This window comes from Clostridium sp. AM22-11AC (genome assembly GCF_003473545.1).
In the GTDB taxonomy this organism is placed as follows: domain Bacteria; phylum Bacillota; class Clostridia; order Lachnospirales; family Lachnospiraceae; genus Enterocloster.
Map to the genome: position 1 here is coordinate 56,815 of NZ_QUCM01000002.1, position 115,343 is coordinate 172,157.

The 115,343-nt window shown below is 44.4% G+C and carries 104 protein-coding genes (1 of these 104 running past the window's edge); 88 read left to right on the top strand and 16 right to left on the bottom strand.

Going from position 1 to position 115,343, the window contains the following annotated elements:
- The 3 genes from DW251_RS02965 to DW251_RS02975 form a co-directional block, all read left to right on the top strand.
- Positions 1–623, top strand: a 623-nt coding sequence (locus tag DW251_RS02965; protein WP_207663349.1) for a hypothetical protein, incomplete at its 5' end; no start/stop codon positions are given.
- 21 nt (positions 624–644) lie between these two features.
- Positions 645–1,280, top strand: a complete 636-nt coding sequence (locus DW251_RS02970; protein WP_021868802.1) for a sigma-70 family RNA polymerase sigma factor — start codon at positions 645–647, stop codon at positions 1,278–1,280.
- On the top strand, positions 1,273–1,911 hold the full coding sequence (locus DW251_RS02975; protein ID WP_147352212.1) for a hypothetical protein: 639 nt from the start codon (positions 1,273–1,275) through the stop codon (positions 1,909–1,911). The genes DW251_RS02970 and DW251_RS02975 overlap by 8 nt, the downstream gene beginning before the upstream one ends.
- A gap of 215 nt (positions 1,912–2,126) precedes the next feature.
- On the opposite strand, the gene DW251_RS02980 is transcribed toward DW251_RS02975, so the two are convergent.
- The 8 genes from DW251_RS02980 to DW251_RS03015 all read right to left on the bottom strand — a co-directional run bounded on the left by DW251_RS02980 (position 2,127) and on the right by DW251_RS03015 (position 8,704).
- On the bottom strand, positions 2,127–2,972 hold the full coding sequence (locus tag DW251_RS02980) for an alpha/beta hydrolase (RefSeq protein ID WP_118300207.1): 846 nt from the start codon (positions 2,970–2,972) through the stop codon (positions 2,127–2,129).
- Positions 2,973–3,041: 69 nt separating this feature from the next.
- Entirely contained in the window at positions 3,042–3,611 is a 570-nt protein-coding gene (locus DW251_RS02985; RefSeq protein ID WP_021868701.1) for a nitroreductase family protein, read from the bottom strand.
- A gap of 73 nt (positions 3,612–3,684) precedes the next feature.
- A complete protein-coding gene (locus tag DW251_RS02990; protein WP_118300300.1) occupies positions 3,685–4,083 on the bottom strand; it encodes a metal-dependent transcriptional regulator in 399 nt (132 codons plus the stop codon).
- Positions 4,084–4,272: 189 nt separating this feature from the next.
- Positions 4,273–5,376 (bottom strand): ABC transporter substrate-binding protein, encoded by a 1,104-nt coding sequence (locus tag DW251_RS02995; RefSeq protein ID WP_021868699.1) that lies wholly within the window; start codon positions 5,374–5,376, stop codon positions 4,273–4,275.
- Between the two features lie 28 nt (positions 5,377–5,404).
- Positions 5,405–6,196: an ABC transporter permease gene (locus DW251_RS03000; RefSeq protein ID WP_021868698.1), complete on the bottom strand. Its 792-nt coding sequence runs from the start codon at positions 6,194–6,196 to the stop codon at positions 5,405–5,407.
- On the bottom strand, positions 6,196–7,038 hold the full coding sequence (locus tag DW251_RS03005) for an ABC transporter permease (RefSeq protein WP_021868697.1): 843 nt from the start codon (positions 7,036–7,038) through the stop codon (positions 6,196–6,198). The genes DW251_RS03000 and DW251_RS03005 overlap by 1 nt, the downstream gene beginning before the upstream one ends.
- Entirely contained in the window at positions 7,031–8,107 is a 1,077-nt protein-coding gene (locus tag DW251_RS03010) for an ABC transporter ATP-binding protein (RefSeq protein WP_021868696.1), read from the bottom strand. Before DW251_RS03010 ends, DW251_RS03005 begins: the two co-directional genes overlap by 8 nt.
- 63 nt (positions 8,108–8,170) lie before the next feature.
- On the bottom strand, positions 8,171–8,704 hold the full coding sequence (locus DW251_RS03015; RefSeq protein WP_118300301.1) for a helix-turn-helix domain-containing protein: 534 nt from the start codon (positions 8,702–8,704) through the stop codon (positions 8,171–8,173).
- Between the two features lie 306 nt (positions 8,705–9,010).
- Here DW251_RS03015 and DW251_RS03020 point away from each other — a divergent pair, with 306 nt between their 5' ends.
- The 14 genes from DW251_RS03020 (at position 9,011) to DW251_RS03085 (ending at position 26,242) form a co-directional block, all read left to right on the top strand.
- Complete coding sequence (locus DW251_RS03020; RefSeq protein WP_021868694.1) at positions 9,011–10,069, top strand: lactonase family protein; 1,059 nt, start codon at positions 9,011–9,013, stop codon at positions 10,067–10,069.
- Between the two features lie 4 nt (positions 10,070–10,073).
- Positions 10,074–11,186: a chorismate synthase gene (gene aroC, locus DW251_RS03025; protein ID WP_021868693.1), complete on the top strand. Its 1,113-nt coding sequence runs from the start codon at positions 10,074–10,076 to the stop codon at positions 11,184–11,186.
- Between the two features lie 4 nt (positions 11,187–11,190).
- Positions 11,191–11,631, top strand: a complete 441-nt coding sequence (gene rpiB / locus DW251_RS03030) for a ribose 5-phosphate isomerase B (RefSeq protein WP_021868692.1) — start codon at positions 11,191–11,193, stop codon at positions 11,629–11,631.
- A gap of 120 nt (positions 11,632–11,751) precedes the next feature.
- Positions 11,752–13,095: an amidohydrolase gene (locus tag DW251_RS03035; RefSeq protein WP_118300208.1), complete on the top strand. Its 1,344-nt coding sequence runs from the start codon at positions 11,752–11,754 to the stop codon at positions 13,093–13,095.
- A gap of 175 nt (positions 13,096–13,270) precedes the next feature.
- Positions 13,271–14,152: a YitT family protein gene (locus DW251_RS03040; protein WP_021868690.1), complete on the top strand. Its 882-nt coding sequence runs from the start codon at positions 13,271–13,273 to the stop codon at positions 14,150–14,152.
- A gap of 255 nt (positions 14,153–14,407) precedes the next feature.
- Complete coding sequence (locus DW251_RS03045) at positions 14,408–17,035, top strand: cation-translocating P-type ATPase (protein WP_021868689.1); 2,628 nt, start codon at positions 14,408–14,410, stop codon at positions 17,033–17,035.
- A gap of 333 nt (positions 17,036–17,368) precedes the next feature.
- On the top strand, positions 17,369–18,346 hold the full coding sequence (locus tag DW251_RS03050) for a uroporphyrinogen decarboxylase family protein (RefSeq protein WP_021868688.1): 978 nt from the start codon (positions 17,369–17,371) through the stop codon (positions 18,344–18,346).
- A gap of 30 nt (positions 18,347–18,376) precedes the next feature.
- Positions 18,377–19,330 (top strand): ABC transporter permease, encoded by a 954-nt coding sequence (locus tag DW251_RS03055; protein WP_021868687.1) that lies wholly within the window; start codon positions 18,377–18,379, stop codon positions 19,328–19,330.
- Between the two features lie 16 nt (positions 19,331–19,346).
- Entirely contained in the window at positions 19,347–20,213 is an 867-nt protein-coding gene (locus DW251_RS03060; protein WP_118300209.1) for an ABC transporter permease, read from the top strand.
- Positions 20,214–20,269: 56 nt separating this feature from the next.
- Positions 20,270–21,934 (top strand): ABC transporter substrate-binding protein, encoded by a 1,665-nt coding sequence (locus DW251_RS03065; protein ID WP_118300210.1) that lies wholly within the window; start codon positions 20,270–20,272, stop codon positions 21,932–21,934.
- Between the two features lie 145 nt (positions 21,935–22,079).
- Positions 22,080–23,069, top strand: coding sequence for an ABC transporter ATP-binding protein (locus DW251_RS03070; RefSeq protein ID WP_147523061.1), 990 nt, complete (start codon positions 22,080–22,082; stop codon positions 23,067–23,069).
- Positions 23,059–24,039, top strand: a complete 981-nt coding sequence (locus DW251_RS03075) for a dipeptide ABC transporter ATP-binding protein (protein WP_021868683.1) — start codon at positions 23,059–23,061, stop codon at positions 24,037–24,039. Before DW251_RS03070 ends, DW251_RS03075 begins: the two co-directional genes overlap by 11 nt.
- Before the next feature lie 69 nt (positions 24,040–24,108).
- Positions 24,109–25,509, top strand: coding sequence for a Sapep family Mn(2+)-dependent dipeptidase (locus tag DW251_RS03080; RefSeq protein WP_021868682.1), 1,401 nt, complete (start codon positions 24,109–24,111; stop codon positions 25,507–25,509).
- Between the two features lie 82 nt (positions 25,510–25,591).
- The gene (locus tag DW251_RS03085; protein ID WP_021868681.1) at positions 25,592–26,242 is read left to right on the top strand and encodes a GntR family transcriptional regulator; all 651 of its coding nucleotides are present in this window, start codon (positions 25,592–25,594) and stop codon (positions 26,240–26,242) included.
- Positions 26,243–26,332: 90 nt separating this feature from the next.
- Here DW251_RS03085 and DW251_RS03090 read toward each other — a convergent pair whose 3' ends face one another.
- The 4 genes from DW251_RS03090 to DW251_RS03105 form a co-directional block, all read right to left on the bottom strand.
- A complete protein-coding gene (locus DW251_RS03090) occupies positions 26,333–26,878 on the bottom strand; it encodes an NADH peroxidase (protein WP_021868680.1) in 546 nt (181 codons plus the stop codon).
- Between the two features lie 180 nt (positions 26,879–27,058).
- Positions 27,059–27,478 (bottom strand): transcriptional repressor, encoded by a 420-nt coding sequence (locus DW251_RS03095; protein WP_021868679.1) that lies wholly within the window; start codon positions 27,476–27,478, stop codon positions 27,059–27,061.
- 114 nt (positions 27,479–27,592) lie between these two features.
- Entirely contained in the window at positions 27,593–28,579 is a 987-nt protein-coding gene (locus DW251_RS03100; protein WP_021868678.1) for a LysR family transcriptional regulator, read from the bottom strand.
- Complete coding sequence (locus tag DW251_RS03105) at positions 28,576–29,352, bottom strand: phosphatase (RefSeq protein WP_021868677.1); 777 nt, start codon at positions 29,350–29,352, stop codon at positions 28,576–28,578. The genes DW251_RS03100 and DW251_RS03105 overlap by 4 nt, the downstream gene beginning before the upstream one ends.
- A gap of 554 nt (positions 29,353–29,906) precedes the next feature.
- Here DW251_RS03105 and DW251_RS03110 point away from each other — a divergent pair.
- From DW251_RS03110 to DW251_RS03175, 14 genes are all read left to right on the top strand, one after another.
- Complete coding sequence (locus DW251_RS03110; RefSeq protein WP_021870344.1) at positions 29,907–30,671, top strand: S1 RNA-binding domain-containing protein; 765 nt, start codon at positions 29,907–29,909, stop codon at positions 30,669–30,671.
- Between the two features lie 12 nt (positions 30,672–30,683).
- The gene (locus tag DW251_RS03115; RefSeq protein ID WP_118300212.1) at positions 30,684–31,346 is read left to right on the top strand and encodes a GTP pyrophosphokinase family protein; all 663 of its coding nucleotides are present in this window, start codon (positions 30,684–30,686) and stop codon (positions 31,344–31,346) included.
- A gap of 2 nt (positions 31,347–31,348) precedes the next feature.
- The gene (locus DW251_RS03120; RefSeq protein WP_118300213.1) at positions 31,349–33,154 is read left to right on the top strand and encodes a glycerophosphodiester phosphodiesterase; all 1,806 of its coding nucleotides are present in this window, start codon (positions 31,349–31,351) and stop codon (positions 33,152–33,154) included.
- Positions 33,155–33,166: 12 nt separating this feature from the next.
- Complete coding sequence (gene dtd / locus DW251_RS03125; RefSeq protein WP_021870347.1) at positions 33,167–33,619, top strand: D-aminoacyl-tRNA deacylase; 453 nt, start codon at positions 33,167–33,169, stop codon at positions 33,617–33,619.
- Between the two features lie 81 nt (positions 33,620–33,700).
- The gene (locus DW251_RS03130; RefSeq protein ID WP_243034863.1) at positions 33,701–34,069 is read left to right on the top strand and encodes a DUF3783 domain-containing protein; all 369 of its coding nucleotides are present in this window, start codon (positions 33,701–33,703) and stop codon (positions 34,067–34,069) included.
- Positions 34,069–35,442, top strand: coding sequence for a VWA-like domain-containing protein (locus DW251_RS03135; protein ID WP_021870349.1), 1,374 nt, complete (start codon positions 34,069–34,071; stop codon positions 35,440–35,442). Before DW251_RS03130 ends, DW251_RS03135 begins: the two co-directional genes overlap by 1 nt.
- Before the next feature lie 47 nt (positions 35,443–35,489).
- Positions 35,490–37,001: an AAA family ATPase gene (locus DW251_RS03140; protein WP_021870350.1), complete on the top strand. Its 1,512-nt coding sequence runs from the start codon at positions 35,490–35,492 to the stop codon at positions 36,999–37,001.
- The gene (locus DW251_RS03145; RefSeq protein ID WP_021870351.1) at positions 36,998–38,371 is read left to right on the top strand and encodes an MATE family efflux transporter; all 1,374 of its coding nucleotides are present in this window, start codon (positions 36,998–37,000) and stop codon (positions 38,369–38,371) included. Before DW251_RS03140 ends, DW251_RS03145 begins: the two co-directional genes overlap by 4 nt.
- A 21-nt stretch (positions 38,372–38,392) precedes the next feature.
- A complete protein-coding gene (locus DW251_RS03150) occupies positions 38,393–39,253 on the top strand; it encodes a DMT family transporter (RefSeq protein ID WP_118300214.1) in 861 nt (286 codons plus the stop codon).
- Between the two features lie 42 nt (positions 39,254–39,295).
- Positions 39,296–40,012: an MBL fold metallo-hydrolase gene (locus DW251_RS03155; protein ID WP_118300215.1), complete on the top strand. Its 717-nt coding sequence runs from the start codon at positions 39,296–39,298 to the stop codon at positions 40,010–40,012.
- 69 nt (positions 40,013–40,081) lie between these two features.
- On the top strand, positions 40,082–41,362 hold the full coding sequence (locus tag DW251_RS03160; RefSeq protein WP_118300216.1) for a dihydroorotase: 1,281 nt from the start codon (positions 40,082–40,084) through the stop codon (positions 41,360–41,362).
- A gap of 290 nt (positions 41,363–41,652) precedes the next feature.
- Complete coding sequence (locus DW251_RS03165; protein ID WP_118300217.1) at positions 41,653–42,528, top strand: amino acid ABC transporter substrate-binding protein; 876 nt, start codon at positions 41,653–41,655, stop codon at positions 42,526–42,528.
- 162 nt (positions 42,529–42,690) lie between these two features.
- The gene (locus DW251_RS03170) at positions 42,691–43,341 is read left to right on the top strand and encodes an amino acid ABC transporter permease (protein WP_347474614.1); all 651 of its coding nucleotides are present in this window, start codon (positions 42,691–42,693) and stop codon (positions 43,339–43,341) included.
- 30 nt (positions 43,342–43,371) lie between these two features.
- A complete protein-coding gene (locus tag DW251_RS03175; protein WP_021870357.1) occupies positions 43,372–44,136 on the top strand; it encodes an amino acid ABC transporter ATP-binding protein in 765 nt (254 codons plus the stop codon).
- A 170-nt stretch (positions 44,137–44,306) separates the two neighbouring features.
- Here DW251_RS03175 and DW251_RS03180 read toward each other — a convergent pair whose 3' ends face one another.
- A complete protein-coding gene (locus tag DW251_RS03180; RefSeq protein WP_118300218.1) occupies positions 44,307–44,951 on the bottom strand; it encodes a hypothetical protein in 645 nt (214 codons plus the stop codon).
- 303 nt (positions 44,952–45,254) lie between these two features.
- Here DW251_RS03180 and DW251_RS03185 point away from each other — a divergent pair, with 303 nt between their 5' ends.
- The 34 genes from DW251_RS03185 (at position 45,255) to DW251_RS03350 (ending at position 88,697) form a co-directional block, all read left to right on the top strand.
- Complete coding sequence (locus DW251_RS03185; RefSeq protein WP_021870359.1) at positions 45,255–46,310, top strand: ABC transporter ATP-binding protein; 1,056 nt, start codon at positions 45,255–45,257, stop codon at positions 46,308–46,310.
- A gap of 3 nt (positions 46,311–46,313) precedes the next feature.
- Complete coding sequence (locus DW251_RS03190; RefSeq protein WP_021870360.1) at positions 46,314–47,216, top strand: sugar ABC transporter permease; 903 nt, start codon at positions 46,314–46,316, stop codon at positions 47,214–47,216.
- Positions 47,217–47,255: 39 nt separating this feature from the next.
- Positions 47,256–48,101, top strand: coding sequence for a carbohydrate ABC transporter permease (locus tag DW251_RS03195; RefSeq protein ID WP_021870361.1), 846 nt, complete (start codon positions 47,256–47,258; stop codon positions 48,099–48,101).
- Positions 48,102–48,145: 44 nt separating this feature from the next.
- Entirely contained in the window at positions 48,146–49,480 is a 1,335-nt protein-coding gene (locus tag DW251_RS03200) for an ABC transporter substrate-binding protein (RefSeq protein WP_021870362.1), read from the top strand.
- 211 nt (positions 49,481–49,691) lie between these two features.
- A complete protein-coding gene (locus tag DW251_RS03205) occupies positions 49,692–51,422 on the top strand; it encodes a histidine kinase (protein ID WP_021870363.1) in 1,731 nt (576 codons plus the stop codon).
- Positions 51,397–52,776 (top strand): helix-turn-helix domain-containing protein, encoded by a 1,380-nt coding sequence (locus tag DW251_RS03210; protein ID WP_118300219.1) that lies wholly within the window; start codon positions 51,397–51,399, stop codon positions 52,774–52,776. The genes DW251_RS03205 and DW251_RS03210 overlap by 26 nt, the downstream gene beginning before the upstream one ends.
- A gap of 122 nt (positions 52,777–52,898) precedes the next feature.
- On the top strand, positions 52,899–53,579 hold the full coding sequence (locus DW251_RS03215) for an MgtC/SapB family protein (protein WP_243034864.1): 681 nt from the start codon (positions 52,899–52,901) through the stop codon (positions 53,577–53,579).
- Positions 53,580–53,798: 219 nt separating this feature from the next.
- Complete coding sequence (locus tag DW251_RS03220; RefSeq protein WP_118300304.1) at positions 53,799–55,436, top strand: ATP-binding cassette domain-containing protein; 1,638 nt, start codon at positions 53,799–53,801, stop codon at positions 55,434–55,436.
- A 203-nt stretch (positions 55,437–55,639) separates the two neighbouring features.
- The gene (locus DW251_RS03225) at positions 55,640–56,125 is read left to right on the top strand and encodes an S-ribosylhomocysteine lyase (protein ID WP_021870367.1); all 486 of its coding nucleotides are present in this window, start codon (positions 55,640–55,642) and stop codon (positions 56,123–56,125) included.
- 138 nt (positions 56,126–56,263) lie between these two features.
- Positions 56,264–57,022, top strand: coding sequence for an exodeoxyribonuclease III (gene xth, locus DW251_RS03230; RefSeq protein ID WP_118300220.1), 759 nt, complete (start codon positions 56,264–56,266; stop codon positions 57,020–57,022).
- Between the two features lie 226 nt (positions 57,023–57,248).
- A complete protein-coding gene (locus DW251_RS03235; RefSeq protein WP_118300221.1) occupies positions 57,249–58,220 on the top strand; it encodes a nitronate monooxygenase in 972 nt (323 codons plus the stop codon).
- Positions 58,221–58,274: 54 nt separating this feature from the next.
- Entirely contained in the window at positions 58,275–59,234 is a 960-nt protein-coding gene (locus DW251_RS03240; protein ID WP_118300222.1) for a LysR family transcriptional regulator, read from the top strand.
- Between the two features lie 195 nt (positions 59,235–59,429).
- A complete protein-coding gene (locus DW251_RS03245) occupies positions 59,430–60,842 on the top strand; it encodes an SLC13 family permease (RefSeq protein WP_118300223.1) in 1,413 nt (470 codons plus the stop codon).
- Positions 60,843–60,882: 40 nt separating this feature from the next.
- Positions 60,883–62,088, top strand: coding sequence for a CoA transferase (locus tag DW251_RS03250; protein WP_118300224.1), 1,206 nt, complete (start codon positions 60,883–60,885; stop codon positions 62,086–62,088).
- Positions 62,089–62,116: 28 nt separating this feature from the next.
- Positions 62,117–62,914 carry an enoyl-CoA hydratase gene (locus tag DW251_RS03255; protein ID WP_118300225.1) on the top strand — a complete coding sequence of 266 codons (798 nt, stop codon included), beginning with the start codon at positions 62,117–62,119 and terminating at the stop codon, positions 62,912–62,914.
- A 32-nt stretch (positions 62,915–62,946) separates the two neighbouring features.
- Complete coding sequence (locus DW251_RS03260) at positions 62,947–64,089, top strand: acyl-CoA dehydrogenase family protein (RefSeq protein WP_118300226.1); 1,143 nt, start codon at positions 62,947–62,949, stop codon at positions 64,087–64,089.
- Positions 64,090–64,126: 37 nt separating this feature from the next.
- Positions 64,127–64,918, top strand: coding sequence for an electron transfer flavoprotein subunit beta/FixA family protein (locus DW251_RS03265; protein WP_118300305.1), 792 nt, complete (start codon positions 64,127–64,129; stop codon positions 64,916–64,918).
- Positions 64,919–64,932: 14 nt separating this feature from the next.
- Entirely contained in the window at positions 64,933–65,937 is a 1,005-nt protein-coding gene (locus DW251_RS03270; protein ID WP_118300227.1) for an electron transfer flavoprotein subunit alpha/FixB family protein, read from the top strand.
- Positions 65,938–65,970: 33 nt separating this feature from the next.
- Complete coding sequence (locus DW251_RS03275; RefSeq protein WP_118300228.1) at positions 65,971–67,389, top strand: sodium:solute symporter family protein; 1,419 nt, start codon at positions 65,971–65,973, stop codon at positions 67,387–67,389.
- A gap of 12 nt (positions 67,390–67,401) precedes the next feature.
- The gene (locus DW251_RS03280; protein ID WP_118300229.1) at positions 67,402–68,961 is read left to right on the top strand and encodes a class I adenylate-forming enzyme family protein; all 1,560 of its coding nucleotides are present in this window, start codon (positions 67,402–67,404) and stop codon (positions 68,959–68,961) included.
- Between the two features lie 132 nt (positions 68,962–69,093).
- Positions 69,094–70,971 (top strand): ABC-F family ATP-binding cassette domain-containing protein, encoded by a 1,878-nt coding sequence (locus tag DW251_RS03285; RefSeq protein WP_021870369.1) that lies wholly within the window; start codon positions 69,094–69,096, stop codon positions 70,969–70,971.
- A gap of 104 nt (positions 70,972–71,075) precedes the next feature.
- On the top strand, positions 71,076–73,019 hold the full coding sequence (locus DW251_RS03290; protein WP_182433569.1) for an alpha-amylase: 1,944 nt from the start codon (positions 71,076–71,078) through the stop codon (positions 73,017–73,019).
- Positions 73,009–74,160, top strand: coding sequence for a M20/M25/M40 family metallo-hydrolase (locus DW251_RS03295; RefSeq protein ID WP_021870371.1), 1,152 nt, complete (start codon positions 73,009–73,011; stop codon positions 74,158–74,160). The genes DW251_RS03290 and DW251_RS03295 overlap by 11 nt, the downstream gene beginning before the upstream one ends.
- Before the next feature lie 134 nt (positions 74,161–74,294).
- A complete protein-coding gene (locus DW251_RS03300) occupies positions 74,295–76,934 on the top strand; it encodes a cation-translocating P-type ATPase (RefSeq protein WP_118300230.1) in 2,640 nt (879 codons plus the stop codon).
- Positions 76,935–77,060: 126 nt separating this feature from the next.
- Positions 77,061–77,957: a fumarylacetoacetate hydrolase family protein gene (locus tag DW251_RS03305; RefSeq protein WP_021870373.1), complete on the top strand. Its 897-nt coding sequence runs from the start codon at positions 77,061–77,063 to the stop codon at positions 77,955–77,957.
- 105 nt (positions 77,958–78,062) lie between these two features.
- The gene (locus DW251_RS03310; protein ID WP_021870374.1) at positions 78,063–78,527 is read left to right on the top strand and encodes a methylglyoxal synthase; all 465 of its coding nucleotides are present in this window, start codon (positions 78,063–78,065) and stop codon (positions 78,525–78,527) included.
- A gap of 38 nt (positions 78,528–78,565) precedes the next feature.
- The gene (gene glgB / locus DW251_RS03315) at positions 78,566–81,364 is read left to right on the top strand and encodes a 1,4-alpha-glucan branching protein GlgB (RefSeq protein WP_118300231.1); all 2,799 of its coding nucleotides are present in this window, start codon (positions 78,566–78,568) and stop codon (positions 81,362–81,364) included.
- A gap of 54 nt (positions 81,365–81,418) precedes the next feature.
- Positions 81,419–82,945 (top strand): sensor histidine kinase, encoded by a 1,527-nt coding sequence (locus tag DW251_RS03320; protein ID WP_118300232.1) that lies wholly within the window; start codon positions 81,419–81,421, stop codon positions 82,943–82,945.
- Positions 82,920–83,726, top strand: coding sequence for a response regulator (locus DW251_RS03325; protein WP_118300233.1), 807 nt, complete (start codon positions 82,920–82,922; stop codon positions 83,724–83,726). Before DW251_RS03320 ends, DW251_RS03325 begins: the two co-directional genes overlap by 26 nt.
- A 185-nt stretch (positions 83,727–83,911) precedes the next feature.
- A complete protein-coding gene (locus DW251_RS03330; RefSeq protein WP_118300234.1) occupies positions 83,912–85,027 on the top strand; it encodes a TRAP transporter substrate-binding protein in 1,116 nt (371 codons plus the stop codon).
- A 91-nt stretch (positions 85,028–85,118) separates the two neighbouring features.
- Positions 85,119–85,640: a TRAP transporter small permease gene (locus DW251_RS03335; RefSeq protein ID WP_021870379.1), complete on the top strand. Its 522-nt coding sequence runs from the start codon at positions 85,119–85,121 to the stop codon at positions 85,638–85,640.
- Between the two features lies 1 nt (position 85,641).
- Complete coding sequence (locus tag DW251_RS03340; RefSeq protein WP_021870380.1) at positions 85,642–86,937, top strand: TRAP transporter large permease; 1,296 nt, start codon at positions 85,642–85,644, stop codon at positions 86,935–86,937.
- Positions 86,938–87,167: 230 nt separating this feature from the next.
- Positions 87,168–87,653 carry a YcxB family protein gene (locus tag DW251_RS03345; RefSeq protein ID WP_021870381.1) on the top strand — a complete coding sequence of 162 codons (486 nt, stop codon included), beginning with the start codon at positions 87,168–87,170 and terminating at the stop codon, positions 87,651–87,653.
- Positions 87,654–87,689: 36 nt separating this feature from the next.
- Positions 87,690–88,697 carry a TRAP transporter substrate-binding protein gene (locus DW251_RS03350; RefSeq protein WP_021870382.1) on the top strand — a complete coding sequence of 336 codons (1,008 nt, stop codon included), beginning with the start codon at positions 87,690–87,692 and terminating at the stop codon, positions 88,695–88,697.
- A gap of 107 nt (positions 88,698–88,804) precedes the next feature.
- On the opposite strand, the gene DW251_RS17785 is transcribed toward DW251_RS03350, so the two are convergent.
- Positions 88,805–89,995 carry a hypothetical protein gene (locus DW251_RS17785; protein WP_147352213.1) on the bottom strand — a complete coding sequence of 397 codons (1,191 nt, stop codon included), beginning with the start codon at positions 89,993–89,995 and terminating at the stop codon, positions 88,805–88,807.
- A gap of 217 nt (positions 89,996–90,212) precedes the next feature.
- Here DW251_RS17785 and DW251_RS03360 point away from each other — a divergent pair, with 217 nt between their 5' ends.
- The 4 genes from DW251_RS03360 (at position 90,213) to DW251_RS03375 (ending at position 94,193) form a co-directional block, all read left to right on the top strand.
- A complete protein-coding gene (locus DW251_RS03360; protein ID WP_021870384.1) occupies positions 90,213–90,743 on the top strand; it encodes an HD domain-containing protein in 531 nt (176 codons plus the stop codon).
- A 12-nt stretch (positions 90,744–90,755) separates the two neighbouring features.
- Positions 90,756–92,039: a polysaccharide deacetylase family protein gene (locus DW251_RS03365; protein WP_118300236.1), complete on the top strand. Its 1,284-nt coding sequence runs from the start codon at positions 90,756–90,758 to the stop codon at positions 92,037–92,039.
- A 252-nt stretch (positions 92,040–92,291) separates the two neighbouring features.
- Positions 92,292–93,245, top strand: a complete 954-nt coding sequence (locus DW251_RS03370) for a hypothetical protein (protein WP_118300237.1) — start codon at positions 92,292–92,294, stop codon at positions 93,243–93,245.
- A 126-nt stretch (positions 93,246–93,371) separates the two neighbouring features.
- Positions 93,372–94,193: a hypothetical protein gene (locus tag DW251_RS03375; RefSeq protein WP_021870387.1), complete on the top strand. Its 822-nt coding sequence runs from the start codon at positions 93,372–93,374 to the stop codon at positions 94,191–94,193.
- A 79-nt stretch (positions 94,194–94,272) separates the two neighbouring features.
- On the opposite strand, the gene DW251_RS03380 is transcribed toward DW251_RS03375, so the two are convergent.
- Positions 94,273–95,178, bottom strand: coding sequence for a LysR family transcriptional regulator (locus DW251_RS03380; RefSeq protein WP_021870388.1), 906 nt, complete (start codon positions 95,176–95,178; stop codon positions 94,273–94,275).
- Between the two features lie 291 nt (positions 95,179–95,469).
- Here DW251_RS03380 and DW251_RS03385 point away from each other — a divergent pair, with 291 nt between their 5' ends.
- The 10 genes from DW251_RS03385 to DW251_RS03430 all read left to right on the top strand — a co-directional run bounded on the left by DW251_RS03385 (position 95,470) and on the right by DW251_RS03430 (position 105,196).
- Entirely contained in the window at positions 95,470–96,090 is a 621-nt protein-coding gene (locus DW251_RS03385) for a cytidylate kinase-like family protein (protein ID WP_021870389.1), read from the top strand.
- A complete protein-coding gene (locus tag DW251_RS03390) occupies positions 96,083–97,450 on the top strand; it encodes an MATE family efflux transporter (RefSeq protein WP_118300238.1) in 1,368 nt (455 codons plus the stop codon). Before DW251_RS03385 ends, DW251_RS03390 begins: the two co-directional genes overlap by 8 nt.
- A gap of 186 nt (positions 97,451–97,636) precedes the next feature.
- Positions 97,637–100,228 carry an ATP-dependent chaperone ClpB gene (gene clpB, locus DW251_RS03395; protein WP_118300239.1) on the top strand — a complete coding sequence of 864 codons (2,592 nt, stop codon included), beginning with the start codon at positions 97,637–97,639 and terminating at the stop codon, positions 100,226–100,228.
- Positions 100,229–100,466: 238 nt separating this feature from the next.
- Positions 100,467–100,646, top strand: coding sequence for a DUF4250 domain-containing protein (locus DW251_RS03400; protein ID WP_118300308.1), 180 nt, complete (start codon positions 100,467–100,469; stop codon positions 100,644–100,646).
- A 76-nt stretch (positions 100,647–100,722) separates the two neighbouring features.
- Positions 100,723–101,913: a type II secretion system F family protein gene (locus DW251_RS03405; protein ID WP_118300240.1), complete on the top strand. Its 1,191-nt coding sequence runs from the start codon at positions 100,723–100,725 to the stop codon at positions 101,911–101,913.
- An 11-nt stretch (positions 101,914–101,924) separates the two neighbouring features.
- Entirely contained in the window at positions 101,925–103,313 is a 1,389-nt protein-coding gene (locus DW251_RS03410; protein WP_118300241.1) for a hypothetical protein, read from the top strand.
- Positions 103,300–103,821, top strand: a complete 522-nt coding sequence (locus DW251_RS03415; RefSeq protein ID WP_021870395.1) for a hypothetical protein — start codon at positions 103,300–103,302, stop codon at positions 103,819–103,821. The genes DW251_RS03410 and DW251_RS03415 overlap by 14 nt, the downstream gene beginning before the upstream one ends.
- A complete protein-coding gene (locus tag DW251_RS03420; protein WP_021870396.1) occupies positions 103,811–104,125 on the top strand; it encodes a type II secretion system protein in 315 nt (104 codons plus the stop codon). The genes DW251_RS03415 and DW251_RS03420 overlap by 11 nt, the downstream gene beginning before the upstream one ends.
- Positions 104,122–104,622 carry a prepilin-type N-terminal cleavage/methylation domain-containing protein gene (locus DW251_RS03425; RefSeq protein ID WP_021870397.1) on the top strand — a complete coding sequence of 167 codons (501 nt, stop codon included), beginning with the start codon at positions 104,122–104,124 and terminating at the stop codon, positions 104,620–104,622. The genes DW251_RS03420 and DW251_RS03425 overlap by 4 nt, the downstream gene beginning before the upstream one ends.
- Entirely contained in the window at positions 104,576–105,196 is a 621-nt protein-coding gene (locus DW251_RS03430; RefSeq protein ID WP_021870398.1) for a hypothetical protein, read from the top strand. The genes DW251_RS03425 and DW251_RS03430 overlap by 47 nt, the downstream gene beginning before the upstream one ends.
- Here the strand turns inward: DW251_RS03430 and DW251_RS03435 are convergent.
- A complete protein-coding gene (locus tag DW251_RS03435; RefSeq protein ID WP_182433570.1) occupies positions 105,179–105,649 on the bottom strand; it encodes an A24 family peptidase in 471 nt (156 codons plus the stop codon). The genes DW251_RS03430 and DW251_RS03435 overlap by 18 nt on opposite strands.
- 68 nt (positions 105,650–105,717) lie before the next feature.
- Here DW251_RS03435 and DW251_RS03440 point away from each other — a divergent pair, with 68 nt between their 5' ends.
- The 9 genes from DW251_RS03440 to DW251_RS03480 all read left to right on the top strand — a co-directional run.
- Positions 105,718–107,367 (top strand): GspE/PulE family protein, encoded by a 1,650-nt coding sequence (locus tag DW251_RS03440; protein ID WP_021870400.1) that lies wholly within the window; start codon positions 105,718–105,720, stop codon positions 107,365–107,367.
- 38 nt (positions 107,368–107,405) lie between these two features.
- The gene (locus DW251_RS03445; RefSeq protein WP_021870401.1) at positions 107,406–107,768 is read left to right on the top strand and encodes a type II secretion system protein; all 363 of its coding nucleotides are present in this window, start codon (positions 107,406–107,408) and stop codon (positions 107,766–107,768) included.
- A 39-nt stretch (positions 107,769–107,807) separates the two neighbouring features.
- The gene (locus DW251_RS03450) at positions 107,808–108,254 is read left to right on the top strand and encodes a prepilin-type N-terminal cleavage/methylation domain-containing protein (protein ID WP_243034865.1); all 447 of its coding nucleotides are present in this window, start codon (positions 107,808–107,810) and stop codon (positions 108,252–108,254) included.
- Between the two features lie 20 nt (positions 108,255–108,274).
- Entirely contained in the window at positions 108,275–108,739 is a 465-nt protein-coding gene (locus DW251_RS03455; protein WP_118300243.1) for a hypothetical protein, read from the top strand.
- Between the two features lie 65 nt (positions 108,740–108,804).
- Positions 108,805–109,554, top strand: coding sequence for a lysophospholipid acyltransferase family protein (locus DW251_RS03460; protein ID WP_021870404.1), 750 nt, complete (start codon positions 108,805–108,807; stop codon positions 109,552–109,554).
- 50 nt (positions 109,555–109,604) lie between these two features.
- Positions 109,605–110,759: a prephenate dehydratase gene (gene pheA / locus DW251_RS03465; protein ID WP_118300244.1), complete on the top strand. Its 1,155-nt coding sequence runs from the start codon at positions 109,605–109,607 to the stop codon at positions 110,757–110,759.
- A gap of 34 nt (positions 110,760–110,793) precedes the next feature.
- Complete coding sequence (locus DW251_RS03470) at positions 110,794–112,062, top strand: ATP-binding protein (protein ID WP_021870406.1); 1,269 nt, start codon at positions 110,794–110,796, stop codon at positions 112,060–112,062.
- Positions 112,063–112,246: 184 nt separating this feature from the next.
- The gene (locus tag DW251_RS03475; RefSeq protein ID WP_021870407.1) at positions 112,247–113,812 is read left to right on the top strand and encodes a hypothetical protein; all 1,566 of its coding nucleotides are present in this window, start codon (positions 112,247–112,249) and stop codon (positions 113,810–113,812) included.
- 1 nt (position 113,813) lies between these two features.
- A protein-coding gene (locus DW251_RS03480; RefSeq protein WP_021870408.1) for an RNA degradosome polyphosphate kinase crosses the window boundary here: on the top strand, positions 113,814–115,343 show its 5' portion. The gene runs 609 nt beyond the window's last position; the window shows 1,530 of its 2,139 coding nt (coding positions 1–1,530); its start codon is at positions 113,814–113,816; the stop codon falls past the right edge of the window.

Sequence of the window (115,343 nt, forward strand, 5' to 3'; positions counted from 1 at the left end):
GCAATTCGGTATCAGAGGGGTCAAAATACCTTTTGACCCCAACATCATATTTTATAGATACGAAAGGACTTATAAAAATGAGAAAATTAATGTTAGTTTTAATGTGTGCAACAACAATGACTTCTATGGCAGCATGTGGAGCCAAAGAACCCGTAACGCCAGAGGTAACAAAAGCAGTAACAGAAACCAAAACAGCAGAAGAACAAGAAACGGTTAGTGAAACTGTGGGTATGCCAAATCCATGGACAGACTGTAAAAATCTGAACGAGGCAGAAGATAATGTTGGATTTTCAATCACAGTTCCAGAAAAGATCGATGGTTATACACGGACCATGATTCAGACATTAGACAAAGAAGTCATCCAGGTATTTTACGAAAAAGACGATCAGTCAGATAGCACTATTCTTATTAGAAAAGGAATTGGTTCTGATGACATCAGCGGTGATTACAACACATACAACGAGAAAACACAGTTGGATATAAATAAAAACCAGATAATGGAACAGGGCAATGACGGAAAAGTTATGCTGGCAACATGGACAGATGCAGGCTATACTTACTCTGTAAGCACTCCGGGACTGAGTGAGAGTGAAATGGAAAATATCATCCAGCAGATAGAGTGATGAGGATAAAGGAACCAAACGATGAATAGTATCAGCAACATCAGTATTTTACCGGAAATAAACAGCACGTCCATATGGCATACATTGGTAGATAATGTGCTTAATGGTATTGCATATCTGTTTGCAGCCATATTGTCAACCAGGGCAAGAAAGATAGAAACGGCGCCTGTGGGTGTTTTGCAAAATACATCAGCTATAGAAACAGTATTGGATATCTATGGTAATGCAATCCTGCGGCTTGCATACTCCTATCTCCATAACATGAGTGATGCCGAGGACATCCTGCAGGATACCCTGATCAAATATATGCAATCATCTCCTGCGTTCCTTACCGAAAGCCATAAAAAAGCATGGCTTCTTCATGTAGCAGCTAATTTAAGCAAAAACAAAATAGATTATAACAAGATCCGGGAAACAGACGAACTGGAAGAAACATTGGTGGCAGAAGAAAGAGAAGATCTGTCCTTTGTATGGGAAGCAGTAAAAGCATTGCCAGAAAAATACAGAGAAGTGCTTCACCTCTACTATCAGGAAGGTTATCCCACCAAAGAGATCAGTAAGATCCTGAACCGCAACGAAAGCAGCATCCGGTCCGATCTGAAACGAGGCAGAGAAGCCTTAAAACAAGTATTAAAGGCGGCGTATGATTTTGAGTAAATCTTATCATGAGATCATGGAAAAAATAGAAGTTACCGATGAAATGCGTACTCATATACTGAATAATGTATCCAGACAAGTATCCAATACTTCGCACAAGGTGGTCACATTCCCACACTTGCGGAAAATGGCATCCATTGCTGCCTGCACCGCACTTTTGCTCATAGGCGGAACCATGATGAAAAATGCCTTTTACCCATCATCCACCGATCCCAATCCAGAACTGGCAGGAAGCGTATACGGTATGGAAGAATGTAAGTCCCTTGCAGAACTGACCAAAAAAGCCGGTTTCAATGTAAAAGACATCTCTGAAGCAGATATGCCATTTAAAGTTATGTCTACTTCTTACCTCTGGTGCTGGAACGAATTTGCCCAGATCATATATGAGGGGACCGATAATTCCCTGACTTACAGAAAAACAAGTGGAACAGACGACATCTCCGGTGATTACAACCAGTATGAACAGATATTAGATAAAGTTGTAAACGGTGTTGATATTACAATAAAAGGCAATCATGATAAATATTATCTTGCAACCTGGACAACACAAGACTTTTCATACTCCCTTTCTGTTGATGAAGGCATTGATCTGGAAACAATATTAAACATCATCCAAAACTCTATGGAATAAAAAGCTTCTTTAATTTTTACTCCTTGTATACACAGGCCGTATTTCACTTATCGATTGTCCACATCCCCGGCGCAGCTGTCCGAATGCAGCGGACGTAGTCCGATGCAGGCGAACAGGTGCATGTCGAAAGCCAGTGGACAATGATAAGTGAAATGTTAGGCCGTTTTCTTCACAACTTAAAACCTCACACTGCCAATTTCTCAGCATTCACATTCTCACAGCTGCTTCTCAATCCAGCGTATCGCTAGCCCCATCCAACTATCACAATAAGGCTCCAGATATTTCTGATCGATTCCCTGGGTTTCTTCTGTCCCAAGCGCGATCCCATGAGGCCCCACCGGATACAAATGCGCCTCCACATTTACTCCGGCCTTTCTTAAAGCCTGTAAAAGCAACAGGCTGTTCTCTACCGGCACTGACTGGTCCGTCCAGGTATGCCATAAAAAAGTTTTTGGAACCTGAGGACCCACCTGATACTCTAAGGACAGAAGCCTGCGAAGTTTTTCATCCTTCTTAGAAGCCTCAGCTCCCATAAGACATTCAAATGACCCTTTATGACAATATTCTCCAGAAGTAATAACCGGATAACAAAGGATCATCCCATCCGGCCGTATCATTTCCGGCTTTACCCCCAAAGCCCCATACAACCATTCCCCATCCCAGAACACGCCCAGACAGCATGCCAGATGCCCGCCTGCAGAAAAGCCCGAAACAGCGATCCTGTCCACATCCACATTCCACTCATCCCCATGCTCCCGTATCACCTTCATAGCAAGAGCCAGCTCCATCAAAGCCCGAGGAAACACATCCGGCGCCAGACTGTAATGAAGCACAAAAACATGAAAACCAGCAGCCAGATACTTCATAGCGATGGGCTGGTCTTCTCTGGTAGAAAGTGTACGGTATCCGCCGCCTGGGCAAAGCAGCACAGCCGGCCTCTTTTTATCCAGAATACCATCCACCGGTTCCAAAATATAAGCAGTAAGATCCGCCGGACCACCGAAAACAGGCTTTTTAGTCTGTTTAGAAGTAACTTCAATAGAAATATGCTTAACCATCATATCAGAAATCTCCTTCCCAAAATGCAAAAAGACGGCCACGCCCTGTGACCGCCTAAATTTTCAAACATCCTAAACCAGAATATCTTCCAACGCCCGTTTCGGCACATAATGCACCTGATTCTCATCCCGGTAATAAGTTGTACTGCCATCCTCGCCAACCGGCACCATACGAACTTCTTCCTTCGGCTTACCAAGAGCCAGCACCAGCGCAAGACTATAACGCTGTGGATCAAGCTCAACAGCTTCTAAGATCTCAACACGTTTGCAGCTTCCGATCATACAGCCGCCATATCCCTTCTCAACAGCAGAAAGCATGATCGTCTGGGAAACAATGCCCTCATCCCACATCAGATTTTTTCCAATAGAAAGATCCTCAAGTACCAGCACATAAGCACTTGGACGTTCTCCATCTGCAGGTCCGTCCCAGTCCTTTAAGGCACCGGCCCATAACAAAGACGGGAATACTTTTGCACACTCTTCAGGTGTAGAGATCAGCTTAAACTTAAGCCCCTGGCAGTTCTTTGTACAACCGGTCAGACGGGCTGTATCCACCATATCCTTCAGGTCTTCATAAGGAATAGAAACCTCCTGAAAAAAACGGCGGTAAGAACGACATTTCTTCACAAGATCCTTTAACATAACAATCCCTCTTTCATAGCTCAAAAATTTATTGTTTGGCATATCAAAGAGGCGCCGGTGGCGCCTTTGCTGATTACTCTTCTTCCTTCATATCAGCAGGAAGCTCATTTCCCTGAGTAATATGTTTCTTAATAGCCTGGAAACTCTGGGAGCTGAGAACATGCTCGATCTTGCAGGCATCTTCCACAGCGGTTTTTTCGTCCACGCCCAGGTAGATCAGCCAGTTAGACAGCATAATATGACGCTCATACATCTTATCAGCAATATCCTGACCAGTCTGGGTCAGAGTGATGTGGCCCTGGTCATCCATGTGGATATAGCCATTTTCACGCAGGTTCTTCATGGCAACGCTGACACTTGGTTTGGAAAAGCTTAATTCATTTGCAATATCAATGGAACGCACATAAGGTTTATGCTTGCTGAGCATATGTATGGTCTCCAGATAATTTTCAGCAGATTCCTGTATTTTCACAACAACACGCCCTTTCATTAGAACTCAAAGTAGCCGTAGAGCGCATCCGAAAATCGTGACAAAAATTTTCAGACACGCTCCCACTAATTACAATAATTTTATCATAGAAAAATCATATTTACAAGTAATGGAAATTGCAATAAATCCTTATTGATAAAATTCCCTGAAAAATAAATTTTGGCATGAAAGTTACTGTGCCTTAACTTCTTTCCACATTTCATTATAAATATTATCCGTATCATCACCAAGATAGCGCAGGATCTCACTGTTTTTCATTGCCGGAGAGTCCATATCCGGGAACAGGGCTTCATTATTCTGTAGTTCTTCATCAGAAAGCTCATATGCGCCTGTATTTGGAGTAGAATAGGTGATGTAGTCAAAATTCTTCTTTGCAATATCAGGACGGCATAAGAAATTGATCCATTTTTCAGCCGCTTCTTTATTTTCTGCATTTTTCGGAACAACCCAGCAGTCGATCCAGAGAGTGGTTCCCTCTTCCGGAACTACATATTCCAGGTCATAATCCAGACCAAGTTCTTCAATCTGTTCCTGGATGTAAAGCATTTCGCCAGAGTAAATAACGCCTTCTGCAGCTTCACCGTTGATCATTTTATCTCTTACCTGGTCAATAACATAAGCCTGTACCAGAGGTTTCTGCTGGATCAGCATATCCCTTGCTTCAGCTAGTTCTTCCGGGTTGGAAGTATTTAAAGAATAGCCTTTCTGCTTTAATGCGATCATAAATGCATCGCGGATACTGTTCTGCATCAGGATCTCATCAGAAAGTTTCGGATCCCACAGATTAGCCCAGCTGGTTGGCTTCGGAACCCCTAACTGCTCTAACATCTGCTTATTATAAAGAATACCTACAGTACCCCAGCAGTAAGGAACTGCATACTGGTTTTTCGGGTCAAAATCCTTACTCATGTTCCAGTAATCATCCCCGATCTGCTTTGCGTTGGGGATATTATCATAATCCAGTTCGGCTAACATATTGTTGTCGATCATTCGTTGGATCATGTAGTCAGATGGACATACTACATCATATTTAACGCCGCCTGCTTCCACAACAGGATACATTTCTTCGTTTGTTTCAAAAACGTCATAGACAACAGAAATACCGGTTTCATCTTCAAACTGGGTAATAACATCCTCGTCAATATATTCGCCCCAGTTATATACTTTTAAGGTACCGCCGCCGCTTTCTGCCCCGGGAACTCCTAAAATAGCGATCGATACCACGCAGGAGCCTACAGCAGCTGCAGCAGCAGCCCAGAATGTACGCATTTTCATGATAGCTTAGATCCTCCAGTCTCTGATATTAGTCTTTTTCCGGCTGTTTACGGAAATTTGCAATAAGCAGTACCACCAGCACCACCACAAAGATAACAGTGCTTAAGGCATACATGGAAGGACGGATACCGCGGCGTACTTCACTGTAGATCAGGGTAGACAGAGTATTGATGCCGGCGCCCTTTGTAAAGTGGGTGATAATGAAATCATCCAGTGACATGGTAAATGCCAGAAGGAAACCGGAAAGTACACCTGGCATGATATCCGGGAAAACTACCTCAAAAAAGGCATAAGCCGGAGAAGCGCCAAGGTCTAAAGCTGCTTCATAAGTAGAGCGGTCTGTCTGCTTTAATTTTGGCATAACACTTAAAATAACATAAGGGATGTTAAATGTGATATGGGAAATAAGAACTGTCTTAAATCCCAGGGAAATGCCAAAAGCGATAAATGCCAGCATCAGTGCGATACCTGTTACGATATCTGCATTTAACATAGGAATGTTGGAGATGCTCATAAAAATATTTTTGGAAACAGGTTTCATATGGCTGATAGCGATCGCTGTTACAGTTCCAATAACAGTTGCCACCAGTGCGGAGATCATTGCTACTAACAGAGTCGTGTATAATGCATACATGATCGCCCGGCTTTCAAACATCTGTGTATACCAGCTTAAAGTAAAGCCGCCCCAGTGGGTCCTTGATTTTGACTGATTAAAAGAAAGGACCATCATAGTAAAAATCGGGGCATAAAGGAAGATAAGGATAATCACTAAATAAAAGTCGGAAATAAACTTCCGAAACCGTTCTTTGCCTTTTGTCATCAGAATGCCGTCCCTTCTCCGTTTTTATCGTATTTTGCGATCATGGCCATGCTGATCAGGATAAATACCATTAAGACCAGAGACAGACCGCTTCCCAAGTGCCAGTTATTTCCCTTTGTAAACTCCTGTTCAATTACATTACCGATCAGCAGGATCTTGCTTCCGCCTAACAGGTCGGAGATAACGAATGTGGTAAGGGAAGGCACGAATACCATGGTAATACCGCTGATAATACCTGGAAGGCTTAAAGGCAGCCAGATAAAGAACAGAGTCTGTAAAGTATTGGCGCCTAAGTCCTTTGCGGCATTGATGGTGTTGTCGTCAATTTTTGCAAGTACATTGTAGATAGGCAGTACCATGAATGGAAGGAAGTTGTATACCATTCCAAGGACAATGGCTGCCGGGGTGTTGATCAGGTTCTGCTTTGGCAGGTGAAGCCATGCCAGGATACCGTTGATCACACCATTTCTTTCAAGTAATGTCTGCCATGCCATAGTGCGCAGCAGGAAGTTCATCCACATAGGAAGGATGAAGATAAATACAATAAAGCCGCTGGCAGAGCTGCCTCTTCCGCGAAGGATCATGGCAAGAGGATATGCCAGGACCAGACAGAGGACTGTACTGATAAGAGACAGTCCAAGGGACAGCCATAAGGCCTTCCAGTGATCCGGGCTCATGATGGCTGTGATGTTTGCCAGTGTCAGGTTACCGTTTTTAGTTGTAATGCCGTACCAGAAAATAAGTGCCAGCGGAATGATGGTAAAACCGATCATCCAGATCAGATAAGGACCGGAGAGCAGTGCCCGTCCAATAGCCACGGATTTTTTTTTATCATTATTCATTGACTCCCAGTGCCTCCTCATCTTCAGAAGCAGGCTTATTCATGATCTGAATGTCGAAAGGATCTACATGAAGTCCTACCTGCTGGCCAACTGGGAACATATCGGTGGAGTGTACCAGCCACTCAAAACCATCCGGGGTAGTCACTTCCATTTCATAGTGAACGCCCTTAAAGATCAGGTGGGTGACAACACCCTGAAGTGTGCCTTCTTCCGGCTTTAACAGGTCAATATCCTCAGGGCGGATCACAACGTCTACAGGTTTGTTGTTTCCAAAGCCCTTGTCAACACAGGCGAATTTTGCTCCGAAGATCTCGACCAGTTCATCATGGATCATAAGGCCAGGTACAATGTTGCTCTCACCGATAAAGTCGGCAACGAAAGCATTTTCCGGCTCATTGTAGATCTGCTCCGGGGAACCCATCTGCTGGATATAGCCCTGGTTCATAACTACGATGGTATCAGACATAGTAAGTGCTTCTTCCTGGTCATGGGTAACATAGATAAAGGTAATGCCTAACTCATTTTTCAGTCGGATCAGCTCATACTGCATGTCCTGGCGCAGCTTCAGGTCCAGAGCGCCTAAAGGCTCGTCAAGGAGCAGGACACGCGGCTCATTTACAATGGCTCTTGCAATGGCGATACGCTGCTGCTGACCGCCGGAAAGAGAGATAACATCCCTTTTTTCAAAACCGGACAGGTTTACCAGCTTTAAGGCATATTTGATCTTATCGTCAATGTAGCTCTTTGGCTTGTTTTTGATCTTTAAGCCGAAAGCAATGTTTTCCGCAATGGTCATATGTGGGAACAGAGCGTATTTCTGGAATACAGTGTTTAACTGGCGCTTGTTTGGCGGCAGCTTGGTAATGTCCTGACCGTCAAAAATAACGTTTCCCTTATCAGGCGGGGTAAAACCGCCTAAAATACGCAGAGTAGTGGATTTTCCGCAGCCGCTGGGACCCAGTAAGGTCACGAAGCTGTTTTCTTTTATAGAAAGGTTCAGGTCATCTAAGACCATTTCCCCGTCAAAGCTTTTTGAAATATGCTGTAAATCAATCAATGGCTGGCTCATGTGCGCAGTTCTCCTTTTTCGTAGGTGTGGTGATCCGTTCTCCCAAAGTTTCGGGAGGACATACTAAAAGCTTGGTGGTGAGCTGACCCAGATCAGGGTTGCCCCGTTTTTACTGGACAGGAAATGGGTTTTGTCAGCTGTATAATAAAAGGATTCCCCTTTTTTGGCTTTATAAGTCTTATTTCCCAGATGGATAGACACAGCTCCCTGAAGGACGTAGCCAAATTCTTCTCCTTCATGAGGTGTGTCCGGACAGGTAGAGCCACCGGCCTGTAAGGTCAGGTAAATGGGCTCTATGGTATTTTTCTGGGCATTGGGAATGATCCATTTGATCTCGTTTTTGTATTCGGTGTCTTCCTTAACAAAATAGTCCTGTTTTCCGAATACGATCTGTTCATCAGGAGCCTCGTTGAAAAACTCTCCGATACTGGTACCAAGGCACTGCAGGATGTCCATAAGGGTGGTGATGGAAGGGGAGGTAAGATTGCGCTCCAGCTGGGAAATAAATCCCTTGGAAAGCTCGGAACGGTCCGCCAGTTCCTCCTGCGTCAGTCCTTTTAAAACACGCAGTTCTTTCAGTTTGTTGCCGATATCCATGATATCCTCCTGTTTTACCTGTAAGTAACATTTCTTATACACAAAGTTTACAAATACTAACTGAATATAAAAATAAGCAAAAAGTTTAGTATTATTAAACAAAGTCGAGTTCCATTATACATTAAATGAGAATAGTGTCAATACCTTTTCTGAAACTTACAGGTTAACAAATAATTAAATGTATGGTATGATGAACGCATGGAAAAATAAGCGCGAACGGAACCGTCTGCAGCAGCAGACAACAGAGCACATTGGTGCGTGTCCGTGAGTGGAAAAACACAGACAATATCCAGGGAGGTAAGCTGTATGAGCGGTAAGTATATGGCGTATGTGGGTTCCTATTCCTATACGGGAAAAGCAAAGGGAATCACCGTATTTGATGTAGATGTAGAAAATGGAATGTTTAAAGAGCGCTGCGAGATCGAAGTGGACAATTCTTCTTATGTAATTGCATCCAGTGACGGAAAGACACTGTATTCCATTGCAGATGAAGGCGTTGTATCTTTCCGTATCCTTCCAAACGGAAGCCTGGCACGTTTAAACAGTGCCCCGATCCGTGGAATGAGAGGCTGCCACCTTTGTACCGATGAAGAGGATAAATATGTATTCGTTTCCGGTTATCACGATGGAAAGACTACGGTATTAAGTCTGAACCCGGACGGTTCTGTAGGAAAGATCGTAGACGGTGTATTTGACAGAGGATACGGCAGTGTGGCAGAGCGTAACTTCCGCCCGCATGTGACCTGCACCAGAAGAATGCCTGACAACCGCTTTGTACTCAGTGTAGATAATGGTATTGACCAGGTTAAAATCTACCGTTTTAATGATAAAGAACAGAGATTAGTCCAGGTAGACGCCATCCGCTGTGAGTTAGAGTCTGCGCCAAGACATTTCCGTTACAGCAAAGACGGAAAATTCATTTATCTGATGTATGAATTAAAGAAAGCAATTGATGTATACACCTACAAGACTGGAGACAGAGCACCTGTGATCGAAAAGATCCAGACCATTTCCACCACTTCTACCAAGAAGCCGGACAACCTGACTGCTGCCTGCGCCATGAGAATGTCTGTTGACCAGAAATACATATATTGCACCAATGCAGGAGAAAATACCATTAGTGTTTACAAGAGAGATGAGGAGACAGGCCTTCTGACCATGATATGCTGTCTGCCGATCAGCGGCGCATATCCAAAGGATGTAGCTGTATTCCCGGATGGAAGACATATTGCTTCTGTAAACCATGACAGCGGCACCATCAGTTTCTTTAAAGTAGATTATGAAAAAGGCCTTCTGGTTATGAGCGGAAGAAGTATTCCTGTAAATGAACCTAACTGCTGTGCCATTGTAAAAATAGGAGATTAATAACATGTCAGGTTCAGTATACGGAACGATTTTTAAGATAAGTACCTGGGGAGAGTCCCATGGGGCAGGCGTTGGCGTTGTAGTGGACGGCTGTCCAGCAGGACTTCCTTTAAATGAAGAAGATATCCAGAAATATTTAGACCGGAGAAAACCGGGACAGAGCAAATTTACCACAGCCAGAAGCGAAGGAGATAAGGCAGAGATCTTATCCGGTGTTTTTGAGGGAAAAACAACAGGAACACCAATCTCTATTGTGATCCGCAACACAGACCAGCGCTCCCGTGATTACAGCAATATTATGGATGTATACCGTCCGGGCCATGCAGATTATACCTTTGATGAAAAGTATGGCTTTCGTGATTACCGGGGCGGCGGACGTTCTTCCGGAAGAGAGACCATTGGAAGAGTGGCAGCAGGTGCTGTAGCAGCAAAGCTCCTTGAAAGCCTTGGAATTACGGTTCAGGCATACACCAGTGCAGTGGGACCTGTAAAGATCGACCATTCTAAGATGGATCTGGAAGAAATTTCCAATAACCGCCTGTATATGCCGGATAAAAAAGCGGCAGCAGAGGCAGAGAGTTATCTGGAAGATATGATACAGAGGAAAGACTCCTGCGGCGGTGTGATCGAGTGTGTTGTAAACGGACTTCCTGCAGGCGTAGGAGAACCTGTTTTTGATAAGCTGGATGCTGCGCTGGGAAAAGCCATTATGTCCATCGGCGCTGTAAAAGGCTTTGAAATCGGAGATGGCTTTGAAGCAGCCGCCTCTTTAGGCTCTCAGGATAACGACTGCTTTATTATAGGAAAAGACGGAAGACCATGTAAAGTCACCAATCATTCCGGCGGCACCTTAGGGGGCATGAGTGATGGAAGTACGTTGGTGATGCGGGCGGCATTTAAGCCAACACCGTCTATTTCACAGATACAGAAAACAGTAGACCGCTATGGAAAAGAGCGGGAGATCGAGATCAAGGGCCGCCATGACCCGGTGATCGTTCCAAGAGCTGTGGTAGTAGTGGAAGCAATGGCTGCTCTTACAGTGGCAGATCTGCTTTTGATGTCCATGACATCCAGATTAGATAAAATAAAAAAGTTTTTTAAGAAAGAGGAGATTTAGTATTATGAAGATCGCAATGGGAAATGACCATACAGCCATTGAGCTGAAGAACATCATCAAGGAATTTGTTGAGAGCAAGGGATACGAAGTGATCGACCTTGGAACCAACAGCACAGAAAGCTGCGATTATCCGGTTTACGGTGAAAAAGTAGGACGCGCAGTTGCTTCCGGTGAAGCTGATCTGGGTATTGCTATCTGCGGTACCGGCGTAGGTATCTCTTTAGCAGCAAACAAGGTAAAAGGCATCCGCGCCTGCGTATGCAGCGAGCCATATACTGCAAAGCTTTCCAGAATGCACAACAACTCCAATGTCCTTGCATTTGGCGCAAGAGTGGTAGGCAGCGAGTTAGCTAAGATGATCACAGAAGCATGGCTGGATGCAAAGTTTGAAGGCGGACGTCATGAGCGCCGTGTTCAGATGTTAATGGATATTGAAAACAGATAAGTAACAGATCTGCGGATGTACGCAGTCTGTAAGGCAGTTTCAGGCGTTTCGGACCAATAGTTTCGGAGCGCCTGAAATTATATGGACAGGTTGTATGGGGAAAACAAGGAGGAAGGCAAAATGGGAGTACAGTTAGACGAAACAGAGAAACGTATTGTGGATCTGATCGAGGCAAACAGAGATGAGATCATAGCTTTTGCAAGAGATATGTATACACATGCGGAGCTTGGATACAAGGAATTTAAGACTGCGGAAAAATTTACCCGGTTGATGAAAAAGTTAAATCTCCCTGTAAAAGAGCATCTGGCAGTTACAGGCGTAAAGGCATATTTAAACGAAGAGAAAAAGGACAATGTAAGTCTGGCGCTGATCGGGGAATTAGACGCTCTTCGCATTCCGGAACATAAATACGCAAATCCGGAAACCCAGGCAGCCCACTGCTGCGGTCATCATGCCCAGATGGCAGGTGTGATCGGGGCGGCTTTCGCTCTTACAGATTCGAAAGTTAAGGAGACCTTAGACGGTCAGGTGGTATTTTTTGCTGTTCCTGCAGAGGAATATGGGGAGATCGAATTTAAAAACCAGCTGACAAAAGAGGGAAAGATCCGCTATGGCGGTGGAAAATGCGAGTTGATCCGCATTGGCGCTTTTGATGATATTGACCTGGATATCGTACATCACACAGAAGATGAGGATATCTGCGTAGGTGCTACTTCTAATAACGGTTTTGTTTCCAAGGTCATCCGCTATAAAGGAGTGGCTGCCCATGCAGCAGGTGCGCCATATAAGGGAATTAATGCTTTAAATGCGGCTTCTCTTGGTCTTTCAGCCTTAGCCTATCAAAGAGAAACATTTAAGGATGAAGACCATGTAAGAGTCCATCCCATCATTACAAAAGGCGGCAATCTGGTCAATGTAGTTCCGGATGAGGTAGTGATCGAAACCCTGGTGCGTGCCTCAAATAAAGACGCCATTGCAGACGCAGCCTTTAAGACCGACCGTGCATTTAAGGCAGGTGCAGCTGCCATTGGAGCCACCTGCCAGATCACAACAGCCCCAGGGTATCTTCCAACTTTAAAAACACCGGCAGATGAAGATGTACTTGCGGCAGCTAAGATCGCAGCAGCCACCAGCGAAAAGGAGTATACCGTAGTGGAGAAAGATATCACTCATCATTCTGGCGGTTCTACGGATGTAGGAGATGTACAGCACATCCAGCCTGTGCTTACTTTTAATACAGGCGGAAAAGTAAATGGACTTCATACAGTAGACTTTGATATTGTAGATGAAGAACTGGCTTATATTGTCACTGCCAAGATCTTCGCCCTGTCTGCATATCGCCTGCTTAGAAACGGGGCTATAAAGGCAAAGGAGATCGTTAAGAATTATCATCCGGTATTTACAAAAGAAGAGTATATTCAGTATATGGACTCCTTTTTAACTTATGAGGAACAGAAAAACTGACGGAAAAATGATGAAGCAATGAAACCTGCTTGACAGAATGACCTCCGTTCTTTATACTGAAAATTGTATTAGGCAGAAGCCTTGATCCACGTCTGTTAGGGAAAATTCCCTGACAGGCGTGTTTTTTTATGATGAAAGTCCCGAATATTGGACGGGTAAGAGAGGGGAAAACAAAATGGAAACAAATACAGAAAACTGGAAAGACCATTTACAAAAAGGCGGCTCGCTGATGATCGTCATACTGGGAAATATACTGTATGCCCTGGCTGTAAAGCTGTTTCTGATGCCTGCGGGCCTGCTTACAGGGGGGACGACAGGTATCGGTCTGGCATTAAACAGGAGTTTTGGGATCCCGGTAGCCACCTTTGTACTTATATTTAATGTAACCATGCTTCTCATCGGCTGGAAGGTCATGGGACGAAAATTTGCTCTGACAACCGTTGTAAGTACCTTCGTATATCCGATTGCACTGGGATTTTTTGAGAAAGTCTTTGGAGATCTGGTGCTTACCCAGGATCTGTTTTTATGTACCATCTTTTCCGGATTGGGAATTGGCGGTTCTTTAGGCATTGTGATCCGTGCAGGGGCTTCCACAGGAGGAATGGATATCCCACCGCTGGTGTTGAACCATTACTTTAAAATTCCTGTTTCCGTTTCCATGTATGTGTTTGATTTCTGCATTTTACTGGCCCAGGCAGTGGGAAATCCACCGGAGAAAGTATTGTATGGCCTGATCCTGGTAATGACATATACACTGGTGTTAGATAAACTGATGCTTATGGGAACCACCCGTACAGAAGTAAGAGTCATCAGTGAACGTGCCCAGGAGATAAGGGAAGCTATTTTGGCGGAAATGGACCGCGGCGTTACCATGCTTTCCGGCGAGACCGGCTATTTAAAACAGGAGACCCAGATGATCTTCAGTGTAATCTCCAACAGGGAGGTTCCAAAGATCGAAAAGCTGATCCACACCATTGATCCGGAAAGCTTTATGGTAGTAAACCGTGTCAGCGAAGTAAGCGGCCGTGGATTTTCCATGAAAAAGCGGTACAGATAAATTTCACCGTTGACATTTTGCAGTCTGCTGTGTTATTTTAAGTTTAGATATCAGGGAGTAGTTCACACAGATTTTTCTGTGTTGTGCTGGTCGTCATCACGCGGCAGGATAATGAAGATACATTAGGCCTGCAGCCGGGCAGTACACATGTATATGGAGCGAGACTTTTATTGCATATTTTTGGTGCAATAAAAGTCCCGCTCTTTTGTTTTTCTGGAACATTTCCGATCATACTAAAACAAAGGAGAGAACATTATGACAGAGAAAAATATGTGGAACCTGTCACCGCAGGAGGCGCTAAAAGCCTGTCAGGCATCAGAACAGGGACTGACTACAGAACAGGCAGAAAAGATCCGTCTGGAAAAAGGGGAAAATGTACTCTTAGAGGAAAAAAAGAAAAGTGCTTTTCAGGTCTTTTTAGACCAGTTTAAGGATCTGATGGTAGTGATCCTGATCGGTGCAGCTATCATATCCATGTTTTCTGGAAATGAAGAAAGCACCATTGTTATTTTTGCAGTCCTTGTGATGAATGCGGTCCTTGGAACTGTGCAGCATATGAAGGCAGAAAAGTCCTTAGAGAGTTTAAAACAGCTGTCTGCGCCGGATGCCAAGGTTATAAGAGATGGCAGAAAGCAGGAAATACCGGCAAAAGATGTAGTTCCGGGGGATATCCTGGAATTAGAGGCTGGGGACATGGTGGCTGCAGACGGAAGGATCCTTCATAATTATTCCCTGCAGGTCAATGAAAGCTCCCTTACGGGAGAGTCTACTAATGTAGATAAGCAGGAGATGGCACTAAATGGAGAGGCAGCGCTGGCAGACCGCACCAATATGGTCTATTCCGGCAGCCTAGTAACTTACGGAAGAGCCACTGTTCTTGTTACAGCAACAGGTATGAATACGGAGATCGGTAAAATAGCAGGGCTGATGAACGGGGCAGAAGAACGGAAAACACCGTTACAGAAAAGCCTGGATCAGTTCAGTGGAAAACTGGCAGTCCTGATCATGGTAGTCTGTGCCCTGGTGTTTGCCCTTTGCATGTTCCGGAAAATGAGCCTTCTGGATGCACTGTTATTTGCAGTAGCCCTGGCAGTAGCAGCGATCCCGGAAGCACTGACTTCCATCGTTACCATTGTCCAGGCATTTGGAACCCAGAAAATGGCAAAAGAAAATGCCATTATCAAGAAATTAAAGGCAGTGGAAAGCTTAGGCTGTGTATCTGTGATCTGTTCTGACAAAACAGGAACACTGACCCAGAATAAGATGACGGTACAGCAGGTTTATGTAGATGGAAAGGTGATCGACGGGAAAGAGTTAGATCTTACAGACCAGACACAGCGTTATCTTCTTTATGATGCAGTACTGACTAATGATTCCAGCATTGTAGACGGCAAAGGAATTGGTGATCCGACAGAATACGCTCTTTTGGAGATGTTTCGTAAGATCCAGGTCCTTCCGGACAGCTATTTTGGAAAAATGGGAATGCATGAGGATGCGTTAAGAAAGGTAATGGACCGTATAGAAGAGGTCCCTTTTGACTCTGACCGGAAACTGATGAGTACAAAATACCGGATCCACGGGGTGCCTACGATCCTTACAAAAGGTGCGGTAGATGTTCTGTTAGACCGCTGCGTATCTGTGCGCTATGGTGATGGGATCCGTCCTATGACAGAGGAAGAAAAAGAAAAGATCCGCCTGCAGAACCAGCACTTTTCAGAAAATGGTCTTCGTGTTCTGGCCTTTGCCTATAAGGAGTCCAATGAAATGCTTTGCGCCCAGGCAGAATGTGGTTATGTATTCCTGGGACTGATCTCCATGGTGGATCCTCCAAGACCGGAGTCTGTAAGGGCAGTGGCAGAGGCAAAGCAGGCAGGCATTAAGACAGTTATGATCACAGGCGACCATAAGGTAACGGCAACAGCCATTGCAAAGCAGATCGGCATTTTTGAGGAAGGGGATCTGGCACTTACTGGTATGGAATTAGATGCCATGAGTGAAGAAGAACTGGATCAGAAGATTGATAAAATATCCGTTTACGCCAGAGTTTCACCGGAAAATAAGATCCGCATTGTAGAAGGCTGGCAGAGACGGGGAAATATCGTTTCCATGACAGGAGACGGTGTGAATGATGCCCCGGCACTGAAAAAAGCAGATATTGGTGTTGCCATGGGAATTACAGGAACAGAGGTTTCCAAGGACGCTGCTGCCATGATCCTGGCAGATGATAACTTTGCTACGATCATTAAAGCTGTGGCAAATGGAAGAAATGTATACAGAAATATTAAAAATGCAGTGCTGTATCTTCTTTCCGGCAATACAGCTGCTATCTTTGCTGTATTATATACTTCCCTTATGGCTTTACCGGTGCCTTTCGCTCCGGTGCAGTTGCTGTTTATCAACCTTCTGACTGACTCCCTTCCGGCCCTTGCCATTGGCATGGAACCGGCAGATGAAGGCCTTTTAAAAGAAAAGCCGAGAGATCCGAAAGAAGGGCTGATGACAAAAGATTTCATGATCCAGATGGCAGCCCAGGGTGTGTTGATCGCAGCAGTAGTCATAACTGCTTTTTATCTGGGATTAAGAAGCAGCACAGCGATGGCATCTACCATGGCATTTTCCACTTTAACACTGGCAAGACTGTTCCACGGATTTAACTGCAGGGGAAAGAAATCCATTTTTAAACTGGGCTTTGGCACCAATCCTTACAGTCTTTACGCTTTCGGAGCAGGTGCTCTGCTTTTAGGACTGGTGATTTTCATTCCTGGACTTCACCGTCTGTTCCAGGTACAGAGTATGCCGGTGGTATCTCTGCTCCAGGTGGCAGTTTTAGCGTTCATCCCGACTCTTATGATCCAGATGAAACGGCTGATCTGCAAAAAATGATGTGCAAAAACAATTGTAAATACAGAGCAGATCTATCGGAAATGTAAAAATTTGTAAAAAACACAAAAACAACTTGAAACCTACTGGAAAAGTAGGTAATATAAAGGGCAGCTATTAAGTTAGCTGCTCTTTTATGTTGTCATGCATCTGGAAAAAGCTTCCAGCGGCAGGTTTTATAAGTTTTGTGCGAAATGAGCAAAAAGAAAGTGCTTACAAAAAATAAGTTGTGCAAAGTATAAAGAAACTTGTTGACATTGGGCCGGATAAGGACTACAATTGTTGTAATAATATTAAAGATAATATTAAAAAGAATATTATAGGAGGATTAATAAAATGACAAAGCGCGAAAGAGTAATTGCAGCAATCGAAGGAAAGAAAGTAGATGCCATCCCGTCTTCATTCTCTCTGCACTTCCCAAAGAACCAGGCAGTAGGTGATGAGGCAGTAGCAGCTCATCTGAAATTCTTCAAAGAGACCGATACTGATATCGTAAAGGTTATGAATGAGCATCTGGTTCCTTACTATGGAATGATCCGCACACCAAAGGATTACTATGAACTGATCCCATCCTTCAGCAGAAACACCAACATCATCGAAGATCAGATCGAAATGACCAAGAAGATCATGGACGGAGTTGATAAGGACGCTTTCACCATGGGTACTTTACATGGTATGTGTGCTTCCGGTATCCATCCATTAGAGAAGATGGGTGAAGGCTACAACTACGATCAGGTTCGTCAGATGCAGGTAGACTTCCTCCGTTGGGATGAGAAAAAGATGTTAGACTCTATGGAAAGAATTGCTGATGGTATGTGCATCCTGGCTGAAAGATACATCAAGGACGCAGGCGTTGACTCTGTATACTATGCAGGTTTAGGCGCAGAGACCAGATGGTACACTGATGAAGAATTCGCAAAATGGATCAAACCATTTGACTTAAAGATCATGAAGGCAATCAAAGATGCAGGCGGCTACTGCTTCTTACATATGTGCAAGAGCGGCCTGAACATGAAGAGATACGATGAAGATTACGCTGCACTGGCAGATGTTGTAAACTGGGGCGTATACGAAGCACCAATGACTCTGGCAGACGGCAAGAAGCAGTTCCCGGGAAAGACCATCCTTGGCGGATTAGAGAACAGAAGCGGCGTTCTGGTAGATGGTGACGAGTACGACGTAAGAAGAGAAGTTATCAAGGTTGTTGAGAACTTCGGCAGAGAAGGATTTATCCTTGGCGCAGACTGCACACTGGCAACTGAGCAGGATCTGAAGCTGGTAAGAGCAGCAGTAGAGCAGGCAAGAAGCTTATAATTTACAGATCTTAAGAAAAGAGGGATGCAAATGCTCAGATATATAGGAAAAAGAATATTAATTGCAATACCTACTTTTTTGGGGATCACGGTTTTAGTATATGTGCTTTCTTCAATGGCTCCTGGTACACCTCTGGAAATGATCTTCAATGATCCTAATGCCACAGCAGAACAGATGGCAGCGATGAAAGCAAAGCTGGGACTGGACCAGCCGGTCATGATACAGTATTTTAACTGGCTGGTACAGCTCCTGCATGGAAATATGGGTGCATCCTACCGAACAGGACACGCCGTTTGGGCAGATATCTCCGAGCGTATCGGACCGACACTGCTCCTTACCATGTCCTCTCTGGTGTTCTCCATCCTGATCGCAATTCCTCTGGGAATCATGTCCGCATACAAGCCTTATACAGCCTGGGACTACATTTCCTCTGCGTTTTCCTTTATCGGAGCAGCCATCCCAAACTTCTTTGCAGGACTGGTATTTGTATATCTCCTTTCTGTAGTATTGAAGATCTTCCCAAGTGGAGGTATGTACGATACATCAGGTGTCAGAACCCTTCCGATGCTGTTACATCACCTATTCCTTCCAATGCTGGTCCTTTCCATCCAGCAGGTAGGAAGTCTGATCCGTCAGACCCGAGGCGCTATGCTTGATGTACTTCAGGAAGATTACATCCGTACTGCAAGAGCAAAAGGTGCGTTAGAAGGCAGAGTGCTTTTTAAACATGCTCTTCAGAACGCATTTATCCCGATCATCACCCGTATTGGTATGATGATCCCATTCTTAGTAGGCGGCGCTGTTGTTACAGAACAGATCTTTGCATGGCCGGGACTTGGAAGCCTGATGGTACTTTCCATCAACTCCCGTGATTATCCGGTGATCATGGGTATCACTGTTTTCATTGCAGCAGCTGTACTGATCGGTAACATGATCGTAGATCTTGTTTATGGTCTCTTAGACCCGAAGATCCGTTATTCGTAGGAGAGGAGTAGACGTAATGGCGAAAGAAAATAACAGAAGCTCCTATTTCGGGGACGTAGTCAAAAAATTCCTGGCCCATAGACTGGCTATGATGGGCACTATCGTACTGATCCTGGAAGTACTGGCAGTTGTCTTCCTTCCATCGATCATGAAGTTAGATCCTTATTCCATGGACTACATGGCATTTGGCGGTGCTCCTTCAGCTGAACATCTGTTAGGCTGTGATGACGTAGGAAGAGACTTGTTTGCCAGACTTATCTTTGGTGGCCGTGTATCACTGATGGTTGGTATCTGTTCCGCACTGATCAGTTTGGCCATCGGTGTTCCGTTGGGACTGTTTGCCGGATATTTCAGAGGCGCAGTGGAAACCGTTATCATGAGATGTGCAGACATCTTCATGTCATTCCCTAACATGATCCTGATCCTGGTTTTAGCCAGTGTTTTAGGACAGTCCGTAACAACTGTTACATTAGTAATCGGATTTCTTGGCTGGACAGAGTTTGCCAGACTGATCTATGCAAGCGTATTGTCTGTCAGGGAAAAGGATTACGTAGAATCAGCAAAAGCAATTGGTGCAAAGAACGGCACGATCTTACTTCGGTACGTTCTGCCAAACTCATTTGCACCGGTTATCATTTCCTTTACATTCAGAACCGCTCAGGCGATCATTACAGAGTCATCCTTAAGTTTCTTAGGACTTGGCGTACAGCCTCCGGAAGCTTCCTGGGGAAACATTCTGTATTATGCACAGTCCATCAGTGTCCTGTCCACAAAGCTGTATATGTGGGTACCCGCCGGTGTTGTACTGGTCCTTACTGTATTGAGCATTAACTTCATTGGTGACGGTATCCGTGATGCTCTTGATACCAAGATGAAGATTTAACGCTATATAGTTTTATGCCCTCTCTGAGAGGACATCTTACGAAAAGGAGGAAAAACATGAAAAAAAGTAACCTTTTAAAGAAGGCTGTGTCAGTGTTATTAGTAGCATCTGCACTGGCAGGTTGCGGCAGCTCTGCATCACAAACAGCTACCACAGCGGCTCCGGCAGCAGCTGGAACTGAAACAAGCGAAGCAGCTACAGAAGCTGCCAGCTCAGAAAGCTCAGCAGAACCTGGCACCATTACCATGGCAATGGTTTCTGCATGGGACTCCATTATCCCATTTGATACCACAAGTTCTTACTCAGATGCAGTTTTGGATCTGATCTATGACAAGCTGGTATACTTGAAACAGGATGGTACTTATGAGCCAAGACTGGCTGATAAGTGGAGCATGAGCGATGACAACAAGGTGCTGACTGTACATTTGAATGAAAATGCAAAATGGCAGGATGGCGAGCCTGTAACTGCAGATGACGTAGTATTCACCATGCAGGTTTACAACTCCCCAAGCGCAGCTGTTGTAAGACAGAACAACGTAAGCCCATTCGCAGGATTTAAAGAGGGCGATGACAGCCTTCAGGTAAAGGCAGTAGACGAGCATACAGTAGAAATGACCTGTGCAGAGCCTACCAATATGGATTTCCTCTTTTTTATCAAGTTCAGAGATATCTATATCCTTCCAAAGCATCTGTTAGGCGATACACCATATGCTGATATCAGAAACAACACCTACTGGGAGAAACCAATCGGTTCCGGTCCATGTATCTATGAGAGCCAGATCAGCGGCGAGCGTATGGAATTCAAGGCAAACAAAGACTACTACTTAAAGACTCCTCAGTGGGATCGTTTCGTAGTAAAAGTTGTTGCTACACCTAGCCTTCTGTCCGGTCTGATGAACGATGAGATCGACATCCTGGCTGGAAACGTTGCTTCCCTTCAGTTATCTGACTGGGATATGGCACAGCAGCAGCAGAACCTGACCTGCGTATCTACAGAGTCTGTAGGATACCAGTACATGGCGATCAATACCGAAAAAGATTATCTGCCACCAAAGGTTAGACAGGCAATTGACATGGCCATCAACAGAGACGCGATCGTTTCCGGTCTGTTAAAGGGCGAAGGCGAGCCGGCATTTGGACCATTTGCAACAAGCCACAAGTACTATGATGATGTAGTAAACGTAGGATACAACCCAGAAAAGGCAAAAGAGCTGTTAGCAGAAGCTGGCTGGGATGGTTCCCACGAATTAGTATTCTCTGTACCTACAGGTAACAGCATCAGAGAGCAGGCTGCAGTTATCATCCAGCAGAACCTGCAGGAGATCGGCATCAAGACAAAGATCGAGTCTGCTGACTTCGCAACCCACTTAACCAAAGTAAGAGAAGGAAACTATGACCTTGGTCTGATCGGTTCCGGCGGTTCACCTGACCCATCTGAGTGTGTAATCAACTTCAAGCCAGATCACATCAACAACTTCTCTCATCTGTCTGACTGGACCATTTACAACACCGGTGCAGAAGGCGAGCATGCATTCAGCTTTGAAGACAGAAAAGTTAACTATGACAATTATCAGGAACTGCTGGTAGAGCAGGTACCATTCTGCTTCCTGTATTTCCAGAACAACCTGTTTGCTTACAACAACAGAATTGGTAATGTAAAAGACAACCAGGATTACTCTCAGTTAAACAGAGACGTATGGAACTGGACCATCGAAAAGTAATAAATTATAGGCATTGCCCGCCACCTTGTGTGGCGGTGCAGACCGAAGCAGAAGGCAAAAGCTGCTCCGGTCTGCAGCACCACAGAAGAGGGGTAATGCGTTCACAAAAAGATTGAAAGAACGTGTAGCGAAATGGAGGATGAACATGGAACCTTTATTAGAAGTGAAGAATTTGAAAACCAGCTTTAAAATTGGCAAGAAGTGGGTTCCTGCCGTAGAACAGGTATGCTTTCATGTAGATCCGGGAGAGACACTGGGCATCGTAGGCGAATCTGGCTGCGGTAAGAGTGTAACTTCCATGTCGATCATGCGCCTTTTACCTAAGGCAACCACAAAAATAGAGGCAGATGAGATCATCCTGAACGGAAAGAACATTGCAAACTATTCAGATAAGGAAATGGCCCAGGTGAGAGGAACCGGTATCGGTATGATCTTCCAGGACTCCATGACTTCCTTAAACCCGGTAAAGACCATTGGAAAACAGCTAGATGAAGCATTTATCGTACATCACAGCTGTGATAAAAATGAAGCAAAAAACCGCAGTATTGAAATGCTGACAAAAGTAGGTATCCCTTCTCCTGAAAAGAGATATGGAGAATATCCACATCAGCTTTCCGGTGGTATGCGTCAGCGTGTGATGATCGCCATGGCGCTGGCACAAAATCCATCTCTTATCATTGCCGATGAGCCAACCACTGCACTGGATGTTACCATTCAGGCGCAGATCATGGAACTGATGAAGGAAATGAAGGAAAAGACCGGAGTTTCCATTATGCTGATCACCCACGATATGGGTGTTGTAGCAGAGATGGCAGACAAGATCATGGTCATGTATGCAGGTATGGTCATTGAATATGCAACTGCAAGAGAGATCTTTAAAGATCCAAAACATCCTTATACAAAGGGACTTCTGGCATCTATTCCACGAAAAGACAAAGATATTGACCGGCTTTACACCATTGAGGGAACCGTACCTTCCCTTACTTCCATGCCAAAGGGATGTCGTTTCTGCGACCGCTGTACCTGTGCAATGGAAAAATGTCGGAATGAGCAGCCACCAATGTATCAGTTTGGTGAGAGAAGCGTCAGGTGCTTCCTGTATGAAGATAAAGGCGGTGTAAGCGATGAAAGATAATGTGATCCTGGAAGTAAAAAATGTAGAGAAATTTTTTTATGGAAATAAAAAACTGTTTCAGAAAGACAGACCGGTTGTAAAGGCTGTCAATGATGTTTCTTTTACCATTAATGAAGGTGAAACATTCGGTATCGTAGGTGAGTCCGGATGTGGAAAATCCACTCTGGGAAGAACGGTCATCCGCCTTTTAAATCCAACCAGTGGACAGGTCCTTTATAAGGGAACGGATCTGGCAACTCTTTCCGGTGAAGAGATGCGTAAGCTGCGCCAGGAGATCCAGATCATTTTCCAGGATCCTTATGCATCCTTAAACCCAAGAATGACAGTCAGAGAGCTGATCCAGGCTCCTCTTGATGTATATTCTCATGAGTCAGAAGCAGAAAAACTGGCAAAAGTAAAGAATATCATGGCGAAAGTAGGTCTTCGTGAAGAATACATGAGTAAATATCCTCATGAGTTCTCCGGTGGACAGAGACAGAGAATTGTTATTGCAAGAGCGCTGATCTTAGAGCCGAAGTTCATTTTCTGTGATGAGCCGGTATCTGCTCTGGACGTATCTGTCCGTGCACAGGTATTAAACCTGATGAAGGACCTTCAGAAAGAATTTAACTTAACTTATATGTTCATTTCCCATGACTTAAGTGTGGTACGTTTCTTATGTGACCGCATTGGAGTTATGTATTTAGGACGTATGGTTGAGATCGCAGACAGACAGGAATTATATGACAACCCGATGCATCCATACACAAAGGCACTGCTTTCTGCCATTCCGGTACCGGATGTAGATGTAAAGCATGAGCCAATGCTGTTAGAGGGAGATATCCCAAGCCCGTACAACCCGCCAAAGGGCTGTCTGTTCCACACAAGATGTAAATTTGCAATGGAATGCTGCAAGACCGAAGTGCCGCAGATGCGCCAGATCGGAGAAAATCACTGTGTAGCGTGCCATTTATATGATGATGTAAAATAAAAACAAGCGCCGCTATAAGCGGCAATTGTTTTTTGATACCAAATTTATATAAAAAGAAAGGGAAAAGCAATGGAAAAAGAATGGATTGAAAAACACATTGATGATATGGTTCAGGATATATGCAAATTATCAGAGATCCCAAGTGTAAGCGTAAAAACAGAAGATCCGGATATGCCTTTTGGACAGGCATGCTTAGATGCCCTTCATGCAGCTCTGGATTTAGGAAGATCCATGGGATTTGAAACATTTAACCATGAAAATTACTGCGGAACTCTTCTCTGGAAAGGGGAAAGTGATACAGAGATCGGTTTCTTTGGCCATGCAGATGTAGTACCTGCTGGAAATGGCTGGACATGCTGCGAACCATTTAAGCCAGTTGTAAAAGACGGCCTTCTCATCGGAAGAGGCGTAAGCGATAATAAGGGTTCCTTTATGACTGCCCTTTATGCTTTAAAATATCTGAAAGAACAGGGCTATAAGCCAAAACACAGCTTCCGCTTTTTCTTTGGATGTGACGAGGAAAAGGGAATGGCCGATGTGCAGTATTATGCGAAGAATTATAAAGAGCCGGCATTTTCTGTTGTTCCGGACGTTATGTTCCCTGTATGCAACGGTGAGAAAGGAATTCTGGAATTTGATGCTACCCGTCCGGTAAAGAGCAGCAAGCTGGTAAGTTTTGAGTCTGGTATCATGTCCAACCAGGTTCCTGCAGAAGCAGTTGCAGTTCTTACTTTAACAGAAGAAGAGATTTCAAAAGTAAAAGAGGTTGTAGAAGCAGTTGGCGGCACCTGTGAAAAGCAGGCTGACGGCAGTGTGAAGGTATATGTACATGGTATTCCTGCTCATGCAGCTTTCCCGGAAGGTTCTGAAAGCGCAGAAGTAAAAATGGCGGGACTGCTGAAAAAATCAGGCGTGTTAGATGAAGATGCAGCAAACTTGATGGATGCCATCTGTGAGATGTTTGGTGATTACTATGGAGCAGGACTGAACATTCCTTTTGAAGATGAAGGTTCCGGCAAGCTGACTCATGTAGGCGGTATGTGCAAGCTGGAAAATGGTGTTTTCTGGCAGGATGTAAATATCCGTTATAATGTAACAGCTGTTTATGAAGTACTGATGGAAAACATCACGAAAACTTTAAAGGCACATGGCTTTGAACTGACAGAAGCACATGACTCCGCACCATGCTTTACAGATCCTAAATCCAAGGAAGTACAGGCATTAATGGAAGTATGCAACCGCAATCTGGAAATGGAATTAGAGCCATATGTAATGGGCGGCGGTACTTATTCCAGAAAGTTAAAACATGCAGTTGGATTTGGACCTGGTATTCCTGGAAAAGCAAAACGCTTTGGTACAGAAAGAGGCGGTGCTCACCAGGCAGATGAATATATTGAGATCGAACATTTAAAGAAGGCTTTTGTGATCTACGTAGAAGCGATCCAGAAACTGGATGAAGTGGTTGATTAAAAACTTGACAAAATCGGTTTTTAAGTAGAAAATAGCATATTGGGTGCGAAAGCACTACTAAATATGTAGCTTAGGGGAATGTATGCAAAAAGAAACCTTAAAAGAGAGAGTATACCGGGGGATTTACGAAGCTGTGACAAACGGCGAATATAGACCGAATGATATTCTTACTGAAAATCAAATGATTGAAAAATTTGGTGTGAGCAAGTCTCCTGTTCGTGAAGCACTGGTAGAACTCTGTAAAGATGGAGTTTTGATCAACATTCCGCGTATGGGCTATCAGGTGCGGGCAGTTACGCTGAAAGAGATCATGGATATTCTGGAATTCAGAGTTGATGTGGAAGTAGGAGGCCTTCGCAAAAGCTTTCCTGTTTTAACCCGGGAAAATATAAATATGCTTCGGATGATCGCAGAAAAGCATAATGCAGATGAGGACCGGATCGTATCAAACAACTGGCAGAGAAATTATGAGTTTCACACCTATCTGTATTCATTAAACAACAATGTTTACGGCCATCAGGCATTACAGCAGATGATCCACCAGTGTTCCCGTTATATCTCACAGTATTTCCTGTCTGCGTGGCAGAGAAAAAATGAGTCTAATGGACGTTATCACATGGCCGTTGTTGATGCTCTGGAAAAACAGAACATTGAAGAGGCCTGTGTGTATCTGGAAAAAGATATACTGGCAGTGAAGGAAGAGATCCTGGCACTGCATTCTATGAACATTTAATTGAATATCATTTATGTACATATAAAAAGAACCGGTTCGTTGTGAGCCGGTTCTTTTTCTTTAAGAATTCAAATGCATTGCAAAATCAGATTAGCCAAAGTATCTCTTTAACAGACCTGCGAATGCTCTTCCGTGACGAGCTTCGTCTTTTGCCATCTCATGAACAGTGTCATGGATCGCATCCAGGTTAGCTGCTTTTGCTCTCTTAGCCAGGTCAAACTTACCAGCAGTAGCACCGTTCTCAGCAGCAACTCTCATTTCCAGGTTCTTCTTGGTAGAAGGGGTAACAACTTCGCCTAACAGTTCAGCAAACTTAGCTGCATGCTCTGCTTCTTCGTAAGCTGCCTTCTCCCAGTACAGACCGATCTCAGGATAGCCTTCTCTGTGAGCAACACGAGCCATAGCCAGATACATACCAACTTCTGAACATTCGCCTTCAAAGTTTGCTCTTAAATCAGCCATAATATCTTCTGGGGAACCCTGTGCAACACCTACTTCGTGCTCGCATGCCCAGCTGGTTTCGTCAGCAGCCTGCTCTTTGAACTTGGAAGCCGGTACGCCACACTGTGGACATTTTTCAGGTGGATTTTCTCCTTCATAAACATAACCGCATACTGTACAAACCCATTTCTTCATAATGATATTCTCCTTTTCGTTTTTTTGATTTAATGTGATCGGAAACTTTAGTTCCTGTTTCGTTTGATCTCTTGTAATCAATAATAGTAATGATTACTGATATTAATATAATGCATTTTGTCTTGTTTGTCAAGAGAAATTTTCATTTACTTTTATAAATTTCTCTTTTTTTACTGCTTTTTAGCTGCTTTTCTTAAGAGTATTCTCTGTCTCTTCTTTTTCCATGCATGAGTAGCATCTTCCATAGAATAAAATGGAATGACTGTCGATCTTTCCAGGGGCAGCAGCCTGAACGGAAGTGTTCAGATCAGCCATTTCGTCCAGTTCCATATCATAGACCTGTCCGCAGTCTCTGCATACAAAGTGGTAATGTGGCGCCACGTTTCCGTCGTAATGGTCCGGGCCGTTTCCACAGGTCAGTTTCAGGATCTCACCCGTCTCCACCAGCAGGTTCAGATTTCGATATACAGTTCCAAGACTGATATTTGGAAATTCTTCCCGGATACTGGCGTATAGGGCGTCTGCCGTCGGATGATCGTGTCTGCTCATCAGGTTGGCTTTGATGGATTCTCTCTGACGGCTATACTTTAATGTTTTCATAGGCGTCTCCCTTGTTGATGAAATTTAATAATGATAATGATTACTGTTTTAATATAGCAAAAAAGAAAACGAAAGTCAAGGGTGATCTTCGTTTTCTTTTTTGCTCCCAGGTCATCAGATTGCATCTGCATTTGACGGAAGTCCTGCGGCAGAAGGGATATGCTCCAGTGCAATGCGGATAAATTCGTGGGTGGCACGGGACATATAGTGGCCTTTGTGATAGCCGATAGCAAGGGTGCCGTGGGCTCTGGAATAATTCAAGGAAAACAGGTTCAGTCCTGCCTGTCCCATAAGGGAGTCTTTATATGCGTTTAAATTCTGTCTGGTGGACATGAACATACGGGGGTAGAAGGTAATCCCCATTCCCTGGGCACTGAGGGCCAGAACCGTCTCAATATTTTCTGTTTCCAGAACAATATGGGGAGAGATCTGGGTATCTTCAAAGATCTCATCTGCAATGGTACGTACCCGGTTTCCCTTTTTTAACAGAACAAAAGGGCAGTTTTCCAAAAGGCGCACATCTGCAGACTGGTAAAGACTTTTCTTGATCTCCTCAAAACGGTCGGGATAGGCTTTTCGGATCACTTCGTCCGGGACAACTAAAAGGATCTCTTCCTGGCATATGGGTACAGTAGCCACATTTTCTGCTGTAAAGGGAAGCAGGTCGATCATCAGGTCGATGTTTCCGTGAAGCAGGTCATTTGCCAGCTCACTGGAATTTCCTTCTGCCAGGTGCAGTTCGATCCCCGGGAATTCCCTCTGATAAGTAGGAAGGATCTCCGGAAGGATAAAGCGGCCTCTGGTGTGGGAAACGCCAATGGAAAGCTGTCCTGTGGAAAAGTCCTTGATATCTGAAATTTCCTTATATGTTTCATCTCTCAGGTCCAGCAGTTCCCTTGCCCTTGTTTTTAACGCCTGTCCTGCATAGGTCAGTGTCAATGGAGAGGTGCGGTTGAACAAAACAACGTCAAATTCTTTTTCCAGGTTGGAAATGTGGTTGCTGAGTGACTGCTGTGAAATATAAAGCCGTTTGGCAGCGCGGGTGAAGTTTAATTCCTCCGCAGCCACCAGAAAATATTCCAGGTTCAGAAAGTTGATCATAGGGCAGTGTTCCTTTCTGCGGAAGCGCGGAAAGCTTCGTTTTCAGAAAGCAGTTGTTTTAATTTAGGGATAAAAGCAGCCGCCTTTTCTAAAGAAGTATTAACGATCAGTTCTTCCGGAAAGTGCATTTCTTCTAAAAATGCATGTGCCAGACTGTGATTTCCTACGTCTGCCTCGCAGTGGGCATCACTGTCAATGATGATAGAGGTGCCGTAGCGGATACATGCAGCTAAAAGTTCTTTATAATTGTCCTTTGCACCTTTTCGGGCGCCTAAAGGATTTAAGGAAGTATTATTTACTTCCAGTAATTTGTGGTTTCTGGCAGCTGCTTTAGCCACTTCGGTCCAGTCAGCAGGCAGCCGGGAGTCATCCGGGTGTCCGATAATGTTTACATAAGGATTTTCCAGTACATTCAGATAGGCTCTTGTGTAGTCGGCAACAGAACCATTGTTGTCGATGCATGGGGTATGCAGGCTGGCAACTGCATAGTCGATCTTTTTTAAATAGTATTCATCCAGATCCACATGTCCCTCAAAGTCCAGAATGTTCAGTTCCGCGCCCATAAGTACCGGGACACCACGGATCACCCTTGGAAGGACTTTAAAGTTAGTAAAATAAAATTCATGGCAGGTACCGGGCATAGACGGAGCATGTTCTGAACAGCCGTAAACAGCCAGTCCCTTATCAGCAGCAGCCTGTGCCATTTCATATAAAGTATTGTAAGCGTGACCGCTGGCAATGGTATGTGTGTGAAGGTCTAAAATATCTTTCATGGATGTAAAATACCTCTTAAATTATAATGTTGGGGTCAAAAGGTATTTTGACCCCTCTGATACCGAATTGCTACGTGCTTTGCACTCTCGCAATTCTAAAAACATTCGTAATTCGCTCATTTTTCTTCAAAAAATGGCTGCTTACTCATGTTTTTGGCGGGTCCCAAGTTCAAAAATCCTCCTGCAAGCAAGCTTGCGTCGGATTTTAGATCTTTTGACCCTGGTATCAAATTATGAAATTATATACTAGAGCAAGTATAGCATAGCAAATTAAGGGAGAAAAGAGCGAAAAAAAGAAAAAACTGGCGCAATTTTCCCAAGAAAACTATGGAAATGTGTAACTATGGTAGGTTATAATGTAATGAGTGAAGGGAAAAACAAGCGGCTGTGAAGCAGACATTTGTTGCCTAGCATATCGAGGAGGCGCCAGTGACGCGTCCGATGATTTTCACGAACCATTAACGAATGAACCGTCTGCGTCAGCAGACAGTGGAGCGCGTCAGCGCGGGGGTCATGAGTTTACGCTAGAAAATAGAACAGCGGAGGAAAAAACAATGAACGAAGAAATGAACAAACAGCAGGAAGCAGAAGTAAAAGCAGAAGCACCAGTAGAGACCATGGAAGACTATGCTGCAGAACTGGAAGCATCTTATAAAGCATTTGACGAGAGACATTTTGAACTTCCGGAAACGGATGATGCAGAAGGCGAAAAGTGGGCTGAGTTTGCACAGATGATGGCAGACCGCACTGTATTAAATGTAAAGATCGCTGAAGCAGTAAAAGGCGGCGTAGTTGCTTTTGTAAATGAAGTAAGAGCATTTATCCCGGCTTCCCAGCTGTCTACAGAATATGTTGAAAAGCTGGAAGACTGGCAGGGAAAACATGTGGATGCAGTGATCATCACGGTTGATCCGGAAAAGAAGAGATTAGTTCTTTCCGGCCGTGAAGTAGAAAAAGAAAAGAAGGCAGCACAGCGTAAAGAGCGTCTGGCTCAGTTTAAGGCTGGTGATGTAGTAGAAGGAACTGTAGATAATATTAAGGACTACGGCGCATTTGTAAAGCTGGCAGACGGTATTGACGGACTGTTACACATTTCCCAGATCAGCACCCAGCGCATTAAACATCCAGGTGCAGTCTTAAAAGAAGGACAGACTGTAAAAGTTAAGATCCTTTCTATTGCAGACGGAAAGATCAGCCTGAGCATGAAGGCACTGATCGAACAGGAAACTGAGGAAGAAGAACACGAAACATTTGATTATAAAGAAACAGCAGCTGCAACAACAGGACTGGGAGATCTGTTAAAAGGACTGAAGCTGTAGAAAGGGGCCGGGATGTCAGTAATCCCCAAAACAAAAGATCAGGTAGATCAGTGGCGGTCCGTGATGTTTCTGTATGACTCGGCTTTAAAGAAGCTGAATACAAAGATCGAGATACTGAACAACGAATTTGTCAACCGCTATGACCATAACCCGATCGAACATATTAAATCCAGGCTGAAAACAGCAGACAGTATTGTAAAGAAGCTGAAAAAAGACGGTTATGAAGTGACCATTGAAAATATGATGGATCATTTAAGCGATATTGCAGGGATCCGTATCATCTGCTCCTTTACATCTGATATTTACCAGATCGCAGATATGATCGCAGCCCAGGGAGATATTACCGTACTTCATGTAAAAGACTATATACAAAATCCAAAGCCCAACGGATACAAAAGTTACCATATGGTAGTTACAGTTCCTGTATATCTTGCTGACGGACCTGTACAGACCAAGGTGGAGATCCAGATCCGTTCCGTAGCAATGGATTTCTGGGCCAGCTTGGAGCATAAGATCGCCTATAAGTTTGAGGGCAATGCGCCGGAAGGACTGCTGCGGGAATTAAAAGAATGTGCAGATGTGGTAGATATGCTGGATAAAAAGATGTTTTCTTTAAATGAGGCAATTACAGCCTATGCAAAAGAACATCCGGAAACAGACCCAAATCGGGAATAAATATGAAATTATTTTTAAAATTAACAGATAATGTGATCAAACAGAACCTGCGCCAGCTGGTATTATTTACTTTCTTATACCGGCTGGTTGCAGGTATATTCTATGTTAAGACGGTAAATGGTATTTTAAGGTTCTCACTGCATATGGCAGGGTACAGTTACCTTACCATAGGCAATCTGAGGGCCTTTCTGCTGCATCCATTTACTATTCCTTTTGTGACCTTTATCCTTCTTCTTGGAATGATCTTTCTTCTTATTGAAACAGGGGCAATGGTAACAGCGTATCATTCTTCTATTTATTTAAGAAAGATCAGTGCAGTATCCATTTTCCTGGGAGGACTTTCCAAGGCAAAGAATGAACTTTGCAGAAAAAACGGGAAACTTCTGTTAGCGGCTCTGGGAAATTATATCCTGATGAACTGTTATTTTCTGGTACGGATCCTGACCCGTATGAAGCCGGTAAACTTTGTTTTATATGAGATCTTACACGCAGCAGGGACCAGAATGGCTCTGGTAGTGGGATGCGTTCTTCTGACTGTATTTTCTGTCCCGGCTATGATGGTGTTTTTCGCCTGTATGCTGGAACAGAAAAATTTCAGGGACGGAGTCAGAGAAAGCCGGGAGATCTTAAAGGGAAAATGGCCCAGGGCGGTCTTACTGCTGGTAGTATTAAACCTGTTTCTGATCCTGGGGCTGGTCCTTCTTTATGGGGCAGTTATGGTGATCGCCGCCATACTGGTAACTCTTTTTGCAAAGGCTTACACAGCTACCGCAGTTATGGCAACGGTCAGTTACCGGATCGAATGGATGATCCTGTTTTTAGGCTCTGTGATGGCAGTTGTGACGGATTTTGGAGCCATGACAGTTTTGTATCATCAGTTTGGTTTCACAGTGCCAGTTCCTGCAAAGGAATATGATTTTCCAAAAAACAGGGAAGGCTATTCCAGAAAGCGCTGGTTTTTGACGTTAACAGCTGTATTTTCAGGAATTGCCGCTTTCATGGTTTTTGATATGGTGTATAATGGAAATTCGCCGGATCAGGCGATCTTGTCCCAGGTGGAGATCACAGCCCACAGGGGAAGCTCCAAACACGCACCGGAAAATACCATGGCAGCCATTGAAGAAGCAATCGGTGAAATGGCAGATTACAGCGAGATCGATGTGCAGCTGTCTAAAGACGGCGTGCCGGTGGTCTGTCATGATCTGAACCTGTCCCGTGTGGCAGGTGTAGATGTGTCTCTTAAAAACCTTACCTTTGATGAGTTAGAGCAGTTAGATGTGGGAAGCCATTTCAGTTCCCGGTTTGAAGGAGAGAAGATCCCTTCTTTAGAGGAAGTCTTAGAAGCCTGCAAAGGTCGTATCCGCTTAAATATCGAATTAAAAAGCATAGGCACCAAAAGCCCGCTTCCTGAGGTAGTAACAGAAATGATAAAAGAAATGGGAATGGAAGATCAGTGTGTGATCACCTCTGTTTCCCTGGATTATCTGAAACGGGTGAAGGAAGCAGAGCCGGAGTTAAAAACAGGTTATATCCTGGCAGCAGCCTATGGTTCTTATTATAAAAATGAATTTGTGGATTTTATCAGCATCCGGTCCAGCCTTGTGACAAAGAAGCAGATCCAGGCGGCTCATGAATATGGTAAAGCGATCCACGTATGGACGGTAAACAGCCGCTCTGAAATTGAACAGATGGCCCTGATGGGCGTAGACAATATTATCACCGATTATCCTACAAGGGCAAAAGAAGTGCTGTACCAGCCGGATGTAGCGAAAAATTTACTGACATATATCAGGCAGGTGATGAAATAGGAGGAAGATACAGTGAGAGCAGTACTGCAGAGAGTGACCAGAGCAAGTGTCACAGTAGATGGAGAAGTTTTGGGAAAAATTGGAAAAGGATTTATGATCCTTTTAGGAGTAGAAAATTCAGATACAGAAGAGATCACCGACAAAATGGCAGACAAGATCTGTAAGCTGCGTATTTTTGAAGATGAAAATGGAAAGACCAATTTAAGTCTGGCAGACGTAGGAGGAGAACTGTTGGTCATCAGCCAGTTTACCTTATATGCGGACTGCAAAAAGGGCAACCGCCCAAGTTTCGTAAAAGCCGGCGCTCCGGATATGGCAGAGCACTTATATGAACATTTTATGGAGCGGTGCAGAAATTACGTGGATGTAGTGGAAAAAGGACAGTTTGGCGCAGACATGAAAGTAGAACTGTTAAATGACGGCCCGTTTACACTGATGTTGGAAAGTGAGCAGCTTTTTAAATAGAAAAAGCGGACAGCAGAAAGGACAGTCATAGAAAGGACAGCCATGGAACTGGTATTGTATTACAGTACGGGAGATGCCCGTATGAAGAAACAGGAAATGATGATGAAAAGCGTTCTGGTGCGCATGGGGGTGAAGATCCGTAATGTAGCCCCGGATCAGGTACTGGAAAGTGTGGGATATCTGGCAGGTGTGCCCGGATTTGAAAAGCGGGAAGTATCAGAAACGCTGGAAACAGAAGAAAAACTGCCTGAGATCACAGAACCGATGCTGGTGATGCGTGACTTTACAAGCCGCAGGATCGACACCCTTCTTTTAAACCTGAGAAAGGCAAAGGTGCCGAAGATCAATTTAAAAGCCATTGTTACAGAGCAGAATGCAGGCTGGAGCTTTTATCATCTCTATGAGGAAATTGGGGAAGAGCACAGGCTGATGAATGGAGGCGCACAGTAATGGAAAATCCCACCAGGCAGAGGCAATTAGAAGAACTGGACCAGGTGGAGTTATGTACCCGCATTTTATATCAGGCCAGAAATGAGCTGTATGTAAATATGCATTTCCTGGATGTGTCTTTAAGCAGTCTTGGATTTGAAGCAGACTGGAACAGAAATGGAATGGCCTGCGACGGTGCGGTGATCTATTATGGTCCCGGATTTCTTTTAGGTCTTTACAAAAAGGGCAGGGCAGTGGTAAACCGTTATTATCTGCATACTTTGTTTCATTGTCTGTTCTGTCATCTGTATACAAGAAAGGGCAGAGAGAAAAAAATGTGGGATCTGGCCTGTGATATTGTCATGGAGTCTGTGTTGGACGGTATGTATGAAAAATGCATCCATGTTCCCCAGAGTCCTTTGCGCAGAGAAATGTATCTTCGTCTGCGCCGCTTTCTTACGGGAAATAAGAATACCGGCGCTTCCAATGAGGAAGAGCGGAAGGTAGTTCTTACAGCAGAGCGGGTATATCATGCATTAATGGAGATGGAACTTCCCAAACGGCGTATGGAGCAGTTGGAAGCAGAGTTTCATGTAGATGACCATGATCTCTGGGAGCAGGAACCGGATCCGTCAGCAGCTATGACCCGGCAGAACCAGTGGAACGATAACAGGGAGCGGATGCAGACCCAGATGGAGACTATGGGGGCTGAGGAAGAGTCAGAAAATGAACAGAGCTTATTAGACTCCATTCAGGTGGAAAATGAAGAACGGTATGATTACCGGCAGTTTTTAAAGAAATTTGCTGTTTTAAGGGAAGAAATGCAGACAGATCCAGACTCTTTTGACCAGGCATTTTACACTTACGGTCTTTCGCTGTATGGAAATATGCCCCTGATCGAGCCTTTGGAGACCAGGGAAGTGCAGAGGATCCAGCAGTTTGTCATTGTCATTGACACCAGTATGTCCTGTTCCGGGGAACTGGTACAGCGGTTTTTAGAGGAAACCTATGATGTACTTTCCCAGTCAGAAACCTATTTCCGGAAGGTACAGATCCATGTGATCCAGTGTGATGATAAGGTGCAGTCAGATGTGATCCTTACCTGTGCTGATGATCTGAAAGCCTATATGGAGCATTTTCAGATCAAAGGATACGGGGGAACGGATTTCAGACCGGCTTTTGAGTATGTCAATACTCTGAAGGTTACAGGACAGTTAAATGGATTAAAGGGGCTTATTTATTTTACAGACGGAAAAGGCATTTATCCGGTGGCAGCGCCCACTTATGATGTGGCCTTTGTGTTTATTAAGGAGAGGTTTTCAGAAGAAGATTTTCCCGCCTGGGCCATGCGGGTGGTGTTGGATGAAGAAACGTTTAATGAGCGCAGGCAGTAGAATGCGTCAGCACGGGGTTCGTGAGTATAAAGAAAGGAACAGATCCAGTGAATATCAAACGAGCAAAAGAAGAAATAAAAGATACCATTGCGGCCTATCTTTTAAAAGATGAATTTGGAGAATATAAGATCCCGGCGATCCGCCAGAGACCGGTACTGCTCATCGGCCCTCCAGGAGTAGGAAAGACCCAGATCATGGAGCAGATCGCCAGGGAGTGTGAGATCGGACTGGTGGCTTATACCATTACCCATCATACACGGCAAAGTGCAGTAGGTCTTCCCTTTATCGAGCATAAAATATATGGTGGAAAAGAGTATTCTGTTACAGAATATACCATGAGCGAGATCATTGCTTCTGTGTATGACCGCATCCGGGAGACCGGCTTAAAAGAAGGAATTCTTTTTATTGATGAGATCAACTGTGTGTCGGAGACACTGGCGCCTACCATGCTCCAGTTTTTACAGTGTAAGACCTTTGGAAGCCATAAGGTTCCTGAAGGCTGGATCATTGTAGCAGCGGGAAACCCGCCGGAATACAACAAATCCGTCCGGGAATTTGATGTGGTCACATTGGACCGTATTAAAAAGATCATTATTGAGCCGGACTTAAATGTGTGGAAAGAATACGCCTATGCACAGAATATCCACCCGGCTATCATGTCCTATCTGAACATCCGTCCCCAGTATTTCTGTACTGTAGAGACTACGGTAGACGGCAAGCGTTTTGCCACTCCAAGAGGCTGGGAAGATCTATCCCAGCTGATCCAGGTATATGAGACACTGGGAAAGAAGACAGACCGGGATGTAGTAGGGCAGTATTTACAGCATCCCAAGATTGCAAAGGATTTTGCAAATTATCTGGAACTTTATTATAAATATCAGGATCAGTACCAGGTGGAAGAGATCCTTTCAGGCACTATCCGGGAAGAAGTCTGCGACAAGCTGCAGAAGGCACCTTTTGATGAACGTATGGCAGTAACAGGTCTTCTTCTTGCAAAGCTGACAGACGGCTTTAAGGAGTTAAAGCGGATGAATGAGACTATGACTCTTTTAATGGCCCAGTTAAAGCAGTTTAAGAAGGAACTGGATGGTGCTGATGTTCATGCCCTGGCGCCTGCTATGATCCTGGAAAGCATTGGCGCTGAGTTAGAAAGCATCCGCATCCACAAGAAAGAAAGTGGGCTTTCAGACCGCAGGCAGGATCACATTTACCGGAAAGTAAAAGAACTCTTAGAACAGTATGTACAGCAGATGAAGGCCCGGTCCTTACAGGAAAAGGAGGACAGCTGGAACTGGCTGCGGCAGCAGTTTATGGAGAAAAGCGATGCCTATGAGGATAAAAAGACGGTCTGCGGGGAACGGCTGGAACATGCCTTTGATTTTATGGAGGCAGCCTTTGCAAATGGCCAGGAACTGGTGATCTTTGTAACCGGTTTAAATACAGGGGAAGCCAGTGTGGAATTTTTAAAGGAATACAACTGTGAACGCTACTATCGTTACAACAAAGAACTCCTGTTTGATAACCAGGAAAATGAAATGAAAGAAGTGCTGGGAAAATGATGATGCAAAAAGAGAAAACAGTGGGGAAAGCAAAAACTGTGGGGACTCTTTTTTCCGGAAATGATCTGAAAAAGCTGATCTTTCCGTTGATCATTGAACAGATACTGGCGGTTTCCGTTGGTATGGTAGACACTATGATGGTATCCAGCGCAGGAGAAGCTGCTACCTCCGGTGTTTCTTTAGTAGACATTATCAATGTGCTTATTATCAATATTTTTGCTGCTGTGGCAACCGGCGGTGCGGTAGTTGCTTCCCAGTATCTGGGACAGAAGCGAAAAGATAGGGCCTGCCAGTCAGCAGACCAGTTGATCCTTGTAACAGGTGTGGTTGCTCTGGTGATCATGACTTTAAGCATCCTGTTTCGCTGGCAGATCTTAAACCTTATTTATAAGGGCGTTACAGAAGAGGTAATGAAAAATGCAGTGATCTATCTGACCATCTCTGCCATTTCCTATCCCTTCCTGGCTGTGTATAACTCCTGTGCGGCGCTGTTTCGGTCTATGGGAAACTCTAAGATATCCATGCAGGCATCCATTATCATGAATGTGATCAATGTGATCGGAGATGCTCTGTTTATCTTTGGCTTTCACTGGAGCGTGGCAGGTGCGGCAGGTGCATCCCTGATCTCCCGTATGACAGCATGTTTTATCCTGATGTGGAGACTGCGGGATCCTAAGCTGGATATCCGTATTGGAACCACCAAAGGCGTGAATATGCGCATGGTAAAGCAGATCTTACATATCGGTATCCCAAATGGAATTGAAAACAGTATCTTCCAGCTGGGCCGTGTGCTTACAGTCAGCATTATCGCCATGTTTGGAACTACACAGATCGCTGCAAATGCCATTGCAAATAACCTGGACAGTATGGGCGTTCTTCCGGGAACGGCTATGTCTCTGGCGATCATTACAGTAATTGGACGCTGTGTCGGTGCCGGGGATTTTGAACAGGCAGAATATTATGCGAAGAAAATGATGAAGCTGACTTATGTCATTAACGGAATCTGCTGTCTGGTGGTGATCCTTACCATGCCTGTTACTTTGCGGTTGTATGGAGTTTCAGGGGAAACAAGACATTTAGGAGCTGTTCTGGCCCTGATCCATAATGGCTGTGCTATCTTTTTATGGCCGGCAGGTTTCTGCCTTCCAAATGTAATGCGTGCGGCTAATGATGTAAAATTTCCGATGTGTGTATCCATTGCATCTATGTTTATTTTCCGTATTGGTTTAAGCTATGTAACAGGTGTGGCTATGGGTCTGGGAGCGATCGGTGTGTGGATCGCCATGATCATAGACTGGATCGTTCGCATCAGCTTTTTTGTTACACGGTTTTTCAGTGGAAAGTGGAAAACATTTTATCATGGGGAATAAAAGGGGGATAAAAGAAAAAATATGAATTCCAAGACAAAAGGTATTTTATGTATTGTGACAGCGGCATTTTGTTTTGCTTTTATGTCGCTGTGCGTCCGGCTGGCGGGAGATCTGCCATCTATGCAGAAGATATTGTTCCGTAATTTGCTTGCATTTTTTATTGTAGGCGCAGGTTTGGTCCGCAAGCCGGAAAAGCTGGAAATACACAAGGGGGATCTTAAGTTTTTGTTCCTGCGTTCTATCTGTGGAACGGTTGGTATTGTATGCAATTTTTATGCCATTGACCATCTGGTGCTTTCCGATGCCAATATGTTAAATAAGCTGTCTCCTTTCTTCACTATTATTTTTTCTTATTTTCTTTTGAAAGAAAGACTGACCCTGTTTCAGGGAATTGCAGTTGTAGTAGCATTTATGGGAGCATTATTTATCATCAAACCCACAGGAAATATGACAGACCCGGCAGCGCTTATTGGAATGCTGGGAGGTGCGGGAGCCGGTGCAGCCTATAGCTTTGTGCGTGTGCTGGGAAAAAGAGGGGTGAATGGAAAGCTGATAGTCATGTTTTTCTCAGCCTTTACCTGTGTGTTTGCACTGCCATTTCTTATTGGGCATTTTGCTCCTATGAAATGGTGGCAGGTTGCAGCTATGATCGCAGCCGGATTTGGCGGTGCAGGCGGTCAGATCTTTGTGACGAAAGCATATTTTTATGCTCCGGCAAAAGAAATTTCTGTTTTTGACTATTCGCAGATCATGTTTTCAGCTCTTATGGGATTTCTGGTCCTGGGACAGAAGCCGGATATGCTTAGTCTTTGCGGATATGTGATCATCTGTACTACAGCAGTTTGCATGTATTTTTATAATAAGAATCGGAGAACATTGTGATGTCTTCTCAGAGAGAACATTGTGATGTCTGGAGGGAAGAACATGAAAGTTACTTATATCCACCACAGCAGTTTCCTTGTAGAGACTGATGAAAATTACTTTTTATTTGACTATTTTGAAGGAGAACTCCCGGAATTTAAGGAAGACAAGCCTCTTTTGGTTTTTGCCAGCCACCGGCATGGAGATCATTTTTCACCGGTGATCTTTGAACTGGCAGGAAAGCATAAAAAGACTGGTTTTGTACTTTCTGATGATATCTGGAAGCGGAGAGTGCCGGAAGAATTCCTTGGAAAAACCTATTTTACCGGTCCAGGAGAAGAACTGGAACTGACAGCACCTTTTACAGGAGGATCCGGTGTGAAGATCCGGGCTTTTAAATCCACAGATGAAGGTGTTGCGTTTCTGATCGAAACAGAAGGAAAGCGGATCTATCATGCAGGAGATCTGAACAACTGGGTATGGGCAGGAGAACCAGAAGCAGATAATAAGCGGATGAGTGAAAATTTCCATAAAGAGCTGGAGAAGATGAAGGGCATTCATATAGATGTGGCTTTTATGCTCCTTGATCCGAGACAGGAAAAGGATTTCTATCTGGGAATGGACGACTTTATGAAAATGGTGGGAGCCGATGTGGTGTTCCCTATGCATTTCTGGGGTGATTTTGAAGTAACAGACCGGTTTAAGGCACTGGAGTGTGCAAAAGACTATAAGAACCGGATCGTAAAGATTCATAAAAAGGGAGAAAGTTTCCTGATATAGAAAACCGGCTGCAAAAGCAGGTGCAGGAAAGACTTTGAGAATACATTTTAAGGAAGAGAGGACAAGAACATGCTGCTGATCAAAAACGGACGGGTGATCGACCCGGCAAGAAAGAAGGAAAGAAATGCTGATATTGTTGTAAAAGATGGAAAAATTGAAAAAATATATGCAGAAGGAACATTACCTGCAAAGGCAGAAGCAGCTGCCAATCAGGTGCTTGATGCAAAAGGTCTTGTGGTAGCACCGGGACTGGTAGATGTCCATGTCCATTTCCGTGATCCGGGACTGACCTACAAAGAGGATATCCACACAGGAGCAGCAGCTGCTGCAAAAGGCGGTTTTACTACCGTTGTGTGTATGGCAAATACAAAGCCAATCGTAGATAACGAAGAAACTCTGCGCTATGTTCTGGAAGAAGGAAAGAAAACAGGGATCCATGTTCTCAGCTGCGCAGCGATCTCCAAAGGATTTGAAGGAAAAGAAAGAACGGACATGGAAGGCCTGTTAAAGGCAGGAGCCGCAGGATTTACAGATGACGGTATCCCGTTAATGGACGGACCTTTTGTAAAAGAGGCAATGGAAGAGGCAGCGAGACTGGATACTGTTTTAAGCTTCCATGAGGAAGATAAGACTTTTATCAAGCAGAACGGCATCAACCATGGTAAGGTGTCTGACCAGCTGGGAATTTACGGTTCTCCGGCGCTGGCAGAGGACTCCCTGGTAGCAAGAGACTGTATGATCGCACTGGCTACCGGCGCAAAGATCGATATCCAGCATATCAGTTCCGGTCATTCTGTGGAAATGGTCCGTCTGGCAAAGAAGATGGGGGCTCATGTATGGGCTGAGGTAACCCCTCATCACTTTACATTGACAGAAGATGCAGTGTTAGAACATGGCACTCTGGCTAAGATGAACCCGCCTCTGCGTACAGAGTGGGACCGTCAGATGCTCATTGAAGGCTTAAAAGACGGTACCATTGATATGATCGCTACTGACCATGCTCCTCACAGCAAAGAAGAAAAAGAAAAGCCTCTTACCGAAGCTCCAAGCGGCATCACCGGCCTGGAAACTTCCCTTGCCCTTGGCATCACCAGCCTGGTAAAACCGGGACATTTAAGTTTAACAGAATTAATGGAAAAAATGAGCCTTAATCCGGCAACCCTTTACAAGTTAGACTGCGGCCGTATGGAAGAAGGCGCACCAGCTGATTTTGTTATCTTTGATGAAAATGAAAAGTGGGTGGTAGACAGCTTTGCGTCCAAGGCAACGAACAGTCCGTTTTTAGGGGCTGAGCTGACAGGCAGAGTGAGATATACGATCTGCGATGGCAAGGTTGTGTATACACTGTAATGCCCTGCACACCCAGCGCCGTCAGGCGCTGCACGTAACTTATATCTGCGAAAAAAGGTCCGCCGACATCTGTCGGCCGGACCTTTTTTAAATTCCCTCTTTACAAAAACACTTTAGTGTGCTACCATGATAGCGTGTCAAAACGATAGCACATTAACGAACGAACCGCCTGCGTCAGCAGGCAGTAGAGCACGTAAGTGCGGGGTTCGTGAGTGCGGGTTCGTAAGAGCAGAGTTCGTGAATTTAATGTTCTCTCAGAGGACATTTTATATAAGAGGAGGAAAATTATTATGAAGAAGAGAGTATTATGTGCAGCACTTGCATCTATGATGGCATTATCCATGACAGCCTGCTCATCAGGCAGCACTGCTACTACAGCAGCTGAGACAAAGGCTTCTGAGGCAGAGACAACAACAGAAGCAGCTTCTTCTGAAGCAGAAGAAACAACAGCTGCAGCCGCAGGAACAGAAGGCGGTACACTGATCGTTGGTTTTGACCAGGATTTCCCACCAATGGGATTTTTAGGAGACAATAATGAATACACAGGTTTCGACCTGGAACTGGCACAGGAAGTTGCAAAGCGTCTGGGTCTGGAATATCAGGCGCAGCCAATTGCATGGGATGCAAAAGATATGGAACTGGAGTCTGGAAACATTGACTGTATCTGGAATGGATTTACTATGACAGGCCGTGAAGATGATTATACCTGGACCGAGCCATATATGGAAAACACCCAGGTATTTGTAGTAAGAAATGACTCCGGTATTGAAGGAAAAGATGGTCTTGCAGGAAAAGTAGTAGAGTGCCAGGCAGACTCTTCCGCAGAAGCAGCATTAAAAGAAGACCCGGATCTGACAGCTACCTTTGGACAGCTTTTAACTACTGCTGATTACAACACTGCATTTATGGATCTGCAGCAGGGTTCTGTAGATGCCATTGCCATGGACGTGATCGTAGCAGGTTATCAGATCCAGCAGAGAAAGGCAGACTTTAAGATCTTAGACGACTCCCTTTCCGCAGAAGAGTATGGTGTAGGCTTTAAGAAAGGCAATACCGAATTAAGAGATAAAGTTCAGGCAGCTCTGGAAGATATGGCAAAAGACGGAACTTTAAAAGAGATCTCTGAAAAGTGGTTCGGAGAAGACGTTACTACCATTGGTAAGTAATAAGTTTTAGGTCTGAAACAGATATAATGAATTTTTAGGGGAGTGCAGTTGACAACTGCGCCCCCTTGTTCTATGATAAAGACTCTACCATACGTCCGCACTATGCGGACATAAAAGAAACACGTAAGAAACATTTTGAAAGCAGGTACAGATATGGGTAAAATGACGATCCAGCAGATCCTTATGCAGCTGGCAGGAGGTATGGGAACCAGTATACAGATTTTTGCAGTGACCCTTATTTTTTCACTGCCCTTAGGCCTTTTTGTAGCCCTGGGCCGTATGTCAAAAAATAAACTCCTTCAGGCTGTGATCAAGGTATATATTTCCATCATGCGAGGTACTCCGCTGATGCTGCAGCTGCTGGTAGTTTATTTTGGACCTTACTATATTTTCGGTATGCGTGTAGGCAACAGCTATCGCCTCTGGGCTGTATTTATCGGATTTGTGATCAACTACGCAGCTTATTTTGCAGAGATCTACCGCAGTGGTATCCAGTCTATGCCTGTAGGTCAGTATGAGGCAGCAAAGCTGTTAGGATACAGCAAGTCCCAGACATTTATCAAGATCATCCTTCCTCAGGTGATCAAAAGGATCCTTCCTTCTGTAACCAATGAGGTGATCACACTGGTAAAGGATACTTCCCTGGCATTTACTTTAAGTGTTATGGAAATGTTCACAACAGCAAAAGCACTGGCTTCTTCCCAGGTAAGCATGATGCCTTTTGTTGCAGCCGGTATTTTCTATTATGTATTTAACCTGGTAGTAGCCATGTTCCTTGAATGGCTGGAGAAAAAACTGGATTATTACCGTTAGTGTGTACTAAAAACTGGAGGATTGTGGATAATGAAATTATTAGAGATCAATCATGTGGAAAAGTCCTTTGATGACCTGAATGTTCTTAAGGATATATCATTAAGTGTGGAAGATGGAGAGATCGTTTCCATCATCGGCCCTTCCGGTTCCGGAAAATCCACTCTGCTGCGTTGCGCTACCATGTTGGAGACTATGGATAGCGGAGAGATCGTTTATCTGGGTAAAAAAGCGGTATGGAGCGATGAAAACGGAAAGTTAAACTATGCAGACAAGAAAGATTTAAAAGAGATCCAGAGCCAGTATGGCCTGGTATTCCAGAACTTTAACCTGTTTCCCCATTTTTCTGTATTAAAGAACATTACAGATGCCCCGATCCATGTACAGAAAAGGGACAAAGAGGAAGTTTACAAAGAAGCAAGGGAACTTCTGAAAAAAATGGGTCTGGAAGATAAAGAAAATGCCTATCCCTGCCAGTTATCCGGCGGACAGTGCCAGCGAGTAGCCATTGCAAGAGCTCTGGCGTTAAAACCAAAGATCCTGTTCTTTGATGAGCCCACATCTGCTCTGGATCCGGAGCTGACGGGAGAAGTATTAAAGGTTATCAAGTCCCTGGCAGATCTGCACATAGCCATGGTCATCGTAACCCATGAAATGGCCTTTGCAAGAGATATTTCCCACCGCGTCATCTTTATGGCAGGTGGTGTGATCGTAGAAGAAGGAGCACCGGAAAAGGTATTTGCTTCTGACAATGAAAGAACCAGAAGTTTCCTGGGAAGATATGGAAATCTGCTGTAGGAAATGAGATCTTAACTTTAATATTGCATTATAACTTAAAATAAGTTAAAGTACGAAAAAAGAGTTATAAAAGAGACAATTATATAGATTATTTTAATAAGCTGCCGGTGACTGTAAAGCAATAGTCATCTGGCAGCTAAAATTATTTTATATAAAGATTTTTGATTTTATCACTTCCCCTTCCGGATCTCCAACGGGAAGTTCGCATTATCAGAAGTAACATAAGTAACGATCACAGAGTCTCCGCTGTCACTGGTAAGCGCGTTTTCATCGGAAGGACAGTTATCTTTAATAAATCCGATCTCTCTGCCATCACTTGTCTGGATCATGAAGGTGCTCATGGCGTTGCTGGTGGTGATGCCTTCGTCAGTGGAAATGGTCCATTCTTCCTGTTCCGGGAAAGCGACGATATAAGCTGCTTTTTCAGGATCGCCGGAGGCGTCTTTCATACAGGCAATGGCAATCTGGATATTCTTTTCAATCTCTGTTTCCACATCGCGGATATCAGAAAGAGCGATGGTATATTCATTTCCGTCATCGGCCAGTAAGGTAAAGGCAGAGCCGTCTTTTTCTGCTTTTGTAACCGTTCCCTGGAGCATATAGAATTTTGTGCTTTCTGTATCTTCCGGGACCTGTGTTTCGGATGGAGTTTCGTCTGGTTTGGTGGTTTCCTCTGCGGAAGCCTCAGTCTGGCTTTCGGTCTGTGTGGGCGCTGTTGTATCAGCAGGCGCATCTGGTTTTTTGCCGCAGGCGGACATCATAATCGTACCGGCTGCAAGGAGTATTACAAGGTCATACACATGTCTTTTTTTCATAATGATGATTCCTCTTTTCTATAAAGATCTATAAATATCTGTAAGCTCAGTAAATGGAGTAATATTCAGGTTAATTCCATGGTAACATTCCCGCCCCCAAAATTCAATTAAGATTCCTTTAAGTTTATTTTTTGCTCTGTTCATAAAAACAGCAAAGCTTTCTAAAAAAAGAGCAAAGAAGAAAAATAAGCAAAGATGTTATATTGGATACAACAAAGGAACATGAAAAATGTTCAAATAACGAAAATAACTGAAAACAAGATCAAACCAAGGATAAAACGAAGAAAAACAGGAGGAAATGGCATGGGGGCTATTCAGTTGAAAAATGTAACAAAGAAGTTTGGTGACCAGATGGTCATTGATGATTTGAACTTAAGCATAGAAGACGGCAGCTTTACTGTTCTGGTAGGACCGTCCGGCTGTGGAAAATCCACAACACTGCGTATGATCACAGGACTTGATGAACCGACTTCCGGAGATATTTACATTGACGGAAAGAAGATCAACGACTTAACACCAGGAAAAAGAGACATTGCCATGGTTTTCCAGAACTATGCTCTGTATCCGACCATGACAGTCCGTGAAAATATCGAATTTGGTCTGGAAAACAAGAAAGTGCCAAAAGAAGAGAGAAAGAAAAGAGTCCAGGAGATCTGCGAGGTAGTAGGCCTAACTCAGTACCTGGACCGTAAACCGGCTACACTTTCCGGTGGCCAGAGACAGAGAGTTGCACTTGCAAGAGCCATGGTAAAGCAGCCAAAAGTATTCTTAATGGACGAGCCGCTGTCAAACCTGGATGCAAAGCTGCGTGGACAGATGCGTGTGGAGCTGATCGGTTTACATAAAAAACTGGGAACCACTTTCGTATATGTAACCCATGATCAGGTAGAAGCAATGTCTATGGCAGATGATATTGTACTGATGAAAGATGGCTACATTGTACAGCAGTCCAGCCCAAGAGAACTGTATAACAATCCAAACTGCGTATATGCAGCACAGTTTATAGGCACTCCTCAGATGAACATTGTAAAAGACATTCTGCCGGAAGGAATGCAGGTTGGTTTCCGTCCGGAGAAAGTATACTTAAAAGAAGTAGAAGAAGAGCATGTAGAGATAAGTGCTAAGATCGCTACCAAGGAAATGCTTGGTTCTGAGATCATCTACTCCTTAGACAGTCCGGCAGGAAAGCTGATGGCAAAATCTGATTATGAAGCAGAAGACGAAAGCACCTTAAAACTGTCTATTCCTGTAAAGAACATGTATCTGTTTGATAAGGATGGAAAGCGGATCACCTTAGATGACGAACGCAGACTGATGATCCATGCTGGATTTGCAAAACTTGCAGGCCGGGAGGTGTAAGCAGTGGATAAGAAAAAACGAAGCGTCAGCGAAAAGCGGGACCGCATGCTGGGATTTGTTACCGCTATGCCGGCAATGATCTTACTGTTTGTCTTCACTGTATATCCGGTATTTTACCTGATCTATTATTCCATGTTTTCCGGAAGCCTGATCTCCGCGAAGAAAACCTTCGTGGGACTGGACAACTACAAAGAACTGTTTGGTTCAGAAACATTCCGGATGGTACTTGTAAATACCGTTGTTTATACAGTACTGTTCGTCAGTCTGACCATGGTGCTGGCAGTGATCATTGCAGTATGGTTAAACGGCTCCAAACATAAGAAATTAAACAACATGGTAGAGGGCTTTATCTTTACCCCTCATGTTATTTCCATGGTTTCCGTATCCATCGTATTCTTATGGCTGATGGACCCGGATACCGGATTTTTAAACATGGTCATCACAAAGCTGGGATTTGCAAAATTCCCATTTCTTTCCAGCCCATCCACTTCCATGTTTTCACTGGTTCTGGTAATGGTATGGAAAAGCGTTGGTTACTATGTACTGCTGATCATGGCAGCCCTTCAGACGGTTCCTTCTAATATTTACGAGGCAGCAGAACTGGATTCCACTCCAAAGTGGAGAGTGTTTTTCAAGATCACTCTTCCAATGATCTCACCGACCATCCTGTTTACCTCTGTTGTGGCATCCATTGCATCTTTCAAGATCTTTGACTCCGTTAACGTTATGACACAGGGCGGACCGGTAGACTCTACCAATACACTGGTTTACTACATTTATTCCTTTGCTTTCCGCTACGGAAAACCGGGTATGGCCTGTGCGGCAGGTGTGATCTTACTGATCCTGGTATGCATCATGACCTACGTTCAGTTCGGTGTAGGAAAGAAACGTGTACATTATCAGTAAAATTTCCACAGTTTACGATATAATTAAGGAGGAAAAATCATGGAAGAAAGCAGGGGCGCACTTCTTTTTCAGAAAGTATGCCATATCCTGAACATTATTTTAAAAGTGGCTGTTATGGTCATCATAGCATTCCCATTTTACTGGATGGTCAGCACGTCATTAAAGGACTATACCGAGGCGCTGCAGTTCCCGCCTACCCTATTCCCATCCAGTCTTCACTGGGAAAACTACGCTCATGTATTTGAGATCGTTCCCATTGGATTATATTTTAGAAACTCTGTTGTAGTCAGCCTTTGTGTGCTGGTTCTCCAGTATCTGATCATTGTACCGGCTGCTTACAGCTTTGCAAGACATGAATATTTCGGAAAAAATATCTTTTTTGGAATTGTACTGTTAGGATTAATGATCCCGCAGCAGATCACCTTCCTTCCGGTTTACCTGATGTTCAGCCGGATGAAGATGTTAAAAACATTTATACCGTTAATATTACCATTTATTTCCAATCCATTTGGTATTTTCATGCTCCGCCAGTATTTTATGCAGATCCCTCAGGAAGTCATTGAGGCTGCAAGACTGGACGATGCAGATAACCGTAAGATCATGTTCAAGGTAATGATGCCTATGGCAAAACCGGCTCTGATCACCATCGGCCTTCTGTCCTTCATCTCTACCTGGAACAACTACTTCTGGCCGTTGATCATGACCTCCAGTGAGACACTTCGTACACTGCCTGTAGGTATCGCAGCCCTTAAATCTTCTGAGACTTTACAGATGTGGCACATTATCATGGCAGGAAACGTAGTTTTAGTACTGCCGATCCTGATCGTATACATGCTGGCAAGCCAGAAGATCCGTAATTCCTTTGTATATTCCGGTATTAAGTAAATTATAAATAAAAAGTATATTAAACAAACACAGGAGGAAAGAAAATGAAAAGAAAAGTAGCAGGAGTATTGGCAGCAGCTATGGCAGCTGGTATGTTAGCTGGATGCGGCAGTTCCGCAAAACCGGCTGATACTACAGCAGCAAAGGCAGAGGACACCAAGGCAGCAGAGGGAAGCACAGAAGCAGCTGCAGCAGATAACGGTGACAAGATCACTATCGAGTTCTGGCACTGCATGGGTTCTTCCAACGGAGAACTGATCCAGCAGATCACAGACTCCTTTAACGAGTCCCAGGACAAGATCTTTGTAAAAGCAGTACATCAGGGTTCTTACACAGACGCAGGTACTAAGATGCAGGCCGCTTTAGCAGCTGGCGAAGCTCCTGTTTTAGCTCAGATGGAGATTGGTATGTTAGGAATTTTCGCTGACGCAGATCAGTTAGTTGACCTTCAGAAGTTCGTAGATGAAGAGAACTACGATATGAGCGATTTCATGCCAGGTCTGTTAGACGCTTCCTACTATGATGGAGCATTAGTAGCCCTTCCTCATTCCCGCAGCGTTCCGGTACTGTACTACAACAAGGATCGTTTCAAAGAAGCAGGTCTGGAAGAAGCTCCTGTAACCTGGGATGACTTAAAGGCAGACGCTAAGGCTCTTACTGGAAACGGTTCTTATGGATATTCCTGCCCACTGGATCAGTGGTATTACATGTCACTGGTTATGAACGCAGGCGGAACCATTTTCAATGAGACAGAAGACGGCATCGGATTTGCAGGCGATCCTGGAACAAAGCCACTGTATCTGTGGAAAGAAATGATCGCAGACGGAACCATGCATGTTCCATCCGGTCAGGATTACAACTCTTCTGAGGCTTGCAGAAATGCATTTGCAGGCGGCACAGCAGCTATGATCCAGCAGAGCAGTGCTCAGTTAAAGGGATTAGAGAAGACCTGTGAATTTGAAGTTGGTGTAGGTGCAGTTCCTCAGGATACCACACTTTCCTATCCTGCAGGTGGTTCTAACCTGTTAATGTTCAAGGGCCACAGCGAAGAAGAAGAGAAGGCTGGCTGGGAGTTCTTAAAGTACATGACCAACACCGAAAATGCAGTACGCTGGGCAAATGGTACCGGATATCTTCCTACCAGACAGAGCTGCATAGACTCTGAAGAATACAAGAAGATGGTAGAAGAAGATCCAAATCTTCAGATCATCGTAGATCAGGTACAGTACAGCACCTATAAGACACCATTTATCCCACAGTATCAGGAAGCAAAAGAAATCTTCGCAAACGAGATCCAGAAGTGCATCCTGGAAGACAACTACACCCCAGAGCAGGCAGTTTCCAGCATGGAAGAGCGTGTAGCTAAATTATTCAAATAAGTAAGTCGCGCAGTCAAAAACAAGGGGCTGCGAAGCAGACATACACCCGGCAGATCCAACAGGTTTGCCGGGTGTTTTGTATACTGGGGAATTTATAATATGAGAAAAATTCCAGTCAAGTAAAAATTTTGTAAAGATTGACAAAAATTAAACTTTTACCAGCAATAAAATTGTGCTATAATTCAATATTAATCAGACGAAGAGGTTACATATGAAACAAAAGAAAGTACAGTCCCTTTCCAGAAAATTATTTGTAAATTTTATCCTCAGCTGTCTCCTTCCAATTGTAGTGGTCAGCTTTCTGGTGTCCTATCTGTTTGGAACTTACCAGTATCAGGAGATACGCAGCCGGGCGGAGAATAATACGAAACTGATCTCAGCATACATGACAAAATATCTTAACGATATTGATAACCTGACAAAAGCACCTTATTATCATTCCTTTTTTCAGTCCAGGACGCCTTTTGAGGACCTGACACCCTATGACCAGAACAAGGTAGGAGAAGAAATTGGAAAACTTTTACAGCTGACTACCTATTCCAGAGAAGATTTTGGGGATATGTTAGTCATGTCAGACGGAAATGTGCTGTATTTTAACACGTCTGACTGGTATCAGTATCTTCCAACCATCCACCCTCTTACAGGCCGCAGCTGGTATCAGTCGGCTCTTGACAAAAACGGCCGGGTGGCTATTATCCCGGAAAAAGATATGACAGGGGCAGATGAAGAAGAAGAACTGGATACAGGAAGTTTTTACATATCCAGAAAATTAAACAACATGTTCCTTCAGGATCAGGAAAATGTGATCATGCTGAACTTAAAAACAGATGATTTTGAAAATCTGTTCTCCAGCCTTACCAGCAAGGCGCCTCTGATCATTGCGTTTACAAATGACGAAGATCAGCTGATCTATTCCAATAAGCCTCTTACAAAGACTCAGACTGCAGCTTTAAAGCAGCAGAAAGTAAACTATGACCACAGAAACTGGCTGTGTTTTTCACAGACCTTAGAGCATTATCCTCTAACGGTCCATGTACTGCTGTCTGCGTCCTATGTGATAGACCGTATGGCCATTTTCCTGTTTATGGCAGCAGCCTGCTGTCTGTTATGCTCCATCCTGGGATATGCCATGTTTAAGAAAAATAATTACTGGATCGAGCGCCCTACCTATCATATTAAGGCAGTCCTTGGAGAACTCCAGGTGGGCAACTTAAATTCACGGTGTGAGCCATTGGTGATCCGTGAGTTTAATGAGATCGGAACTTCTATTAATGCCATGGCAAAGCAGCTCCAGGAGACCATCCGCAATGAATATGAGCTGAAGCTGGCCCAGAAAAACCTGCAGTTACAGGCGCTCCAGTCCCAGATTCAGCCTCATTTTATCATCAATACCATTTACAGCTTTATTACCTTAAACCAGATCGGGGAGCAGGAGGCTTTAAATGATGCTTTTTACTCCTTTGCCCATCTGCTGCGGTATGTGTTAAGCCGCAGCCGGGAGACTACTTTAGGGGCAGAACTGGACTTTTTAAATGATTACTGTTCCCTGTGCCTGCTGCGTTTTGGAAACCGGCTTTCCTATGAGATCAACTGTTCAGAAGAGTTTAAGTCCCTTTCCATGCCAAAGCTGTTATTGCAGCCTCTGGTGGAAAATGCAGTGATCCATGGCATAGAGCCCAGCGAAGTTCCATGTAAATTGTTTGTAGAGGCAGAACGTCACGGAAACAGTCTGTACATTCTTATTGAGGATGATGGTGTGGGATTTAAAGAGGAAGAATTAAACTCCCCGGAGTCCATTGGAATAAAAAATGTAGAAAACAGGATCAGCCTGTGGGGACCTGATATCCGGCTTTATATTTACCGTATAGATGGACGAACCATTCAGGTACTGATCGTTCCTTTCAAGGAGGAAAAACATGAAGATACTGGTGATCGACGATGAACCGCTGATCCATATTTCCATAGAAAAACTGATCCAGGCATGTTCCAAAGAAGACGAGGTCCTTCATGCCTATAATGGCCATGAGATGTTAAAAATGCTGGAAGAACATGAGATCGCCATGGCATATGTAGATATTAAGATGCCGGGGCCTTCCGGACTGGAAGCCATAAAACTGGGGAAGGAAATATCTCCGGATACCCGTTATTATATCATGACCGGCTTCAATGAATTTGAGTATGCCAAGCAGGCGGTAAAGCTGAAAGTGGAAGATTATCTGATGAAGCCTTTGGATAAAAAGACGATCCAGGAGACCATTACGGCGGTACGCCTGCAGCAGTATCTGGCAGGAGAGCGGAGAAAAAATCTGTTCCGTACCTGGCTGGAAAGTGCTTTGAATGGAAGAAATATCGGACTGGGGGAATATAAGGGTTATTTCTGCGGGCTGCTGATGATCACAGTGGATGGAGAAAACCTGGTTTCCGATCCGATCCCGGCTCTGTTTCAGGGATATGAGGATCATGTAGTTTCTGTATTCAGTGATAACAGTTTGAAACTTCTCTGTTTTTCGGAAAAAGGAGAAGGGATACAGGAGATCTACAGGACTTTATCTGCCCGGACATTTGCAGAAGGAATGACCTGTTTTGGCACCTCTGTTACAAGGGACATGGAAAACCTGAGGGAAGACCTTGGAAATCTGGAAGAACTCAGTTGCCTGCGGGTAATAAAAGGAACCGGGCGTTTTTATTATCTCAGTCCTCTTTTAGATGAAGAGGAAGAAAAAGTGGAGTTCGGCCGCAGATGCTTAAAGTGGCAGGAGGCATGGAAGAGCGGAGATTACAACAGCTTTTCCAGTTTATCTTCCTGGATCGGGAAAAAGATGGAGGAAAAGGAATGGATCGGGCGGTCAAGAAAAAATATTGCCAGTTTTTTCAGTCTGGTCTTAAAAACTCCGGTTTCAGAAAACATGGATCCAAAAGAACTGAAAAACTTCCTGGAGCAGAAATCCAGAAGCCTTTTAAGCAGTCCTTCTGAGGACTCCAGGATCAATTCCATGATCCGTTTTATTGAGGAACATTACCGGGAAGATATTTCAGCGGCAGATCTTTCCGAGCGGTTCGGTCTGTCTGCCAGTTATATCAGCAGTCTTTTAAAAACAGCGCTGGGCGTGCGCTACAGTGATTACGTGGCTGGGCTTCGCTTAAACCATGCAAAAGAGCTTCTGGCAACCACCCATATGACGGTAAAGGATATTACCGTAGAATGTGGCTGGTACAGTCAGAGTTATTTTACAAAGCTGTTTATAGAAAGAGAAGGCTGTACGCCGGTGGAATACAGGAAATCATTTGGAAAATGAGCACAGATGCCTGAAAAATGAGCAAAACCAGGTGGATATGGATGGGCTATACTGGTATTAAGAGAGAAGAAAAGATCAGCATATAAAAGCTACACAGTATAAGAGACAGGATCAGGAGGGACATGAAGATGGTAGCAGAAATGATAACAAAAATAGGGATACCGTCAGATGCGGAGTTATTTTTGCGAGTGATCGTAGCCAGCGTATTGGGGTATATGATCGGCTATGAGCGAAAGAACAGGGATAAAAGCGCCGGTATGAGGACACATGCCATTGTAGCGTTGGGGGCGGCGCTTATGATGGTAGTATCCAAGTATGGTTTTTACGATGTAGAAAAGGTAGATTCCTCCCGTGTGGCGGCACAGATCGTATCCGGTGTAGGTTTCCTGGGTGCAGGTGTGATCTTTGTCCGCAATAATACAGTCAGCGGTCTGACTACAGCAGCGGGACTGTGGACCACAGCTGGCGTGGGAATGGCAGTGGGAGCAGGAAAGTATGGTATTGGTGTCTGCGCCGGTATACTGGTAGTAGCGATCCAGGAGATCCTTCACAGAACCTCTTTCCTTACGGCAGAACCCATACGGGGTTTTCTTAAGATGACCTGTACGGATTATGAAAATGTGATCGCGGATATCCAGATGCATTTTTCAGAAGAAAAGGTCAAGATTTCAAATCTGAAGGTGGGAAAAGGCAAGAATGGTACAAAGATAGAACTGGAAGTAGTATATCCGCCTTTATATGATAAGAATGCAATGCTGTTAAAACTGGCAGCGGATGAACGGATCACCGGCATCAGCGGATAACTGACGGAGAAATAGCTTATAAATAGTCTGCAAATGGGGAATTTCCTGTAAAAAGACCTTGCAAAATGCAGTGTTTCCCTGTACAATCTGATATTGAGCGAAGAATGTATTTTTCAGGTCATCCTGTAAGTACATAAGACAGAAAAGAGGGGACAGCAAATGCCCCCTCTTTTAGCGGAAACAAAAACAACAGATTTATTTATAAGAAAGGTAAATGACATGATAAGTGCAAATAATATTTCCCTTCGTGTAGGCAAGAAAGCATTGTTTGAAGATGTAAATATCAAGTTTACAGAAGGCAACTGTTATGGACTGATCGGTGCAAACGGCGCCGGAAAGTCTACATTTTTAAAGATCCTTTCCGGACAGTTAGAGCCAACCAGCGGTGAGGTTGCCATCACTCCGGGACAGAGACTTTCCTTCTTACAGCAGGACCATTTCAAATATGATGAGTACACCGTTCTGGATACTGTTATCATGGGAAATGCAAGACTGTACCAGATCATGAAGGAAAAGGAAGCCATCTACATGAAGGAAGACTTCACAGATGAAGATGGTATCAAGGCAGCAGAACTGGAAGGTGAGTTCGCTACCATGAACGGCTGGGAAGCTGAGTCTGACGCAGAGAACCTGTTAAATGGTCTTGGCATTGGTACTGAATTCCACTATGCACAGATGAGCACTCTGTTAGGTGCACAGAAGGTCAAAGTTTTACTGGCACAGGCACTGTTTGGAAATCCTGACATCCTGCTTCTTGACGAGCCTACCAACCACCTGGATCTGGATGCCATCGCATGGTTAGAGGAGTTCCTGATCAACTTTGAGAATACCGTTATCGTAGTATCCCATGACCGTTATTTCTTAAATAAAGTCTGCACACAGATCGCTGATATCGACTACGGCAAGATCCAGCTGTACGCTGGTAACTACGACTTCTGGGTTGAGTCCAGCCAGCTGATCATCAAGCAGATGAAGGAAGCAAACCGCAAGAAGGAAGAGAAGATCAAGGAATTACAGGAATTTATCCAGCGTTTCTCTGCAAATGCTTCTAAGTCCAAGCAGGCTACTTCCCGTAAGAGAGCCTTAGAGAAGATCCAGTTAGATGACATCAAGCCATCCAGCAGAAAGTATCCATATATCGACTTCCGTCCGGCCCGTGAGATCGGAAATGAAGTTCTTACTGTAGAACACTTAAGCAAGACTATTGATGGTGAGAAGATCTTAGACGATATCTCCTTTATCCTTGGAAGAGAGGACAAAGTTGCTTTAGTTGGACCAAACGAGCGTGCAAAGACTGTATTATTCAAGATCCTTGCAGGTGAAATGGAGCCAGATGAAGGAAGCTACAAGTGGGGACTTACAACCACCCAGTCTTACTTCCCGAAGGATAACTCCGCTGAGTTTGCAAATGATGACACCATTGTTGAGTGGCTGACCCAGTATTCTCCTGAGAAGGACGTAACTTATGTACGTGGTTTCTTAGGACGTATGCTGTTTGCAGGCGAAGACGGTGTTAAGAAGGTTAAGGTATTATCCGGTGGTGAGAAAGTACGTTGTATGTTATCCAAGCTGATGATCTCCGGCGCAAATGTACTGATGTTAGATGAGCCGACTGACCACCTAGATATGGAGTCTATTGACGCATTAAACCGTGGTATGATCAAGTTCCCAGGCGTGATGATCTTCTCATCCCGTGACCACCAGATCGTACAGACTACTGCCAACCGTATTATGGAGATCATCAACGGCAAGCTGATTGATAAGATCACTACCTACGATGAGTATCTGGAAAGCGATGAAATGGCACGTAAGAGATTTACCTTCACTGTAACTGAAAGTGATGAAGAGGATGACTAATCATTCGGATAAAAAATAGGATTAAAAACGGTCGCCCCTTTGGGGCGGTCGTAGTATAAAGAACGATAAGAGTAAGGAGGGCAGGAACCGGGAAGTGCTGGGACCTGCCTTTCTGCCATTTCTAGGGGTGTTTTCCCCGCAGCGCGGGGAAGGTATGCAGTAGCGGAAATATAAGTGAAAAAGAGAGAAAAGAGGAAATAACCATGGAAAAGATCGCAAGTTTTACCATCGACCATATTAAATTACAGCCGGGAGTTTACGTATCCAGAAAAGACAAAGTAGGAGACAGCACCGTTACCACCTTTGATCTGCGTATGACTTCCCCAAACGAAGAACCTGTTATGAACACCGCAGAAATGCACACCATCGAGCATCTGGGTGCTACCTTTTTAAGAAACCACAAGGATTTTGGAGACAAGACCGTATACTTTGGACCGATGGGCTGCAGAACCGGTTTTTATCTGCTTTTAGCAGGTGATTATGAGTCAAAAGACATTCTGCCATTAGTAGTAGAAATGTATGAATTTGTCCGTGACTTTGAAGGGGAAGTACCAGGCGCATCTCCAAAAGACTGCGGCAATTACCTGGATATGAACCTGGGAATGGCAAAATATCTGGCTGCAAAGTATCTGAAGGTGCTGACCCATATTGATGAGTTCCCGGAATCCAGACTGGTTTATCCAGAATAAAGGAGAGTATTTTGCCCCGCTTCGCGGGGCAGTGGAGTGCAACAGTTTTTCCACTTTATGCGGGGATGTGTTATCAGCACAACTGCTTTCCCCGCCATAAGGCGGGGGCGTTGCCATACAGCAAAAGGAGAAACAATCATGAAAAAACTCATATCCTGGAATGTAAACGGTCTGCGTGCCTGCGTGGGAAAAGGCTTTATGGACTTTTTCAACGAGGTAGATGCAGATGTATTCTGTATACAGGAAAGTAAGCTGCAGGAAGGCCAGATCGATCTGGATCTGCCGGGCTATCACCAGTACTGGAACTATGCTGAGAAAAAAGGCTATTCCGGCACAGCCATGTTCACAAAAGAAGAGCCTATCTCTGTTTCCTATGGCCTTGGCATTGAGGAACATGACCATGAAGGCAGAGTCATCACAGCTGAATTCCCAGAGTATTACATTGTTACCTGCTATACTCCAAACTCCAAAGATGGTCTTGCCAGACTGGATTACCGTATGACCTGGGAAGATGCATTTTTAGCATATCTTAAAAAGCTGGAAGAGAAAAAGCCGGTGATCTTCTGCGGTGATTTAAACGTAGCCCACAAAGAGATCGACCTGAAAAATCCAAAGACTAACCGGAAGAATGCGGGCTTCACTGATGAAGAAAGAGGCAAGTTCACGGACCTTTTAAATGCCGGTTTTATTGATACCTGGCGCTACTTCTATCCGGATACAGAAGGAATTTACTCCTGGTGGTCCTACCGTTTTAAAGCAAGAGAGAAGAACGCAGGCTGGCGTATTGACTATTTCTGTGTCAGCGAAAGCTTAAAAGATGAGCTGGAGAGCGCAAAGATCCATACAGAAGTGTTTGGTTCCGACCACTGCCCAGTAGAATTAGTGATCAAAAAATAGAGACAAAAGATGAATTGCCCGAAAAGGAATGGATAAGAAGCTTGAAAATAACGATCCATAACCTGTAAGCTATACATGAGATAAAAACTGGATATTAGACATGATCCGACTGCATTGTTATAATATTCACAACAGATGATCTGCGCTGATGGTCATATGTTCGCTGGAGATTTTTCTGCGCATGAAAGATTTCGAGAGGACATTCAAGTTGAAAGGAGTATATCTTATGTTTAAAACAAGATTTACAGAATTGATCGGTATCGAACATCCAATTATGCAGGGCGGTATGCAGCACTTAGGTGTACCACAGCTGGCAGCAGCTGTATCTAATGCAGGCGGACTGGGAACCATTAATATCACCATTTACCCGGAAATGGATGATTTCCGCGCTGCAGTAAAGAAGACAAAAGAATTGACAGATAAGCCGTTTGCTGTCAACATTTCACTGGCTCCTGGCCTGAATATGGGAGAAAAAATCCACCAGTATATTGATGTGTGCGGAGAAGAAGGCGTAAAGGTTATTGAAACAGCAGGACAGAATCCTTCTGAATTTGTTCCTCACATCAAAGAAGCGGGCATTAAACTGATCCACAAGTGTCCAGGTGTAAAATATGCGAAAAAGGCAGAAAGCTTTGGAGCTGATGCTGTTACTATCGTAGGCTATGAAGTAGCAGGACATCCAGGTTTAGATGAACTGGGAAGCTTTATCCTGATCAACCGCGTAGCAGAATCCGTATCTATCCCGGTGCTGGCAGCAGGCGGCGTGGCAGATGGGAAAGGACTGTTAGCGGCTCTGGCATTAGGCGCAGAAGGCGTAGTTATGGGAACACGTTTTGTGGCGTCTACTGAGTGTACCATCCACCAGAACTTCAAGGATCTGATCGTTAATTCTAAAGAGATCGATACCATGACTTGCCAGAGAAGTATTAAAAATATGGCCCGTTATGTGAAAAATGAGCAGTCTGCAAAGGCACTGGAAATGGAAAAAGCAGGTGCAGGTCTGAAGGAACTGCTACCAGTTATCTCCGGTGCTCTTAGCAAAGAATGCTATGTGTCTGGCGATACACAGCACTGCGTATTTGCTATGGGTCCGGCTGCAGGTCTTATTAACGAAGTAAAGCCAGTTAAGGCCATTATTGACGATATGATCAGTGAGGCAGAGGCTGTTTATAAGAGACTGGGAACTTTACAGGCATAAGCCCTTAAAACCAGTCAGTCCGGGAAATATGGGAAAACAGAAGGAGAAGACTGAATGGAGCTTTTACAGCTGAGATATTTTTGTGAAGTTGCAAGAAGAGAAAGTGTTACCAAGGTGGCTGAGGAATTGCATGTATCGCAGCCTTCTCTTTCTAAAACCATAAAAAACCTGGAACAGGAACTGGGAGTAGTCCTGTTTGACCGTGTAAAAAAGCGTATTGTCTTAAACGAACAGGGAAAAGAATTTTACGATAAGGTGAGCAAAGGCTTAAATCTCATCGATTCAGCGGTAGATGGACTTTCTGTAACACCGGATTCTGAAAATGGTACCATTTCCCTAATCGTAAAGGCAGGACAGTGCTTTTTCCCACCTATGTATGACTTATTCTGCAAGCTGCATCCAAATATCATTTTGGATGTGGCTAATTTTTCTTTGATGCAGAGAAAACTGATGACAGAATATGATTTCCACATTTCCGCGTCTATGAACACATATGAGAATGTGGAATTTGAGTATCTTATGCGGGAAGAAATCGTCATTGTATTAAACCGCAGCCATCCATTAGCAAAGAAAAAGCTTTTGCATATGTCAGAATTAAGAGAAGAGCCGTTTATTGCAGGCTGGAGAGGCTCCAGCAGCAACACCCTGATGGTAAGCTTATGTCATGCAGCTGGCTTTGTACCGAAATTCTGTGCTTATTACAGCGAAATGGAGCGTATTTTCAGGGCCATATCAGAAAATGAAGGTATATCGATCATCCCTTATGATTCATTAAAAGACACGTTAAAGGAACATGAGGATCTTACCTATGCATTTATTGCAGATCCGGGAAATTACCGTCTGTTAAAGTTATGCTGGCCGAAGAAAAACTTTGAAAGCCGCAGAAACCAGATGTTCAGGGAATATGCTTTAAACTACTTTGCAGATCTGGAAAAGCGCCTGATGGAAGAGAAGCAATGTGTATTCCACAATAATTGTATTACGCATAAGGAATATATACTTGAGTACTTTTAGGAAAAAACATAACTTGTAAGCTATATTTAGGATAAAAAGATTGGTATTAGATTATCAATCTTTTTTTTATTATAGTTAAGTCAGATGAAATGACTGGCAGAAAAATAAACCACAGCGCAGAGAATCGGTTGAAAGCCAGCCATTTTATTATTTACACTTAATAGTTAAAAAATTAACAAATTAAGGGGGTTCATTATGTCGAAGAAACAAATTATTGGGGGAATCATTGGTATCGCAGCATGCTTAGGGCTCAGTGTGATGGCTCCACCGGCAAATCTGGTTGTTGCAGAAGGATTAGACCCACAGAAGTCCATGATCGGAATGGGACTTTTAGTATGTGCTCTTATCTGGATGATCTTTCGAGTACTTCCTGAGTACATCATTCTGCTGATGTTCTGCTGCTTATGTGCAGCTACCAAGAGTCTTACTTTTGCTCAGGCATTCAGCCCGTTCAGCGGCACAAACTATTGGCTGTTAGTTGGCGCTCTGGTATTAGGTGCAGCAGTAGCTCACAGCGGACTGTTAAAGAGACTGACTTTGTTAGTTATGAAAGCATTCCCGGGAACCTATCTGGGGCAGTTTTTAGGTATTACTCTTTCTGGTGTTGTTATTTCTCCATTGATTCCAAGTGGTACAGCAAGACTGGCAGTTGCAGGCCCTGTTACCAAGGAGATTGGACATGAAATGGGTCTGGAAAACCAGACAAAGCCAATGGCAGGTCTATTTGCAGCTTTATATACTGGTTTTAACTGTACAAGCCATGTATTCTTAAGTGCATCCTTTATGTGTTACTCCATGCTGAAGTTCCTTCCAGAAGGTTACTCTGATGTTACATGGACAGACTGGTTTATCTGGGCACTTCCGTGGTCTATCGTTGCTTTAGGACTTACTACCATTGCTACATATTTCTACTACAAACCAACAGAAAAGATTAATTTAAACAAAAACTTTATTGCAAACAAGATCGTTGAACTGGGAACCTGGAACAAGGGTGAGAAGATCACAATGGCAGTTTTAGCAATCTGCTTGGTATTATGGATGACTGAACGTCAGCATGGCATCAGCTCTGCAATCGTTGCTATGTTAGGTGTATGTGCTCTTATGGGCCTTAAGGTTATGGGCGTGAAAGAGTTCCGCGCAAAAGTAAACTGGGATATCCTGATTTACATCGGCTGTATGTATGAGATTGGTTCTGCACTGACCACCTGGGGTATTACAAAATGGATCGGCGGCGTTTTAGGACCTGTTTTAAATCCATTCCTTAGCAATCCTGTATTATTCGTACTGATCTTCGTTTTACTGGTATACCTTACAAGATTTATCGTTATTTCCTGGTTAGGTGTTATGACTGTATATTCCGTACTCCTTGCTCCTTTAGCAGTTCAGGCGGGTATGCATCCATTTATCCCATGCTTTATCGCATATGTATCTGTAAACGTATTCTTCTTTGATTTCCAGAACCTGCCATATGTATCTGCTATCGGTATTGTAGGCGATATGGTAGATCACAATAAGAACTGCGTACCTTACGCAATTATCTGGGCAGCTGCAAACCTGGTTGCCTGCCTTATCAGTGTTCCTTACTGGAAGATGATCGGTATGCTGTAAAAGCATGAGGAACGTTAAAAGAGAAAGAAAAGAGAGGTAAATGAAAATGGCTGGAATGTTAGATGATGTAAAAGTTCTTGATTTTACTACCAATGCGGCTGGTCCTGTAGCAAGTGCGGAAATGTCTGATTATGGCGCACAGGTTATTAAGATCGAATCGATGAACGGTGGACCGGAAAGAACCTATGTACCGATCCTGGAAGGAAAGAGTCTGACTCATGCATGGGTAAACAGAGGTAAAAAGTCCATTACCTTAAATTTAAAAGATCCAAGAGCAATAGAAATCGTTAAGGCTTTAGCAAAAGATGCAGATGTTCTTATCGAAAGCAATCGTCCAGGTGTTATGAAACGTCTGGGACTGGATTATGAAACCTTAAAAGAGATCAATCCGTCACTGATCTATTGCTCTTTAACTGCTTTTGGACAGACCGGCCCTTATTCCCAGAAACCTGGATTTGATATGATGGGACAGGCACTTTCCGGTATGATGAGTATTACCGGTGAAAAGGGTGGACAGCCATTAAAACATGGTATTGCTTTAGCTGATTACTTTGGTGGATTTAATGTATTTGCTTCTGTTCTGACTGCTCTTCATTATCAGAGAAGAACAGGAAAAGGCCAGTACATTGATGTTTCCCTGTTACAGGGCATGATCCATTTGAACAGTACCATTGACCGCTTAAATGACGGAGTATTATGTAAACCAAACGGTAACCACCACAGTGGCTTATGCCCATTTGGCTGCTTCAATACAGATAAGGGAGAAAGCGTTATTATCTGTGCACCATCTGCAAAAGCATGGGAAGCAGTTGCAAAGGCAATGAACAGACCGGATTATCTTACTGATCCGGAGTATAATACCATCGGTGCCCGCACCAAAAACATGGTTAAGGTCATTGCAGAGATCGAAGCATGGCTTAGCAGCTTCCCATCCTTAAAAGAAGCATGCGTGAGAATGGATGAATGCCACATGGCATATTGCCTGGTTAATAATGACCAGCAGGTAGTAGATGATCCTCAGGTAAAACATATGGGCTATATCGTACAGGCACCTACACCTGATGATATTAAGCAGCCAACTTACCAGACAAGAGGCTGCAATGCATTCTTCTCTGATGTTCCTGGTGAGATCCACAAGGCAGCTACCTTAGGACAGCATAACCATGAGGTCTTAGGTGGATTAGGCTATAGTGATGAAGAGATCGACCAGATGATGAAAGAATTCAAGGAAGAAATGAAAAAATAATACTTAACAGAAGAAAAGAGGAGCAGGAATGGAAGTACCGGAATTAAAGTATGTGGATTTTGAGTTAAAAGATGGGATCGGAATGATCACCATGAACAACCCTGAAAAACTGAACGCTCTTACAATGGAAGGGGCACAGTCTCTTACAAAGATATTAAACGCATGCAGTGATTCACCGGAGGTCCGTGTTATTGTGATCCGCGGCGCACAGGGGAATTTCTGTGGCGGCGGTGATGTAAAGGGCATGAAATATAAAGTTGACAATAACTGCTGCGAAACAAGACCTGGTTTAAGATGCAACAATGATGTGATCCTTTCTATCGTAAATAACGCAAAGCCGGTAATAGCATGGCTGGAAGGTGCAGTAGCAGGCGGCGGCTTAAGCATTGCTCTTGCATGTGATTTTTCCTATGCACAGCTGGCATCCAAGTTTGTATTTGCATTTGTGAACATTGGCTTTATTCCGGATATGGGTTCCTCTCTTATGCTTACAAAAAACCTGGGAGCAGCAAAGGCAAAAGAACTGCTGATGTTAGGCCACCGGTTTACAGGAGAACAGGCGGCAGACTGGGGCATTATCACAGCCGCCGCTGCTCCTGAAGATCTGGAAGAAATGGTCATGAAGACCGCGAAAAAGCTGGCAAAAGGCCCGGCACTTGCTTATGAACGCATGAAACGTCTTGTAAACAGACAGTTATATCAGGGACTGGAAGATGCTATGGAAAATGAAGGTGAATACCAGTATCAGCTGTGCAAGTCAGAAGATCATGCAGAAGCAATACATGCCTTTTTTGAAAAGAGAAAACCGGATTTTAAAGGAAGATAACTTCATCTCTTATAGATAATGGAGGAAAATATATGGAATGGCAATTAATGACTGCAGAGCAGAAAGATATTACAGGGCTTGTTCGTAAATTCCTTGAAAATGAACTGGCACCACTGGTACAGGAGTGTGATGGAGTTTCCAGATTCCCAATGGAAGTATTTAAAAAAATGGGAGAGATCGGACTTTGGGGAATGGATATCCCGGCAGAGTACGGTGGTCCGGGATTTGATCTGCAGACTTTATCTCTTCTTCGTGAAGAGTTTGGCCGTGTAGACTGTGGTTTTGCAGTAAGCTTCGGTGCAGCCACTGTTGGATTTAAGCAGGTGCTTGCAGGCGGAAGCGAAGAGCAGAAGCGGGCTATGGCAGAAAGACTGTTAAATGGTGAGATCTCCGCTATGTGTATCACAGAACCTCAGTCTGGTTCTGATGTAGCAGGAACCAAGACCAAGGCAGTCCGTGTAGGAGATGAGTACATTATCAATGGTACCAAAACCTTTATTACAAACGGCGGGCTGGCAAATGTATATGTAGTAGTAGCTTCTACTAACCCGGAACTGGGACACAAAGGTTTAAGCTGCTTTATCGTTGAACGTAATACACCAGGCGTCAGCGTTGGAAAAGAAGAAAACAAGATGGGTATCCGTCTTTCTAATACAACAGATGTTATTTTCCAGGATGTACATGTTCCAGCTGAAAATATCATCGGAAAAGAAGGGGATGGCTTTAAGATCGTTATGAAGGCTCTGGAGAAATCCCGTCCTATCTGCGTAGCTCCACTGATCGGTACTGCACAGAAGGCACTGGAGATCGCAGCTCAGTACACCAGAGAAAGATGCCCATATGGCAAACCGATTGGAAAGCTGCAGGGCATTCAGTTTAAGATCGCTGATATGGAGATCAAGCTTCAGACAGCCAGAGCTATGATGATGTATGCAGCAAAGGTAGTAGATGAAGGAAAGCCTATTTCCTGCCTGGGCTCTATCAGTAAGACCTATGTTTCAGAGGCTGTGAATGAGATCGTAGATGAAGCACTTCAGATCTTAGGCGGTTATGGATATTCTAAGGATTACCCAATTGAAAAAATGCTCCGTGATGTAAGAGTATATCGTATTTTTGAGGGAACCAATGAGGTACAGCGTCAGATCATTGGCAAGACCATTATTGGAAAATGCTGATAAAAAGCTGATAAAGAGCAAAGGAGAGGTGAACAGATTGAAGATTCTTGTTTGTGTAAAACAGGTTCCGGATACAACAGAAATAAAGATCGATCCGGTGACAAATACATTGATTCGTAATGGAGTTCCAAGTATTGTAAATCCATTTGATAAAAATGCCCTGGAAGCTGCTTTGCAGTTAAAAGATAAATATGGGGCAGAGGTAACTGTCCTTTCTATGGGACCAGGCCAGGCAGCAGAAGCTTTAAGAGAATGCTACGCAATGGGTGCTGACAACATGGTACTGGTCAGTGACCGTGCTTTTGGTGGTGCTGACACACTGGCTACCAGCTATACACTGTCTGCTGCTATCCGCGCATTAGGTGAATTTGATCTGATCTTATGTGGAAAACAGGCAATTGACGGCGATACCGCACAGGTTGGCCCGGAAATTGCAGAACATTTAGGTATCCCGCAGGTGACCTATGCTGCAGATATTGAATTAAATGACACAACTTTAACTGTAACAAAAGAGCAGGAAGACTGCTATGAAAAGATAGAGGTAAAACTTCCTGCCCTTCTTACAGCTGTAAAATCCTTAAATGAGCCCAGATATCCAAATATCCGCAGGAAAATGCAGGCAAACCGTATGGAAGTGCGTACATTAACAGCTGCGGACCTGCCTGAATTAGACCCGGCAAGACTTGGCTTAAAGGGTTCTCCTACCAAAGTTAAAAAGACTTTTGTTCCACCTGTTCATTCTACAGGAGTACGTGTAGAAGGAAAAGATGCAGGAGAGCAAGCCGGTAATTTATTAAAGCTGCTGTCTGAAGCTAAGATCACATTTTAGGAGGGGACAGACTTATGAGTGATGCTAGAAATGTCTGGGTATTTATAGAAGTAGTCAGAGGAAAAATAAAAGGAGTCAGCCTGGAGCTTCTTGGACAGGGAAGAAAAATGGCAGATGACCTGGGAGAGAAATTAGTTGCCATTATCCCGGGAAATGAGATCGAAGATTTTGCAAAAATGGCTATCCACTATGGTGCAGACGAAGCCATTGTAGTAGACCAGAAGGAATTAAAGGATTATTCCACAGATGGTTACACAAAGGCAATGTGTACCTTAATTAAGAAGTATAATCCGGCAGTGCTGCTTATCGGTGCTACCAATAATGGACGTGACTTAGGTCCAAGAGTATCCAGCCGTATGCAGACAGGACTTACTGCAGACTGTACAGAGCTGGGAGTAGATTCAGAGACCCGTCTTGTAAAATGGACCAGACCTGCTTTTGGTGGTAACCTGATGGCAACCATTCTCTGCCCGGATCACAGACCACAGATCGGTACTGTACGTCCAGGCGTATTTAAAAAGCCAGAGGAAGATACAGGACGTAAGGGCGAGATCATCCATGAAACCGTGGAATTTGGACCAGATGAGATCCGTACCCGCATTGTAGAGGTTATTACAGAGGCTGGCGGAGCAGATGTGAACCTGGAAGAAGCAGAGATCATTGTTTCAGGTGGCCGAGGCGTTGGCGGACCAGAAGGTTTTGAAGTATTAAAAGAGCTGGCAGATGAGATCGGTGCCCAGATCGGTGCTTCCAGAGCAGCTGTAGATTCCGGCTGGATCTCTTCTTTACACCAGGTTGGACAGACTGGAAAGAGCGTTGGACCAAAGATCTATATTGCATGTGGTATTTCCGGTGCCATCCAGCATGTGGCAGGCATGTCATCTTCGGATGTGATCATTGCTATTAATAAAGATCCAGATGCACCGATCTTTAACATTGCAGATTACGGGATCGTAGGGGACTTATTTGAGATAATCCCGGAACTTACAAAACGGATACGGAGCAGTAAGGCTGAATAAGCCTTACTGCATCAGCTAAGATGGGAGAGGGATATGATAGAATTATTTATGGTGGTTGCGTATTTTATCATTACCACAGCCGCGGGAAAGATCATGAATGGAAAAGGGGACAATTCCATACAGCATTTTTTTGTAGCAAAAAAGCATTTGGGAATAGGTCTTACCGTAGCTTTAATGTTTGGGGAAATGGTTGCAGGAAGTTCTACAGTAGGAAATGCTGCCAGTGCCTTTAAAATGGGATTGTCTTCTGTATGGACCAACTGGGGAATGGTACTGGGAGTTTTGGTATTTGTGTTCTGTACGGCGAAATTTTATCGCAGAGCAGGTCATTTTGGAGTAATGTCTGTACCGGAGGCATTTGCCTTTCGCTTTGATAAGAGAGTGCGTCTGGTGGTGTTAGTCATCATCATGTTTGTATATGGGATCATATTTTCCCAGCAGCCCATTGCCGCGGCTGCCCTTCTCTCATCCATGTTAGGTGTAAATAAGGCTGTTTTAGCCTGGATCGTAGGTATTTTATTTGCCTATATGGCTCTTCATGGTTTAAAAGGCATTGCAGGAATGAATGTGATCCATTCTCTTGTGATGTTTGCAGGAATGTTTGTAGTCAGCTTCCTTGCTGTAGGAAAAGCCGGAGGTCTGGCATATATGATGGCAAATACACCGGCTCATTATTTTACCGTTACTTATCCGGATAAAATAACGGTAGCGGCCCAGGTGTTAGGAGCTGCTTTTTCCATGATCCTTTCTTCTACAGTTGTAAACTGCTGTTTAGGAGCAGAGTCTTTGAAAACAGCAAAAAGTGGTATTGTCTGGTCTGGTATTCTGGTTATTCCATTTGCACTGATGCCGGCTCTGATCGGTATTGCGGGTTTTGTGACAATGCCTGATGCCCAGGCTGGAAATATCATCTATACCATGGCAGAAAGTGTTCACCCGGTATTCAGCGGTATTGTCAGCATGGCAGTTTTAGCAGCCATTCTTTCTACTGGCCCCGGACTTCTTTTATCATTATCTGCTACACTGACAAGAGACTTTTACATGCTGGTGCGGCCTCAGGCAAGTGAAAAAGAACAGATCCGGTTTTCTAAGGGCTCCATTGTTGTAATGGCCTTAGTAGCCACAGGTTTTGGACTTACTACTTCTTCTATCCTGACACAGATATTAGGAGCATTCCAGATCCGTTCCGTAGCAGGTGTGGTGCTGATCATTGCACTGGTATGGAAGCAGGTAAGCAACCGGGCTGCATTCTGGTCCATCCTGATCGGCGGCATTTTAGCAGGTGTATGGCACTTTAGCGGAAATCCTTTTGGAATACAGCCTTTCTGGGCTGCAGTACCGGCAAGTGTTGTAATATTAACGGTATTGACTATGTTGGAAAAAGAAAAGATCTCACCAGATTATCTGGCTTATTATAACAAGATCAAAGACGTTTCCGACAGTGAGATCTAAAGGGGGATATACATGATGAACGATAATGAGATCATCCGGGACTTTTTTATGAGCCGGTTAGAACGGGACGGCAAAAGTGAAACTTTGCTGGACTATACTACAGGCATTCGTTATTATTATCAGGATTTTGAAGTACGTTCCAGAAAACTTGCGAATTTCCTGACAGATAAGGCGAAAATAAAAAAAGGGGATAGAGTGGCGATCTGCGCCGGAAACTGTGTGCAGCATATTGATATGTTCTATGCCATTGTCCGCATTGGATATATTATGACTTCTTATAATGTAAAGCTGACAGAGAGAGAACTTTCAGAGCTGATCTTAAAAGAAAAGCCGTCTGTATTGCTTTATGAGGAAGAGTTTAAAGAAAAAGCAGCTGCTTTGAAAAAACGTTTCTCAGAGTTAGCATTTATTTCCATAGGAGACAAAAAGCAGGAAGGAGATCTGGCCTGTTATCAGGAGGTCTTAGAGTATTCTGATGAAGATCGCCCTCTTCCTGAGCATCAGTTTGAAGACATAGCAATGCTTGTACATACAGGCGGAACCACAGGTATCCCTAAAGCAGCGATGATCTCCTATCGGGCTCTTTATTACAATGTGATCAATCAGGTGACAGCTTATGGCGTTAACAACAGAGATGTAGTTTATGTATGTCTGCCTTTATTCCACGCAGCAGCCTGGAACAGCCTTCTGATGCCATTATTATATGTAGGTGCCAGAATGGTCATGACCAGAAAATTTGACAAAAAGGATGTATTCCAGATCATGAAGCAGGAACATCTTACATTCCTGTTAGGAGTTCCTACTATCTTCCAGTATATGATGGAAGATCCGGCATTTGAAACAGCTGATTTTTCTGAGATCGGACGTATCCGCTGTGGCGCAGCGCCTGCTTCTTTGGAGATTATGAGAGCTTACTGGAAAAAGGGTGTTCGATTTTGTAATGGATATGGAATGACAGAAGTAGGACCTGGCATTCTTGCAATGCCTATTAATTCCATGAGCGTAAAGGATATTGAGGAAAAACGCCTTTCTGTAGGCAAACCAATGGTTTATGTGAAGCTTCGCATTGTAAATGAAAAAGGCGAAGATGTTCCAAAGGGTGAAAAAGGAGAACTGTTTATCCGCTCTGCAGCCATGTTTTCCGGCTACTGGGGCGACCCGGAGGAGACAGAACTAGCATTACAGAATGGCTGGATGCATTCCGGTGATATTGCCCAGCAGGATGAAGAAGGATATTATTACATTGTAGGCCGTAAAAAGAACATGTTTATCAGCCATGGCGAAAATATTTATCCGGTAGAGATTGAAAATATCATGAAGGAGTGTCCTGGTATTCACGAAGTCTGTGTGATCGGTGTACCGGATAAGCGAAAAGGTGAAGTAGGAAAAGCCATTGTAGTCTTAAGAGAAGGCTCTAAGGCTACAGCAGAAGATATAAAAGAATACTGTAGTAAAAATCTGGCAAAGATCAAACAGCCTAAGTATGTGGAGATCGTAGAAGAAATTCCACGTAACAGTGTGGGAAAGGTTCTTATGAGTAAGGTCCATGAATTATATGGAAATGTAGATTAATGTCGGATATGTGAAAAAAGCAGAAAATCTTAGCACCGGATGTGGATAAAAAACATCCGGTGTTTTGTTGTGCCCTTTTTTCCTTTGTGTTATACTTTTCTAAGATGTATGAATAAGAGGAAAATGAACAATATGAATTTACTTACCATCGAACATTTAACAAAATCCTATACAGAACGCCTGCTGTTCAACGACACTGCTTTTTCTATCAACGAAGGAGAAAAAGTGGGTCTCATCGGTATCAACGGCACAGGAAAATCTACCTTGTTACGGATCGCTGCAGGTCTGGAGGAGCCGGATGGCGGTACGGTTGTAAAAGGCCGCAGCCTGTATATCCGCTATCTGCCCCAGATCCCGGAATTTACCCCTGGAGATACCATTCTTGACAGCATTGTAAGGGACAATAAAAACGAGCCTCATTTCAGCTCTGTGGAAGAGTTAAAGGCTTCTGCCAAGACCATGTTAAACCGTCTGGAGATCGAAGATTTTGACGCGAAAGTGGAGACTCTTTCCGGCGGACAGAGAAAACGTGTGGCTCTTGCAAGCGTTCTTTTAAGTACAGCAGATCTGCTGATCCTGGACGAGCCTACCAACCACCTGGACAGCCAGATGGCTGACTGGCTGGAAGGTTATTTAAAGGCATTTAAGGGCGCTCTTTTAATGATCACCCATGACCGTTATTTCCTGGACAGCGTTACCAACCGTATTGTAGAGCTGGACAAGGGAAAACTGTACAGTTATCAGGGCGGTTATGAGAAATATCTGGAATTAAAGGCAGAGCGTTTAAGCATGGCAGAGGCAGCAGAGCGCAAGCGCCAGTCCATCTTGCGCACAGAGATCGCCTGGATGCAGCGTGGTGCCAGAGCCCGTTCTACCAAGCAGAAAGCCCATATCCAGAGGTATGAGCAGCTTCGTGACCAGGAAGGTCCGGAGTATGACAGAAATGTACAGTTGGAGTCCATTGGCAGCCGTCTGGGACGTACTACCGTAGAGCTGAAGGACATCTGCAAATCATATGGTGATAAGGTGCTGATGAAAGATTTCACCTATATCTTCCTGAAAAATGACCGTGTAGGTATTATCGGCCAGAACGGAAGCGGAAAGTCTACGTTGATGAAGATCATTGCCGGCTGGGTACAGCCGGACTCCGGTACAGTAGAGATCGGCCAGACTGTAAAGCTGGGTTATTTCTCCCAGGAAAATGAGGCTATGGACGAAAGCCTGAAGGTGATCGACTATATCCGCAATGCAGCAGAGTACGTAAAGACAAAAGACGGCAGCATCAGCGCCAGCCAGATGTTAGAGCGTTTCCTGTTCCCTTCCAGTATGCAGTATACAACCATTGGAAAGCTGTCCGGAGGTGAAAAACGCCGTCTGTACCTTCTGCGTATCCTTATGGAAGCGCCAAATGTACTGATCCTGGACGAGCCGACCAATGACCTGGACATCCAGACGCTGATCTTACTGGAAGATTATCTGGATACATTCCCTGGTATTGTGATCACTGTATCCCATGACCGTTATTTCCTGGACCGTGTGGTAAACCGCATTTTCGCTTTTGAGGGAAATGGTGTGGTGCAGCAGTATGAGGGTGGTTTTACCGATTATCAGCGTGCATGGAATGAGCGTCATCCACAGATCAGTGGAAATGGGGCTGGAGCCGGAAATGCAGGTTCTGGAAAGGCATCCGATAAAGATACTGACGAAGAAAACGCTGCAAATGCAAAGGCAGTGAACAAAAATAACTGGAAAGAGACTTCCGGTGCCCAGAAAAAGCTGCGTTTAAGCTACAAAGAGCAGAGAGAATGGGAGACCATTGAAGGGGATATTGCAGGTCTGGAAGAGGCCATTGCAGCCCTGGAAACAGAGATCGAGAAATCTGCCAGCAATTATACCCGTCTCAATGAACTGATGAAAGAAAAGACAGAAAAAGAGGCACAGTTAGAAGAGAAGATGGACCGGTGGATGTATCTCACTGACCTGGTAGAGCAGATCGAGAGCCAGAAGTAGGGAAGATCTGGGAAACAGCTCCTTTGCAGCAATGCTGTTTAGAGGGCATGAAGATTTAGCAGTGTAATGTAATTTAATAGAAGGAAACTGAAAGGCGGCAATATATGAAAAGAGAGTATATCATAGAAACAAATGAAGGAAAGATCTATCCGCTGGGAGTGACAAAGACTCCGGGGGGATTTGATGTAGCATTTGTTTCTGAGAAAAGTCCGGCATTGCTGCTTTTTGAAAAGGGAAGCAGAAAACGGATGGCCAGACTTGCATTTCCGGAAAATGCCCGTATGGGGAATGTGCATTTCATGACGGTAAAAGGGGATTTTACCGGATTGGAATACGCTTTTGAGGAAGATGGAAAAGAGATCTCTGATCCTTTTGGAACCTGTTTTACAGGACGGGAAAAATGGGGAGACGAGAAGGCAGCAGGGCAGGCACTTCACACACCTTTTGAAGCAGTGAAAGAAGCCTTTGACTGGGAAGATGACAAGCGGCCTGAGATCCCAGCCAATGAGTGTATTGTATACAAGATACACCCGAGAGGTTTTTCAAAACATGCCTCATTTAAAGGGGAAAGCTGGAAAAGGGGAACCTTTGGGGCGGTCATTGATAAGATCCCCTATATGAAAGAACTGGGAATTACTACAGTAGAAATGATGCCGCCTGTAGAATTTGATGAAGTCATGGAAGATGTTCCAGGAAAGGTAAACTACTGGGGGTACTGCTGTGGACACAGCTTTGCGCCAAAAGCAGCCTATGCAGGCGCAGCGCCGGGACAGAAAAAGGATCCGGTAAAAGAGTTTAAGACTCTGGTGAAGGCATTACATAAAGAAGGTCTGGAGCTGGTCGTTGAATTATACTTTGACGGGACACAGTCTCCTTCCTATGTGGTAGATGTACTCCGCTTCTGGGCTGCCCAGTATCATGTAGATGGTATCCATTTAGTAGGTTATGCCCCTTTGGAAACTATTGTGAAAGACCCATATCTTTCTGATCTGAAACTTTGGGCGAAGAACTGGGATGAAGTGAGAACTGCGACGGAAACAGACAGGGGCAACAGAACCAAAGAAGAAAAGAAAGAGACCGGACGCCGTTTATCTGCTTACGAAACAGGATTTATGCTGGATATGCGCAGCTTCTTAAAGGGCGATGAAGGTATGTTAAACCAGGTGGCTCTTCATGTAAAGGACAATCCGGATGCAGTGGCTTCTATTAATTACATGGCGAATACCAACGGCTTTACTTTAATGGATATGGTTTCTTACGATCATAAGCACAACGAGGACAATGGCGAGGAAAACCATGACGGTACCGATTACAACCAGTCCTGGAACTGTGGCGCAGAAGGACCGGTGCGAAAGAAAAAGATCATTGGCTTACGAAAACGTCAGCTTAAAAATGCTCTTGCCATGCTTTTCTTAAGCCAGGGAACCCCGTTACTTATGGCTGGTGATGAATTTGGCCGTACCCAGAAGGGAAATAATAATGCTTATTGCCAGGACAATGAGATCTCCTGGTTAAACTGGAATTTATTAGACTCTCACAAGGGGCTTTATGAGTTTACGAAAAACCTGATCGCATTCCGCAAAAAGCACAGCCTGTTCCACCGCAGTACAGAACCTACTTTAATGGATCATAAGTCAGTAGGACTGCCGGATGTGTCTTTCCACGGGGAAAAGGCATGGTGTCCGGACTTTGAACGCTACAGCCGCCAGCTGGGGGTGTTTTACAGTGCTTCTTATGGGGAAAATGCAGACGGCAGCGAGGAACCTTATTTCTATACTGCTTACAACATGCATTGGGAGCCACATGCATTTGCACTTCCCAATCTGCCGTCAGGATATATCTGGCATCAGGTCCTTGATACAGCTGAAGACAGTATGAACGGCTTTTTGCCGTCAGGTAAGGAAAGACATCTGGATGACCAGAAAGAGGCTCTTGTCCTTGCAAGATCCATCCAGGTATTTGCAGGACTTAAATGCCCGGAAAAGAAAAAAACACAAAGCAAAGGTCCGAAAGCGAACCGGAAAGAAGGAACAGAACATGTTAAATGAAGCTATGGAACGTTTTATCAAGGAACATGAAAAAGAGGCATATGACCTGCTTCTTACCATTGCGAAGATCCCTTCCCCATCTAATCATGAGGAAAAAAGAGCCCAGTTTTGCTGTAACTGGTTAAAGGAACAGGGGGCAGAGGGCGTCTATATTGATGAGGCATTAAATGTAGTTTATCCAGCTGCTTTAAGGGATAATGTGGATGTTTATATGGCCCATACAGACGTAGTTTTTCCAGATGAGACGGAACTTCCTTTAAAGGTGGAAAATGGACGTATCTGCTGTCCAGGAGTAGGTGATGATACTGCCTGCCTTGTATGTGTTCTTCTGGCAGCAAAATATACTGCTCTTATGATAAAAGAAGGCAAACTTAACCAGATCCGGCCGGAAACAGAACCTGGACTGATTTTTGTATGCAATTCAGGAGAAGAAGGTCTTGGAAACCTGAAAGGCGTTAAAAAGATCTGCGAAGATTACGGCAGCCGTATGAGCACTTTCTGCACCTTCGACGGCAGTCTGGAGCATCTGGTAGATGAAGCAGTGGGATCTAACCGTTATAAAGTGACGGTACGCACTCAGGGCGGACATTCTTTTGGCAATTTTGGCAATGATAATGCCATTGAAAAACTGGCAGGTATCATTGAAAAGCTGTATCAGATCAAGGTGCCGGAAGGCGGAAAGACCACTTACAACGTGGGTACTATTTCCGGCGGTACTTCTGTTAATACTATTGCCCAGGAAGCTTCCATGCTATACGAGTTCCGCTCTGACAGAAAAGTAAATCTGGCTTATATGGAAGAAAAATTTGAGGCAGCAGTAAATGAGGCAAAGGCAGCCGGTCTTGATATTACTTATGAGATCCTGGGCATCCGTCCATGCTCCGGTGATGTAGATAAAGAACGTCAGGCACGCCTTCTTGAACGTGCAAAAGCAGCGGTAGAGACAGTGACTGGAATCTGCCCTGGAGTTGGTTCTGGTTCTACAGACTGCAATATCCCGCTTTCTATGGGAATCCCAAGCGTATGTGTGGGCTGCTATAGTGGAGCCGGCGCTCATACAAGAGAGGAATATGTAGAAGAAGCTTCCCTTCCTTTAGGATACAGAGTTGCTTTTGAGATGATATTCGGAGGCAGGTCATAAGCCTGTTTTTTCCTGCATAAAGATAAAAGAGAAATACATATACATTCAGATGAGGATGCTGTAAAGGCCAGACGGGTCAGGGCATCCTCATTTTTTTCTATATGAAGTCTATACAGAGTCTATAGGAGGCAGGAATGGCACAATGGTATGGTCTGACCCAGGAAGAAGTTTTAAAGCGCCTTGGCACCAACAGGACCGGGCTAAATGAGAAAGAGGCAGAAAGAAGGCTGGAAACATATGGGGAAAATGTTTTAAAAGAACAGGAAGAAATGCCCTGGTGGCAGGTATTTTTAGGACAGTTTAAAGATCTTCTGGTCATGATCCTCATTGGGGCTGCGGGGGTATCCATGGTTACCGGAGATCCGGAAAGCGCTCTTGTGATCTTTTCCGTCCTTTTGTTAAATGCCATTTTAGGGACTGTGGAACATCAGAAAGCACGAAAATCCCTGGAAAGCTTAAAGCGACTTGCTTCTCCGGAAACACTTCTGATCCGGGAAGGACGCGTTTGTACGGCGCCATCTTCCAGGGTGGTTCCAGGGGATATCCTGGTTTTGGAAACAGGAGGAATGGTACCTGCAGACGGCCGGATCCTTCAGTCCTGCAGCCTTACCTGCAACGAAAGTTCTCTTACAGGAGAAGCTTTAAATGTGGAAAAAAGAGAGGGAAAACTGCCGGCAGGAAAAACGCCTTTATCTCCGGGAGATCAGAGCAATATGGTCTTTTCCGGTGCTCTGATCACTGGCGGAAGGGGAACTGCGGTAGTGACGGAAACAGGAATGGATACCCAGATCGGGACCATTGCTTCCCTGATGAACCGCACAGTGGAAAAGAAAACACCTTTGCAGGCCAGTTTAGACCGGTTTTCCGGCCATCTGGCCTTAGGAATTATGGGGATCTGCGGGGCGATCTTTCTGATCAGCCTGTATCGCAGGGAGCCTGTATTAGATGCCCTGATGTTTGCGGTAGCGCTGGCGGTTGCAGCCATCCCGGAGGCTCTTGGCTCCATTGTGACCATTGTCCAGGCAATGGGAACCCAGAAAATGGCAAAAGAGCATGCAGTCATAAAGGACCTGAAAGCAGTGGAAAGTTTAGGCTGTGTATCTGTGATCTGTTCTGATAAAACAGGGACACTGACCCAAAACAGTCTGCGGGCAGAGGCTGTTTGCATAAATGGGAAGGTCATGGATACAGGGCAGTTAAAAAAATATTCCCACCACCCGGATCTTTCTCTTTTCCTGCGATCAGTCATTCTTGCAAATAATGCTTCCGGAGAGGAGATCGGGGAAAAAGAAGATCCCTTAGAGCAGGCTCTTTTACATATGGCAGAAGAAGCAGGAAAAGATCCCGGACTTCTTCGCAGGCAGTGGCGTCGTATTTCGGAGATCCCTTTTAACTCTGATAAAAAATATATGGGTGCCATATGCAGCAAAGGGGGAGAAAAGATCCTTTTTGTAAAAGGGGCGGTAGACGTTTTGCTGTCTAAATGCAGTCTGGCAGTCAATCCCTCTTTTCAGGAAGAAGAGACTGCTTCCTGGGGACGTCCCTTTTCCTTTTCTGATAAAGAGCGGATCCTTCGCCAGAACGGTCTATGGTCCAAAAAGGGAATGCGGGTTCTGGCACTGGCATGTAAACCATTAAAAGAGGAAGAAATCAGGGATGCAAAGGCGGAAAATATGATCTTTCTGGGTCTGGCTGCTATGACAGATCCACCAAGGCCGGAGTCTAAAATGGCAGTGGCAGATGCTAAAAAAGCAGGGATCCGCACGGTCATGATCACCGGGGATCATAAAGAGACTGCGGCAGCGATCGCCTCGGAGATTGGTATTTTTACAGCTGGTGATCTGGCTGTTACAGGAGCAGATCTGGATCAGATGAGCGATCAGCAGCTGCAGGAAAGACTGGAAAAGATCTCCGTATATGCCAGGGTGTCTCCGGAACATAAGATCCGCATTGTGGAAGCATGGCAGAAAAAAGGGCACATTACAGCTATGACAGGAGACGGGGTAAATGACGCTCCTGCCTTAAAAAAGGCGGACATAGGGATCGCTATGGGAAAAGCAGGCACAGAAGTTTCAAGGGATGCCGCTGCCATGATCTTAACAGATGACAATTTTGCTACGATTATCAAGGCAGTGGCAAATGGAAGAAATGTATATCGGAATATTAAAAATTCCATCCAGTTTTTGTTGTCCGGAAATATGGCAGGGATCCTTTGTGTACTGTATACATCTATCAAGGCGCTTCCATTGCCTTTTGCGCCGGTGCATCTGCTGTTTATCAACCTGCTGACAGACTCCCTTCCTGCCATTGCCATAGGTATGGAACCGGCAGACCGGGATCTTTTAAACCAGCCTCCCAGAGACCCAAAAGAAGGGATCCTTTCTTTTCCATTTGCAGGGAAGATCTTATTCCAGGGTTTTCTTATTGGTGCAGCAACCATGTGGGCATGGGAAATGGGATATTCCCAGGGCGGGGAAGCCATTGCCAGTACTATGGCATTTTCCACTCTGACTCTGGCAAGACTGTTCCATGGTTTTAACTGCAGGGGAAGAAAAAGCCTGCTTTCATTGGGAATAGGAAGCAATCTCTGGTGTGTTATGGCATTGTTTGTAGGTGTAGTCCTTATGTGTGCAGTGCTTTTTGTGCCTCAGCTTCAGGATGTATTTGCCGCAGGGGATCTGACAGGCTCACAGTTACTGGCAGTGGTTTTAGGTGCGCTGGCACCAACGGCAGTTATTCAGATCTACAAAATGATGAGCGCAGGAACCGCTTAAATGACGTCTGAATTGTCCGCTAAATTTTCTAAGATTATGTAAAACATTTGTGGCAAGGTGGAAAATATCCGAAAAATGTGATAAAGTAAGCATTAAGAAATTGCTAAATGAAATAAGGAGGCTGTTATGAGGCTTGTTACATATGAAGTGGAACATAAAGGCGGTCTGGGCGTGATCAGCAGAGACGGAAAATGGGTCTATCCTCTTCGCTCCCTGGATATGGATTATAAGACCATGCAGGAACTGATCGAGGGGATCAGCGAGTCAGAAAAACAGCTGCTTGAATATGTGTCCGGTCAGGACCCTTATAAGATCAGAGGAGCGGCACCTATTGAAGAAGTAAAGTTTCTGGCGCCGATCCCAAATCCGAAACAGGATGTGATCTGCCTGGGTATCAACTATATGGCTCACGCAGAGGAGTCTGCCCGCTACAAGAAAGAGGCATTTGGAGGCGAACGTCCCTATGCCGTTTACTTCTCCAAGCGTGTAAACGAGGCAGTGGCAAACGGCGAAGGCATTGAAAGCCATTCAGACATTGTAGCCGATCTGGATTATGAGGTAGAATTGGCTGTTATTATTGGAAAAGAAGCAAAAAATGTACCGGAAGAAGAGGTAAAAAATTACATCTTTGGTTACACCATTATCAATGACGTCAGTGCCAGAACCCTTCAGACCCAGCATAACCAGTGGTATTTTGGAAAGAGTTTAGACGGATTTTTCCCAATGGGACCATGTATCACCACAGTGGAAGATATCCCATATCCGCCAAAGCTTTCTATCCAGTCCCGTGTCAACGGGGAACTGAGACAGGACAGCAACACAGAACTGCTGATCTTTGGTATTGACCACATCGTCAGTGAGCTTTCAAAAGGCATGACATTAAAACCTGGAACCATCATTGCCACCGGCACACCGGCAGGCGCAGGAATGGGCTTTACACCGCCAAAATTCTTAAAACCTGGAGATGTAGTAGAATGTACCATTGAAGGGATCGGCACACTTACCAATCCGGTAGTTGAATAAACATGTATGCTGCCTGACGGCGGCATCATCATAAATGAGCAATTGTATACTATATATTTAGGACAGCAACACAAGAGACAGGCAACATAAGGAGGTATGCATACAATGGAATTTGTCCCAATGACTATCAAGAAGCAGAAAAATATCGCCCTGATCGCCCATGATCAGAAAAAGCATGAATTAATGGAATGGTGCAAGGAACATAAATCCATTCTGGAGAAACATTTCTTATGCGGAACCGGAACAACTGCAAGAATGATCACCGATTATACCGGACTTCCGGTAAAGGGATATAACAGCGGCCCATTGGGAGGCGACCAGCAGATCGGCGCCAAGATCGTAGAAGGACAGATCGATTTCGTGATCTTCTTCTCCGACCCATTGACAGCACAGCCTCATGATCCGGATGTAAAGGCACTGCTGCGTATTGCACAGGTTTACGATATTCCCATTGCAAACAATAAGGCAAGTGCAGATTTTATGATCTCATCACCTCTTATGGATGAAGAATATGAGCATGATGTGATCAATTTCAGACAGAATATTTCAGAACGGGCGAAACAGCTATAATAGAAACAACATTGTTTTTGCTAAAAGGGGGCACGCAGATGGAACAGAAATTATATGATATTATGGACTGGGCGGGGATTGAGGAACTGACCTATTCAGAGTCAGCCGATCCTCACAGAATGTTAGGACCACATGCAACAGAAGAAGGCTTATTGATACAGGCATTTATACCTACCGCAACAGCGATCACTGTAAAGCTTACAGGAAATGGGAAAAAATACCCTATGGAGTTGGCAGATGAAGCAGGATTTTATGCTGTACTGATCCCAAGAAAAACAGTGACAGATTATACCTTACTTGTCACTTATGATAATGGAACCGAAGAAGAGATCCACGATCCCTATTCTTTCGGACCACAGTTTACAGAAGATGAATTAAAGAAATTCGGTGCAGGTATCTACTACGACATTTATGAGAAAATGGGTGCTCATCCAATGACCATTGACGGAGTAGAAGGCGTTTATTTTGCAGTATGGGCTCCATGTGCCATGCGTGTCAGTGTAGTAGGTGACTTTAACTTATGGGACGGCAGACGCCACCAGATGCGCAAAGTAGGCGAAGGAGATGCCAGCGTATTTGAGCTGTTCATTCCGGGCCTGAAAGCAGGATGCCTTTATAAATATGAGATCAAGACCAGAGCTGGACTGCCTATGATGAAGGCAGACCCATATGGAAATTATGCAGAGCTGCGTCCAAATAATGCTTCCATTGTATGGGATATCAACAATTACCAGTGGAAAGATAAAAAATGGATGGACAAGCGGGCTGCTTCTGATACAAAGGACAAGCCTTTCAATATTTATGAAGTCCATTTAGGTTCCTGGATGCGAAAAGAGATTGCCAAGGACGAAAACGGGGAAGATATCATTGGCTCCGAGTTCTACAATTACAGGGAACTGGCTGTAAAGCTGGCTGAGTATGTAAAAGATATGGGCTATACCCATGTAGAACTGCTGCCGATCATGGAACATCCTTTAGATGCTTCCTGGGGATATCAGGTAACTGGTTATTATGCTCCTACCAGCCGCTATGGAACACCGGATGATTTCATGTACTTCATGGACTATATGCATGAACAGGGCATTGGTGTGATCTTAGACTGGGTACCGGCCCATTTCCCGAGAGATGCTTTCGGAATGGCATGCTTTGACGGAACCTGCGTCTATGAACATGCAGACCCAAGAAAGGGCGCTCATCCGCACTGGGGTACACTGATCTATAACTACGGCCGTCCGGGAGTATCTAACTTCCTCATTGCCAACGCACTGTTCTGGGCTGAGAAGTACCACGCAGACGGCATCCGTATGGACGCGGTGGCTTCCATGCTGTATCTGGATTACGGTAAAAATGACGGTGAATGGGTGGCAAATATCTACGGCGGAAATGAAAATCTGGAAGCTGTAGAGTTCTTAAAGCACTTAAATACTGTATTCAAGGGCAGAAAGAACGGTGCGGTGCTGATCGCAGAGGAGTCTACTGCATGGCCAATGATCACCGGTGATCCAAAAGACGGCGGACTTGGTTTTGATTATAAGTGGAATATGGGCTGGATGAACGATTTCACCAACTACATGCGCTGTGATCCATATTTCCGTAAAAATAACTATGGCGAGTTGACGTTTTCCATGCTTTATGCCTACAGTGAAAACTTTGTCCTGGTATTCTCCCATGACGAAGTCGTTCACGGAAAAGGCTCTATGATGGGTAAGATGCCGGGAGAGACTTTAGAGGCAAAGGCTGAAAACCTGCGGGCTGCCTATGGCTTTATGATGTCCCATCCAGGCAAGAAGCTGTTATTTATGGGACAGGACTATGGCCAGATCGATGAGTGGAACGAAAATGCGTCCCTGGAATGGGATCTGTTAAAATATCCGCTGCATAAGAACATGCAGACCTACGTCCGTGAGTTAAACAAGCTGTATCAGGCCCATCCGGCACTGTATGAGCAGGACTTTGATACGGAAGGCTTTGAGTGGATCAACTGCAGCTACCATGAGGAAAGCATGATCATATTCCTGCGCAGAGGCAAAGAAGAAACTCTGCTCTGTGTATGTAACTTTGATAATATGGATCATGAGAAATTCCGCCTGGGCGTACCATTTGCAGGAAAATATAAAGAGATCTTCAACAGTGATGCAAAAGAATTTGGCGGCGAAGGCCGTACCAACAGCCGTGTGAAAGCATCCAAGAAGATAGAATGGGATGAAAGAGAGAACTCCATTGAGATCCATATCCCGCCAATGAGCTTTATGGTATTCTCCTGTACACCAGAGGAGAAGAAGGAAAGCCCGAAGAGACTGACCACAAAGAAGGAAAGCCCGAAGAGACTGACCACAAAGAAGGCAGAGCCGAAGAAGCTGGCAACAAAGAAGGAAGAACCGAAGAAGCTGACTACGGAGAAAAAAGAAGAGCCGAAAAAGTTAGCTACAAAGAAAACAGAACTCAAAAAACTGACGGCAGAGAAGAAAGAAGAGCCAAAAAAGCTTGCGACCGCCAAGACGGAAACTCACAAACTGGAGACCACGAAGGAAGAGCCAAAGAAGTTAGCAACTGCCAAGACAGAAGCTCACAAGCTGGAAACAAAAAAAGAAGAGCCGAAAAAGCTGGCAACTGCAAAAGAAGAACCAAAGAAACTGGAAACAGCAAAGCCTGAACCAGTACCAGTTTTAGCACCTGCAGATCCGATTGCAGAGCCAGTAACAACTCCTGCTTCAGCAGTTACAAAACCAGAGCCAGCTCCATCTCCAGCACCCGCAGCCCCGGCTCCAACCTCAGCTGCAGCAAAAAAAGCAGCACTCAGAGCAGCCAAAAAAAGAGGCCGTAATAAAAAACGCTAAAAAGCTACAAAAGACATAAAGAAACTGACATAAGAATTACAACAGGAGGTTATCATGCGTCCTTCTCTGAGAAAGCTATGGATGACGATCTCCATAAAAAGAAAAATAGGAATTTTTGCAGCCATGGTCATTTTGATCATGGCTCTTTCCGCTTCTTTTAATGTGTGGATCACCAACGTATCCCTGGGAAGCTTTGGAGGAATTTTGAATGACAACTCCCGCTGCAATGACTTTCAGGAGGCACTGGATCAGGAAATCAGAGCTTTTGAGCATTATGTGCGAAATGCAGACCAGGAAAGCCGGGATACTTACAGGGTGGCATGTGTAAGAACAGAACGTTGCCTGTGGTCACTGCCTTCTGAGTACAGAAGGATTGGAAAAGAGCGCAGTGCCAGGACATGGAACATAAGAAATGCCTATGAAGGTTACAAAGTTTATCGTGATGACGTAGCGGAAGGAAATAAAACAGGCAGTGAATTTGTAGACGAACTGTATTACGTATACAAAATGCAGGAGTACCTCCAGGGATATACCGGCCGTCTGGTGCAGATAACCATGGCAGAAGGAACAGAAGAGTATCAGAAAGAAGCAGCAATGTTTTCTAATATTCCGTATATTATTGTGGCCATTTCCATCGCACTTATGATCATAGCGATCTGGCTGACAAAAATTCTTTCAAATTCCGTTGCAAAACCCATTGTATCTTTGGCTGCAAGTACCAGAAAGATAGCTGCCAATGACTTTGATGAGCCGGACCTGATCATAGAAAATAAAGATGAAATGGGAGAATTGGTCACAGCTTTCAATGTAATGAAACACAGTACCAAGGGCTATATTGCCACCATGAAAGAAAATAACAAAATGCAGGAGCTGCTCCACAAAGAGGAATTAGAGCGCAGTGAAATGGAAAAACAGTTAGGAAGCGCAAGGCTGGAACTGTTAAAAAGCCAGATCAATCCCCATTTTCTCTTTAATACCCTGAATATGATCGCATGTACCGCAAAACTGGAAGATGCTGTGGATACGGAAAAGATGATCTTAAGTCTGGGAAATCTGTTCCGCTATAACCTGAAAACAAGGGAGCAGACTGTAACATTAGACCGGGAGTTAAAGATCGTAAATGACTATATGTATCTTCAGAAAATGCGTTTTGGAAGCAGGATCAAATACCGTCTGAGCCTGGAGACGGATGCGGCAGACGTGATCATTCCGTCCCTGTCCCTGCAGCCTCTTGTAGAAAATGCGGTGGTTCATGGTCTTTCTAAAAAAGAAACGGGAGGTATCCTCCATATCCGGATCTGGAAAAAGGACCGTATGCTGATCCTTTCAGTGGCAGATACCGGCCTTGGTATGAGTCAGGAGCGGTGCGAAGAAGTTGCTGCAGCAATGAAAGAACACCGCACGGCAAAGATTGGGATCGGGCTTGGAAATATTTATAAGCGTGTCCATATGATGTACCAAAAGGGAGATCTGCGGATCTACAGCCGGGAAGGAAAAGGAACAGTGATACAATTGATGATACCGCAGGGAGAAGAAAAACAGGGGGAAGAAGTATATGTACCGACTGCTGATCGCAGATGATGAAATGATCGAGAGAAAGGTTCTTTTTAAAACATTAAGCCAGAACCTGAAGGGGCAGTGTGAGATCTTCCAGGCAGAAAACGGAAGAGAAGCACTGGAAATATATGAAAAAGAAAAGATCCAGATCGCCATACTGGATATTGAAATGCCAGGTATCAACGGAATCCAGGCAGCAGAGCGGATAAGGGAGAAGGATAAAAAATGCTGTATTATCTTTCTTACAGCTTTTGATGAATTTGCCTATGCCAAGAAGGCAATCACAGTCAGGGCGTTAGATTATCTTTTAAAACCCTGGGATGAAAAAGAATTGATGCTGGTACTGGAAGAAGCCATGCGAATGGCGGGAGAAGAAAAAGATTTTCAGAAAGAAAAGACAGAAGAGGTATCCGAGGAAGAAAAACGGGACGATCCGGAAGAACTGGCAGAAGATGATGCAGGTGAAAATCTGCGCATGAATAAAGTAACAGAGATCATACGGGACTATATCCGTGAAAATTACATGTATGATCTTTCTGTACAGGATCTGGCTGACAAGATGAATTATTCAGAGCCTTATTTCTGCCGGCTTTTCAAGCAGAGTTTTGGACAGAATTTTACAGCGTATCTTACAGAATACCGTGTTTCCATGGCGAAAAAAATGTTAGAAGAACCTACCGTCAATATTAAGGATATAGGAAAGTCAGTAGGATACGAAGACTCTAATTATTTTACAAAAGTGTTTAGAAGGATCACAGGGCAGAGTCCTTCAGAGTATCGAAATACTGTGTTCCGGGAAAAATAATCTCCAAGCCAGCGCATGGCTGAATTATAACAAAAAATTACGGTATAGGTCAAAATCATACTAGGATTATCAAAAATTTACCATGGTCAGAACAAGATTTTACCCTTATAATGAAATCAGCATAAAGAAAGCGTAAAAAAACATAAACAATATGTGAAAAACGTATTAACAGGAGGGTAAACAAAATGAAAAAAAGATGGTTAAGCGCAGCACTTTGCACAGCTATGGTAGCCGGATCACTGGCAGGATGCGGATTAAAATCCCCAGAAACAACTACTACAGCAGCAGCTACTGAGGCAGCTAAGGAGGAAGCGACCACAGCAGCAGAAGCAAAAGAGGAATCCAAAGGAGAGTCTGCAGCAGCTGGGGAGCCTGTAGGACCTGCAGTTACTCTGGTAATGGCAGAGGTTAATCCACTGGATACTATCGTTGGACAGACTGATACAGCATTCAAAGAGAAAGTAGAAGAGCTGTCCGGCGGATCTATCACTGTAGACCTGCAGGCAAGTGGTGTTCTTGGTTCTGAGAACGACGTTCTGGATACCATGCTTGGTGGTGGCGGAACTATTGATATGTCCCGTATCTCCGCATTCGCTCTGACAAGCTACGGCGCAGAGAAGTCCGTACTTCTGTCTGTACCTTATACATTTGTAAACCGTGAACATTTCTGGAAATTTGCAGATAGCGAACTGGCTCCAGAGTTCTTAATGGAACCGCATGACAACGGACTGGGCGTAAGAGGTCTGTTCTACGGAGAAGAAGGTTTCCGTCATTTCTTCACTGTTAAGCCAGTAAATGGTCTGGAAGACTTAAAGGGAATGAAGCTTCGTGTTTCTAACGACCCGATCATGAACGGTATGGTAGCTGGACTTGGCGCAAACGCAACTGTTGTTTCCTTCAACGAACTGTACTCCGCACTGCAGACCGGCGTTGTTGACGGTGCTGAGCAGCCAATCGCAAACTATCAGTCCAACGCATTCCCAGAAGTTGCTCCTAACCTGATCCTTGATGGACATACCTTAGGTGCTATCCAGGTTATCATCACAGATGACGCTTGGGATAAATTAACTCCAGAGCAGCAGGATGTTCTGACCGAAGCTGGAAAGTATGCATCTGAATTCAACCGTAAGATCTCTGAAGAAGCAGAGAACAAAGTTCTGGATGAGTTAAAGGCAAATGGCGTAAACGTTGTAGAAGTAGAAGATAAGACTCCATGGCAGGAAGCTTGCAAGGACATTATCGAGTCCTCTACAAAGGATAACGCAGAACTGTATCAGCAGATCCTTGATATGGCAAAATAATCTGAGTCAGCCAGTTAAATAGGGAAATGGTGTATTAGGCGCAGGGGAGCGCGTCTCTCCTGCGCTTTTAATTAAGAAAGGGGACTGAAGAATGCCTTCAATTTTTGAAAAGATCGATAAGATCCGTCCTTTGTATGATGCGGTATATAAATTTGTATTATTTATCTGCAAGCTTTTGCTTGTAGTTGATATCGCTATTACCAGTATGTCCGTTGCAGGACGTTATATCTCATTTATTCCAGATCCGGCATGGTCTGAAGAAGTAGTTCTTTCCTGTATGGCTTATATGGCTGTGCTTTCCGCAGCTCTGGCAATCCGCCGCGGTGCTCATATCCGTATGACCGCTCTTGACAGCTATCTGCCAAAGAAGCTGGTTAAATCCCTGGATATCCTTGCTGATGTAGCTGTTTTAGTACTGGCTGTCATCATGCTGACTGTAGGCTGGACTTATGCTTCCGGTATCGGTTCAAAGGGTACTTATGTAAGTATGCCTGGAGTATCCCGTTTCTGGATGTATCTGCCGGTTCCGTTAGCAGGTGTTGCGATGATCATTTTCGAGATCGAAGCACTGTACAATCATATCAGAAGCTTTTATGTAAAGGAGGAGAAGTAGTATGGATGTAAATAGCATGGCAATTCTTATATTACTGGGAAGCTTCTTCCTTATGATCATGCTGCGTTTCCCGATCGCATACGCAGTAGCTCTTTCTTCTGTATTCTGTCTGATGGCCCAGGGGCTTCCTCTGACTACCATCTGTCAGCAGATGGTAAAAGGTATCAGCTCTTTCAGCTTAATGGCAGTACCTTTCTTTATCACAATGGGATGCCTGATGGGTTCCGGTGGTATTTCTGAAAAACTGATCGCTCTGGCAAATGCCTGCGTAGGCTGGATGCGAGGCGGTATGGCAATGGTAAACATCGTTGCATCTTATTTCTTTGGTGGTATTTCCGGTTCTGCATCTGCAGATACTGCTTCCTTAGGATCTATTCTGATCCCTATGATGGTTGACCAGGGATATGACGGTGACTTCTCTACTGCAGTTACTATTACTTCTTCCTGTGAGGGACTTCTGGTTCCACCTAGCCACAACATGGTTATTTATGCTACCACAGCAGGTGGTATTTCCGTAGGAAGCTTATTCCTTGCGGGTTATGTTCCGGGAGCTCTTTTAGCAGCATCCCTGATGGTTGGTTCTTACATTATTTCTGTAAAGCGCAACTATCCAAAGGGCGACAAGTTCAGCATGAAGAACCTGTTAAAGCAGTTAAGCGTTTCCTTCTGGGCATTAGCAGCCGTTCTGATCGTAGTGTTCGGCGTTGTAGGCGGTGTGTTCACAGCTACTGAGTCTGCAGCAGTTGCAGTTATCTACAGCTTGATCGTCAGCGTATTTATCTACAAAGGTCTTGACTGGAAAGGTGTTTGGAGAGTCCTGGGCGAGTGTGTAGATACTCTTTCTATCGTACTGATCCTGATCGCAACCTCCAGTATCTTCGGTTACTGCCTTACAAGACTTCACGTACCGGATCTGGCAGCTCAGGCTATTGTTGGACTGACTGATAACCCAATCCTGATCGCTCTGTTATTAAACCTGATCCTTCTGGTATTAGGCTGCATTATGGATATGGCTCCGATCATCCTGATCGCAACTCCTATCCTTCTGCCGATCGCAACATCTATTGGTATTGACCCGATCCAGTTTGGTATCATGGTTGTCCTTAACTGTGGTATCGGACTTCTGACACCTCCTGTAGGTGCTGTACTTTTCATCGGTTCTGCTGTTGCAAAGATCCCGATGGAAAAGGTTGTAAAAGCAACATTACCATTCTATCTGTGCATGATCATTACCCTGCTGCTGATCACCTTCGTACCAGGAATCAGCTTATGGCTTCCAAGTGTATTTGCACATTGATAGAATGACAGAAGTTTGATAAAAGTGTAGTACATATAAAAATAAAGGGGGTGTCGTGGACATCCCCTTTTATGCTATAATGTAATGAGCACAGGGAAAAACAAGCGGCTGCGAAGCAGACATTTGTTTTTTTCAAGCCATTAACGAACGAACCGCCTGCGTCAGCAGGCAGTAGAGTGCGAATGCGCGGGGTTCGTGAGTGTATACGCACATTCAAGGGGGACCAATTCATGTACCAATACCGTTATAAAACAACCAGAGGTGAATACTGGAAAATGTCCATGTATTTCATCTACCATTCCATGACCGGCATGGTAAACCTTGTTTTTACAGCAGCTCTTATAGCTCTTACTTGTGCAAAATGGGAGTCTTCGGGAACCGTATTCCGCATCTGTATGGTTTTAGGCTGCTGCCTTTTTCCAATCCTTCAGCCGCTGGCTGTCTATCTCAGTGCAGGAAAACTGGCATCCGGTTCCGGGGAGGACACAGAGATCCGTCTGGATGATGTTGGGATCCAGGTAAAAGTGGGAAATACTTACGATAAGATCCCGTGGAGAAAAATGGTAAGGATCGCAAAGCTGCCGGGGATGGCCATCATTTTTACAGATCCATCCCATGGATATTTACTTACAGACCGTGTCATCGGAGAAGATAAAGCAACTTTTTATGACTGGCTGATGAAAAAGCAGTCTCAGATCCAGGTAAAGTCAAAATAAAAGGAAACGCAGCAGTCACAAGATCAGGAGGAAACAATGATAAAAAAGAAGATATTCTGTCTGTGGGCAGCTGCGCTTATTTTAAGCGGCTGTGCCGGGGTATTTCAAGGAAAAGAAAAGGAAACGGAACCGGATTTTGTACTGACCTATGCGGAAAACCAGGCGGAAGATTATCCGACGACCCAGGGTGCAGATAAGTTTGCGGAGCTGGTAAAAGAAAAAACCGAAGGCAAAGTTGAGATACTGGTCAATGCAGGCGGAAGCCTGGGAGATGAAAAATCTGTCATTGAACAGTTGCAGTTTGGTGGTATTGATTTTGCCAGAGTATCCATTTCTACGGTAGCAGAGTACATTCCCAAGTTAAATGTACTTCAGATGCCCTATTTGTATACAGGCGCAGATCACATGTGGAAAGTACTGGAAGGTCCTATTGGAGATGATTTCCTTAATTCTTTTGATGGTTCCGGTCTGATTGCGCTTTCATGGTATGATGCAGGTGCCAGAAGTTTTTATAATTCCATAAAACCCATTGAAAAACTGGAAGATATAAAAGGAATGACGATCCGTGTTCAGGAGTCGGAATTGATGAGTGATACAGTCCGGGCTTTAGGAGCTGTTCCGGTTCCTATGATCTATGGGGAAGTATATTCCGGACTTCAGACTGGAAAAGTAGACGGAGCAGAGAATAACTGGCCATCCTATGAGTCTGCAGGGCATTACGAAGTGGCAAAATATTTTACAGTAGATGAACACAGCCGTGTGCCGGAAGTTCAGATCGCTTCTACTTATACCTGGAACAAACTTCCGGAAGAATACAGGGAGATCATCCGGGAATGTGCCCAGGAGTCAGCATGGTATGAAAGAAGCCAGTGGAAAGCGAGAGAGTCTATATCCAGACAGCGCGTAGAAACAAAAGGCTGTGTGATCACCCAGCTTTCACCGGAAGAAAAACTGCGGTTCCAGCAGGCAGTTATGCCGTTATATGAAAAATACTGTGCAGAATACGTGGATATTATTGATGAGATCGTAGCGGAAGGATGGTAAAATACTTGCAGTTCGGCCATGAACTGAATAGTATCATAAAAATAAAAGCTGACAGAAATTCTTTGAAAAATAAGAAGATCGGTCAGCTTTTTGTTGTTTATTATTTGTTAATTTAACGGAGCAATGGTAGCAGGTGCTTCCGCTGTAGATGGTTCATGTGCTGCTGCAGTAGTAGATTTCGCTGCTTCTGTGGTTGCTGCAGTAGTGGACTTGGCAGCCGCAGTGGTAGATTTCGCTGCTGCGGTAGTGGACTTAGCAGCTGCAGTGGTGGACTTCGCTGCTGCGGTAGTGGACTTAGCAGCCGCAGTAGTAGACTTAGCAGCTGCAGTGGTGGACTTGGCTGCGGTAGTAGATTTGGCAGCCGCAGTAGTGGATTTTGCAGCTGCAGTAGTAGACTTAGCTGCAGATGATGCTTTCGTCTCAGCCTTTGTTTGTGCTTTGGTACTGCTGGTGCTGGAAGATTTTGTCTCAGAAGCCTTTGTCTCGGAAGACTTAGTTTCAGAGGCTTTGGTTTCGTTCTCAGTTTCTGTTGCTGTAGTTCCGTTCGTACCATTCTTTCCGTCTGTCGGGAACTTGCTTTCCCGGTCTTCGGTATCAATTCCGGACTGGCTGAGAGAGAAGGAAGCCTGATTTGGGTTTCCTGCCATATCTTCTACATAGACAGTAAGGGAACCTTCTTCCAGTTTAAAGGTGACTTCCCCGTTTTCCTTATCGTAGCTGTCAGGAAGGATCTTGGTTCCTGCATCATCGGTAGCATAGAGGGAGTCATAATTAATGCCGGAGATACTGTCTTCTATTGTTATGGTAAGTGTACCGTTTTCTATTACAACACTTTCTTCATCAAAGGAAGGCGGTGTATCGTCCAGTACAGCAATATGTTCGATATCCTGGGCCTGCATACCGTTCAAACTTAATACGTAGACTTCCAGAGTACCATTGTTTGTCAGGACTGCATGATAAACGCCTTTTTCTTTCTGGAATTCAATTGGCTGGGACTCCAGAGTCGTTGTCATCTTCTTTAAAGGAAGAAGAGAGTGGACCTTAAAGCTTACATCCAGCGTTTTATAATCGGTAGTATCGCTGATTGTCATTTCAATTTTCGGTGTAGCCGTGACAATAAAAAAGATCGCCAGATTGACTGCTAAAAATGGAAGTATGTAACATAGTAAAATATGTCCGAAACTGCTGCCTTTCTTTGGACTGCGGCTGCGTCTCTGACTTGGACGGGAAGCAGCAGGGCGGGTATGTTCTGAACCACGGCTGCTTCTTGGTGCGCTGTATGATGAATGGTGTTCCATTACCATTTCCTCCTTTGTTAAAAACTCTCTATAGCATAGCAGAAAAACAGTTTACTTACAAGGAATTATTCATTGAGAAAGTCTTACGAAAGTGACAATAAAATACAACTTCAAAATAATGTCCGGGTATGGTATGATGATACCAGGGTCAAAAGCACGTAGCAATCTGGTATCAGAGAGGCCAACTGAACATGGGGGAAAAGAGGTAGAGCACAATATGATAAAAGAGGCGGCTGAATTTGCAGATCGGGCTCATCAGGGCGTTTTCAGAAAGGGAACGGAGATCCCTTATATTACGCATCCGATGGAAACTGCGGCCATCGTAACGGCATTTACAGATGAACCGGAGATGATAGCTGCGGCCCTTCTTCACGATGTAATAGAGGACGCCGGGGTTACAAGAGAAGAACTGGAAGAAAAGTTCGGCCCCAGGGTGGCATTTCTGGTAGACGGGGAAAGCGAAGATAAATCAAAAAGCTGGGTTGAACGTAAAGGTGCAACCGTAGAACGCTTGAAAACGGCAACCAGGGATGAAAAGATCCTGGCTCTTGCGGACAAATTAAGCAATATCCGCAGTACAGCCAGAGATTATCTTGTTCTGGGAGATGAAGTGTGGCAGCGTTTCAACCAGAAAGACAAAGAGATGCAAGGCTGGTATTACAAAGGCGTGGCAGAGGCTCTGAAAGAATTTAAAGGCCACATTTATTATGAAGAATACGTGATGCTGTGTGAAAGAGTATTTGGTTAAAAGGAGAAGAGAATGAGAAAAATGAAAAGCAGGGTTCTTGCAGTCCTTATGGCAGCAGGAATGATCTTTACTGCCCAGGGAATGACAGTACTGGCAGGAACTACCGGTATTGGTGCGGCAAAGACTGCATCCCAGACCGGGGGACCGGGAGAGGTAAAGCAGGATATAGGTACTGTAACCGTAGATGATACACAGGAGACTTCCGGAGAAACAGGACAGAATACAGATACCCCACTTCAGGTCAACTACAGTGTATATTTCAGAAATCAGGGCTGGAGCGATCCGGCAGCAGATAACCAGGCACTGTCAGCCTCATCAGAGTCATGGGTCACATCTATGAAAGCTAATCTGATCAATATTCCATCAGGAGCACAGATCGGCGTCCGTTACAAAGTAAATTTAAGCGGTACCGGCTGGCTTGACTGGAAAGCAGACGGCGTAGAAAACGGCGGGGCATCAGCAGAAAAGCCGTTGGAAGCCATTGCCATGGAACTGACCGGTTCTTCGGCAGCTTCCTATGATCTGTACTATAAGGTATACCAGAACGGTTCCTGGACAGACTGGGCAGTAAATGGTGCAACAGCAGGAACCGAAGGAGCAGGACTGAGAGTTGATGGCATCAAGGCATCTATTACAGCAAAAGATGCAGGAGCGCCTGCAGAGACAGCTTCTTCAACAGTAGATCCGTCAAAGCCTATGATCGCCCTGACTTTTGATGATGGTCCAAGAGCCTCTGTTACAAACCGCATCTTAGACAGTTTAAGCCAGTATGGAGGAAGAGCTACATTCTTTATGGTAGGAACCAATGTTCCACACAACGGGGATGTGATCCGCCGTATGGTAGCCCAGGGCTGTGAGGTTGCAAATCACACCAATGACCATAAATACATATCCAAACTGAGCAGTGACGGCATTGTAAGCCAGGTAAGTGCTGTAAACCAGAAAGTCGCAGCAGTCTGCGGTGTATCACCGGTTGTAATGCGTCCGCCAGGCGGCTATGTAGATGCCCATTCCCTTTCCGTTCTTGGTTCTATGGGAATGCCGGCGATCATGTGGTCCATTGATACAAGAGACTGGCAGCACAGAAATGCACAGAGGACCATCAATAACGTTTTAAGCCAGGTAAAAGATGGCGATATTATTTTAATGCATGATATTTACGATGCTACTGCAGACGCAGCCGTAGTACTGATCCCGGAACTGACAGCCAGAGGATATCAGTTAGTTACAGTCAGCGAACTGGCAGCAGCCAGAGGCGGAATGTCAGCAGGACATAAATACAGCCAGTTCCGTTAATAATTAAAAATGATCCATCAAGGAGAGGGGATATTTGCCAGATGTATTTGACAAAATCCCCTCCCTTTTTTATAATAAACCTACAGCTGTTTTTAACAGCTCCATGAAACATTCAGGAGACATTCAGATCTCCCATATCACAGCTATAACAGGCTTCATGAAATCATTAAAAATCCATTGAAAACCGAACCTTGACAATTAAATACAGAAACTGAACCACAGGTCTTACGTAAATATTGTGAAGGAGAAGGTATGAAAGAGAAAAACAGAACATGGGGAAAATGGTATTTGAAGGGGCTGGCATTTCTTGCTACAGGAATTTTTACCAGTATGGTCGCAGGTCTTAGCGTCATGGCACAGACAGAGCTGACTTTTACAGAGAAACTTACAATTGAAGAAGTCAGAGAACTGTCAGAACCTGAAAAAGAGTATGAAGATGAAAATGGGATCCGCTATGAATTAAAACACTGGGAATTACAGGAAAAAGAAGGGGAAGAGATTACCCGTACCCTGGAAAAACGGGTGGAATATCCCAAGGTGGAAGCTGCAGAGGAGGTTCCTGAAATCATTCTGGCAGATGAAACAGATCCCGGATGGATCCTGCTTTCCGGAAACTTATACAGAAAAAATGTAGAGATCACAGGGAAGCAGTGGAAGGAAGATTTTTCAGTACCTGTTACATTTTATTCCTATGGGGCAGATGAATATGAATTGGGAGATCTTGTGATACCGGCAGGGGAAGACCAGCTTCTTGAAAAAACAGCAGAGGCAGGTGACCGGATCTTAGAAGACCTGGGACTTTCTAAAGATGATTACCGGATCACCTCTTTAGTATGGAACGGAGAACCATTTTCAGATGAAAACGGGCAGATCTGCAGGGAGGCGCTGGCACTTGGAAAACGGCTTTTACAGGATTATGAAGTGCTGTATGAAGGGGAAGTAAAATGGAAAGAGCCGGATTATTATGAACTTCATGTGATCTATCAGCTGGAAGAACCTGCAAAAATGACAGAGGAAGAAACGACCATGGAGATAAAAGAAGATCATACGGAAAAGAATGACAGTCCGGTCAAAAGACAGGGACCCTTCTGGTATCTGGTCCGCACCGGCCTTATGATCACAGTGGCGATCGGTATACTTGGGCTTTTCATAGGACTGATCCTTTTAGTGGTCATGAAAAGGAGATCCAGAAAAGACAGATCTTAAAAATCCCCAAAAACACATTTAAGGAAAAATTCATAAAAAATACATAGTAAAAACACAGCTTTCGTAGTAAGATGTATCGTGCCGCAAAAAGTTAGTCCACAGGCGGCAGAGAGAGGAGAGATTTTTATGAAAAAACAGTATTTAGCAGTTGCGTTTCTGGCAGTTGCACTGGGAATTACCGCTTGTTCTTCTAAAAAAGCAGATACAGAATCTACCACAGCACAGGAAGTAGAAAGTACAGAAGCGACTTCTGATGAAGAAGTAGAAGAAGATTATTACTATGGCTTTGTCAGCCTGGTAGAAGATAATGTGATCACTGTTTCTGAAGATGGAGGTAATACCGCAAAATTTGATATTTCAGATGCAGAGATAACAGGTGCAGATGAGATCGGCGAAGGCGATGAAGTAAACGTAGGTTTTGCCGGTGAATTAAGCAGTGATGTTACAAAGGCAACTTCAGTAGAGATCATGACTTCCGCAGCTGAGGTTGCAAGGGAAGAAGAGGCAGATCAGGAAGATCTGGTAGTAGAAGGAACTATTGAAAGTGCAGATGACAGCACCATTACCTTAAAGACAGAAGAAGGAACCTATACACTGAATGCACTGATCGCCCAGAAGGTAACAAAAGACGGTATCAAAGCTGGCGCAGAAGCAGAAGTAACTTACTACGGTGATCTGGAAGATCCAGATGACGCAGCAGTAGCGACCCGCATTGTAACAGCTGATGCAAAAGATACAGAAGAAGCAAAGAAGAAAACTTTAACCGGTACAGTAGCAGAAGTTGAGGCAGATCATATTGTTCTGGATACTGCAGATCCGGAAAATACCCTGTTTTCTTTTGTAGGAACAGAAGGAATGTTTGACGGTATCAGCGTTGGTGACAAGGTAACAGTGATCTATGATGGTACACTGACCGATAAGACGGTTGCAGCACAGGGCGTAGAATAATCTACAAAAATAAAAAGAACAACTTATAAAAACAGTATCCCGGGATCATCTAGATCAGGATGGTTCCGGGGTACTGTTTTTAATTTCTCTTATTATTACTATTATTATTCAGGATCATTTTCTCCAGTTCTGCAGCAGCAATGCTGAGGGACTCATACTTTCTTTTTATCATACAGATATTTCGCTTGGGGATCGGCGGTTCCATATTTAAAATGATCAGATTTTCCATATTTTCTTTTTCCAGAAAATCCGTTGGAACAAAACCGATCCCAAGGTCAGACTGTACCATAGGCAGGATCTGGTCAGCAGTCGCTGCTTCGATCTCCGGGGCAAAGGTACCGCCCCTTCTGTTAAAATAGTCGGAGTAAAAGGCAAAGGAACTTGTCTTTTCACCAAGACCGATGATGGGATATTTTTTGATCTGCTCGTCTGTAAGGGACGTTCCGGTAGAAAGGGAAAAAACACTGCTGCACACAGGCACTTCCTGGATACTTCTGAGAATACGGAAAGAAAATCCGGATATAAATTCAAAAGGTTCTGTTACAATGGCAAAATCTGCCAGTCCCCTTTTTAACATATCCATGGCCTGGGGAGTGGAATGGGTCAGGATCCGGATGTGGATGCCTGGATAGGTGTTGCGGAATTTTTTCAGGGTGGGAAGAAGGATACAGTGGAGGGCGATCTCGCTGGCTGCAATGGTAACGATACCGGACTGCAGGCTTTTATCCCTGGCAATCTCTTGTTCCCCATAGGAAATATGTTCAAAAGCAACGGAAATATGGGCATACAGCTTTTCGCCCTCCGGAGTAAGTGCAATACCGTGTCTCTGGCGTACAAATAAAGTACATCCCAGCTCTTTTTCCAGTTTTTTCATGGTCCGGGTAATGTTTGGCTGACTGTTCAGCAGTGCTTCCGCAGCCCCTGTAAAGCTTTTGTATTTTGCAACATAGTAAAAGGTACGGTAATAATCGTAGCTGATGTCCATTTTGGTTTTCCCCCATATATACACTTGTATACTCAGGTTCCCCGCGCTGACGCGCTTTACTGCCTGCATTCGCAGGCGGAACCTTCGTTAATGGCTTGTGAAAAACAAATGCCGCCTTTGGCGGCGCTTGTTTTTCATGGCGCTCATTATATCAAAAACACATATCTAAATTACATTTTTAATATTTTACATATATCTTGTTACGGATTATAATACAGCCGACGTCAAAAAACAACATTCAATATTCATTCAACAACATTAATTAAAATAAATAAGAAAGAAGTGGATCACATGAAGGGCATTATTTGTATTGGAAGACAATATGGAAGTGGTGGCCGTGAGGTCGGTGAAAAGCTGGCAAGAAAACTGGGAATTCCCTGTTACGATAAGCTGCTGATCAAGAAAGCGGCGCTGGAGTCCGGGTTAAGCACAGATTTTATTTCCAAAACAGAAGAGTCACCGATCAACAGTATTCAGTTTTTAAGTGGAAATCCTTATGCGGATATTGCAAGCATTGGCAATACTTTCTATTCAGAGAGCCAGGTGACATTCAATGCAGAGAAAGAAGTGATCGAAAAGATCGCAAAACAGGGTCCATGTGTGATCATTGGTCGCTGTGCTGCTTCCATGATCCCGAAGGAGAACAGACTGTCTGTATTTATTTATTCAGATAAAGAGAGTACAGTCAAGCGTGTTATGAAGCGAAACCAGATCAGTGAAAAAGAAGCGGTCCACAGGATCAAACATATGAACAGAATGAGAAAACATTTTTATGAGTTTTATTCCGAGACTGAATGGGGACAGTCAGAAAGCTATGACATGATGTTATCCAGCAGTAAACTTGGAATTGATGGCTGCGTGGATGTGATCATTGATGGCTTAAGGGGAATGGGGGAAATGGAAAATGAATAAGGATCTGACAGTAGGAAATCCTGAAAAGGTGCTCTGGCAATTTTGTCTGCCGTTGTTTGGAAGTATTATCTTCCAGCAGTTATACAACATCGCAGACAGCCTGGTAGCAGGAAAATTTATCGGTGAAAATGCCCTGGCGGCAGTAGGAAACAGTTATGAGATTACATTGATCTTCATTGCCTTTGCATTTGGCTGCAATATGGGATGCTCTGTAGTTGTATCAAAGCTGTTTGGCGCAAAAGATTTTAAGGGAATGAAAACAGCTGTTTATACAGCCTGCATTTTCAGCGCCTTTGTATGCGTGTGCCTGATGCTGATCGGTATCCTGGGATCCGAAGCATTGTTAAAACTGATCCGTACTCCGGATGAAGTATTTGCAGACTCCAAACTGTACCTGGATATTTATGCATGGGGCCTGCCGTTCGTGTTCTATTATAATATTGCAACCGGTATTTTCTCTGCACTGGGAGACTCCAAGACACCGTTCTATTTCCTGGCTGCTTCCTCTACTTCCAATATCGCAGTAGATATCTGGTTTGTAAAAGGATTTAACATGGGTGTTGCAGGTGTTGCATGGGCAACCTTCCTCTGTCAGGGTATCAGCTGTATCCTTGCAATGGTAGTTATCTTCCGCAGACTTGCAAAGATCGAAGGAAAAGAAAAAGCACCATTTTTCGATAAAAAGATCTTAATGCAGATCGTAGTGATCGCAGTGCCAAGTACCTTACAGCAGAGTTTTATCTCTCTTGGAAACATTGTGATCCAGAGTATCATCAACGGATTTGGAGCCCCTGTTATGGCAGGTTACTCAGCGGCTGTCAAGTTAAATAACCTGGTCATCACTTCTTTCACCACACTTGGAAATGGTATTTCCAACTACGCAGCACAGAACCTGGGCGCAAGAAAAATGCCACGTATCAAAGAAGGCTTCCGTGCCGGTGTTAAAATGGTATGGATGTTAAGTCTGCCCCTGTTTTTACTGTACTTCTTCGGCGGAAACATTGTCTTAAAGCTCTTTATGGACGAGCCTACAGAACTGGCAATGCATACAGGTATCATTTACTTAAAGATCCTTTCTCCGTTCTACTTTGTAGTTTCTGCAAAGCTGGTAGCAGATGGTATCTTAAGAGGTGCCGGACTGATGAAGAACTTTATGGTAGCAACCTTTACAGACCTGATCCTTCGTGTTGTACTTGCCTTTGTATTCTCTAAGACAGCACTGGGAGCAACAGGTATCTGGTGCGCATGGCCGGTAGGCTGGTGTGTTGCAACAACATTATCCATTATGTTCTACAGAAGAGGACCGTGGAAAAATGGGCAGACTGCAGCCGAAAGCAGTGTAGAAATGAATGTAGATTAAAATAAAAACAGATCAACTTATAATATTACCCCTCGTCTTATGAAATAGACGGGGGATTTTTTAATAAAAAAACTTTTTACAAAAATTAGCACTCGACTCTTGACAGTGCTAACAACAAGTGTTATAGTACGCATAGAACAAAAAACAAGATAACAAACACACTGTTCCGGAAAGGGGAGTGGGCATATGAATATCAATAAATTTACACAGAAATCAATGGAAGCAGTTCAGAACTGCGAAAAGCTGGCATATGAATATGGAAACCAGCAGATCGACCAGCCGCATCTGCTGTACAGCCTGCTGACGTTAGATGACAGCCTGATCATGAAGCTGATCACAAAGATGGGCATTCAGGGCGACATGTTTAAAAACGAGGCAAAGCAGGCCATAGAGAAACTGACCAAGGTAAGCGGTGGCGGACAGCTGTATATCAGCAATGACTTAAACAAAGTCCTGATCAATGCAGAAGACGAAGCCAAGGCTATGGGAGATGAATACGTTTCCGTAGAACATCTTTTCCTGGCTCTGTTAAAACAGCCTTCTAAGGAAATGAAGGACCTGTTTAAGACCTATGGTATTACCAGAGAAAAGTTCCTTCAGGCACTTTCCACTGTAAGAGGCAATCAGAGAGTGGTAAGCGACAACCCGGAGGCAACTTACGATACATTACAGAAATATGGTTACGATCTGGTAGAACGTGCCAGAGATCAGAAGCTGGATCCGGTCATCGGCCGTGACAGCGAGATCCGTAACGTAGTCCGTATCCTTTCACGAAAGACCAAAAATAATCCGGTGCTGATCGGTGAACCTGGTGTTGGTAAAACAGCCGTTGTAGAAGGTCTGGCGCAGCGAATAGTCCGTGGTGATGTTCCTGACGGCCTGAAAGATAAGAAGCTGTTTGCCCTGGATATGGGTTCTCTGGTAGCCGGTGCTAAATATAGAGGTGAATTTGAGGAACGTCTGAAAGCTGTTCTGGAAGAAGTAAAGAAGAGCGAAGGACAGATCATCCTGTTCATCGATGAGCTGCACACCATTGTAGGCGCAGGTAAGACAGAAGGCTCTATGGACGCCGGAAACATGTTAAAGCCTATGCTTGCAAGAGGCGAACTTCACTGTATCGGTGCAACTACCTTAAATGAGTATCGTCAGTACATTGAAAAAGATGCTGCTCTGGAACGTCGTTTCCAGCCTGTTATGGTAGCAGAGCCTACAGTTGAAGATACTATTTCCATTCTTCGTGGTTTAAAAGAGCGCTACGAAGTTTACCACGGAGTAAAGATCGCAGACTCTGCGCTTGTAAGCGCGGCAGTGCTTTCCGACCGTTATATATCCGACCGTTTCCTTCCAGATAAGGCTATTGACCTGGTAGATGAGGCATGTGCCATGATCAAGACAGAACTTGACAGTATGCCGGCAGAGCTGGATGAACTGTCACGTAAGATCATGCAGATGGAGATCGAGGAAGCGGCTCTTAAGAAAGAGACGGACAGACTGAGCAAAGAACGTCTGGAAGACTTACAGAAAGAACTGGCAGAACTTCATGATAAATTTGCTGCAGGCAAAGCCCAGTGGCAGAATGAAAAAGCCAGTGTAGATAAATTATCCAGTCTCCGTGAGGAGATTGAAGCTGTGAACCGCCAGATCCAGGATGCACAGCAGAAATACGACCTGAACAAGGCTGCAGAGCTGCAGTACGGTAAACTGCCTCAGTTACAGAAAGAACTGGAAGCTGAGGAAGAAAAGGTTAAAAATGAAGACCTCAACCTGGTACATGAAAGTGTAACCGAAGATGAGATCGCCCGTATCGTATCCAAGTGGACCGGTATCCCGGTTGCGAAACTGACAGAAAGTGAGCGCAGCAAGACCTTACATCTGGATGAAGTCCTTCACAAACGTGTAGTAGGACAGGACGAGGCAGTAGAAAAGGTTACAGATGCCATTATACGTTCCAAGGCCGGTATCAAAGATCCTACAAAGCCAATTGGTTCTTTCCTGTTCTTAGGACCTACTGGTGTAGGTAAAACAGAACTTGCAAAGGCACTGGCGGAGTCACTGTTTGACGATGAGTCCAATATGGTGCGTATTGATATGAGTGAGTACATGGAGAAACATTCGGTGGCTCGTCTGATCGGAGCGCCTCCAGGCTATGTTGGCTATGATGAAGGTGGTCAGCTGACAGAAGCAGTACGCCGTAAACCATACAGTGTTGTCCTCTTTGATGAGGTAGAAAAGGCACATCCGGATGTATTTAATGTACTGTTACAGGTACTGGATGATGGCCGTATCACCGACTCCCAGGGCCGTACCGTGGACTTTAAGAACACCATTATCATCCTTACTTCCAACATTGGTTCCCAGTATCTGTTAGAGGGAATTGATGAAAACGGAAATATCCGTGAAGAAGCAAGAGATGCGGTTATGGGAGAGTTGAGAGCCCACTTCAGACCGGAGTTTTTAAACCGTCTGGATGAAATGATCCTGTTTAAGCCTCTGACCAAGGACAATATCAGCCGTATCGTAGACCTTTGCGTAGCAGATGTGAACAAACGTCTGGCTGACAGAGAGTTGAAGCTGCGTCTGACAGATGCTGCCAAGGTATTTATCACAGATCATGGCTATGATCCTGTATATGGTGCCCGTCCTCTGAAGCGTTACCTTCAGAAGAATGTGGAAACTCTGGCTGCACGTATCATCCTTGCAGATGGAGTAGGAGAAGGCTCCGTGATCGTGATCGATGTAGATCCACAGGGAGATCACCTGACTGCCAAGGCAGAATAATGGTTTCTTTATTCTGATCGATGACCCGGGTCTGCTGCAAACAGAAATGCTTGCAGCAGACCTGTTTTTTTGCTTTAATACACATTATTTTACCTATAATATAAGCATTATAAAGTGAATAAAGCAAGAAAACAGGCGGATTTTCAGGACCTAAATGCACAGATTACAGTTGAAATGGAAAGTAACAGATGTTATAATTTTTTGTAATAATTATGTTAACAAGAAAGGAAAAGATCCTATGAGTGCAATACCCAAAGATCCTATGATTTTGTTAAGCTATATAAATACCCAGTTAAGAGATAACTACAGTTCCTTAAAAGAATTGTGTCAGGCTATGGATCTGGATGAAGACCAGATCAAAAAGACTCTGTCTGACATAGGTTTTGAGTATGAGCCTGAACAAAATTGTTTTCGCTAAAAAGAGCCGGTTTTATCTGAGCAAGCATGATCAGGTAAAGCCGGTTTTTGCTTTTTAACTTCAGAAAGGAGGAAAAATGGCTCTTTACAGATACAATGCCAGAGACAGGGAAAACAGAAAGTATAAAGGCGTTAAAGAAGCTGGAAGTGAAGCAGAACTGGTAAAAGCTCTGTTAGAAGACGGCCTGTACTGCTGTTCTTTGAAAAATGAAGAAAGAACTGCCTCCATGAAGCATTTTACAGTTCCGTTAAAGCTGCTTCCTCCTTTGTGCAGCCAGGTCAGTTCCATGCTGGCGGCAGGTGTTCCTCAGGCGGAGATCTTAAAAACAGCCTGTAAAACAGCGGCAAACAGGGAAATGAAGGCGCTTCTTGGTGAACTGGAAGAAAAAGTCCACAAAGGACAGACTCTTTTTGAGGCAATGGAGTCCATGCATGGCTGTTTTCCAAAACTTCTTGTGTATATGGTCCAGACAGGAGAGACCAGTGGAACCCTGGATCATATTTTAGAGAAAATGTCCAGTTATTATGAAAAAGAAGTAGAAATGGCAGGAAAGGTACGGATAGCGATGATCTATCCCTGTATCCTTTTCTTTGCATCCATAGGAGCGTCCGCCTTTCTGCTTACATCGGTTCTTCCACAGTTCAGAGTTATGCTGGCAGAATATGAACTTCCGGCTATTACCCGTTTTATGATGAAAGCAGGGGCCTATCTTCAGGATAACTGGCTTTTGTATGTCTGTTTCCTACCTTTGTTGCTTTTGTTTATGATGGCTCTTTTTGCAGTTCCATGGCTGCGTCTGCGAAGAGACCAGATGATCCTTTACATCCCTGTGATCTCAGGGCTTATGAAGACCATTTATACATCCAGGTTTGCTTCGGCGTTCTCTGTTCTTTATGGAAGCGGAACGGGAATTTTAGAGTGTATGGATATAACGGGACATGTAATGGGAAATACATGGATCGAAAAGAAGCTGATAGAGGCTGCCGTAGGCTTGCAAAAAGGAGAGAGTCTTTCCCAGGCATTAAGCCGTCAGAGAATCTTTCATCCGGTATTTCTTTCCATGGTGGCTGCGGCAGAAGAGTCCGGACATCTGGAAGCTGTTTTAAAACAGGCCGGGATCTATTATGAAAAAGCAGCAGAACAGTCTGCAGTGAGAATGGTAACACTGCTGGAGCCATGTATGATCCTGATCATGGCAGCAGTGGTGGGAAGTATTGTTTTATCCATTATGCTGCCGGTATTCAGTATGTATACAGCAATGTTATAAAGGAGGATGCGATGAAACATTATATTTATCTTACAGAAGATAAACTTTATTACATCCGAAAAGAAAATAGAGCCAGAGGCTACAGTTTTATGGGTTCCCGCACCATAACCGGACCAGAAACTGTAACTGGTGCCATGGAATCACTGGCAGATATTTATAATCTGAAAGGAAGAGCGGTCGTCCTGGCTATAGAAGCCTCTGTAAAGATCCATTTTATGAGTCTTCCGGCTTCTTCTAAGAAAACGGCTTTGCAGATGGCGGAAAAACAGCTGCTGGTCCTGGGAGAGGAAGGAGAACGCCTTCTTGCAGCTGATTTTATGCCAAATAATGGTCAGGGCATGTTAAAAGGAACTGTGTACACAGTATCAGAAGCATGGATCCGGGCCATTGAAACGGGAGCCCTGATCACACGTTTCCGTATCCATTCCATTTTGCCGGGACCTGCGCTGTTGGCCTCTTTTCTGGAACCTTCCGATTATGGAATGAATAAGGGAACGGTGATCTTTGTCCATCTTGCAGACCAGTCCATTGTTTTTTACCAGATGGAAAATGGACACTGCCGTCATCTGGAACATTCCAGTTTAAAACCAGGGATGTTTGCCTATCTGGGAGAAGAAAAGGCGTTAATGGAAGAAGTGGCGGTTCTGATCCGTCGTTTTCAGACCAGGATGAAACAGGAAAGACGGGAATTTCAGATACAGGGAGTCCTGATCCAGTGTGAGTGTTTGAAAGCACCCAGATCAGACGCAGGAGTTCTTGCAAAAATGCTGGGGATCCCCTGTATGGCTCTGGGAAAAAATGGGATATGGAAACGGCAGGCATTAGCGGGAGAACTGAAAAATCTGCTTTACCGGAATACAGGTGAATTTATGGAAGGAGAAAGCTTCTATGAAAAGATAACAGAGGCAGGTTTTCCTTTAGGTCCGGTGTGCGCCAGTCTGGTAGCATTTGCAGTCATCGTTCTGAGTGCCCTGGGCGGTCAGTTTTATACAGCCGGAAAGCTGGAACGTCTGGACCGGATCAGTGCAGACCAACAGGGTAATGATGTTACACAGGAACGAAGGGATCTGGAAGGAAAGATCAGTGAACTGGCAAAACTGACAGCAGAAAAAAGAGAACTTGCCGGTCAGATCACACTGGATCCGGCGGTATTTTCCTGTCTGGAGCAGGCGCTTTTGCCGGAAATGGACTTGGAAACCATAGAATATCAGGCAGAGGATGCCAGCATACATCTAAAATTAAGCACCAGTAAGCCGGAGCAGGTTTCTCTGTTTTGCGAAAAAATAGAAGAAAATTCCGGATTTTCTTTACAGCAGAGTCACTGGCAGCAACAGGAAGATAAAGTAAGCGCTGCCCTGGTCTTTACAATAGGAAAGGGGGCCAAAGATGAGGCTCAGTAAGCGGGAACGTTTTTTACTGGCAGTTCTGACGCTGTTACTGTTGTGGACCGGTTTTTATAAATTCTGGATCGAGCCGGAAACAGATCTGTTGTTTGCCAACTTACAGGAGATCAACAGGCTGGAAGAACAGATCAAACGGGGCGGTCCCCAGGGAAAACAGAACCTGGAACAGACGGCAGAAAAACTGGAACAAGCCGGAAACGGACAGATCTATTTTGCAGATATGAGTCCGGAAAAAATGGACAGAAAGCTTTTGCAGCTTGCAGGAGAAACTGGGATACAACTTTCCGGAGTGGAAACAGGGGAAACAAAAGAGATGGATACAGCAGGTTATGTGTATACACCTCTTACACTGGAATTTGTGTGTACAGACAGGGAACAGGCAGCCGGATTTGTGGAAAAGATCAACCAGGAAGGCGCCGGTATGTGGATAAAGTCGTTGCAGTTAGAAAAAGATGAAACTGCGATGAAAGGGACCATGGAGGTGGTTTATTGTCATGACCAGTGAAAAACAGGCAGGCTTTTCTCTTTTAGAGGTGATCGTAAGCACAGCCATCCTCTTTTCTGTAGCAGGAGCCTTTCTTTCCATGACTGCTGCAAACGGAGTCCTTCTTACCAGGGAACATTCCCTGATGCAAAATGTATACGAACTGTCTGAACTGGCAGAAGAAGGACAGGGAGAATGGACCGGAGAAGAATTAGAGATCATCTTTGAAGGAGAAGAGGAAGACGCAAGCGAAATATTTGGAAAATACATTGTGACCAGTGAAGGAGGAGACTCTATGACTTATTACAAAAGGGGATTCCAATGAGAAACAGAGATGGATTTACATTGCTGGAACTTGTAGCTGCTCTTTCACTCAGTGCGGTCATAGGGATCTGGGCAGCCGGCTTTTTCGGCAGTCAGATGCATGAATACAAAAAGCAGACGCAGATCCTTAAGACAGAGGAATTAGCAGACCGTGTCTGTTTTCAGATCACTTCCAGACTGGATCATGCCTTCCTTTTCCGGGTGGACCCCAAAGAAAGTTCTGTTTTGTATTACTGCGAGGGATCCGGTGAATTAGGAGAACAATGGGAGCAGATATCAGAAGAAGACTTAGGATTGGGTGCTGAGAAAGAGTATGAGGTCCGGCTGGATTTTTCTGATACACAGTCTCAAAAGGCAGTTTCTGAGATAACAGTCCTTTATAAAGGAGAGAAAGTATACTCCCGGACGATCCGGCTTTCTTCTGTTTATGGATATTTGGAGGATGGAGAGGATGAGAAAGGTGAAAACGAGAATAAAGACGGATCGCTTTCATGGTGATGGCCGGGAAGGCGGAAGTCTGCTATATGTGATCTTTTTTATTACACTGCTTTCTGTATTTGCCTGTGGTTTTATGGCAGTGTCCAGATATCATATAAAAATGGCTCTGAAAAACCGGGCATACATGGAAGCGCGCCTGACCACCCATATGATCCATAATTCTTTCTGCGAAGCAGTTTCAAAGGGAGAAAGTGATGCCCTTAGGCTTTTGTGGAACCAGTATGAAGGAGATCTGGAGGATGAGGAAGCAGAAGAAAATGAAAACGAAGATATACCAGAAACAGAAGGTGCCGGGGCAGACGGGATAACGAAACTGGATGCAGATGAAATACAAGATACAAATGAAAGACAGGATGCAGACGAAAGACAGGATACAGACCTGGATTTAGAAGACCGGGAATACATAACAGAAGGAACCGGAAGTTATACCGATGAAAAAGGCGAACCCTGCGAAGTGCGTATCCGCCTGAAATTAGAACCTGTGGAAGAAAAAGCCTATGTGGATACATGGACGAAAATATCCGGTTTTTCCATGCATTTAGAAGGAGAAGTTCCTTTACAGGATACCCCATAGGCCCAGATACCAGGTAAAGATCTTTTCTTCAAAAAAGAGAAAGATCAAAATGGACACAGTAAAGAATGGTGCCATGGGAAGTCTTGTTTTCAGGGAGGCTTTCTTAAAAATGAGAAGGGGCAGACAGAACATACCTGCCAGTATATAGGCAAAAACAAGGGAGACCGCTCCGGTTGTGATTCCAAGAAAGAAGCCACAGGCAGTCATCAGTTTTACATCACCCATACCAATACCACCGCGGCTGATAAGACGGATCCCTTCCAAAAGCCCGCCGCAGAGAACAGCGCCTTCTATACGCAATAGAAGTCCGGGACCTGACCGGATGAAAAGAGAACAGAAAGACAGCAAAAAGATCAGGATGGAAACAGAGTCAGGGATATAACCTTCTTTCAGGTCTGTCCATGCAGCAATGATAAGAAGAAGAATAAACAGAAAGAAAATTCCTGCAGCCATATTGCCACCTCCTGAAAAATCATCTATAAAAAAGTATAACATCTGGAAAAGAAAGGAGCAACCAGACCATGAAGATCACCATTGAAGAAATGCTGGTGGAACGGGATATTATTTCCAGACAGCAGCTAGAACGGGTAAAAGAGATCCAGAAAAGTCATGAAGATAAAAGCCTGACAGATATGTTGCTTCTTTTGGGATATACAACAGAAGATGTGATCATGAACTGTTTCAGCGACCGGGATGACATGGAGATCATCCATTTAGAGGAACGGACCGCAGATCCGGCTGCCATAGAGATGCTTCCGGAGTCCTTTATTGTGAACAATGAGATCGTACCTGTATGTTTTGAAAAAGGAGATCTTTTAGTTGCCTGCGCCTTTCCTGTAGATCCGGATATTTTAGAGGAAGCGGCGACGATCTCCGGTATGACGATCCGGCCGGTGCTGACACCTGCAGACCAGATCCAGAAGATGCTGTCGGGGATGGAAACTATAACAGAAGAGAAGAAAAAAGCAGCTGAAACCGGAAAAACAGCAGAAAAAGTGGAAAGCGCTCCTGCAGTCCGCCTGGTCAATACGCTGATCGAATCTGCATATAAGAGAAATGCCAGTGATATCCACATAGAGCCGGGAAAAGAATTTCTGACCATCCGTTTTCGTATTGACGGAGATCTGTGTATGTATACAAAGATGGAAATGTCCTATCACCGGCCGGTGGTTACCAGGCTGAAACTTATGGGAGAAATGGACATTGCAGAAAAAAGACTTCCCCAGGATGGAAAGTACCGCTATGAAAAAGAAGAGATGGCAACAGATCTGCGAATTTCCACCCTTCCTTCCGTTTACGGGGAAAAAGTAGTATTGCGACTGCTGGGAAATGACAGGGACAGTTCCCTGATAGATGTGCGCCGTCTGGGAATGGATGAAAAGCAGGAAGAAATATTTGGCAGAATGTTAAAAGCGCCCTTTGGCATCATTCTTGTAACAGGACCTACAGGAAGCGGAAAATCTACCACCCTTTATGCAGCCTTAAGCCAGTTGGCAGAAAAGAAGATTAACTGTGTAACTGTTGAAGACCCGGTGGAAAAGCTGATAAATGGTGTTACCCAGGTTCAGGTAAATGCCAAGGCGGGACTTACTTTTGCAACGGCCCTCCGTTCTATTTTAAGACAGGATCCGGATGTGATCATGGTGGGAGAAATACGAGATGAAGAAACAGCAGATATTGGCGTAAGAGCCGCTGTTACAGGTCATCTGGTGCTGTCAACGCTGCATACAAACGACTGTGTCTCTGCTGTCTACCGTCTGCAAAATATGGGGATTCCCTTTTATATGATCGCTGCTGCCACCACAGGGGTAGTGGCGCAACGACTGGTAAAAGTGCTCTGTCCTCACTGCAGGCGGAAGATAAAAGCCGGACAGCAGACAAAACGGCTGTTGTATGAGGTTTCAGGAAAGGAAGCAGAGGAAGTCTGGGAGGCAGTTGGCTGTGAAGAGTGTCTGAATACAGGATACAGCCACAGGCGGGCGATCTATGAAATGTTTGAGCTGAACGAGACAACAAAAAATATGATCCGTGATGGAGAAACAGCAGAAAAGATCCGCCGCTACCAGAGGGAAAGAGGCTTCCTTTCTCTCCAGGAACAGGCAGCCCAGATGGTAATGAACGGTGAAATGGATATGGAAGAAGCAGAGAAAGTGATCTATTCTGCAGACTAAAATTCCAAGAGAATGTTAAGATACAAGGGAGGCAATGTATGAAGAACAGAAAGTGGAAAGAAAAAAGAGGATTTACCTTAGTGGAACTGATCTGCGTGATCGCGATCATGGGCATTTTAATGGCTGTGGCAGTACCTTCTTACAGCTGTATCCAGGAGAAATCTGCCAAACAGGTAGCTATTTCCAATGCAAGAGCCAACTATATGCAGGGAAAAGCGCAGCAGGAAATGGTAGATGCCGGTGTGCTTGCAGATTCAGAAACAGAAGCTTATAACTATGATGCCAGTGAAGACAAGGCAACCTGGGAAGGTGAGATCGGCAAGAAGAGTTACAAAGCAGAATACTCCGGAAAAACAGGTGAAGGCTACATTCTCTCAGATGATAACGGAACTGACCGGTAACAGCAGTCCAGGTTTTTGGGGAAAGCAGGAAAAAGAAAAATGTTGAAGAGAATAAAAAAGTCAGGGGGATTTTCCCTGATCGAATTGCTGGCTGTCCTTGCGATCCTTTCTATTCTTATGGCAGTAGCGGTCCCGGCCACTGCAGGTTATATCAAAAGTGCCAGAAGGGCGGCTGCCTATACAGAGTCCCAGATCGCGGCAGACGCAGTACAGCTGTATCTGTATGATGAAAAAGAAGCAGGGCGCTTAACAGTAGGCAAGCTTCACAAATTAATGAATTTAAACTTAAGTGACCCGGAAAATGTTCTGGCAGATTATATTTCCGGTGGTCAGAAAAACTCCAGGATCGTATCTGTGGACGCAGATCTGAAAACAGGACAGTTAAAGAAACTGATCTATGAAAATAAATTTGTAAAAGTCAGTCTTACAGTGGATGAAGATGGCACAAGAAATATGGAAGAAGATACCATGGATAAGGCAGACTGAAACACGGGCAGACTATTGCCATGAAAAGACAAGCTGCTTATTTATCTATTTTAAAAGATTTTTTCCGCTGCGGGATCGCCGGATGGTGCTTAGAGATCCTCTTTACATCTGTGGAAGCGTGGATGAGGGGAGATGTGAAAATGATGGGGACTACCTCTGTTATCATGTTTCCCATTTATGCGGCCGGTGCCATTCTTCCGGATATTGTAAAATGGTGCGACCGATGGTTAAGCGGACTTCCAGATTTTTTAAAAGCTGACAGGGAAGAAATATCCCCTGTGGCTTTAAAACTGCGCCATGGACTGATCTATATGGTGCTTATCTATACCGGAGAATATATAGCCGGTTCTTTTCTGATGACCAAAGGACTCTGTCCCTGGGATTATTCCCAGTGGCCGGATCAGATCCACGGAGTCATTCGTCTTGCATTTATCCCCTTCTGGTTTGGGACCGGCCTGCTTTTTGAGTCACTCTGTACCCATTGATGACTTGTATTTAGGCAGGTCTTTTTATATAATAGTAACAGTTTAAACTGACAAAGGAGAAAAATATGATACGTTTGATTTTGGTGGTGTTAGCAGTGGTGCTGTATCTGATCTTTTCAATTCCGGTGCTGTCTTATTTAAAGAACCTGGAAAAAAAGGATCCAAAGGCAGCTGCAAAGAAAAGTCTTGACCTGGTGCGGTGGATTCTGGGGATCGTAAGGGACCTGGCAGGGATCACTTATGAGGTCCGGGGACTGGAACATATCCCTTCCGACCGTGCAGTACTTTATGTTGGAAACCACAGAAGCTATTTTGACATTGTAATGGGTTACACTACAGTTCCGGCGCCTACCGGTTTTATTGCCAAAAAAGAGATGATCGGTATTCCGCTGTTAAGCCAGTGGATGGTGCAGATGAACTGCCTGTTTTTGGACCGCAGCAATATAAAAGAAGGTCTAAAAACGATCCTTACAGGAATTGAGAAAGTAAAAGGCGGCATTTCCATGTGGATCTTCCCGGAAGGAACCAGAAATAAAAGCGAAGATCCTGCAGATCTGATGGAATTCCATGAGGGAAGTTTAAAGATCGCAGAAAAAAGCGGCTGCCCGGTTATCCCCGTAGCGATCACAGGTACAGATGATGTATTTGAACGTCATATCCCATGGATCCGGAAAAGCCATGTGATCATTGAATACGGAGAGCCTATTTATTTAAAGGAGCTTCCTTTGGATAAAAAGAAATTCCCCGGGGCCTATACCAGAGAGATCATCAGTGAGATGATAAAAAAACAGCAGCAGGAAAGAGCTGGAAAATAAAGAAGCAACATAAGCGGTAAAAGAAAAGACATAAGCGAGGATGGAAAATTATGGAAAATCTGGATCTTCAGGAAATACGGAAAAAACTGGATGGGATCGACAACCAGTTAGTAGAACTGTTTGAAAAAAGAATGGCGCTCTGTTCCGATGTAGCTGAATTTAAAATTCAGACAGGAAAGAAAGTCTACGATGGGGAGCGGGAACGGCAGAAATTAGACTCTGTGATGGCTATGGCAGACAGCGAGTTTAATAAAAAAGGCGTTTATGAACTGTTTTCACAGATTATGACCATCAGCCGCAAACTGCAGTATGGTCTTTTAGTACGTCATGGACAGGCCCTTGAGACCGGATTTACCATGGTAGATGACCTGAAAAAAGAAGGCGTGCGCATTGCCTATCAGGGAGTGGAAGGTTCCTATGGACATGGGGCGGCCCTTCAGTATTTTGGACAGGACGCAGATGTATATCATGTAAAATCCATGGAAGATGCTATGGTGGAAGTAGAAGAGGGAAGAGCGGACTATGCGGTACTCCCTATTGAAAATTCTTCCGCAGGGGCAGTCAGCGACAATTACGATCTTCTGGTAAAGCATAATGTATACATAGTAGGAGAGACAGAACTTGCCGTAAATCACGCCCTTTTAGGACTTCCGGGAGCAACTTTAGAGGACATCCGTCAGGTATATTCCCATCCTCAGGCACTGATGCAGTGTTCCCAGTATTTAAACAGCCACAGACAGTGGCGCCAGGTAAGTATGGAAAACACAGCTGTTTCCGCAAAGAAGGTATTAGAGGATGCAGATGTGACCCAGGCAGCTGTAGCCAGCGAGATCGCCGGAAAGCTGTATGGTCTGAAAGTGCTCCAGCCATCCATTAATTACAATAAAAATAATGTGACCCGCTTTATCATTCTGGCAAAAGATCCGGTATACTGTAAGGGAGCCAACAAGATCAGTATCTGTTTTGAATGTGCCCACAAGAGCGGTACTCTTTACAATATGTTAGGAAACCTGATCTACAATGGTGTTAATATGCTGATGATCGAATCCAGACCGATCCCGGGAAGAAGCTGGGAATACCGTTTCTTTGTAGATGTGGAAGGTACCTTAAGTGATCCTGCAGTCCAGAATGCTTTAAAAGGCATTTCCGAGGAAGCAGCTACTTTAAGGGTTCTGGGAAATTATGAGGCACAGACAGATAAATAGGATATGATCCAAAATACAGAAAGAGGACAGAAACATGAATATCAGTGAACTTGTGATCTATAGAAATTTAAAACATGAAGATCTTTTTGAGGATATGGCAGGCCTTATGGGACTGGGAAAAGAAGGACAGAAAGCAGACCCGTTTGCCTGTGCAGGAGAACTGGTGGAACTGGCAGTAGAATATGGTTTTGAGGGCAATTTATGGCACTGCTTCTTAGCGCTCTGCCTTGCAGACAATGAAAATGCCTACACTACCACCTGCGAGATCCGCGGAAATGCGGGAGGCACCCTGGATATGCTGGCAAAAAATGATTACCGCATTTTTAAGGCATTATTTGATTATGATCTGGAAACACTGGAACCGGCAGCTATGTGGAAAGAAATTGCCCACTATCGCCCATCCAGACAGGAGAGCCGTGTATTTAACAGACGGATCCGTGACCGCATCGTAGATCTGGCAGTCCTTTTAGAGCAGTCAGAAGATGAAAATGAATTCCAGAGCCATATGGCTGCATTTTACGGCGAATATGGTGTTGGAAAATTTGGTTTAAACAAGGCATTCCGCATTATCGAAAAAGAAGAAGAACACAAAGTGATCATTGATCCGATCATCAATGTAGAGCATATTTACTTTAAAGACATTGTAGGATATGAAATGCAGAAAAAGAAACTGATCGAGAATACAGAAGCCTTTATCAGCGGAAAAGAAGCAAATAATGTCCTGCTCTTTGGAGATGCGGGAACCGGAAAATCTTCCAGCGTAAAAGCCATCCTCAATGAATATTATGGTCAGGGACTGCGTATGATTGAAGTGTACAAGCATCAGTTTAAGGCACTTTCTGAAGTCTTAGAGCAGATCAAAGACCGTAACTACAAGTTTATTATCTATATGGATGACCTTTCTTTTGAAGAGTATGAGCTGGAATATAAATATCTGAAAGCGATCTTAGAGGGCGGACTTGGAAAACGTCCGAAGAATGTGCTTATTTATGCAACCTCCAACCGCCGTCATCTGATCCGTGAGAAATTCTCTGACAAGAGAGAATTAGATGATGATCTGCACAACAATGATACCGTTCAGGAGAAGCTGTCTTTAGCAGCCCGTTTCGGTGTGACCATCTACTATGGTTCTCCGGACAAGTTCCAGTTCCAGGGCATTGTAAAGGCTCTGGCAGAAAAATACCATCTGGATATGCCGGAAGAAGAACTGCTTTTAGAGGCAAACAAGTGGGAAATCAGCCACGGCGGACTGTCCGGACGTACTGCTTCCCAGTTTATTACTCATCTGTTAGGCAGAAAGTAAGAATGGGTGTAGTTATGCGATTTTACATAAAATTTACAAAGCCTTTACTCCCATATGAGGGTAAGGCAGGTTAAATTGAGGTAGAATACTGTATACAGATGTATAAAATAGAACTATTTTCAAATTCCCCGTTTTGGGGAATTTTTTAAAAGAACATTACAGTTCTCTCGTAAGGAGGAAAAAAGTGGCAGTTAGGATGTTTGCAGCGATCGATGTAGGTTCCTTTGCACTGGAGTTAGGGATCTATGAGATCTCAGATAAAACAGGGATAAGAAATGTTGAGCATATCCGTCATGTGATCGCTTTGGGAAGCGATACCTTCAGTGAAGGGAAAATAAGTTATGACCTGGTAGATGAAATGTGCCGGGTATTGGAAAAATTTACGGAAACCATGAAAATGTACCGGGTCAAGGACTATCGTGCCTATGCCACTACTGCCATGCGTGAAGCGAAAAACAGCCGGATCATCCTGGACCAGATCCGGGTGCGCACAGGGCTGGAAGTGCACATTATCAGCAACTCGGAACAGCGCTTTATCAGCTACAAGGCCGTTGCCTCCAAAGGCGGTGAGTTTAACCAGATCATCCAGAAGGGTACAGCCATCGTGGATGTAGGTTTTGGCAGTGCACAGATCTCCCTTTTCGATAAAGACTCTCTGGTGGCTACCCAGAACCTGCCTCTTGGCAGCCTGCGTCTGCGCAGCCAGTTAGCCAAAATACCTGCCAGTGTGGACGGCCACAGACTTCATATTGAAGAGATCGTGGATAACGAGCTGATCACATTCCGGAAAATGTACTTAAGAGACCGCCAGATCACCAATCTGATCGGTATCGGTGACAATATTTTATATCTTATGCGCCGTCTGGGTATAAAAGGCGGGGAAAACAGGGTAGACTCAGCTGCCATGCATGCTTTTTACGATAAACTCTCCCAGATGACCATTGACCAGATTGAGGAAAATTTCGGTGTAAACAGTGAATATGCAGCCCTTCTTCTTCCGGCAGCAACTGTGTATACAAGGATTTTAGATATAACAGGTGCGGAAATGTTCTGGATCCCGGCGATCGGCATATGTGATGGTATTGCAGCGGAATATGCCAGCGATAAAAAGCTGATCCGCTTTGACCATAACTTTGAAAATGATATTCTTGCGGCAGCCAGAAACATGGCGAAAAAATATAAGTGTCATGCCAGCCATAATCAGGTGTTGGAGCAGTATGCCATGAATATTTTTGACAGCACCAGGAGATTTCACGGATTAGGGGACAGAGAACGTCTGCTGCTTCAGATCGCAGTTACCCTTCATGCCTGCGGAAAGTTTATCAGCATGAAAAACTCCAATGAATGTGGCTATACTCTGATCATGTCTACAGAGATCATTGGTTTAAGCCATTTAGAGCGTGAGATCATTGCCAATGTAGTGCGTTATAACATCCGTGATTTCGATTATGATATGATGCAGCTGGAAACAGAAGCAGGACAGGATCTGGCAGGAGTATCTGACCGGACGGCCATTACCATTCTGATCGCAAAGCTGACAGCAATCCTGCGTCTTGCCAACTCTATGGACAAGACCCATAAGTCAAAGCTGATCGACTGCCGTATGGCAGTAAGAGAAGGCCAGCTGGTGATCACTACCGGTTATAAGGGTGATCTGGCCTTAGAGAGTGCCTCTTTTGAACAGAAGGCAGCTTTCTTTGAAGAAATATTTGGAATACGTCCTGTGCTGAAGCAGAAGAGGAGAGTGTAAAATGGCTGAGAAAAATGATTATGTAAACCGCGAACTAAGCTGGATCGAGTTTAACTACCGTGTGTTAAGCGAAGCAAGAGATAAAAGTACCCCTTTGTTTGACCGCCTGAAATTTTTAAGCATTACAGCTTCTAATCTGGATGAGTTTTACATGGTCCGTGTAGCTTCTTTAAAAGACATGGTCCATGCGAAATATGCCAAAAAAGATATTGCAGGACTTACTGCAAAAGAGCAGCTGGACAAGATCAGTGAAAAGACTCACCAGCTGGTAGATCTGCAGTATTCCACCTACAACCGCTCCCTGGTACCTGCTTTAAAGCAGAATGGTCTGCGCATTGTCATGGAACATGAAGACCTTACCGAAGATGAGGCTGCTTTTGCAGATGAATATTTCCACAAAAATGTATATCCGGTCCTTACACCAATGGCCTTTGACTCATCCAGACCGTTTCCTCTGATCCGCAATAAAACATTAAACATTGCCGCTCTTTTGAAAAAGAAGAATGAAAAAGAGGCAGAGCTGGAATTTGCCATGGTACAGGTTCCATCTGTTATCCCAAGGATTGTAGAGCTGCCGGAAGAAAAGGATGAGAACGGAGAAACCCAGAGAGTGGTCATCCTGTTAGAGGAGATCATTGAGCGGAACATGCAGTCATTATTCTTAAATTATGACATTGTGGCATCCCATCCTTTCCGTATCATGCGAAATGCAGATTTCTCATTAGATGAAGAAGAAGCAGTAGACCTTCTGGAAGAGATCCAGAAGCAGTTAAAGAAGCGTCAGTGGGGCGAAGCCATCCGCCTTGAGATCGAGTCCAATGTGGATAAACAGCTTTTAAAGATCTTAAAGAAGGAACTTTCCATCAGCTCCGAAGATATCTTCCAGATATCCGGACCACTGGATCTGACCTTTTTAATGAAAATGTATGGTCTTGATGGGTTTGACCATTTAAAGACTCCGAAATACACACCGCAGCCTGTTCCGGAACTGATGAATGAGGACAATATTTTCACCAATATCCGCAAAGGCGATATCCTGCTCCACCATCCATACCAGAGCTTTGACCCGGTCGTTAATTTTGTCCGCAGTGCAGCAAGAGATCCGGAAGTCCTTGCCATCAAGCAGACCTTATACCGTGTCAGCGGAAATTCACCGATCATTGCGGCACTGGCAGAGGCAGCAGACAACGGCAAGCAGGTTTCTGTTCTGGTAGAGCTGAAAGCCCGTTTTGATGAGGAAAATAATATCAACTGGGCAAAGATGTTAGAGAAAGCTGGCTGCCATGTTATCTATGGTCTGGTGGGCTTAAAGACCCACAGTAAGATCACTCTGGTTGTCCGTATGGAAGAAGACGGTATCCGCCGTTATGTCCACCTGGGAACCGGAAACTACAATGACTCCACTGCAAAACTGTATACAGACTGCGGTATCTTAACCTGCGATCCCCAGATCGGTGAAGACGCAACTGCTGTATTTAATATGCTTTCCGGCTATTCAGAGCCAAGAGCATGGAACAAGCTGTCAGTAGCT

Coding starts and splice junctions, on each gene's coding strand:
- DW251_RS02970 (WP_021868802.1), top strand. CDS start 645: ATGAATAGTATCAGCAACATCAGTATTTTACCGGAAATAAACAGCACG.
- DW251_RS02980 (WP_118300207.1), bottom strand. CDS start 2,972: ATGATGGTTAAGCATATTTCTATTGAAGTTACTTCTAAACAGACTAAA.
- DW251_RS02985 (WP_021868701.1), bottom strand. CDS start 3,611: ATGTTAAAGGATCTTGTGAAGAAATGTCGTTCTTACCGCCGTTTTTTT.
- DW251_RS02995 (WP_021868699.1), bottom strand. CDS start 5,376: ATGAAAATGCGTACATTCTGGGCTGCTGCTGCAGCTGCTGTAGGCTCC.
- DW251_RS03000 (WP_021868698.1), bottom strand. CDS start 6,196: ATGACAAAAGGCAAAGAACGGTTTCGGAAGTTTATTTCCGACTTTTAT.
- DW251_RS03005 (WP_021868697.1), bottom strand. CDS start 7,038: ATGAATAATGATAAAAAAAAATCCGTGGCTATTGGACGGGCACTGCTC.
- DW251_RS03010 (WP_021868696.1), bottom strand. CDS start 8,107: ATGAGCCAGCCATTGATTGATTTACAGCATATTTCAAAAAGCTTTGAC.
- DW251_RS03015 (WP_118300301.1), bottom strand. CDS start 8,704: ATGGATATCGGCAACAAACTGAAAGAACTGCGTGTTTTAAAAGGACTG.
- DW251_RS03020 (WP_021868694.1), top strand. CDS start 9,011: ATGAGCGGTAAGTATATGGCGTATGTGGGTTCCTATTCCTATACGGGA.
- aroC (WP_021868693.1), top strand. CDS start 10,074: ATGTCAGGTTCAGTATACGGAACGATTTTTAAGATAAGTACCTGGGGA.
- rpiB (WP_021868692.1), top strand. CDS start 11,191: ATGAAGATCGCAATGGGAAATGACCATACAGCCATTGAGCTGAAGAAC.
- DW251_RS03035 (WP_118300208.1), top strand. CDS start 11,752: ATGGGAGTACAGTTAGACGAAACAGAGAAACGTATTGTGGATCTGATC.
- DW251_RS03040 (WP_021868690.1), top strand. CDS start 13,271: ATGGAAACAAATACAGAAAACTGGAAAGACCATTTACAAAAAGGCGGC.
- DW251_RS03045 (WP_021868689.1), top strand. CDS start 14,408: ATGACAGAGAAAAATATGTGGAACCTGTCACCGCAGGAGGCGCTAAAA.
- DW251_RS03050 (WP_021868688.1), top strand. CDS start 17,369: ATGACAAAGCGCGAAAGAGTAATTGCAGCAATCGAAGGAAAGAAAGTA.
- DW251_RS03055 (WP_021868687.1), top strand. CDS start 18,377: ATGCTCAGATATATAGGAAAAAGAATATTAATTGCAATACCTACTTTT.
- DW251_RS03060 (WP_118300209.1), top strand. CDS start 19,347: ATGGCGAAAGAAAATAACAGAAGCTCCTATTTCGGGGACGTAGTCAAA.
- DW251_RS03065 (WP_118300210.1), top strand. CDS start 20,270: ATGAAAAAAAGTAACCTTTTAAAGAAGGCTGTGTCAGTGTTATTAGTA.
- DW251_RS03070 (WP_147523061.1), top strand. CDS start 22,080: ATGGAACCTTTATTAGAAGTGAAGAATTTGAAAACCAGCTTTAAAATT.
- DW251_RS03075 (WP_021868683.1), top strand. CDS start 23,059: ATGAAAGATAATGTGATCCTGGAAGTAAAAAATGTAGAGAAATTTTTT.
- DW251_RS03080 (WP_021868682.1), top strand. CDS start 24,109: ATGGAAAAAGAATGGATTGAAAAACACATTGATGATATGGTTCAGGAT.
- DW251_RS03085 (WP_021868681.1), top strand. CDS start 25,592: ATGCAAAAAGAAACCTTAAAAGAGAGAGTATACCGGGGGATTTACGAA.
- DW251_RS03090 (WP_021868680.1), bottom strand. CDS start 26,878: ATGAAGAAATGGGTTTGTACAGTATGCGGTTATGTTTATGAAGGAGAA.
- DW251_RS03095 (WP_021868679.1), bottom strand. CDS start 27,478: ATGAAAACATTAAAGTATAGCCGTCAGAGAGAATCCATCAAAGCCAAC.
- DW251_RS03100 (WP_021868678.1), bottom strand. CDS start 28,579: ATGATCAACTTTCTGAACCTGGAATATTTTCTGGTGGCTGCGGAGGAA.
- DW251_RS03105 (WP_021868677.1), bottom strand. CDS start 29,352: ATGAAAGATATTTTAGACCTTCACACACATACCATTGCCAGCGGTCAC.
- DW251_RS03110 (WP_021870344.1), top strand. CDS start 29,907: ATGAACGAAGAAATGAACAAACAGCAGGAAGCAGAAGTAAAAGCAGAA.
- DW251_RS03115 (WP_118300212.1), top strand. CDS start 30,684: ATGTCAGTAATCCCCAAAACAAAAGATCAGGTAGATCAGTGGCGGTCC.
- DW251_RS03120 (WP_118300213.1), top strand. CDS start 31,349: ATGAAATTATTTTTAAAATTAACAGATAATGTGATCAAACAGAACCTG.
- DW251_RS03130 (WP_243034863.1), top strand. CDS start 33,701: ATGAAGAAACAGGAAATGATGATGAAAAGCGTTCTGGTGCGCATGGGG.
- DW251_RS03135 (WP_021870349.1), top strand. CDS start 34,069: ATGGAAAATCCCACCAGGCAGAGGCAATTAGAAGAACTGGACCAGGTG.
- DW251_RS03145 (WP_021870351.1), top strand. CDS start 36,998: ATGATGATGCAAAAAGAGAAAACAGTGGGGAAAGCAAAAACTGTGGGG.
- DW251_RS03150 (WP_118300214.1), top strand. CDS start 38,393: ATGAATTCCAAGACAAAAGGTATTTTATGTATTGTGACAGCGGCATTT.
- DW251_RS03155 (WP_118300215.1), top strand. CDS start 39,296: ATGAAAGTTACTTATATCCACCACAGCAGTTTCCTTGTAGAGACTGAT.
- DW251_RS03160 (WP_118300216.1), top strand. CDS start 40,082: ATGCTGCTGATCAAAAACGGACGGGTGATCGACCCGGCAAGAAAGAAG.
- DW251_RS03165 (WP_118300217.1), top strand. CDS start 41,653: ATGAAGAAGAGAGTATTATGTGCAGCACTTGCATCTATGATGGCATTA.
- DW251_RS03170 (WP_347474614.1), top strand. CDS start 42,691: ATGACGATCCAGCAGATCCTTATGCAGCTGGCAGGAGGTATGGGAACC.
- DW251_RS03175 (WP_021870357.1), top strand. CDS start 43,372: ATGAAATTATTAGAGATCAATCATGTGGAAAAGTCCTTTGATGACCTG.
- DW251_RS03180 (WP_118300218.1), bottom strand. CDS start 44,951: ATGAAAAAAAGACATGTGTATGACCTTGTAATACTCCTTGCAGCCGGT.
- DW251_RS03185 (WP_021870359.1), top strand. CDS start 45,255: ATGGGGGCTATTCAGTTGAAAAATGTAACAAAGAAGTTTGGTGACCAG.
- DW251_RS03195 (WP_021870361.1), top strand. CDS start 47,256: ATGGAAGAAAGCAGGGGCGCACTTCTTTTTCAGAAAGTATGCCATATC.
- DW251_RS03200 (WP_021870362.1), top strand. CDS start 48,146: ATGAAAAGAAAAGTAGCAGGAGTATTGGCAGCAGCTATGGCAGCTGGT.
- DW251_RS03205 (WP_021870363.1), top strand. CDS start 49,692: ATGAAACAAAAGAAAGTACAGTCCCTTTCCAGAAAATTATTTGTAAAT.
- DW251_RS03210 (WP_118300219.1), top strand. CDS start 51,397: ATGAAGATACTGGTGATCGACGATGAACCGCTGATCCATATTTCCATA.
- DW251_RS03215 (WP_243034864.1), top strand. CDS start 52,899: ATGAAGATGGTAGCAGAAATGATAACAAAAATAGGGATACCGTCAGAT.
- DW251_RS03220 (WP_118300304.1), top strand. CDS start 53,799: ATGATAAGTGCAAATAATATTTCCCTTCGTGTAGGCAAGAAAGCATTG.
- DW251_RS03225 (WP_021870367.1), top strand. CDS start 55,640: ATGGAAAAGATCGCAAGTTTTACCATCGACCATATTAAATTACAGCCG.
- xth (WP_118300220.1), top strand. CDS start 56,264: ATGAAAAAACTCATATCCTGGAATGTAAACGGTCTGCGTGCCTGCGTG.
- DW251_RS03235 (WP_118300221.1), top strand. CDS start 57,249: ATGTTTAAAACAAGATTTACAGAATTGATCGGTATCGAACATCCAATT.
- DW251_RS03240 (WP_118300222.1), top strand. CDS start 58,275: ATGGAGCTTTTACAGCTGAGATATTTTTGTGAAGTTGCAAGAAGAGAA.
- DW251_RS03245 (WP_118300223.1), top strand. CDS start 59,430: ATGTCGAAGAAACAAATTATTGGGGGAATCATTGGTATCGCAGCATGC.
- DW251_RS03250 (WP_118300224.1), top strand. CDS start 60,883: ATGAAAATGGCTGGAATGTTAGATGATGTAAAAGTTCTTGATTTTACT.
- DW251_RS03255 (WP_118300225.1), top strand. CDS start 62,117: ATGGAAGTACCGGAATTAAAGTATGTGGATTTTGAGTTAAAAGATGGG.
- DW251_RS03260 (WP_118300226.1), top strand. CDS start 62,947: ATGGAATGGCAATTAATGACTGCAGAGCAGAAAGATATTACAGGGCTT.
- DW251_RS03270 (WP_118300227.1), top strand. CDS start 64,933: ATGAGTGATGCTAGAAATGTCTGGGTATTTATAGAAGTAGTCAGAGGA.
- DW251_RS03275 (WP_118300228.1), top strand. CDS start 65,971: ATGATAGAATTATTTATGGTGGTTGCGTATTTTATCATTACCACAGCC.
- DW251_RS03280 (WP_118300229.1), top strand. CDS start 67,402: ATGATGAACGATAATGAGATCATCCGGGACTTTTTTATGAGCCGGTTA.
- DW251_RS03285 (WP_021870369.1), top strand. CDS start 69,094: ATGAATTTACTTACCATCGAACATTTAACAAAATCCTATACAGAACGC.
- DW251_RS03290 (WP_182433569.1), top strand. CDS start 71,076: ATGAAAAGAGAGTATATCATAGAAACAAATGAAGGAAAGATCTATCCG.
- DW251_RS03295 (WP_021870371.1), top strand. CDS start 73,009: ATGTTAAATGAAGCTATGGAACGTTTTATCAAGGAACATGAAAAAGAG.
- DW251_RS03300 (WP_118300230.1), top strand. CDS start 74,295: ATGGCACAATGGTATGGTCTGACCCAGGAAGAAGTTTTAAAGCGCCTT.
- DW251_RS03305 (WP_021870373.1), top strand. CDS start 77,061: ATGAGGCTTGTTACATATGAAGTGGAACATAAAGGCGGTCTGGGCGTG.
- DW251_RS03310 (WP_021870374.1), top strand. CDS start 78,063: ATGGAATTTGTCCCAATGACTATCAAGAAGCAGAAAAATATCGCCCTG.
- glgB (WP_118300231.1), top strand. CDS start 78,566: ATGGAACAGAAATTATATGATATTATGGACTGGGCGGGGATTGAGGAA.
- DW251_RS03320 (WP_118300232.1), top strand. CDS start 81,419: ATGCGTCCTTCTCTGAGAAAGCTATGGATGACGATCTCCATAAAAAGA.
- DW251_RS03325 (WP_118300233.1), top strand. CDS start 82,920: ATGTACCGACTGCTGATCGCAGATGATGAAATGATCGAGAGAAAGGTT.
- DW251_RS03330 (WP_118300234.1), top strand. CDS start 83,912: ATGAAAAAAAGATGGTTAAGCGCAGCACTTTGCACAGCTATGGTAGCC.
- DW251_RS03335 (WP_021870379.1), top strand. CDS start 85,119: ATGCCTTCAATTTTTGAAAAGATCGATAAGATCCGTCCTTTGTATGAT.
- DW251_RS03340 (WP_021870380.1), top strand. CDS start 85,642: ATGGATGTAAATAGCATGGCAATTCTTATATTACTGGGAAGCTTCTTC.
- DW251_RS03345 (WP_021870381.1), top strand. CDS start 87,168: ATGTACCAATACCGTTATAAAACAACCAGAGGTGAATACTGGAAAATG.
- DW251_RS03350 (WP_021870382.1), top strand. CDS start 87,690: ATGATAAAAAAGAAGATATTCTGTCTGTGGGCAGCTGCGCTTATTTTA.
- DW251_RS17785 (WP_147352213.1), bottom strand. CDS start 89,995: ATGGAACACCATTCATCATACAGCGCACCAAGAAGCAGCCGTGGTTCA.
- DW251_RS03360 (WP_021870384.1), top strand. CDS start 90,213: ATGATAAAAGAGGCGGCTGAATTTGCAGATCGGGCTCATCAGGGCGTT.
- DW251_RS03365 (WP_118300236.1), top strand. CDS start 90,756: ATGAGAAAAATGAAAAGCAGGGTTCTTGCAGTCCTTATGGCAGCAGGA.
- DW251_RS03370 (WP_118300237.1), top strand. CDS start 92,292: ATGAAAGAGAAAAACAGAACATGGGGAAAATGGTATTTGAAGGGGCTG.
- DW251_RS03375 (WP_021870387.1), top strand. CDS start 93,372: ATGAAAAAACAGTATTTAGCAGTTGCGTTTCTGGCAGTTGCACTGGGA.
- DW251_RS03380 (WP_021870388.1), bottom strand. CDS start 95,178: ATGGACATCAGCTACGATTATTACCGTACCTTTTACTATGTTGCAAAA.
- DW251_RS03385 (WP_021870389.1), top strand. CDS start 95,470: ATGAAGGGCATTATTTGTATTGGAAGACAATATGGAAGTGGTGGCCGT.
- DW251_RS03390 (WP_118300238.1), top strand. CDS start 96,083: ATGAATAAGGATCTGACAGTAGGAAATCCTGAAAAGGTGCTCTGGCAA.
- clpB (WP_118300239.1), top strand. CDS start 97,637: ATGAATATCAATAAATTTACACAGAAATCAATGGAAGCAGTTCAGAAC.
- DW251_RS03400 (WP_118300308.1), top strand. CDS start 100,467: ATGAGTGCAATACCCAAAGATCCTATGATTTTGTTAAGCTATATAAAT.
- DW251_RS03405 (WP_118300240.1), top strand. CDS start 100,723: ATGGCTCTTTACAGATACAATGCCAGAGACAGGGAAAACAGAAAGTAT.
- DW251_RS03410 (WP_118300241.1), top strand. CDS start 101,925: ATGAAACATTATATTTATCTTACAGAAGATAAACTTTATTACATCCGA.
- DW251_RS03415 (WP_021870395.1), top strand. CDS start 103,300: ATGAGGCTCAGTAAGCGGGAACGTTTTTTACTGGCAGTTCTGACGCTG.
- DW251_RS03420 (WP_021870396.1), top strand. CDS start 103,811: ATGACCAGTGAAAAACAGGCAGGCTTTTCTCTTTTAGAGGTGATCGTA.
- DW251_RS03425 (WP_021870397.1), top strand. CDS start 104,122: ATGAGAAACAGAGATGGATTTACATTGCTGGAACTTGTAGCTGCTCTT.
- DW251_RS03430 (WP_021870398.1), top strand. CDS start 104,576: ATGAGAAAGGTGAAAACGAGAATAAAGACGGATCGCTTTCATGGTGAT.
- DW251_RS03435 (WP_182433570.1), bottom strand. CDS start 105,649: ATGGCTGCAGGAATTTTCTTTCTGTTTATTCTTCTTCTTATCATTGCT.
- DW251_RS03440 (WP_021870400.1), top strand. CDS start 105,718: ATGAAGATCACCATTGAAGAAATGCTGGTGGAACGGGATATTATTTCC.
- DW251_RS03445 (WP_021870401.1), top strand. CDS start 107,406: ATGAAGAACAGAAAGTGGAAAGAAAAAAGAGGATTTACCTTAGTGGAA.
- DW251_RS03450 (WP_243034865.1), top strand. CDS start 107,808: ATGTTGAAGAGAATAAAAAAGTCAGGGGGATTTTCCCTGATCGAATTG.
- DW251_RS03455 (WP_118300243.1), top strand. CDS start 108,275: ATGAAAAGACAAGCTGCTTATTTATCTATTTTAAAAGATTTTTTCCGC.
- DW251_RS03460 (WP_021870404.1), top strand. CDS start 108,805: ATGATACGTTTGATTTTGGTGGTGTTAGCAGTGGTGCTGTATCTGATC.
- pheA (WP_118300244.1), top strand. CDS start 109,605: ATGGAAAATCTGGATCTTCAGGAAATACGGAAAAAACTGGATGGGATC.
- DW251_RS03470 (WP_021870406.1), top strand. CDS start 110,794: ATGAATATCAGTGAACTTGTGATCTATAGAAATTTAAAACATGAAGAT.